The sequence below is a fragment of the Streptomyces thermoalcalitolerans genome (genome assembly GCF_039525155.1).
In the GTDB taxonomy this organism is placed as follows: Bacteria; Actinomycetota; Actinomycetes; order Streptomycetales; family Streptomycetaceae; genus Streptomyces; species Streptomyces thermovulgaris.
Genome location: NZ_BAAAHG010000004.1, coordinates 1 through 113,830 on the forward strand (window position 1 = coordinate 1; position 113,830 = coordinate 113,830).

The window sequence follows — 113,830 nt, forward strand, 5'->3', positions numbered from 1 at the left end:
CCCGCCCCCCGCCCGGGACGGAACCGGGGCGCCCGCTGCCCCGCACCCGGGGCGGCTCCGGCCCGGCGACGGGCGGAGGCCGACGACGGCGGGCCTCGGGTGCGGAACGCGCGGGCACCCCGGTTCACATCGCCGGACCACACCGGAGCGCACGGCCGGACCGCGTGACCGGACCGCACGGCCGGACCGGGGCACGGCGGGCCCGCCCGGACACGGCGGACGCCCGGGCAGGCGGAGACAGGCAGGAAGCAGAGCCAGGCAGAGAACTCCGCGAGGGCCGGGCTCCGGGAAGGAGCCGCAGCGCCTACGCGTCCCCGCCCGCCGTTCCCGGAGCGGCTGCCGTCACATCGAGGAGCTGGTAGCGGTCGATGGCCTGCTTCAGCACCGACCGGTCGACCTTGCCCTCGCGGGCCAGCTCCGTCAGCACGGCCACCACGATCGACTGCGCGTCGACATGGAAGAACCGCCGGGCCGCACCCCGGGTGTCGGAGAAGCCGAAGCCGTCGGTGCCCAGCGACTGATAGGTCCCCGGCACCCACCGCGCGATCTGGTCCGGCACCGACCGCATCCAGTCGGAGACGGCCACGAACGGCCCCTCGGACCCGCTCAGCTTCCGTGTCACCCACGGCACCCGCTGCTCCTCCTCCGGGTGCAGCAGGTTGTGCTCCTCGCACGCCACGGCCTCACGCCGCAGCTCGTTCCAGGAGGTCGCCGACCAGACGTCGGCCCTGACGTTCCACTCCCGGGCGAGGATCCGCTGCGCCTCGAACGCCCACGGGACCGCCACGCCCGACGCCAGGATCTGCGCCGGGATCTCGCCCGCGGTGCCCTTGCCGACCCGGTGGAGGCCCTTGAGGATGCCCTCGACGTCCACGTCCGCCGGCTCGGCCGGCTGCAGGATCGGCTCGTTGTAGACGGTGAGGTAGTAGAAGACGTCCTCGCCGTGCGGGTGCTGCTCGTCGCCGCCGTACATCCGGCGCAGACCCTCCTGCACGATGTGCGCGATCTCGTACGCGTACGCCGGGTCGTACGCCACGCACGCCGGGTTGGTCGAGGCGAGCAGATGCGAGTGGCCGTCGGCGTGCTGCAACCCCTCGCCGGTCAGGGTCGTACGGCCGGCGGTCGCGCCCAGGACGAAACCGCGCGCCATCTGGTCGGCCATCTGCCAGAACTGGTCGCCGGTGCGCTGGAAGCCGAACATCGAGTAGAAGACGTACACCGGGATCAGCGGCTCGCCGTGCGTGGCGTACGCGGAGCCCGCCGCGATCAGCGAGGCCACGCAGCCGGCCTCGGAGATGCCGTCGTGCAGCATCTGCCCGGTCGGCGACTCCTTGTAGGCGAGCAGCAGATCCCGGTCGACCGACTCGTACTGCTGGCCCAGCGGGTTGTAGATCTTCGCGCTCGGGAAGAAGGAGTCCATGCCGAAGGTGCGGTACTCGTCGGGCGCGATCAGCACGAACCGCCTGCCGATCTCCTTGTCCCGGATGAGGTCCTTCAGCAGCCGGACGAAGGCCATGGTGGTGGCGATGGGCTGCTGGCCCGAGCCCTTCTTCACGGACGCGTACGTCTTGTCGTCCGGCAGGCGCAGGGGCTTGGAGCGCACGATCCGGGTCGGCACATAGCCGCCGCAGCTCCTGCGGCGGTCGTGCATGTACTGGATCTCCTCGCTGTCGCGGCCCGGGTGGTAGTACGGCGGCAGGCCGGACTCCAGCGCCTTGTCGGGGATCGGCAGGTGCAGGCGGTCGCGGAAGTGCTTGAGGTCGGCGACCGTCAGCTTCTTCATCTGGTGGGTGGCGTTGCGGCCCTCGAAGTTCGGGCCGAGCGTCCAGCCCTTGATCGTCTTGGCCAGGATCACCGTCGGCTGGCCCTTGTGCTCCAGGGCCGCCTTGTACGCCGCGTAGATCTTGCGGTGGTCGTGACCGCCGCGCCCCAGCATCAGGATCTGGTGGTCGGTCATGTTCTCGACCATCTTGCGCAGCCGGTGGTCGTCGCCGAAGAAGTGCTCGCGGATGTACGCGCCGGACTCGGTGGCGTACGTCTGGAACTGGCCGTCCGGCGTGGTGTTCATCTTGTTGACCAGCACGCCGTCGCGGTCCTGGGCCAGCAGCGGGTCCCAGGAGCGGTCCCAGATCAGCTTGATCACATTCCAGCCGGCGCCGCGGAAGATCGACTCCAGCTCCTGGATGATCTTGCCGTTGCCGCGCACCGGGCCGTCCAGGCGCTGCAGATTGCAGTTGACCACGAAGGTCAGGTTGTCCAGGCCCTCACGGGCGGCGAGGGACAGCTGGCCGATCGACTCCGGCTCGTCCATCTCGCCGTCGCCGAGGAACGCCCACACATGCGATTCGGAGGTGTCCGCGATCCCGCGCGCGTGCATGTAGCGGTTCATCCGGGCCTGGTAGATCGCGCTGATCGGGCCGAGGCCCATGGAGACGGTCGGGAACTCCCAGAAGTCCGGCATCGAGCGCGGGTGCGGATAGCTGGGCAGTCCGAAGGGTGCCTTGGACTTCTCCTGGCGGAAGCCGTCCAGTTGCTCTTCGGTGAGCCGGTCCAGCAGGTACGCGCGCGCGTAGATGCCCGGTGAGGCGTGTCCCTGGAAGAAGACCTGGTCACCGCCGCGGCCGTCGTCCTTGCCGCGGAAGAAGTGGTTGAAGCCGACGTCGTAGAGAGAGGCGGAGGAGGCGAAGGTGGCGATGTGGCCGCCGACGCTGATGCCCGGACGCTGGGCGCGGGAGACCATCACCGCCGCGTTCCAGCGGGTGGCGTTGAGGATCTTGCGTTCGATCTCCTCATTGCCGGGGAAGAACGGCTCGTTCTTGGTGGGGATGGTGTTGACGTAGTCCGTGCTGCGCATCTCGGGCACGGCCACGCGCTTCTCGCGGGCGCGCTCGATCAGCCGGAGCATGAGGTAACGGGCTCGTTCCCGGCCCCGCTCCGTGATGGCGGCGTCGAGAGAGTCGAGCCACTCCTGGGTCTCCTCGGGGTCGAAGTCAGGAACCTGACTCGGAAGACCGCCAATGATGATCGGGTTTCGATCGGGTCCGGAAGCCACGGTGTTCCTTACCTGTCAGAGGGCTGACATACCTGGGACGTGCTGCTGACATGTCGGGGACGTTCAGGAGGGTGTTTCTGAAGATCGTTCTGGGGAATGCTCTGGATTTTTCCCGGGTCCAGGCCGGTTCGCCCGCCTGTGCCCGCACCGTTCCCCATCGTGTACCGCGCGGGAGCCGGACGTCATCTCTACCCCGAGGTAACAAGAGCGCCCCCGTGCGTCTCCTGCCCGCGTGCTGCCCGCGTCCCGCCCGCGCCCGGTTCCCGGACACGCAAACCGGGCAGAAGGGTGTGGTGTGTGTCACCGCCGACCGCGATACCGTGTCAGGAGTTGCGGCGACACCGCCGGGATCGTCACCGTTTCGACGGTCCGGACCGTTGGGTACTTGCGCGATCCGGCCCGCCCGTGTGGACTACGGCCAATGCTTCGCGCACGCGCGTGGCTACGAAGACCTATATCGCAACATCATCAGGAGGCAACCCGTGAGCGCGACCGCGGACCACGCGGAGGAGCGGACGAACCCGGCCGTCAGGCTGGGGTTCCGGCCCGGGCAGGTGGTCCAGGAGATCGGCTACGACGACGACGTCGACCAGGAGCTCCGCGACGCCATCGAGGACGCGATCGGCGGCGAGCTCGTGGACGAGGACTACGACGACGTGGCCGACGCCGTGGTGCTGTGGTTCCGCGACGAGGACGGCGACCTGACGGATGCGTTGGTGGACGCCACCACGTACATCGAAGAAGGTGGTGCGATCCTGCTTCTCACGCCGAAGACCGGCCGTGCGGGGTACGTGGAGCCGAGCGACATCTCCGAAGCCGCGACCACGGCGGGCCTGACGGCGAGCAAGAGCGTCAGCGTGGGGAAGGACTGGAGCGGCAGCCGTCTTGTGACACCGAAGGCGGCGAAGTCGAAGCGGTGACCGTTTCCCCGCGGTGACCATCGGCTGAGGCGGCCGGCCCGGGGGCCGTGTGCCCCGGAACATCCCTTCTGTCGGCCCGACGGCCCCGTCCCGAGCGCCGGACGGGCCGGCCCGTGCTCAGCCCGTCCGGCGGCCCGAGGTGATCACTGCGTAGGGTGGTCTCACCCGAACAGTCCACCGAAGGGAAGCAGGACGATGGCGATCCAGGTCGGCGACAAGGCACCCGACTTCGAGCTCAAGGACAACCACGGCCGCACCGTGAGACTGTCCGACTTCCGCGGCGAGAAGAACGTGGTGCTGCTCTTCTACCCGTTCGCCTTCACCGGGGTGTGCACCGGTGAGCTGTGCGCGCTGCGCGACAACCTGCCGAAGTTCGTCAACGACGACACCCAGCTGCTCGCCGTCTCCAACGACTCCATCCACACCCTGCGCGTCTTCGCCGAGCAGGAGAACCTGGAGTATCCGCTGCTGAGCGACTTCTGGCCGCACGGCGACACGTCCCGCGCCTACGGCGTCTTCGACGAGAACAAGGGCTGCGCCCTGCGCGGCACCTTCATCATCGACAAGGAGGGCGTCGTGCGCTGGACCGTGGTCAACGACCTGCCGGACGCGCGTGACCTGAACGAGTACGTCAAGGCACTCGAGGCCCTGTGATCCGGGAACCCGACACCGGCGACTCGACGTCCTGAAGGTCTGCAAGGGCCGGGAACCCGTCACTACGATCGAGTCGTTGACCCGATATCCGATGCACGACGGGGCTCCCCGCCCCCGGGACACCAATGGAGGACTCGTGGGAGTCAGCCTCAGCAAGGGCGGCAACGTATCGCTGACGAAGGAGGCCCCGGGCCTGACCGCGGTCCTCGTCGGCCTGGGCTGGGACGCCCGCACCACGACGGGCGCCGACTTCGACCTCGACGCCAGCGCGCTGCTGCTGAACAGCTCCGGCAAGGTCGTCAGCGACCAGCACTTCGTCTTCTTCAACAACCTCAAGAGCCCGGACGGCTCGGTGGAGCACACCGGTGACAACCTCACCGGTGAGGGCGAGGGCGACGACGAGGTGATCAAGGTGAACCTCGCTGCCGTCCCGGCCGACGTCGAGAAGATCGTCTTCCCGGTGTCGATCTACGACGCCGAGAACCGCCAGCAGTCCTTCGGGCAGGTCCGCAACGCCTACATCCGCGTGGTGAACCAGACGGGCGGTGCGGAGATCGCCCGCTACGACCTGAGCGAGGACGCCTCCACCGAGACCGCCATGATCTTCGGCGAGCTCTACCGCTACGGCGCGGAGTGGAAGTTCCGCGCCATCGGCCAGGGGTACGCCTCGGGTCTGCGCGGCATCGCCCAGGACTTCGGCGTGAACGTCTGAGCACAGGTCCGGACCACCGGCAGTCCCGATCACGATCCCGCGCGTCCGGCGCCGCGTGTTTCAGCGCGGCGCCGGACGCGCAGGACTATCACACCGGCACCACCTCGGAGAGGATCCGCATCATGGGCGTCACGCTCGCCAAGGGGGGCAATGTCTCCCTCTCCAAGGCCGCACCCAACCTGACCCATGTGATGGTGGGGCTCGGCTGGGACGCGCGCTCCACCACCGGAGCACCCTTCGACCTCGACGCCAGTGCCCTGATGTGCGCCGGCGACAACCGGGTGCTGGGCGACGAGTGGTTCGTCTTCTACAACAATCTCAGGAGCCCGGACGGCTCGGTGGAGCACACCGGTGACAACCTCACCGGTGAGGGCGAGGGCGACGACGAGGTGATCCTCGTGGACCTCGGCAAGGTGTCGCCGCAGTGCGAGAAGATCGTTTTCCCGGTGTCGATCTACGACGCCGAGAACCGCCGGCAGTCCTTCGGCCAGGTCTCCAATGCCTTCATCCGTGTCGTCAACCAGACCGACGGCCAGGAACTCGCCCGCTACGACCTGAGCGAGGACGCGAGCACGGAAACGGCCATGATCTTCGGTGAGCTCTATCGCTACCGGGGCGAATGGAAGTTCCGGGCCGTGGGACAGGGGTACGCGTCGGGGCTGCGGGGAATCGCTCTAGACTTCGGAGTCAATGTTTCGTGAAGCCGTAGTGCGGCGCGGGGGAGACCCGTAATACGTACGGATTGGGTAACCAGTGGTTCTGAAAACCTTCGGGTGGTCGTTCGCGGTCACTGCCCTCGGCCTGGTCGCCGCGTTCTTCTACGGGGGATGGGTCGCTTTCGGTGTCGTGGCGATCCTGTCCGTCCTCGAGATCTCGCTGTCCTTCGACAACGCGGTCGTCAACGCCGGGATCCTGAAGAAGATGAATGCCTTCTGGCAGAAGATCTTCCTCACGGTCGGCGTTCTCATCGCGGTCTTCGGCATGCGGCTGGTCTTCCCGGTCGTGATCGTCGCCGTCAGCGCCAGCATGGGGCCCCTCGAGGCCGTCGACCTCGCGCTCACCGACAAGAACCGCTACCAGGAACTGGTGACCGACGCCCATCCGGCGATCGCCGCCTTCGGTGGCATGTTCCTGTTGATGATCTTCCTGGACTTCATCTTCGAGGACCGGGACATCAAGTGGCTGCACTGGATCGAGCGGCCGCTGGCCAAGCTGGGCAAGGTCGACATGCTGTCGGCCTGCATCGCCCTGGTGGTCCTGCTGATCAGCTCCTTCACCGTCGCCACCCAGGCCCACCAGCACGGCGGCGGCCACGCCGACAAGACGGAGACGGTGCTGATCGCCGGTATCGCCGGTCTGATCACGTACATGGTCGTCGGCGGTCTTTCCGGCTACTTCGAGAACAGGCTCGAGGAAGAGGAGGAACGCGAGCACGAGGCGGAGGAGGAGGCCGCGCGCACCGGCAAGAAACGTTCGGCCGTCGCCCTGGCCGGCAAGGCCGCGTTCTTCCTGTTCCTCTACCTGGAGGTCCTGGACGCGTCGTTCTCCTTCGACGGCGTGATCGGCGCCTTCGCCATCACCAACGACATCATCCTGATGGCCCTCGGCCTCGGCATCGGCGCCATGTACGTCCGTTCGCTCACGGTCTACCTGGTCCGCCAGGGCACCCTCGACGACTACGTCTACCTGGAGCACGGGGCGCACTACGCGATCGGCGCGCTGGCCGTGATCCTCATGATCACCATTCAGTACCAGATCCACGAGATCATCACCGGCCTGATCGGCGTGCTGCTGATCGCCTGGTCCTTCTGGTCCTCCGTGCGCCGCAACCGCGCGCTCGCGGCGGCCGAGGAGGCGGCGGGCTCGGACGAGAAGACCGCGGTCTCGTCGCAGGCGTGACAGCCGGGGGTGTGACGGCCCCCGCGGTGAGGAACGCTTCTGAGCGGGGCGGCCTGACGTGGACGACGGCGTCGTGAGCCGGGTCCACGGGGCCGCCCCGTGACGTATGTGCGTACGGGGCCGGTGAGCGGCCCCAGGGGGTGGTGGTACGGGACATGGGGCTCTTCGACGGCCTGCTGGGCGGGCGCGCGAACCGGTTCGACTCGGGCAACGCGGCGACCACCGCGGTCGAGCTGACCAAACGGCGCCCCCGGATCTCGCTGACCAAGCAGGGCGCGGCCACCGGGCATCTGCGCATCAACCTGTCCTGGCGGATGCGGACCTCAGACATCGGCGGCCCCGCCCGCCAGAGCCTGCTGCGGCACCCCCTCAAGGCGCTCAAGCCGCCGGAAGTGCTCGGGCACGGCCAGAGCATGGTCGACGTCGACCTCGACCTCGGCTGCATGTACGAGCTGGCCGACGGCACCAAGGGGGTCGTGCAGCCCCTCGGCAACCTGCTGGGCGATGTGAACGCACCGCCGTACGTCAAGCTCAGCGGCGACGACCGGTTCGGATCGGGGTCCGGTGAGACCCTCTACATCAACCTCGACCAGTGGAACGCCATCAAGCGGCTGCTGGTCTTCGTCTACATCTACGACCAGACTCCCGCCTTCGACCGCACCCACGCGGTCGTCACGCTGTACCCGAGCAGCGGCCCCCGTATCGAGATCGGCCTGGACGAGCGTCAGCCGCAGGCCCGGTCCTGCGCGGTCGTGCTCATCGAGAACGTCAAGGGCGAAGTGATCGTCCACCGCGAGGTGAGGTTCGTCTACGGCTTCCAGTCGGAGCTGGACCACCTGTACGGCTGGGGGCTCCAGTGGGGCAGGGGGTACAAGTCCAAGACCGGCCGGTGACTCCCGGCCGCGGGCGGGCACGCCCCCCCGGCCGCCCGGGCCGGGGCACCCCGGGCGGGTGCCCCCTCACCGTCCGATGAACTGCGGCCCCTGCGGCGGCAGCCGGAACTCCGGGTCGGGCACGGGCGGATATCCGTATCCGGCCGCCGGAGCCGGCGGCGCCGCCGGAGGGTATCCGTAGGCCGGCTGGCTCGTCGGGTACGGATACCCGTACCCCGCCGCCGGGGCCGCCGAGGGCACCGGAGCCGTCGGAGCGGCGGGCGGAACCGTCGGGGGCGGCGGAGCCGTGGGAGGAGCCGCCGGGACCGCCGGTGCCGTCGTGGGCGGCGGCGGAGCCGTGGCCGTCGTCGGGGCCGTCGGTGCGGGCTGCTCGGGAGGCAGCGGCTGTGCCGTCGTCTGCGCCTCCTCCGACTCGTCCACCGAGATCCCGAAGTCGGTCGCAAGGCCCTTCAGCCCGTTGGTGTAGCCCTCACCGAGCGCCCGGAACTTCCAGCCGTCCCCCCGCCGGTACAGCTCGCCGCAGATCAACGCGGTCTCCTGACCGGTCTCCGGCTCGATGTCGAAATACGCCAGCGGCTCCCCGTCGGGGACCGCCGCGTCGTACAGCAGGATGCGCAGGGCGCGTACGCGGTCGAAGGTGACGCCGTCCGCCGAAGCGACCAGCAGAATCCGGGCGACCTCCGGGTCGACGCCGGCGAGATCGGTCTGGATGCTGTCCGTCAGACCGTCGGCGACCCGCTTCTTGCCGAGCCGCCACACCGTCCCGGAGGGGTGCCGGGGCTGGTTGTAGAAGACGAAGTCCTCGTCGGAGCGCACCCGGCCGTCGGGACCCAGGAGCAGTGCCGAGGCGTCCACGTCCGGGAGCTCCTGCCCGGGTGCCCAGCGCACCACGGCCCGCACCGTGGTGGCGTCCAGCGGGACATTCGACCCCTTCAGCATCGCGTGCGTCATGCGGCCATCCTGCCTTCTCCGTCCTGATCACGACAACGCGGACCACCTGCACAACGGACCACCCGCACAGCAGGGCAACAGAAAGTTCACCCCTGAGAGGAACCGTAGACGCAGGATCGCACGTACTACTATCGGCCACCTTTGACAGATTTCTTTCGTAGGCGATCGACATCGCAGTCGGCATCGCAGCAGACCATCGACAGCGCGACGGGGAGCCACATGCGTCATTTCGGGCATCTCGCCCCCGAGGTGCGGCGGCGCCTCTTCCATCAGGAACCGTGCGAGTTCACCGCCGACTCCCCGGCCCGGCTGCTCTCCGCGGCCCTGGGCGGCACGCTCTACAGTCCGGCCACCCGGCCGCGGCTGGCCGAGGACATCGTCAAGCAGGCCCGGCGCGGTGTGGTCTCGATGGTGCTGTGCCTGGAGGACTCGATCGACGACGCGGACGTGGAGCACGGCGAGGAGAACCTGGTCCGGCAGCTCACCACGCTGGCCGGGAACCCCGCGGACGAGCTCCCCCTGCTGTTCGTCCGGGTCCGCTTCCCCGAGCAGATTCCGGACCTGGTGCGGCGGCTCGGCCCCGCGGTGCGGCTGCTGTCCGGATTCGTCCTGCCGAAGTTCACCGGGGAGCGGGGCATACCGTTCCTGGAGGCACTGCAGGACGCCGAGACGGTGAGCGGACGGCGGCTGTTCGCCATGCCGGTCCTGGAGTCGCCCGAGCTGCTGTACCGGGAGTCGCGGGTGGAGACCCTGGAGGGGATCTTCCGCGTGGTCGACAAGTACCGGGACCGGGTGCTCGCCCTGCGTCTCGGTGTGACGGACTTCTGCTCCTCCTACGGGCTGCGCAGGGCCCCCGACATGACGGCCTACGACGTCCAGGTCGTCGCCTCCGTGATCGCCGACGTGGTGAACATGCTGGGGCGGGCCGACGGCACCGGCTTCACGGTGACCGGACCGGTGTGGGAGTACTTCCGGACACAGGAGCGCATGTTCAAGCCGCAGCTGCGGCAGAGCCCCTTCCTGGAGGTGCAGGCGGCCGATCTGCGCGCGAAGCTGATCGAGCACGCGATGGACGGGCTGCTGCGGGAGATCTCCCTGGACCACGCCAACGGGCTGCTCGGCAAGACCTGCATCCACCCCTCCCACGTCCTGCCGGTGCACGCGCTGTCGGTGGTCAGCCACGAGGAGTTCAGCGACGCGGCGGACATCCTGCGGCCGGAGCGCTGCGGCGGGGGCGTGCTGAGATCGGCGTACACGAACAAGATGAACGAGGTGAAGCCGCACCGCGCATGGGCCGAGCGGACCCTGCTGCGCGCCGAGGTCTTCGGCGTCGCCCGGGAGGACGTCGGCTTCGTGGAACTGCTCGCCGCCGCCCTTCCCGACTGACCGCACCGCTCACCGCGAGGGCTCGCACAAGGAACGCATGAACACGCCAGTGAACGACAGAGTCTGGTCCGGCACCTGGGTCACCGAGCGGCTCGGGGTCGAACTCGTGGGCGACGACGCGCTGACGGATCTGCTGGGACTCGCACTGCGCCGCAACCCCAAGCGGGCGCATCTGCTGGTGTCCCATGTGCTGGGCAAGCACGTGCCGCAGTCGCCGTCGGTGGTGTACGACCACGGGATCGCCCTCGGCCGGCGGGTACGGGACCTGCTGGGTCCCGAGGAGGCGGAGAAGGCCGTGGTCCTCGGCTACGCGGAGACCGCGACCGCACTCGGCCACGCGGTCGCCGACGGCCTGGGCACCGCGCCCTACCTCCACTCCACGCGCCGCCCCGTCCCCGGCGTCGCCCCGGCGGGCGGCTTCGAGGAGTCCCACTCGCACGCCACCTCCCACCTTCTGCTGCCCGAGGACCCGGACCTGCTGGCCTCGCACGGCCCGCTGGTCCTGGTGGACGACGAGTTCTCCACCGGCAACACGGTCCTGAACACCATCCGCGCCCTGCACGCCCGCCATCCGCGGCGGCGGTACGTCGTGGCCGCCCTGGTCGACATGCGCGCCCCCTCCGACGCCGCCCGCCTGGACGCCTTCGCCCAGGAGATCGGCGCCCGCGTCGACCTGATCGCCACCGCCTCGGGCACGGTCCGTCTCCCGGCGGACGTCCTGGAGAGGGGCCGGCGACTGGTCGCCCGCCACGAGGCCGGGCCGGCGAAGGACCGTCCACAGGAGGCCGTCGCCGGGCCGCGCGGTGCCGCGGGAGCGCCGGGGCGGCAGGCCCATGGCCGGGTCGGCCGGGTCGAGCTGGGCTGGCCGCGGGGGCTTCCGGACGGGGGGCGGCACGGTTTCACGCCCGCTCACCGGGAGCGGCTGGAGCAGGCGCTGCCCGGCATGGCCGCCCGGGTGGCCGAGGCGCTGCCCGAAGGGGCACGGCGGGTGCTGGTGCTCGGGTTCGAGGAGCTGATGTACGCGCCGCTCAGGCTGGCCCGGGAGCTCGAGCGGCTCGTGGCGGCCGAGGTGCGCTACTCCTCCACCACCCGCTCGCCCGTGCTGGCCGTGGACGACCCCGGCTACGCGATCCGCACCCGGCTGGTCTTCGACGCGCACGACGACCCGGCCGACGGTCCCGGCGAGCGCTACGCCTACAACGTGGCCGGCGGCGGCTTCGACACCGTGGTCGCCGTCGTCGACTCCGTGGCCGACACCCCCGGACTGCACGCGCCCACCGGTCTGCTGGCCCGGCTCGCCGCACACGTCCCGCACGTCCTGCTCGCGGTCGTGCCCTCGTACGTCCCCTCGTACGTCCCCTCGTACGTCCCCGAAAGGTCAAGGTCCTCGATGCTGCCCGAGCCCCTGCGCGGCCCCGCCTTCTCCTCGTACGCGCCCGACGAGGTCGGCTGGCTGCTTCAGGACCTGTCGGACGTGGCGCTGGAGGCGCCGACCGAGGAACGCGAGGAGGCGATCCAGAGCGGCGGCGCGCACTACGCGGAGTCGCTGCCGGTGGAGTACCAGCCGAGCGAGCGGTACCAGGAGCTGTTCCATGCGGCGCTGACGGCCTCCGCCGCGCGGATCGCCCAGGCCGTCGGTGTGGTCACCGAGACGGTCCTCGCCGAGCGGACGCCGAGGCCCGTCCTCGTCTCGCTCGCCCGCGCCGGCACACCGATCGGGGTGCTGATGCGCCGCTGGGCCCGGTTCCGGCACGGCCTGGACCTGCCGCACTACACGGTGTCGATCGTGCGCGGCCGCGGCATCGACGCCAATGCGCTGCGCTGGCTGGCCGCCCACCACGACCCGGCCGATGCCGTCTTCGTCGACGGCTGGACCGGCAAGGGCGCCATCACACGCGAACTCACCCAGGCGATACGCGAGTTCGAGGAGAAAGAAGGCATCAGCGGGTTCGACCCGGAGATCGCGGTGCTGGCCGACCCCGGCTCGTGCGTGCGCACCTACGGCACCCGGGAGGACTTCCTCATCCCCTCCGCCTGCCTCAACTCCACCGTCTCCGGCCTGGTCTCACGGACCGTGCTGCGCGCGGACCTGGTCGGCCCGCACGACTACCACGGCGCGAAGTTCTACCGCGAACTCGCCGGCTCCGACGTCTCGAACCTCTTCCTCGACACCATCTCCTCCCGCTTCGCCGAGGTCGCCGACGCCGTCGACACCGCCTCCAAGGAGCTGCTGTCCGCCGACCGCACCCCCACCTGGGCGGGCTGGGCGGCCGTCGAGCGGATCAGCGAGGAGTACGGCATCCACGACGTGAACCTCGTCAAGCCGGGCGTCGGCGAGACCACCCGCGTGCTGCTGCGCCGTGTCCCGTGGAAGGTCCTGGCGCGGGCCGATGGGGGTACCCCCTGCTCGAGCGCAGCCGAGAGCTTGGGGGAGGGCTCCGACCTGGACCATGTGCGCCTGCTGGCCGAGCAGCGAGGGGTCCCGGTCGAGGAGGTCGACGAACTGCCGTACAGCTGCGTGGGGTTGATCCACCCTCGCTACACACGCGGGGCGACCGGCGCCGACGGCAGGGCGGTGACCCGCTGATGCCGGTGCTGGTGGCGAGCGACCTGGACCGTACGCTCATCTACTCCTCCGCCGCCCTGGCGCTGTCCTCGCCGGACGCCTCCCCGCCCCCGCGGCAGGCGCCCCCGCCGCGGCTGCTGTGCGTGGAGAGGCACGAGGGCGAGCCGCTGTCCTACATGACCGAGACGGCGGCCCGGCTGCTGGCCGATCTCGCCGGGACCGCGGTCTTCGTACCGGCCACGACCCGTACCCCCGAGCAGTACCTGCGCGTCGACCTGCCGGGCCCGGCGCCCGCGTACGCCGTCTGCGCCAACGGCGGGCATCTGCTGGTGGACGGTGTCCCGGACGCCGACTGGCACCGGCAGGTCACCGGCCGGCTGGCCGTGGAGTGCGCTCCGCTCGCCGAGGTGAGGGAGCATCTGCTGCGGACCGCCGACCCGGCCTGGGTGCGCAAGCACCGCGTCGCCGAGGACCTGTTCGTCTACCTCGTCGTCGAGCGCGAACTGCTGCCCCGGGGCTGGGTGAAGGAGCTCACCGCGTGGGCGGGGAGCCGCGGCTGGACGGTCTCCCTGCAGGGCCGCAAGCTCTACGTCGTCCCGGGGCCGCTCACCAAGGGCGCGGCGGTGCGCGAGGTGGCCCGCCGCACCGGTGCCGGCCTCGTCCTCGGTGCCGGTGACTCGCTGCTGGACGCCGAACTGCTGCTGGCCGTGGACCGCGGCTGGCGGCCCGGCCACGGCGAACTGGCCGACACCGGATGGACGGCCCCCGGCGTCGTCGCCCTGCCCGAGCGCGGTGTGCTCGCCGGGGAGAGGATCGCCCGTGAGTTCCTCGAGGCGGCCCGGGGAACCCGGTAGGCGGATGCCGTCGGGCCCGCCCCGGCAGGTGCGCCCTGTCCGGAGCGGGCCCGCGCCGAAGCGTCAGCCGCAGCAGCCCCCGCCGCAGCACCCGCCGCCGCCCGAGCCGGCCCGCGGTGCGGACGACGGCGCGGCGGCCGAGCCGCCCACGGCAACCGTGGACAGCAGTTTGACGGTGTCCTCGTGACCGGCGGGGCAGGTCGCCGGGGCGGACGACTCCGCCATCGGACGACTCAGTTCGAAGGTGTCGCCGCAGCTCCGGCAGCGGTACTCGTAACGAGGCATGTGTCCAGATTAACGGGAGTGACCGGATGCACAGGACTCCGTGTTTCTTATGTCTGGGTTTCTGTCCAGATCTTGTGCGGAGGAATTGAAAAGACGACTGATAATTTTGTAGTGCCGCGAGGGCCGCGTGGCGGCTGTGGACCACGGGGGACCACGGGGGATGGCAGCCGCACCTGCGGTGGTTGTGCCGACCCGCGCGAGCAACACGGAGTGCGGAGGGAGACGCGGTCGTGACCAGGGCAGGGCAGGGGGAGGGCCTTCCGGAGGAAGGTCGCCGTGCGGACGAGACCATGCAGTTGAAGGTCGACTCCCTCCGGAAACAGAAGGCGACCGCGCAGTCGGAGACCGACGCGGCGCACCAACCGGGCGAGACCGCTCCCTCGAAGGCGGGCGCACCGCGCAAGCCGGACGAGACCATGCAGTTGAAGGTCGACGCCCTGCGCGCATCGGGCAAAAACGAGCGGGCGAAGACCGACGCGGCACACGCGGCGGACGAGACCATGCAATTGAAGGTCGACGCCCTGCGAAAACGGAACGCGGCCGGCCGGCAGCCGCACGAGACCATGCAGTTGCGCGCTGTTTCGCTCAACTCGCCCGGCTCATCCGGCTCATCCGGATCGACAGGCTCATCCGGTTCCGCCGACTCGGCGGATTCCGCCCATCCGGCCGGAGTGGCGGAATCGGTGGAATCAGCGGAATCGGCGGAATCGAAGGAATCGAGCGGATCGTCCACCCCGCGTGCCGGCCGTCGCAAGCCGCGCTCCCGTTCCCCGCTCGCCCAGCGTCTGGCTCCCCTCATCGCGGCGGTCGCGCCGTACGCCCGCAGGCTCAAGCCCGTCTATCCGCATCCGGACCGTGTGGGCTGGCGCCGCTGGCTGCCCTCCGGGCGCCAGTGGCTCGGTGCCGTGCTCTCGGCCTTCGGCCTGTCCACCGTCCTCTTCGCCGTCGCCTACGCCGCGACCGATGTCCCCCAGAACCTGAACAGCTACGCCACCCAGCAGGACAACGTCTACTTCTGGTCCGACGGCACCCCCATGGCCCGTACCGGCTGGGTGCAACGGCAGGCCATGCCGCTGAAGGACATACCCGAGGACGTCCGCTGGGCGGTGCTCGCGGCCGAGAACGAGAGCTTCTACAGCGACCCCGGCATCTCCTTCAAGGGCATCACCCGGGCTGTGTGGCGCACACTCGGCAGTGGGGACACCCAGGGCGGCTCCACCATCACCCAGCAGTACGTCAAGAACGTCTACCTGTCGCAGGACCGGACCCTCGGCCGGAAGGTCACCGAGGCGATGATCGCGCTCAAGCTGGACAACCAGATGAGCAAGGACAAGATCCTCGAGGGCTACCTCAACACCAGCTGGTTCGGCCGCGGCACCTACGGCATCCAGCGCGCCGCCCAGGCCTACTACGGCAAGGAGGTCGACGACCTGAACGCGAGCGAGGCCGCCTTCCTCGCCTCCCTGCTCAAGGGGGCCGGCCTGTACGACCCCACCCTCAGCAAGGCCAACCACGACCGCGCGGTGGAGCGCTGGAACTGGATCCTCGACCGCATGGTCAAGATCGGCAAGCTGTCGAAGGCCGAACGCGCCACGTACACGACCTTCCCCGAGCCGCTCGAGCGCAACCCGCTCTACGCCACCGGCAAGCAGAGCGACTACCTGGTCGAACTGGCCGCCCAGTACGCCAAGAAGGCCGCGCACATCTCCGACAAGGAGTTCGACCTGGGCGGCTACCAGATCTACACGACCTTCGACCGCACGCTGGAGGATAAGCTCACCAAGGCGGTCACCAAGGCCCGCGAGAAGGCGCAGAAGACCGCCCCCGGTCCGGCGAAGACCGTGCACTACGGCGCCGCTTCCGTCGCCGCCGACGGCCGTATCCTCGCCGTCTACGGCGGCCCCGACCACCGCAAACAGGGCTTCAACGAGTCCAATGCCACCACCGTGCCCGCCGGTTCGGCCTTCCAGCCGTTCGTCTACGCGGCCGGGCTCGAGCACGGCGTGGTCAAGCAGCGCGACGTCCCCAGGCAGCAGATCACCCCGCAGACCGTCTACAACGGCGACGACGACATACCCGTCACCACCCCCGAGGGCCCCTACTGGGACCGCAGCGGCCGCAAGGTGACCGCCCGCAACGACGACGGCAAGTCCTGGGGGCAGATCACGCTGCGCAAGGCCCTCGCGAACTCCGTCAACACCCCGTTCATGCAGCTCGGCATGGACACCGGCCTGGACAAGGTGAAGCAGACCGCCCAGGCGGCCGGACTGCTTCCCTCCAGCCTGGGCCCGCAGGTGCCCTCCCTGTCCACGGGCACCTCCACCACCCCGAGCGCGATCCGCATGGCCAGCGGCTACGCCACCTTCGCCGCCCGCGGCATGCACACCGAGCCGTACTCGGTGCACCGGATCACCCGCAACGGTGCCACCGTCAAACTCGACACCCCGGACGCACGGCGTGCGATGAGCCCCGAAGTGGCCGATGAGGTCACCCAGGCGCTCGGCGACGCCTTCCGCACCACCCACCCCACCGCGGCGCCCACCGCGAACCCGGTGGTGGGCAAGATCGGCACCACCCAGGACGACACCGCCGCCTGGTACGTCGGCACCGCCGAGTCGGTGTCCACGGCCGTCGTCGTCTACCGCATGGACCTGGCCAAGAGCCTCGAACCACTGCCCCTGAAGGGACTCGCCGGAACGTCCGACGACAGTGTCCCCTACACCATCTGGGCCGAGGTCGTGGAGCCACTTGGCTGATCCCGGCTCCCAGGCCGCTCTCACCCACCGAACGTCACTCGCAGAATGAGCCGCTCATGAAGTCAACCGGTCGACGTCGCAAGGCCAGTGCGCGCCGTCGCAGCATCCGTCCCGAGTTCGTGACCCTGGCTGCCCTGCTGGTGGTCGCCTCGGTGGTGGCGGGCTCCTTGGCGCTGACCCGCTCCGACTCCGCCGAGCCGATCGCGTCCACCGGTGCCCAGCACGGCTCCTCCAAGGACTCCTCAAGCCGGCCGGAGGAACCCGAGTGGGACGGCAAGGTCCGCGTCATCGGGGACGGCTCCACCTCCTACACCGGGCCGCAGAAGGGCTTGCTGAAGCCCAAGCCGCTCAAGCCCGGCGAGAAGCCGCCCCAGTTCGTCGTCTTCTCCTGGGACGGCGCCCTGGAGGGCAGCGATCAGCTGTTCTCGCACTACCGGGAGCTGGCCAATGAGTACGACGCCCACATGACCTTCTTCCTCACGGGCATCTACCTGCTGCCCAAGCACAAGAAGGACCTCTACGAGCCGCCGCAGCACCCGGCGGGTGCCGCGGCGATCGACTACCCCACCGAGCACCACATACGCACCACCCTGGAGCAGCTCCGCAAGGCCTACGAGGACGGCCACGAGATCGGCACCCACTTCAACGGCCACTTCTGCGGCCCCAAGGGCGGCGGCGACTGGAGCGTGGAGGAGTGGAAGCAGGAGATCGACCAGTTCTTCTCCGTCGTGGGGAAGTGGAAGACCAACACCGGCTTCACCGACGTCCCGCCGCTGCCCTTCGACTTCAGGAAGGAGGTCGTCGGCGGACGCGCGCCCTGCCTGGAGGGCCAGCCCAACCTGCTGAAGGCCATCAAGGACTACAACTGGCGCTACGACGCCAGTTCGCCCGGTGACTTCCAGATCTGGCCGTCGAAGAAGGACGGCATCTGGGACTTCCCGCTCCAGATGCTCCCGTACGAGAACGGCAAGTACCAGGGCCTGTCCATGGACTTCAACTTCCTCTACAACCAGTCGAACGGGAACACCAAGGGCGATCCGGCCAAGTACCCGCAGTGGGAGGAGGAGACCGTCAACACCTACATGGCCGGCTTCAACCGGGTCTACTACGGCAGCCGGGCGCCGCTGTTCATCGGCAACCACTTCGAGCAGTGGAACGGCGGTATCTACATGAGGGCCGTGGACCGGATCGTTCAGAACATATGCCCCAGAAAGGATGTCAAGTGCGTGTCCTTCAAGGAGCTCGCCGACTGGCTGGACGTCCAGAAGCCCGAGAACCTGCAGCGGCTGCGCTCGCTCGACCCGGCCCAGTCGCCCGACTGGTCGACGGTGATCAAGTGAGGCCCCCAGCGGGCAATCCCCGGCGAGGCGATCCCCGGCGGGGCAATTCCTAGCGGGACAGCAGGTCTTGCGCCACCCCCTTCACAAGGGCCACACATGCCATGCGAAGATGCGTTCGCCCGGTAGGTGTACCGGCGTAGAGGGGAACATCATTGAAATCAAGAAGACTGAGCCATAAACGGCGTCGCGTCACCATAGTCTCGGCCGCTGCCGCTTCTGTGGTCGCCGGTGTGGCGCTGGTGCCCAGCTGGAGCGCGGGCGCCGCCATCACCGACGACCCGACGGTGGACGCGGCCACCAGGGCCACTTTCCAGAAGCTGGCCACCGCGGTTCTGACCGACCGCACGCAGGCGCTGGTGGACGGCAAGAGCGGGAGCGAGGACCGCCGCCGGGCGTCCGGCTTCTCCGGCAAGGTCCGTCTGTCCGGCGCGCAGTCGCGCGAGGAGAGCTCCGCGCTGTCCGAGCTGCGCGGACGCAAGGCCCGGCTCGCCAAGCTGGGGGAGAAGTACAGCTCGGCCAAGACCAGCGTCAAGCTGAACGCCACGCAGGTGAAGGGCCGCACCGCCAAGGTCTCCGTCACCGAGACCACGACCCTGACCTACCGCAAGGTCCGCGGCAACGAGCCGAAGACCACCGGCTTCCAGGCCCACCACGAGCTGACGTTCAAGGCCGACGGCAAGGGCCGCTGGCAGCTGACCGACATCCGCAACACCGACGACGGCGTGGCGGTCAACCAGATCGAGCCCCCGCCGGTCGTCCCGGAGCCCACCGCGGTTCCGTCGACCTCGGCGCCGGCTTCGTCCAGCTCGGCTCCGGCTCCGTCGGCCACGGCTCCGGCTCCGTCCACCTCCGCTCCGGCCCCGTCGACCTCGGCGCCGGCTCCGTCCACCTCGGCTCCGGCCCCGTCCGCCACGACGGCCACGCCCAAGAGCGGCAACCCGCCGGCGGCGCCCCGTGCGGCCATCACCCCGAACCCGCCCGCCGCGCCGAAGAACTTCTCCGCCTCCGGCTACGACTACAAGGCCATGGCGGACTACGCGGCGAAGCACTGGAACAACTACAACCCGGAGTACCCGAGCTTCGACGGGGCGGGTGCCGGCGGTGACTGCACCAACTTCGTCAGCCAGTCCCTGAAGGCGGGTGGCTGGAAGCACGTTCCGGGCTACGTGTACGACTACACCAAGTGGTTCGGCAACTCCGAGATCCAGTCGCACTCGTTCATCGGGGTCAACGAGTTCTCCTGGTTCGCCCTGTCCTCCGGTCGGGTCACCAGCCTCGCCAACGTCTACCAGCTGGACGTCGGCGACGTGCTGCAGATGGACTTCAACCGGGACGGGTCCAAGGACCACACGATGATCGTCACGTACCGCAGCCCGCAGGGCGTGCCGTATCTGTCGTACCACTCCACCGACACCTACAACCGGTCGGTGGCGAGCATCATCGCCTCGTACCCGAACGCGTACTACTACGCCTACCGCACCTGAGCGGTGGCGTCTGCCGCACCTGAGCGGTGGCGTCTGCCGCACCTGAGCGGTGGCGTCTGCCGCACCTGAGCGGCAGCGCGGACACCCCGTGAGAGCGGGGAGCCGGTCCCTCAGCGGCCGGCTCCCCGCTCCTCGCGTATCAGGGCGACCACGTCGGCGACCGTCCGCCGGATCGCCTCGGTCTCCGTCAGGAAGTGCCAGTAGTCCGGGTGGTGGCCGGTCAGCGTGGCGGCCGCGCGCTCCAGCCGGGCCACCGACGCGTCCAGCGGGCCGGCGTGCCGCGGATCCGGCGTCGTACGGCCCGCCATGGCCAGCCGCTGCGCGTCCCGGATCGCGAAGCGGGTCCTCTCGATCTCCGCCTGCGGATCCTTCTGCACCTCGTTCAGCCGCCGCAGCCGGTCCCCGACGGCCGAGACCGCCTCGTCGGCGGTGTTCAGCAGCGCCCGTACCGTCGACAGCAGCGCGGTCGCGTCCGGCCAGCGCTGCTCCTCCCGTGCGGCCTGCGCCTCCTTCAGCCGCAGCTCCGCCTGCCGGACATGGCCGGCGGCCTGCTCCGGCACCTGTTGCAGGTCCTGCCAGCAGGCGAGCGCGAACCGCCGCCGCAACTCGCTGAGCTGCGGCTCCACCTGCTCGGTGCGGGTGTGCAGCGCCTGGGCGCGGGTGCGCAGCGACACCAGCCGGCGGTCGATCTCGGCGGCCCTCTCCGGCAGCCGTGCGGCCTCCGCCCGGATCGCCTCCGCCTCCCGTGTCACCCGCTCGGCGCGCTCCAGCGTCTGCCGCACACCGTGCTGCCCCGCGCCCTGGTTCAGCTTGGTCAGTTCGGGGGAGAGCGCGGCGAGCCGGGCGGCCAGGTCGTCCGCCCTGAAACCCGAGGCCCGCGCACCGTCCAGTGCGGCAGCCGCGGCGCTCAGCGCCTGCCGGGCGCGCTCCACCCCGGGGGCCACCCGGGCCAGCTGGGTCTCGGCCTTGTCGAGCAGCGGGCCGAGGCCACGGGCGAAACGATCCAGTTCCCGCTTGACGTCGCACAGCTCGTCCCTGGCGGCGGTCAGGGCGATGCGCGCCCGGTTGGCGGCGGAGGCGTCCAGGTCGTCCCGGTCCAGGTCCTGTGCGTCGATCGCCTGGATGTAGCGGTGACTGGCCTCGTCGACGCGCCGGCTGAGCGCCTCGAAGTCGGCGGCCGCACGGCGGGCGGCGGGGGAGTCGTCGGCGGCCGTGATCGTCTCGATGGAGATCCGCAGGTCGCGCTGGGCGGTATCCAGCTCGTAGAAGGCGGCCGCGGCGGCGTCCTTGGCGGCCTGTGCCTCGGCCCGCTGGGTCTCGGCCCGTCCGCCGAACCAGCGCCGGGTGCCGCCGCCGGCGAAGGCGGCGGGCAGCGCGAGCGCGGCGAGCACGGGCAGGCCCATCAGGACGAGGACGTCGTGCGCGGCCCGGGCGGTGCGTACAAGGCGGCCGGCCCGGGCGGCCCGAGCGGCGCGGCCGGCCCGGACGGTGCGGGCGGGGACGGAGCGGGAAGGCGCCGGGGCCGGACGGGTGCCCCGGGACCGTGCAGGCGGCGAGTGCGGCTGTGCGGGTGTCGCCGGTGTCGCCGTCACATCCCTCTCCCGTGCTGTGATCGCGGTCCCTGGGACCATTGTCCCATTCATGGACGGCGAGCACAGGGGGCGGTCAGCCCGCCGTGCGAACCGTGATCCTTCCGTTGCTGGTGGTCGCGGACACCGTGTGGGGGCTGGAGTCGTCGCGCGGCACGGAGACGTTCACGGGGCCGTTGTCGCTCCTCGTCGTCACCCGGTACGCGGCGTGCGGCAGCGTGATGCCGACGGAGCCGTTCTCGGAGGTCGCGCCCACCCGGTCCGGCACGGCGCCCAGGCGCAGGCGGACCGTCCCGTTCCTGGTGCCGGCCCGCACCCGCCGCGAGGACACCTCCGCCCGCACCGAGCCGTTGTCGGAGTGCAGCTCCAGGGGTCCGCTGGTGTCGGTGACGTGCACGGAGCCATTGCGCGTCCGGATGTCCAGCGCGTCCTTGAACCCGCGTGCCCGCACCCGGCCGTTCTCGTCCTCGACCTTCACGGTGACCCCGTGCGGGACCTCGATGCGGTGCCTGGCGTCGCAGTCGGGGAGGAACCCGCGGCACTTCGTCCGCAGCACCAGCCGGTTGCCGTCCCGCATCTCCCAGGTCGCCCGGGGGGCTTCGCCCACCAGCACCGACCCCGTGAACCACTGCGTGACCCGGATGCCTCCCGCCCGGTGCGAGCCGGCGACGATCTCCAGCGCCGAGTCGTCGGCGTCGACGGTCAGGGTGTGTCCGCGCAGGGCGAAGGAACGGTGCTCGGGGCTCCTGTCCTCCTCCGCGGAGCTGCCGCAGGCGGTGACCGTGGCGAGCAGGACCACGACGGCACCACCGAGAGCGGCGACACGAGCGGGGACGGTGCGGGACATGGCGATCTCCTCTGAGGTACGGACGGTGAGCCCCTGCGGACTACGCGACGACCGTACGAAGAGGCGCCGGCCCGGCTGAATCCGGAGCGCCACCGAATCGAGGTGGGGAAAACCCCCGCAATACCGGCCCCCTGACACGGCGAAAGCCCGGGCCGGAGGGTGACACCCGTCGGCCCGGGCTTTCACTGGTGTTTCCGCACCGGTGGGCGCGGACGGTTTCGAACCGCCGACATCCTGCTTGTAAGGCAGGCGCTCTACCCCTGAGCTACGCACCCGCGGCGAGTCGACAGCCTACCTTGTCGGGGGGACTGCCGCACAAACCCGTCGCGTGCCTCAGGCGTCCTCGTCGCGCCGGGTCTCATGGGCGTGCTTCAGGCGGCTGCGGGCCTTGACGCAGTCCGGGCCGGACAGCTCCGACCAGTAGCGGTGGGTGGTGATGAACACCGCGAGTTCGCGCTCGCGCCGCCGGAGCTTCTCGACCTCGGCCTGTTCGTCGTCGGTCCACCCCGGCGAGGCCGGGCGCTCCACCTTGCGCCAGCCGGTGTCGTCGCTGAACCCGTCCAGCGGCTCGACCGACCAGGGCAGCCGCTTGAGCAGGGCGGACAGCTCGGCTCGGACCTGGTGCAACTCCTCCTGAGCGTCCAGGAGGTCACTCGGGAAGTCATAGGACTCAGCCACGGCACAATGCTATGCCTGTTCGAATCCGAGGTGCGACTTCCTTCGATGGGCTCATGTGTTCGAAATGTGGTCACTGTGCGTAGCAGTCCGCCGTCCGGGGGAGGCGGGCCGTGGGGCCGGGGGTGGACCGCGGGGCCGGGGCGGGCCGGGTCACGGTGTGACACCGGCCCGCGGCCGGTCCGCCGAAGAGGCGGGGCGGCGGTCACGCCACCGCCTCCCACAGGCTCCACACGCCGAGCGCCAGCATCAGCAGGGCCGCGATCTTGGTGATCAGGCCGAGCGGGACCCGCCTCATCAGGGCCTTGCCGCCCACGATGCCCAGGCCCGCGACCGTCCAGAGGGCCAGGACCGCCCCCAGGCCGACCGAGAAGGGGCTGTCGTAGCGGGCGGCGAGATTGGCCGTCATGATCTGGGTGAGGTCGCCGAACTCGGCGACCAGGATGAGCGTGAAGCCCGCCCCCGCGACCTTCCAGAAGGACTGGTCCCCGGGGCGGCGGATCTCCTCCTCGTCGTCGTCCGTCTTCCCCAGCAGCTTCCTCAGCAGCATGACCGCGCCGCCGAGGAACAGCGCGCCCGTCAGGGCCTGCACGATCTGCTGCGGCAGCAGCGTGAGGACACTGCCGGCCGCCACGGCCAGCACCACGTGCAGCAGGAACGCGGCGGCGACGCCGGCGAAGACGTGGGAGGCGCGGTAGCGGGTGCCGAGGACGAGCCCCGCGAGCGCCGTCTTGTCCGGCAGCTCGGCGAGAAAGACGACACCAAAGGTGAGTGCCAGGACGCTGAGACTGATCACTGTTCCTCAATCGGTCGGGGCTGCCCGGCCGAGAGTGCTGCGTCGGGGCGGCAAGACGTCTCGGCAGGGCAGCACACGGGCTTGGACCCGTGCCGTACGGCACGGGCGTGCACTGCTTGCCGAAGGTCTCGCCGGCCGACCCCGTCCCTGACGAGGGTCCGCCTCCGGGCGCCGGCTCAGGCGGGCTGAGCAGTATGTCGACGGTCCCGGCACAGGGCTACTCCCCTTCCGCGCCGCCCATCGTATGCGACCGGAAGTTCATTCGTGAACCTTGTCATGTCATGCGCGCGTCACTAGCGTCTCACCGGGCGCCCATCTCCCTGTAACGCGGCGGCGTCAGCATGCCTGTGCCCGCGTTCAACACCCCTACCCCACAAGGGAGTTCGCATGCCCAAGCGCTACGCGCGTCGACGGCTGAGCATACTCGCGGCCCTCACCGGCCTCATGACCTCCGTCACGCTCCTCGCCTCTCCCCCCGCCTCCGCCGCCCTCCCCACCCCGGTCAGCGCGGCCACCGCGCGCAGCTACCTCGCCTCCCTCACCGTGGCCGCCGAGAACCGCACCGGCTACAGCCGTGACCTCTTCCCGCACTGGATCACCATCAGCGGAAGCTGCAACACCCGCGAGACCGTCCTGAAGCGGGACGGCACCGACGTCGTCACCAACTCCTCCTGCGCCGCCGTCAGCGGCACCTGGTACTCGCCGTACGACGGCGCCACCTGGACCTCCGCCTCCGACGTGGACATCGACCACGTCGTGCCGCTGGCCGAGGCGTGGGACTCCGGGGCGAGCGCCTGGACCACCGCCCAGCGCCAGGCCTTCGCCAACGACCTCACCCGCCCGCAGCTCATCGCCGTCACCGACCGCGTCAATCAGGCCAAGGGCGACCAGGACCCCGCCACCTGGGTCCCGCCCCGGTCGGCGTACGTCTGCACCTATGTACGCGCGTGGGTGCAGGTGAAGTACTACTACAACCTGTCGGTCGACCCGGCGGAGAAGAGCGCCCTGCAGAGCCGTCTCGCCGCCTGCTGACCCGGGATCCTCCCGCCGCCCTCCGTCGTTCCGGGCCGTACGGGGCGACGAACACGGCGGAGGGCGGCGGGGGAGCCACGGCAGGGACGGCCGCGGAGTCCGAACCGGTTCAGGAACGAACAGGTGACCCCTGGTGAAACTTCTGTCACACTCCCGGCGTACGCTGTGGGGCCGTTGGGGCCGCTTCCGCCGCTCCCCCGCGACGCGCGGCACGGTCGGCGGTCCACGGGGGGGGATGACAGGGGGCAGGGCTTCGGTGCTGGAGAGTCTGGCGCGGGTGGGGTCGCTCACCGGCACTCCATGGATCTATGCCGTGGTGACCGCGTCCGTCCTGCTGGACGTCTTCCTGCCGGTGCTGCCCAGCGGCGTTCTGATCGTGACGGCCGCCACGGCGGCAGCGGCCGCGGGCACGAGTGCGGCGACGGGACATGTCCCGCAGAACGTGCCGGACATCCTGGTCCTCATCCTGTGCGCGGCCGCGGCCTCGGTGCTGGGCGACCTCTTCGCCTACCGGCTGGCCCGGCGGGGCGGCGAGCGGCTGGACCGCGCGCTCTCGCGGTCGCGGCGGCTGAGCAGGGCTCAGGAGCGGCTCGGTGAGGCCCTGTCACGGGGCGGCGGCGCACTGGTGGTCCTCGCTCGCTTCGCCCCGGCCGGACGCTCGGTGGTCTCCTTCGGTGCCGGTGCCGCGCATCGCCGCGTCCGGGAGTTCCTTCCCTGGTCCGCCCTGGCGGGCCTGTCCTGGGCCGCCTACAGCGTGGCCCTCGGCTACTTCGGCACCCGGTGGCTGGGCGCGGCGTGGCTGGCCACGGGGGTGTCGGTGGCGGCGCTGTTCGCGGCGGGAGCGGGAGCGGTGTATCTGATGCGGCGCGCGCCGGTGCCGGCGGAGGCGTAGAGAGCGCACACGGCCCGCTCCGTCCGCCGCGGGCTCACCCGGCCCTCCGGGCGGTTCGCCCCCGTACCTCCAGTCCCGCCGGCAGCTCCTGCGCGGCCCGCGTGATCACGTCCACCGCGTGGTCGAACACCTCACGGTTGTGCGCGGCCGGCGTCCGGAATCCCGAGACCTTCCGCACGAACTGCAGCGCGGCGGCTCGCACCTCTTCCTCCGTCGCCTCCTCGGGCAGGGCGGGCGGACGCAGCGTTTTGATGCTTCGGCACATGCCTCAGTGTCATCACGCCCCGCGCACCTCGTGCAAGCGTCCTCGACCGGTGAACCGCCCGGACCTCCGGTGCCGCGCGGGGGCGGCACCCCGAACAGCACGGGCCCGGCCCCGGCCGGCTTCTCCGCCCGCAGGCCGGGGCCGGGGGACGGGAGGGGCGGGAGGCGGGCGGGGAGCGGACGAGAGAGGGGCGGGAGAGCGGAGGGGAGCAGACGGGAGAAGGGCGGGAGGCGGAGGGGAGAGGACTCCGAGGGGACGGGTGAGGGGGTGGTGGCGGGCTCCCGCGATGTTTTGTACCGTGGAGGAACAAAGTGGCTTCCGCTCGTTCCTCCCTGACCAGCGGGCGGGGCCACTTGTCATTCCGCCGCGCCCTGGAGCTGCCGATGACGGCCACCGCCGTGTTCACCGCCCGCGCCCTCCTGCTGGACATGGACGGCACCCTCGTCAATTCGGACGCCGTCGTCGAGCGGATCTGGCGGCGCTGGGCCGACCGGCACGGGCTGAACGGCGACGAGGTGATGAAGGTCGTCCACGGGCGCCAGGGGCACGCCTCGATGGCGCTGCTGCTGCCGGACCGGCCCATGGAGCAGAACCTCGCCGAGAACGCGCGCATGCTGGCCGAGGAGACCGAGGACACGGACGGTGTGGTTCCCGTCCCCGGGGCGCCGGAGTTCCTCGCGGAACTGCGCGGGTTCCCGCACGCGCTCGTGACCTCGGCCGACGCCAGGCTGTCCACGGTCAGGATGGCCGCCGCCGGGCTGCCCCTGCCCGAGGTCCGCATCACCGCGGAGTGCGTCGGGGCGAGCAAGCCCGACCCCGAGGGCTTTCTGAAGGGCGCCGCCGAACTCGGTGTCCGGCCCGCCGACTGCGTGGTGTTCGAGGACTCCGGCGCGGGCATCGCGGCGGGACGTGCCGCGGGGATGCGGGTGATCGGTGTCGGTCCGCGTGCCGGGGTCCACCGGCCGGACGCGGTGGTGCGGGACCTGACCCAGGTGCGGGTCCGGGCCATGGAAGACGGAACGATTCGGCTGCACGTGGGATGATTCCCTGGGGCAGCCCCCGGGGAGCGGCGGCCGGTGCTCCGCTCAGGACGCCCCCGTCTCCGCCTCCAGGCGCGCCCTTGTCGCCGGGCCGTACACCCCGGGCTCGTCCTCCCTGATGCCGCGGGTCCACTGGTAGGTGCGTACGGCCCTCTCGACCCGGCCGCTGTAGAAGCCGTCCGCCTTGCCGGTGTAGAGGTGCAACTGGCGCAGCCGCTGCTGGAGTTCGGCCACCTCGGCGCCCTGGTCGCCGCGGCGCAGCACAGGACCGGGGTTCTCGGGCGCGGGGGCCTTGAGAGTCGTCGCGGGCCCAGCCGGCTCGGACTGCTCCGGCCCGGCGGACGGACCGGCCCCGGTCGGCGAGGGGGACGCCGACGGCGACTGCGACGCCGTGCTCGAAGCCGGCGCCGAGGGGGACGGCGAGGTGCTCTCGCCGGCGGACGGCGACCCGCTCGCCGACGCCGGCGCGGAAGCCGGCGCCGACACCGTGGAGGCCGTCGGCGAGGGCGCCCCGGAGACGTCCTCCGACGCCTCCGGCGCGCTCTCCCGCACGAAGTGCGACGCGCGGTCCTGCCGCGGGGAGTCGGGGGAGAGCAGCCCACCGGCGAATCCGGCCGCCGCGACCGCGGCCACGGCCGCGGACCCGGCGAGCACGACCGCGGTACGGCGGCGCCGCCCGCCCCGGGGAGCGGGCCGCGGCCCCTCGGCCTTGACGGCCGGTCCGGCGGCCGTGGACTCGAACAGGCTGAGGTCGGACGCGTTCGGCCCGTCCTGCTGCGGGGCCAGCGGGGTGGGCAGCGCGGGCACCGCCTGCAAGGGCGTCGTGGCGTCCGCGGGGGCGGCCTGCGCGGGTGCCGTCGTGCCCGCGGGAGCGGTCCGCGCCGGTGACGGGGTGTTTGCGGATATGGCCCGCAGCGGCATCGTGGCGTCCATGGGGGCGGTCTGCGCCGGTGCCGTGGCGCCCGTGGGGATGGTCTGCGTCGGTGCCGTGGTGGCCGCGGGGGTGGCCTGTGCGGATGCCGCGGGGTCCGCGGGGGCGGTCTGCGCCGGTGGCGTGGGGGTGTCCGTGGGAGCGGCCTGCGCGGGTGCCGTCGTGCCCGCGGGAGCGGTCCGCGCCGGTGGCGGGGTGTTTGCGGATATGGCCCGCAGCGGCATCGTGGCGTCCATGGGGGCGGTCTGCGCCGGTGCCGTCGGGGGGCACTCCCGCGCGCTCTCCCCGCCCCGGGAGCCCTGCCCCGCTCCCTCGTTCTCGGTGCCCTGTTCCCTCTCCTGGATCTCCACGTACGGCCGTACCCGCAGCGGGCTGAAGTCCTCGGCCGTCTCCGCCTCCGCCGTCCGCGCGTCGCGCGGCGCGTCGGACGCCCGGCTCCCGCAGGCGCACGACGGGACGCCGTCCGCGCCCCGGGGCGCCTTGCACTCCGGGCAGACATGCCCCCTTTGCTCTTCCACGCCTCAGTCCCCTCCCTCGCGAACTTTCAAGGATTATGCAGATCTTGCGCACACCTCCTCCCCAAGCCCCCGGAATGGCGGCGTCCGGACCGGACTCAACGGGCCACAACGGGTCACACCGATGACGATGGAAGAGGTCACACGAGCCTCGGGAGGTCTTCCATGGCCGGGGATGCGCACGGCGGAAACAGGACGGCCGGCGAGGCGCGGGAACCACGGCCGCCGTCCGCGCCATCCCCGCGCGACGGAGCCGCGGCCGGACCCGAGCACGTACCCGGCCGCGTCCTCGTCCCGATCGGCGCGCTGCTCCTCGGGCTGCTGCTGGCCGCACTCGACCAGACCATCGTCTCCACCGCGCTGCCCACCATCGTCAGCGACCTCGGCGGGCTCAACCATCTGTCCTGGGTGGTCACGGCGTATCTGCTGGCGTCGACCGCCGCGACCCCGCTGTGGGGCAAGCTCGGCGACCAGTACGGGCGCAAGAAGCTCTTCCAGATCGCGGTCGTGATCTTCCTGATCGGTTCCGCGCTGTGCGGCATGGCACGGAACATGCCCGAGCTGATCGTGTTCCGGGCGCTGCAGGGCCTGGGCGGCGGCGGGCTGATGGTGCTGTCCATGGCGATCGTCGGCGATGTCGTCCCGCCCCGCGAACGCGGCCGCTACCAGGGCCTGTTCGGCGCGGTGTTCGGCACGACCAGCGTCCTCGGGCCGCTGCTCGGCGGAGTGTTCACCCAGCATCTGAGCTGGCGCTGGGTGTTCTACGTCAATCTGCCCGTCGGCGTCGTCGCCCTCGCCGTGATCGCCGCCGCCCTGCACATCCCGCGCCGGACGCAGCGGCACGTCATCGACTACCTCGGCGCCTTCCTCGTCGCCTCGGTCGCCACCTGCCTGGTGCTGATCGCCTCCCTCGGCGGCACCACCTGGGGCTGGGGCTCGCCGCAGATCGCCGGACTGGCGGTGCTGGGCGTCGTGCTCGCGGTCGCCTTCGTGGCCGTGGAGCGGAGGGCGGCCGAGCCGGTCCTGCCGCTCAGGCTGTTCGGCATCCGCACCTTCTCCCTCTCCGCGGTCATCAGCTTCGTCGTCGGCTTCGCCATGTTCGGCGCGCTGACCTTCCTGCCGACCTTCCTGCAGGTCGTACGGGGCATTTCCCCGACGCTGTCCGGTGTGCACACGCTGCCGATGGTGGCCGGCATGCTGCTGGCCTCCACCGGCTCCGGGCAGATCGTCAGCCGCACCGGCCGCTGGAAGGTGTTCCCGGTCCTGGGCACGGCCGTCACCACCGTCGGCCTGCTTCTGCTGTACCGGCTCGACGAGCACAGCTCCACGGCCGCGACGAGCGGCTGCCTCTTCGTCTTCGGACTGGGGCTCGGCCTGGTCATGCAGGTCCTCGTCCTCATCGTGCAGAACGCCGTCGGCTACGAGGACCTGGGCGTCGCCACCTCCGGGGCCACCTTCTTCCGCTCCATCGGCGCCGCCTTCGGCGTGGCCGTCTTCGGCACGGTCTTCGCGAGCCGCCTCGAGGAGACGCTGACCGCCGCGTTCAGGGGGGTCGCGCTGCCGCCGGGGATCTCGGTGGACACGCTCAAGGCGGACCCGCGCGGCATCGCCGCCCTGTCGCCCGCGCTGCGCCCGGCGGCCCTGCACGCGTACGCCTCCGCCATCACCGACGTCTTCCTCTACGCCGCTCCGGTCGTCCTCCTCGGCTTCGTGCTGACCTGGTTCCTGAAGGAGGACAGGCTGCGCGGCTCGGTCATGGCCCCCGACGGCACGCAGACGCTGGCCACCAACCCGGTCGAGCGGTCCTCCTACGACGAGGTGTGCCGGGCGCTGTCCCTGCTGGGCACGCGCGAGGGACGGCGCGAGATCTACCGGGAGATCACCGCACGGGCGGGCTACGACCTCGAGCCCGCGGCGAGCTGGCAGCTGCTGCGGATGCGAAAGCACGGCTGGGTGGATCCGGCCGCGCTGGCCGAGCACAGCTCCATCCCGCTGCATGTGATCGTCGAGGCCGCCCGCCAGGTCGAGGAACGGCACCTCGCCGAGCGCCGGGGCCCGGAGCTCGTCCTGACCGAGGCGGGCCGCGAGGTCGCCGACCGTCTGGCACACGCCCGGGAGGAGTCGCTGGCGGAGCTGCTGGGCGACTGGTGGGGGCCCGACCGGCCGACCGACCTGGCGCAGCTGGTGAAGGCGCTGACTGAGGAGCTGTGCGGCTCCGAGAAGGAGCGGCCGCACGACGGCCGGCCGGTGATCCGCCCGGCCTGACCCCCGGACGAGAGGTACTCCGACGAGGGACTTTCAGACGAGGGACTTGCCGAACCAGTGCTCGGCGTACGGGGCGTCGTTGTGCGGCTCGGTCTCCTGGCGGCCCAGCCGTGCGTACAGGGCGCGGGCCTCCACGAGGTCGCTGCGGGTGTCGGGGACCATCCGCCGGGCGCCGAGTGCGCGGGCCGCGTCCTCGGCGGCGGCGACCAGCGGTGCGGCGCCGCCCCTGCCGCGCGTCTCCTTGCGCGGGAACACCCGGGTGAGTTCGGCGGTCGAGGCGCCCGGCAGCCGTACGCCCGCGGTGCCGGCAGGGGCGCCGTCGTAGCGGGCGAGCAGCAACTGTCCGGTGGGCGGGGTGAGTTCGGCGCCCGTGTGGGCGGCGATCTCCCGCTCCAGCCCCTCGGGGGCGGTGCGGCGCCCCTCGTGCGGCGGATACCAGCGGTCGCTGACCTCCGTGCAGTACGCCCGCCAGAGCGCGACGGCGGCGGGGGAGTCGTACGGCTCGGCGGCCACGGTCCAGAGGGACCAGAGGGACCAGAGGGAGGGGACGCGGCTGGGGGCGAGGGACATGCGGGCGGTCTCGGCAGGGGGGCCGACGGTCACGCAACCGGATATCGGCGGACATCGGCCACGCACCCGGATGGCCGTGGTGGCGGGCGCCCGGGAGGCCATGGCGCCCGGCCCGCCCGTGAACCCGCCCGGGAGCCGGACGCGGGCCGCCGGGGAGCCGGAGGGGAACCGCCTGCTCGGCTACTCGGCCCCCGCCCGCCGCCGCTCGCGCCACTCGCGGACGACCTCCTCGACGTCGTACCGCTTCAGGCCCAGCGGAGGGCCGGGCGGAGGCTTGAGCATCATGTCGAGGATCTTGGTGTTGATGTCCGCGACGATCGTGCGGACGATCCGCTCCGACGGAGCGGCGAGGGCCGCAGCGAGCGCGTCCTCGGCCTCCTTGCGCAGCGCCAGCGTCGGAGGCAGGACGCTCAGGCCCTCACGGGCCAGCTTCCGCTTGACCCACCACAGTTCCTCGTACGACGCGTCGTCCGGCAGCGGCCTGCCCGCCCCTGGCAACCGGTCGAACTCACCGCGCTGCTGCGCCTCACGGATCTGCCGGTCGACCCAGGACTCGAACGGAATGCCGGGGGGCTTTCGCTCGGTCATGAGCTGATAGTGCCGGACGTACACCGTCCGGGCGACTTATCATGCCGCCGCGGTGCACCGACCCGGAGCACCGTGCAGGGCATGGGCGCAGCCGAGCCGGCACAGCGGCTCGCGCGCCCCGGACACAAGGAGCGCACGTGCTCGAACTCACCATGGCCGCCGTCTCCGGGACGGACGAGGGCGCCACGGCCGGAATGCTCATGGCCGATGCCCCCAGCGCTCCGGGCGCCGTGCTGCGGGTGGGCCGGGACCGGGCCGTGTGCCGCCTGGTGACGCCCGACGACTGGCTGTTCGTCTCCCGGTCCCACCTGGAGTTCGTCTGCGGACCCGACGGCACCTGGCAGGTCACCTGGCTGCGCGGCTCCCAGCCGGACCCGTCCTCCGAGGTCCGTCTCACGATCGGCGGGTACACCCAGCCCGTCGCCTACGGCGGGACCGTCCCGCTGCCCCGGGGCGGTTCCGGGGAGATCGTCATCCAGGACCGCCTGAGTCCGCGCAGCATCAACGTCGGCTTCTACCACGAGGTGTGACGGCTCCCCGCAGCTGCTACGCCACCACCCGCGCCAGCGCGAAGCCGTCGTAGCCCTTGCTGCCCACCGTCTGGATCGCCGTGCCCTCCAGCCTCGGATGCCCGGCGATGAGCTCGAGCGCGGCCCGGGTGCCGCGCACGCTCGGGTCGGTGTCGGAGCCGTCGGTGACACGGCCGCCGCGTACGACATTGTCCAGGACGATCAGGCTGCCGGTGCGCGTCAGACGCAGGGACCACTCCACGTACCGCGGGTTGTTGACCTTGTCGGCGTCGATGAAGACCAGGTCGAAGGGCGGCGGGTTCTCGTCGGCAAGCAGGGGCAGCGACTCCAGCGCCGGGCCCACCCGCACCTCGACGATCCGGTCCAGCCCGGCCCGCGCGATGTTGCGGCGGGCCACATCGGCGTGGTGGGGGTCGTACTCCAGCGAGACCAGCCTGCCGTCGGCGGGCAGCGCGCGGGCCAGCCAGATGGTGCTGTAGCCGCCGAGCGTGCCGATCTCCAGGATCGCGCGGGCGCCCTGGAGCCGGGCGAGGAGTTGCAGCAGTCTGCCCTGGGTCGGTGTGACGTTGATGGGCGGCAGGCCCTCCGCCTCGCTGTCGCGCAGCGCGGCTTGCAGGACGTCGTCCTCCGGGGAGAGCAGGGTGGTGAAGTAGGCGTCGACATCGTCCCAGAGCCGCGGGTCGCTCATGCACAGGCCTTTCATGCGTCGGGGATGGGCATGCGCCCCCGAGTCAACGCCTTTCGTCCGGACGCCGCCACTCATATATGAGCCGAGACGGACCGGACGGGGACATGACTGCGGCACGACCGCGGCACGGCTGCGGGGATGCGAGGCCGCGGACCGCCCCGACCGCGTCCCGCGGCCCTGTGCCGTGTGCCCTTTCTCACGTCCGGCGGACGTCCCGGACCGTCCCCGCACCTCCCTCAGCCGGACAGAATGCGAGCGGACGACAGGTGAAGCGGGGGTTGCCTGCGTCTCTCCCCGAGAAGGGGCGGGCCGCATAGGGTTCGCGGAGGGGGCCCGGCGCACGGGCGTGCGCGGTACGGCGCGAAAGCACAGGGGTGGGAGGCCGACGAGGCGTGGGGAACGCGGAACACGGCGGGAGACCGGTCGCGGGACCGGCGGGGGCATGGGGAGCGGCGGCCACGGACACGGCCCGTCTGCACGCGATACGTCTCGGCCTGTGGCTGATAGCCGGGGTCCTCGCGATACGGCAGATGGCCTCCGTCCTCGGCACCCCGCGCGGCAGCCGGCTGGCGGATCTGGAGACCTGGGTCGGCCCGGGCGGTGTCCTGCGCGTCAACGGGTCGCTGTACGACTCGACGCGGTTCACCGGCACCCCCTTCGGGGGCCTTGCGCTCAAACCGCTGACCAGGGCCGCCGAACAGGCCCTCGGCTGGGGATGGACCTTCGGCACGCTGCTGCTGGTGGCCGCCCTCGGCCTGATCGCCGCACGCGCCCTGCCCCAGCCGGCCGGCCGCCGTGTCTCCCTGCTGGCCGCCCCGGTCGCGATCAGCCTCCTCATGTTGTCGCTGCCGGTGCGCAACACGCTCTGGCTCGGCCAGACCAGCATCATCCCGGTCCTGCTCGTCCTGCTCGGCTGCTTCGTCGTGCGCGGGCAGCGGGCCGGCGGCGCGCTGATCGGCCTCGCGGCGGCCCTGCACCCCCCGGTGCTCCTCTTCGCGGCCCTGCTGTGGTTCACCGACCGCCGGAGGGCCGCCGTCTCCACCGGTGTCACCTTCGCCGTGTGCACCGCGCTCGCCTGGGCCGCGATGCCGCGCGACTCCTTCACCTACTGGGTCCACCACGTGGCGGGCGCGGGGCTCGGCGGCCGGGCCGACGCCCTCGCCAACCAGTCCCTGCACGGAGCCCTGCTGCGGCTCGGCCTGACCGGCCCGCTGGAGGTGGGCCTGTTCCTGGTGCTCGGCGCCGCGGTCGCCGTCCTCGGCCTGCGCCGGGCCGTGCGCTACGCCCGTGACGGCCAGCTGCTGCTCGCCGTCGCGATCACCGGCTGTACGGCGATCGCCGTGTCGCCCACCGCCTGGCAGCACCAGCTGCTGTGGGTGCTCCTCGCGGTCGCCGGCCGCGCCGGCCGCCGGGCCTCCGACCGGTACGTCTGGCCGGTCGCCGTGGTCCTGGTCATGACCCTGCCGGCGAAGATGCTGCTGCCGAACATGTCGGTGATGCACCCCCTGCGGGACAACGCCGTCCTGCTGGCGGCCCTGGCCGCGGCGACGGCGGTCCCGTTCCTGTCCCGTACGTCGCCGTACTACGCGTCACCCGCCCCCACCGTGCACGCGCCGGCCCCGGCCCGCTTCCGCCGCCTCCCCTGGCTGCCTCTCCTGCGCCGGGTCCTCACCCGCCCGAACCTGCTCCTCGAGCTGCTTCTCATCCGTGTCACCTACGCCGCCTACTCCTCCGTGCGGATCGCCGTCCAGGGCGATCGCGCCACGGCCGAGGCGCACGGCCACCAGGTCATCTCCCTCGAGCGGGCCCTGTTCCTCGACATCGAGCACTGGGCCAACCACGCGGTGGTGAGGCTGCCCTGGCTGGAGAGCTTCCTCAGCTTCTACTACAAGGCGTTCCACTTCGCGGTGCCGCTGACGATCCTCGCCGTCCTCTACGTACGGCGGCCCGTGGACTACCGCTGGGCGCGCACCGCCCTGGGCTTCGCCACGCTCCTCGGCCTGCTCGGCTTCTGGCTCTACCCGCTGGCCCCGCCCCGGCTCATGCCGGGCCTCGGGTTCATCGACACGGTCCACGGCGTCCAGGACTTCTCCCGCCCGGACTACGGCGCGATGACCGCGGTCACCAACCAGTACGCCGCGATGCCGTCCCTGCACTTCGGCTGGTCCCTGTGGTGCGGGATCGTGATCGCCGTGGTGGCGCGGAGGCGGTGGATCAAGATCCTGGCCCTGCTGCACCCGTTCTTCACCGTCACGGCCATCGTGGCCACCGCCAACCACTGGGTCCTCGACGCGGTGGGCGGCGCGCTGGTGGTGGGCGCGGGCTTCGCGCTGACGTACGCGCTGGCGGGGCCGCGCGTGCTCCCCGCGCCCGAACCCGAGAAAGAACCGGAGGGGGAACTCGCCGCCCGCTGACGGGCCTGTACGGACGGCCGGGCCTGTACGAGCGGCCGGGACCCCCTTGTGGCCGCCCCGCACGGCCCCGCGCCGCTCCTGCGGAAACCTGCGTTCCCGCGGAGGCCGTGACGGGCGTGGGCCGTCGACGGTGAGGTGCTCCGGCGGGGTCTGGACGGACGCCCCGCCGTCCCCCATGCTGTTCCGGCACGACTATCATGACGCAAGCATGACAATCCAGTCGTCCGGGACGGTGACCGTGCGCGGATCCTTCATCGGGGCCACTGTGGCCGCCGTACTTCTGCTGACGCCCCTGGCGCCCGCCCCCGCGGCGGCCACGGCGCACAAGGCCGGCGCCGGGACCACCGCGCCGTCCGCGGCCGCCGCGCCGCCCGCGCCCGCCGTGAACGCCGAGGACTGGACGCCGCCGCTCAGCACCCGGGGCCGCTGGATCGTCGACGCGGACGGGAACCGCTTCAAGCTGAGGTCGGGCAACTGGCACGGGGCCAGCGGCACCTGGAACGGGTCGGGGAGCCGCGAGGACAACGCCAGCCACCACGCGGGGGAGAACTCCGGCCGCATCCCGCTGGGCCTGGACCGGGCACCCATGGCCGAGATCATCGCCGGATTCAAGGAGATCGGGATCAACAGCATTCGGCTGCCCTTCTCCAACGAAATGATCCACGACACCCGTCCCGTCACCGACGGCGCCGTCGCCGCCAACCCCTCCCTGCGCGGAAAGACACCCCTGCAGGTGTACGACGTGGTGGTGCGGGAACTCACCGCCGCCGGCCTCGCGGTGATCCTCAACAACCACACCAACACCACCCGCTGGTGCTGCGGCATCGACGGCAACGAACGCTGGAACGCCAGCCAGTCCACCGAGACCTGGGAGAACGACTGGCTCTTCATGGTCCGCCGCTACAAGGACAACAAGCGTGTCGTCGGCGCCGACCTCTACAACGAGGTGCGCCGCGACATCTGGGACGACCCCAACTGGGGCCTGGGCGACAAGCACGACTGGTTCGCCGCCTCGCAGCACCTGGGCGACCGCATCCTGACGGAGGCCAACCCCGACCTTCTGATCATCGTCGAGGGCATCAACTGGACGGGCATCCCGGTCGACGGCTTCCCGCACGGACGCCCCACCCTGGAACCCGTACGCCACCTGTCGCACACGCTCGTCGACTCCGGCAAGCTCGTGTACTCGGCCCACTTCTACGGCTACACCGGCCCGAACCACAGCGGCGCCACCGGACTGGGCGAGACCAGCGACCCGCGCTACCAGGACCTGACCCCCGCCGAACTGGTCGACGTCCTGAACCGCCAGGCGTTCTACGTGACCGCCGAACAGGACCGGCACTTCACCGCTCCCGTCTGGATCAGCGAGTTCGGGGTCGGAGGCCGTGAGGAGAACAGTGCCAAGGCGCGCGCCTGGTTCGAGAACTTCGTCGACCACCTGATCCGCACCGACGCCGACTTCGCGTACTGGCCGCTCGTCGGCTGGCACGAGGGACGCCGGGGCAACGGCTGGGCCCTGCTGCACTGGGACGCGAGCGGCCACCGCATGGGCCTCTACGACGGGGACGACTGGCGGGCCGCCGCCTGGACCCGGCTCATGCGGGCCACGGGCCGCACCGGCCCCGTCGCCCCCGTGGCGCACTGGTCGATGCTCAGCCCCGACCACGGCGACTTCATCGCCTCCCGGCGGATGCGGGCCCTGCCCGACTGGGACCCCGGTGCCCGCAAGGCCGTCTGCCCCGACGGGCAGCGTCTGCTCGGCCTCGCCCACACCGGCAACCGCGGCCTGTGCTCGGACGTGTCCACCGGCCCCCTGGCGGACCCGGCCGGCACCCATGAGGTGGTCGTCGACGAGCGCCATGTCGCACCGGGCCAGGACTGGGCCTTTGGATACACCAAACTCCAGTGCGCCGACGGCCAGTACCTCGCCGGCTACAGCGTCCGCGGCCGTGCCGTCTCCGCCGCCCTGTGCGTGTCCGCCCCGGCCGGGACGCTCGGCACGAGCGGCCGGACCGTCTGGTTCGACCGGGGCGACAACAGGGGCCCGGCCCCCCAGGGCGGCGACTTCGCCCACGGCCACTACAAGGGGCAGTGCGCCAACGACGAGTACGTGGCCGGAATCGCCTACACCGGCCGGCTGGGTTCCGCGCGGACCCCGGACGCCCTGTACTGCCGGAAGCTGAGCTGACCGGATGAGAAGGACTTAATAGGGTCAAAGGAGTCAAAGGGATCAGAAGGGGCCGTCCGCTCCCGGTCACTCCCGTTCCGACGCCACCAGCGCCAGCAGCCCCGTCACCCCCGCCGCGATCAGCAGCGGCGGCCCCAGGCCGTGGTGGATCACCAGCCAGGCACCGAGGACGGCGCCCGCCGGCATGGCGAGCACGGCGGCCGCACGGCGCGGGGTGCGCCGGCCGGTACCGCCGCCCGCGCGGGAGTCGGCGGCGAGGCTCGCCAGGGTCCTGGTCAGCACGGTGGTCGTCAGATCGGGCACGCCCAGCTTGACGACCGTCGTGTTGCGCAGCCCCATCGCTAAGGCGGTCAGGGCGATCACGGCGTACAGCGTGCCGCCCGCATCCGGTGCGGCGAGCGCCACCGCCGCCGCCCCGCCGACCAGGACCGCCTCGACGGCGAGCGTCACCCGGACCCAGGTGCGGCGCGCACCGCCGTAGCGCACCGCGACCCGGCCGCCGATCACCGCGCCCGCCAGGAAGCACGCCAGTGAGGTGACGGTGTGCGGGACGGAGAAGTAGACCGCTCCCGCGGCGGCGAAGGCGAGCACCAGCACATTGCCGGTCATGTTCGCGGTGAAGACGTGGTTGAGCCCCAGGAAGCTCACCGCGTCGATCATTCCGCTGACCACGGTCAGCCCCAGCAGCACCGTCACCAGACGCAGCCCGCGTGCCCTGCGGTCGTCTGCCTGCGGCTCTGTCGTCATGCGGTCAGGAAAGCAGAGCCACCGACCCGCATCGGGCTCTGACACGGCAGGGCGGCGGCCCGGGGATCAGGGGCCGCCGCCGTCACAGGTGCCGTGAGGTGACGCGAACCGTGGCCGCGCCTTCGGTGCCGGCCGTCAGTACCAGCCGTTGGCCTGCCAGAACTTCCAGGCGCCGACCGGGCTGCCGTAGCGGGCCGAGGCCATCTTGGAGGCGGGCAGCGCCTGGATCAGGCCGTAGGCGCAGGAGGAGGGGTGATGGCCCTGCCCCTGTGCCAGTGGAGCAATGCATGCGCATGACATATTGTCAAATGGGGTGAGGTCAATTCCTCCTGGGCCCTCAAACGAGCCGGGCACCACAGCCCACCACGACCGGACACCCCCACGGTCCGGCTGGCCGGGCCGGTCAGAGCCGCCCCCACCAGCTGGAAAACAACCTGAATCACCGGTATTGCGTCCAGCGGAAGCGGGCGAGCAGAGAGCCGGATCCAGGGAGCGGCGGTCGACCGCCGTTGTCAGGAGAAGCGGGAAATCGCAGGCTCGGTGTGAATCCGCAACAAGGCGCCGGCCCTCGCGAGGTCCTCGGGAGTGTCGATCGCCAACCCTTCGTCCGCGACGCCGAGCATCCGTACGCCGTGGCCATGTTCAATGAAGCGCAGCATCTCCACGCCTTCGGTACGTTCCAGCGGCCCCTGGGGGAGATGCCGGAACGTGTTGAGGGCTGCTCCGGTGAAGCCGTAGAGACCGAGCTGACGCAGGTACCTCGGTCGGTCACCGCGCGGGTACGGGATCGGCTGCCGGGAGAACATGAGGGCGTTGTGCTCGGCGTCGACGACGACCTTGACGACGTTGTGGTCCAGGACGGCACCGGCGTCGTCCAGCTCCGTGTACGCGTTCACCGCCAGGGTTCCGGGTGTCAGGTGCTCCATGGCTTGGGAGACAGCGTCGATCGCGGTGGGGGAGATGAACGGCTCGTCGCCCTGGACGTTGATGTACGCGTCTGCGGGCAGGCGTTCTGCGCACTCCGCGACGCGGTCCGTGCCGGTGAGGTGTTCTCCGGTCCGCATGCACTCGATGCCCAGACGGTGGCACACCTCCTCGATGCGTTCGTCATCGGTGGCGACCACCACCCCGTCGAGGCACTTTGCCTCCAGGCAGCGCTGGTGGACGTGCCACAGCAGCGGCTTGTCCCCGAGCTGGGCAAGGGGCTTTCCTGGAAATCGGGATGCCCCCCAGCGGCAGGGGATGACCGCTATGTGGTGGCGGTGCGCGGTGCTCGGCGGTGCGGCGGTGGTGGTTGCCACGGCGTACTCCCGTCGATGAATGTCAGGAATGAGTGGGGTGGGGGAGGAGGGCCAGCTTGGCGCGGACGGTCGGTGAGGCGGAGTCCTCGAAGGACCGCCACTCGTGGCCGCTGACCTCTTCGGCTTGGAGCTTCACGGTGCGTTCGGCCCGAAGGAGGAAGGCCCAGCGGAAGTCCACGTGCTGGTGTGCCGGTTCGCCCTTCGCGGGGTTGGCGGCGATGTCGTGTACGTCGATGTCCAGCGGCACGGTCTCGAAGCCGGGCAGGGGGACGACTGCATCACGAGGAATGCCGGCCTCCTCGCCCAGTTCACGAAGGGCGGCACCGGGAAGGTCTTTGTCGCCTGGCTCGTTGTGACCGCCGGGCGCGAGGGCCTTGCCCGTGGCGTTGTGCTGAATGTGGAGCACCCGGTCGTTGCTGCTGATGACGATGGCGCTGCAGGTGACGTGCGTGGGAAAGGTCTTGCGGCTGGTCGGATCGTCCTCGCCGGTAAGGACGACGAAGAGTGCAGCCAGGGCGTCCCGCTCGGACGGGTGACGGGTGAGGTACGCCTCAACGGTGGCGCGGATGTGGTCGGGGGAAGGCGGCATGGGATCACCTGTCGAAGTAGTCGAACCAGATCCTGGCGATGGCCTGGCGGTCGGGTGTGGGCATTTCATGGAGACCGGACTCGAAGCGGCCATGGCTGAGGGCCGCGGTGGCGGCGAGTATCTCGGCCTGAACGAGATGGATGTATGAGCCGACGGCGGCGCCGTGCACGAAGTTGACGGCGCCGCCGTCGGCGAGGACGTAGAAGTAGTGGCCCGTGATCTCGTAACGCGTCAGATGCTCGCTGACCGGGGTGCGCTTGTAGAGGCCATGGAGGCTGCCGAGTTCAAGTTCGTCCTCTGAGGACGTCACTGAGGCGAGGTACGCCCCGTTGCGCAGGGCGGAGAAATCGCCCTGCCGGAGGGCGAGGTTGCCTGTGGCACACAGGACGAGTTCCGCCTCGCGGAGCGCCTCGGCCGTCGACGCGCTCGTACGGAAGCCATGGGAATGCGCCTGCACTCTTTTGACCGGATCGGTGTCGTGGACGGTGACGCGCAGGTCTTGGGCGCGCAGCGTCTGAGCGATGGCCCGGCCGACCTTGCCGAACCCGATGACGCAGGCGTTTCGGCTGGTCAGAATGTCGCCGCGGGCGCGTACGAGGGCGTCGGTCGAGAAGACGATGGACCGGCCCACCAGGTGGTCCTCGCAGTCCTTCAGCGGGGAGCGGGCCACCGAGACGACGGGGCAGGGCAGGCGGTCGAGTGTCGCGTACCGCTGGTGTCCGTTCTCGGTGTCCTCGACGACGCCGAGGATGCGGCCGGAGAACTTCTCTACCAGGGTGTCGAGGCACGGTGCGAAGTAGCCGCCGATGTCCATCAGGATGACGTTCCGGCCGCCCGCTGTGTCCTCCAGGTACTCCAACGCCCTGGTCGAGTCGGCAAACAGTTCTCTGCTCAGGTCATGGATGGTGAAGGCACGTCGGACCTTTTCCAGCGTCGGCCGGTCGACTGACCTGGGCTTGGGGAGCACGGCACCGACCGTGGACATCGCGGCCATCGCGCGGAGGAACGCCGGCCGCTCGGAGAGCAGGTGCGTGATGATCAGCGTGGTGACGTGCTCGCCAGGGGGGAACCGTGTTGTGATCTGCCGGAAGAAGGCTTCCAGTCGAGCCTTTTCGGGACTCTCCACTGCAACTCCTCCTGGTGTCCCGCTGGTTATGCCACGTGGCCGTACGCGGCGGTCTCGGCAGCCAGCGCCTGCATGTGGGCGCGCATGCCGCTGTGAAGGTCGACCTGGGGCTGCCAGCCCAAGACCTCATGAGCACGGCTGGGGTCGGCGCGGGTGGTGAGGACGTCGCCGCTGCGGGGGTTTTCCTGGTGAACCTGGATCTCGCGGCCGGAGAGGCTGTTCGCGATATTGATCACTTCCAGCAGGGAGGCGCTCGAACCGCTCCCCACGTTGATCACTCCGCTGGCGGTCGGGATCGTGGCCGCGGCGATGGTGGCGATGACCGCGTCGTCGATGTACGTGAAGTCCCTGCGCTGGTGACCGTCTCCGTACAGACGTAGTGACTGGCCGGTCAGGGCGGCCCTGAGGGCGCGGTGGGTGAACATGTCGGGGCGCTGCCGTGGGCCGTAAACGGTGAAGTACCGCAGAGCGACGACGGTGGTGGGGCAATGGGCCTGGGCGGAGTACGCGAGGCAGAGCTGCTCCTCGGCGAGCTTCGTGACCGCGTACGGGGATGCGGGCTGTGGCCGGTCGGTTTCGGCGCTCGGACCGTCCTCGGTGGGGCCGTAGACGCTGGAGGATGAGGCCACCACCAGCCGGGGAACGCCCATACGGGTGACAGCGTCCATGACGCGGTGGGTGGCGAGAAGGTTGGAGGCGACGTACTCGCTGAACTTTGGCCCCCAGGAGGGGCGTACCCCGGGGATGCCGGCCAGGTGAAAGACGGCGTTCGCGTCCACGAGAAGCGGCTCGATCGCGCAGTTGAGGAGGTCAGCGGTGACGTGCATGTACCCCGGGAGCCTCTGCAGGGCGGCAAGGTTGGCTGCGGCCGTGGGGTCGGCGGCCGGGTCGCGACGGTCGACGCCGACGACGACGGCACCGGCCTGGACGAGGGCATGCGCGAGGTGGGAGCCGATGAAGCCGGCGGCGCCGGTCACCACAGCCCGGCGGGGGCAGCGGTGGTCAGGTGGGATGCGTGCTGTGACACGGAGTTCTCCAGGAATCCGAGGAGGGGTGGTTCAGGCGAGCCGGGCGAGAACGGTGCGGCCGTGGGCACTGAGGGCGAGATCGTCCTGTTCGTGTCCGCGGACCAGGGCGGTGACGGCCTCGATGGCGCCGAAGGACTCCAGCAGCCGCTGTTCGGTGTCGTTCAGCGGCGTTCCGTATCCGGCGAAGAAGGCTGTGCGGAGGTAGGGGGCGGCCTGCCAGCGGCGGAATTCGAGCCGGGCGAAGTCGCGGATGCGGGCGTCCCGGCGCATGTGCTCGAAGTCGCACATTCCGAAGGCGTCCCCAAGGAGCCAGTTTCGCGGCTGGTAGTCGAGGTGGCACACCGCGCTGTCCATGAGTGTGTTCGCCAGGACGTCCGCGCTGTGGCCCATGCGGTCGCGTTCGGCCGTGGAGATGAGGCCGGCCCGGTCTGCACGGGCGATCCAGTCGCGCAGCCGCCGGGCGAGTTCGGTGCCGACCGCGCCGGTGCGCGGTACCGAGGTGGCGTGATGCAGCTTGCCCAGCACGCGCCCGGCCTCGTAGTGAGCCCGTTCCTCCTCCGGCGACCCTGGCGCGACTGTATCCGCCCGTACGCCGCGCACTGCGGTGAGCAGCAGGGTGCATGTTCTGTCCTGTCGGCCCACCACTCGGGGGACGTGCCCGATCAGGTGAGCTCCCCAGGTGAGATAGGCGTGGAGTTCTCGAATGTATCGGTCGCGTTTGCTGTGCTGCTTGGCGAAGAACTCATTGCCGTCGGCGTCGACCAGACGCAGGACTCGGGGTGGGAGAGTCGGATCGTGCACGATCCGGACCGCTCCGAGCGCGCCGCGTGCCAGGCTCAGGCGCGGATCATCGGACGGCGTGATCACGCGGCAGCCTCCTGCGCCAACCCGGCCAGGTGCTCGGTGTCGTTGTGTCGGTCGAGCATCCACCGTCTCTGTCCAAGCCGGTTGAGGTGGTGTTGCCACCGGGTGATGGACCCGTGGGAGACCGTGAATCCGGCCGGAGAACCGAGCGGGATTCCCAGGAGCAGGGTGTGGGCGACGATCACGGTCTCGCCGTGCGCGGCGAACAGGATGCGCTCACCCTCGTGATGGTCGATGAGCTCCTGCAGAAGGCGGCCGGCCCGCTCCAGATAGCCGTTCCACGTGTCGGATCCAGCAGCCCAGGGCCTGTCCGGGTGGGCGTGCGGCCCACCGCCGGCAGCGGTTTTCACCTCGGTCCAGGGTCTGCCGTCGGCGGAACCGTGGACCGGACCGTCGAGACGGTCGTCGGTGGACATGGGGAGGTTGAGAGCCTGGCTGATGATCTTGCCGGTCTGGCGCAGGCGGAGGCGAGGGCCGGCGTACAGCGCTGCGAACGGCTTGTCGCGGTGCTCGGTGGCGAGGCGGAGCGCGACCCGTTCGATCTGGGTGTATCCGCGGTTGGTCAGCCCGGTGCAGGTGCGCGGACCGCCGACCAGGCCGTCGACGTTGCATTGGGCTTCGCCGTGGCGGACGAAGACGAGTTCGGTGGTGATCATGCGGATCCTCGGGGACAGGGTCGGGGCGACCAGCTGTGGCCGTAGCCGTTGCGCCCGGCGTACGGAGCGGTCAGCACGGCGTGCAGCGCGAGGAAGTCGTCGAGCCGCTCGCGATCCGTGATGCCAAGCCGGGGGTCGTGGCGTTCGGCGGCCTCGTTGTAGGCGCGCAAAGCCGAGTCAATGGCTGGAGTCGGCAAAGGCCCGTACGTCAAGACCAGCGTCGCGATCAGCTTCGCCAGGTCGTACCCCATCGGCGCCAGCGTCAGATCGTCGGTGTCGACCGTGTAGATCTCACCGGCCTCGGTGATGACGAAGTTTCGCGGGTTGCTGTCCTTGTAGAAGGCGGTCGGCCCCTCGGCGGTCTTCTCCAGCAGCGTCAGCAAGGCGTGCAAGGCCGCGCGGTCCGGCAGGTACCCGTGTTCCAGCCTTCTTCGCAGGGCAGCCTGTCGGGGGCCGATGTAGTCGCCGAAAGCGATGCCGTCACGGAAACGGTGGGGCCTGTTGAGCGCGGCCGACCGGAGGTCGGTGGTCCAGGCAGCCCCGTGGGCGTCGCCCAGTAACCCAGCCAGGGCGGGCAGGTCTTCGGTCTGGGCAGGACGGCCGTCGATCCACTCGTATGTCAGGCTCGTCGGCCCCACCACCGTCAGCGCCGGCAGCCGCAGCGGCGGTGCGTGCTCGGCGAGCCAGGCGTGATGGCGGGCGGCCGAGGCCACCCGGCCGGGGGTCTCGTAGTGCTTGGTGAACTGGCGAACGCTCACGACCGTCTTCTCCGTGACTGGGCCACCACGAAGGTGACGAGGGACTTGGTGGTGAGGGGCCGGTCCGGCAGGACCTCATGCAGTGTTGCCGCGAGCGCGCCCGGATTGCCGTAAAGGCCCGGGGCGAGGTCGTACTTCGGGTTGGTGGCCAGGTACTCCGCCACATGGTCGTGGCCGTCGAAGGTGAAGCTGTGTTCCTCGTGCTCCACAGCGAGCACGTCGAGCGACGCGGCGGCCAGGTGGGCGAGGTTGCCGCTGTGCGCCGAGGTGTACAGGCTCTCGTGCTGCTCGGCCCGCGGGTCGAGGCCGGCGGCAGCGACCAGCTGGTCCATCTCCCGGTAGCTGTCGAGCCCCTTGGTGACGAGCACGGCCAGCCCTCCCGGAGCCAGCACCCGCTGCATCTCCGCGACCACCGTCTGAGGCCGCGGAGAGTGGTAGAGGCAGAAGGCGGCGACGGCGACATCGAATGACTGGGCAGGAAGAGGCAGTTGGTGGAAGTTGCCCAGGAGGAAGCTGACGGGGACGTCGGGGAGCCGTTGAGCGCGGCGTAGGGCCTGCTCGATCAAGGCCGGAGCCGCGTCGAGACCGAGTACCCGCCGCGGCCGGAGTTGCCGGGCCAGGGCCAGACTGCTCGTACTGACCACGCATCGTCGTCGACATGTGCAGGCGGCCGGCGCGCAGATGGAAGCCGAAGCCCAGCGTGCAGGGCACGTCCTTGTGCCCTGCAGCGTCCTGGGCCGGGTCGTAGAGCTGGATCAGGGCCCGGCGGGAGTCGGGGTCCTCTTTGAGGATTTCGACGACGCGGCTCAGCTGATCCACGTTCCCTGCCCACTTCCGCATCCGCGGCCCGTACGCGCCCCGCAGGACACCATCGTCGGCGTACTTCCGCAGGTGCGCGTTGTAATCGAAGATCCACGGGGCGTTCGAGCCGGAGAGGTGCCATACGGTCTCCGCCACGGCAAACGCGGGGTTGATGACGCGTGCCGGCGGCGCGTACAGCAGGCGCGCCCGCGGCTGGGTCGGCCGCATATGAACGTCGAGCACCTCACGGGTCGCCATACCACGGGGGCTGACCCTCTCGCCGCTCTTGGCCAGGGCGACAGCGCCGACGAAGAGTTCGGCAACGCTGCCGGCGGTCAGGTGTGTCATCGGACAGGTACTCCTTCGCCCTGCGGCCGTCCGGACTCGGCGGCGCGGGCATCGTGGCTGATGTGATGGGAGTGCATGACACGGTCGCCCGATCGGCGGGTGATGAGGCATGCAACTTGGGCTGCGCTGTCACCGCGCCACCGGCAGACCGCGTCCAACGCCGCCCGGTCGGCAGGCGGGTGCGGACCGCGCAATGCGACGAGAGCGTCGGCGATGTCATCGGCGGTGCTGCACCGCCGTGCAAGGCCGTGGTCGGAGAGTCCGAGCGTGCGCTCGCCGGGCAAACCCAGTTCGAGCACCGGCACGCCTACCAGCGCGGCTTCGATGCCGCACGTCGAGTAGGCGCTTGCCAGGGCGTCGGCACCGGCGAGGCAGCCACGAGCGCCGACCCGGGGATCGGCCACGGCCACGGGCGGCCGACCGTCCCGTTCGAGCAAGGGGGCGAAGACGTCGATGCTCTGTGCCGGATGCGGTGCGATGACAAGGCCCCAGTCGCTGCCGGCCTGCCACAGACCGTCCAGCAGCAGGTCGGCCTGGGCCTTGAGCCGGTCAGGACCGAAGGGCTGGCAGGCCCACACCGCGATGCGGGCAGGACTTTGCTGCCGGCCCGGGCCCAGCAGGCTTTCCAGGTAGTGCCGCTGGGTCTCGCGGCCGAGGCCGGCGAGTGCATCGAAGCGGGGCTGGCCCAGGACATGGACTTCGGCGTCAGGGTGGCGCACCCACGCCCTGGCGAGGGGGAGATCCCGCTCGCCCATGACCACGATGTGGCGACTGTGCAGCGCGGGCCATGCGACCGACTCCGCCGTCCAGGCCCCGTGCTGGACGTGCACCGTGTTCACCCCATGGCGCTCTGCCACATGTACGGCCAGTGCACCCAGCGGGCTCGTGTCGTTGCTGACCAGGACGGTGTGAGGCCGGACGACGGCGAGGACGGCGTCCAACCATGTCTCCGTACGCACCACGGATCGCCACGACGGCTGGGTGCACCCGCCGCTTGTCTCCAGCAGGACGGACACGAGGCGGACCAGCCGGGCCAGATGAACCTCGTGCTCGCCGACTCGAACGACGCGGCCATCGTCCTGCGGCCTCAACCCGTCCACGGCGCCGGAAAGGCCGAAGAGACCGGTCGGCGGCGAGCACAGGTTCACCCCCGCGACGCCCGGAGCCGGGCACCGCTCCGCCGGGTCGGTCGCCAAGTCCACCACGAGGCTGGGGTGCCCGTTTTGGGCCAACTCCTCCAACACTGGCAGCAGAGTGGCCGCGTGACGGGACGACCACGACAACGCCACCACCTCGCTCACTGGAAGTACCGAGGGAACCGGGCTCGGCACCGAAGCAGCCGCCGGGGCAGGAGGGAGATTGCGTAACCGCGCGGAGCGGAGGGGGTTGCGCCGGGCCGCGGCTCCGAGCAGGTAGGCGATGCCCGACCAGGTGACGGTGTACGCCCGGTACTCGCGGGAGCTGCTCGACCGCAGCCCGACGAGTCCTTCATACGGCGCGAGCCTCAGCCGACCCGGGGCCTTCGCGAACGGCTCCCACGCGCTGAGCGCCGCCAACTTACGTACGGCCTGTGCCACCAGGCGCCGCGCCGGCACGTGCTGGACGTACAGCCACCCCGCACCACCCGGCGTCCTCGCGAGGTCAGCACCGTACGCTTCGAGGGCCTCCATCACATGGTCGACCTGTGCTTCAGCATCGCGCTGGTTGAAGGGCAGGGCCTCCAGTTCGGACACGGTGATCCGGTCGGACTTCATGGTCGCGAGCGCGTGCTCGCCGACCAGCGCCCACAGGGGCTTGCCATCGGAGTCGGCGCGGGCGATGCCCAAGGCGCTGCGCTTGGTCGGCCTCATACCGGGCTCCCTTCGGGGATCGGTCCGGTGTCCATCAGTCGCAGCAGGTCCTTCGGCGATTCGGCGATAACGGGGGCCGGGGGGCTCGGAGTGCCGTAGCCCCAGCCCGCATGCACATACGAGACGCCGGCGCGGCGGGCTGCCTCCTGGTCGACCGCCGTGTCTCCGACGTACAGGGCATCGGCCGGGTCGGCGCCCAGGTCGATCAGGGCGAGCAGGATCGGGTCTGGAGCGGGTTTCCCCCGCCCTACCCCGTTCGGCGTGCGCACCGTGGCGAAAGGGACGCCGAGCTGAGCCAGGAGCGGGGTGGCTCGCGCCAACGGCTTGGACGTGACAACCCCCAGCCGCCAGTCGGCAGCGGCGAAGGCATGCAGGACCTCCGCGACGCCGTCGAACTGCCGGGCGAGGTGAGAAGCGGCCGTCGACGCCTTGGAGTAGGTCTGGTGGATCGGCTCAGCGTCAGCGAGCCCGAGCTGCTGCATGATGTCGGCGAAAGGGCGGCCCAGGTGGCGTTCGTACTCCCCGAACGGCACGTCGAGTCCGTGGTCCTCACGGACCTGGCGCCACGCACACTCCATGACCGGGCGGGTGTCGACGAGCACACCGTCCAGGTCCAGCAGCAGCACACGTACGGCATCGGCGTCGAGGCCCCGCCTCGTTCCGCCGGAGGTCGGCGCGGGTGAGGAAGCAGGCCGGGATGACATCAGGAATCTCCAAGGGAAGGCGTCAGGAGGTGAAGGGCGACTCGGTGCGTCTCACGAGAGCGATCACTCTCTTGCCGCGTCCGTCTTCCCTGGGGCAGACGGTCCAGGCGTCGGCCGCTGCCGACACGATGTGCAGACCCCGTCCGCTGGTGGCATGGAGCGAGACGGTCTGAGGCACTGGGGGCTCAGGGGAGTTGTCTTCGACCTCGATCCCCACAACACCGGCCTGCAGGGCTGACGTCAGCGTGATCTCTTCGACGGGCTCGCCTTCCACTCTGGGCGGAAGGCTCTGGCCGGCGCCCGGAGTTCGGCCGTGCCGCTCGGCGTTGGTGGTGAGCTCGCTGACGATCAATACAACCTGGTCCAGAAGGTCTTCCATTCCCCACGCCGTCAGCGCTTCCCGGGTGAAGGACCGGGCTTTGCCCGGAGCCCTGTCGTTGGCGGCGAGCGTCAGGCTCTTCTTCTGTTCGGGAGTGCTGATCACACTGCCCAGACTTTCGATTCGGTCCATGCTCGCCTTCTCACAACTGGTGCTTGAGCCCGCGGAGGACTCGATCGGCGGTCTTGTCGGAGTGGCCGAAGCGGCGGAGGTTCTGCACGAGTACGGCCACTGGTGGGGGTGGTCGAGGCGCCGTACGCCGGACGCCGGAGCGGGAGCGCGTCCGTCGCCCGACCCAGTCCGGGTATTGATGCAGTCGTGTGGCTGGTCTTCACCGGTTTCCTCCCGGACAAAGGCACTTGGTGGTTTCGTTGACCACAAGCGAACCGTGGATCACATCGCGGCGGTATCTCCCGGCGGCTGCCGGGGCCGTCAAACCCGTCAAAGATCGTTTTGGTGGACCGAGGTAGACGATGGCGCGCGAGCGGAACGTGAAGCTGGCCGACGCAATCGCGGAAACAGGCTGGTCGCAGCAGAAAGTGGCGGCTGCCTTCGTGAGGGTTGCGGCCGAGGTGGGAGCAAAGGAGCTGTTGGGCACCAGCCGCTCGCACATCGCCATGTGGGTGGCGGGAACGCAGCCCTCGGGCAGAGCGCCCCTTGTCTTGTGCGAGACGTTGTCCCGGCGACTGCAACGCCCCATCACACCAGCTGAGATCGGGCTCTCCGTGTCAGGCGCGGACGCAGTCACAGCATCGGAGTGGAATGTCGATACGCTGACTGCGCTGGTAGACCTTGGGAGAAGAGACGTGGATCTCGAACGCCGCCGACTGCTGGCCGGCGCCGCCTACTCGGTCGGTGGCCTGGTTCTTCCTGGACAGCAGTGGTGGGATGAGGCTCCCCAACGGGCGAGGTCCCGCCCCGCCGTGGCGGGCCGCAGGGTCGGGTCCGTCGAAGTCAGCGCTGTGCGTGAGATGACGGATTTCTTCTCTCGAAGAGACCAGCGCCACGGCGGCATGGACGGCCGCACGGCCTTCTGCCAGTACCTCGTCGACGACGTTGCCAGGTACGTTGGCGGGGTGTTCACCAGCGACGACACCCGTCGTGCCCTCCTCGCCGCTGCCTCCGAGGCGGTGTACGTCGCCGGCTGGATGAGCTTCGACGCCTCCCACCATGAGGCTGCCCGTCGCTACTTCACGCTGGCCCTGAAGCTCGCGGCGGAAGCCGACGACGCTCCGCTCGCCGGCCACATCCTGCGGGCGATGGCTCACCAGGCAATGGACCTCGGCCACCCACGGACTGCCGTCGACCTCGCCACGGCTTCCGTGGAGCGTAAGCGGTACACCCTCGTGACCCCTCGCGAGCGGGCACTGCTCGGTGTGGTGCAGGCACGCAGCCTTGCCGCCGACGGACAGAAGCGGGCCGCGATCGCAGCGCTTCTCCGCGCCGAGGACGACCTCACTGCGGCGGACGTCGGCGACGAGGATCCGAGTCGGGTGTGGTTCTTCCAGCAGGCATCCCTGGCCCACGAGACCGCCCGCGCCTTGTGGACGCTTGGCGATCTCGACGGAGCGCTCCGAGAATTCAACAACAGTGTGCTGACCAGGAAGGCCGACACCTTCAGCCGGACCCACGCGGTGACCTTGGGCTACATGGGTATGGTGCAGGCCCGCAAAGGGAACGTGGAGGCCGCGTGCCACACGTGGGCACAGGCCCCGGACGCGATGGAGGGTGTCCAGTCGGGCAGAGCGCGCGAGGCAGCCGTGACCATGCGCCGGGTGCTGTCCCCCTTCCGCAATCGGGGAATCGGCGTGGCCGCGGAGATCGACGAGCGCGCCAAGGCCGTACTCGAACGAGTAGCCTGACGGTGCCATGGTGAAGGAGGCGGGTACGCTGTGGCTGACCGCCTCGCCGGGCCGCGAGCGGAGGAGGGGGGACCCGTGTCCACACAGTCCATCGAGGTGCCGGTGATCGCCGAAGTGGTCGGAGGTCACAAGGGACGCCTCGACGACTTCAAGGGCGGTGTGGAGTCGATCATTCGGCTGCGCCCGGAGTACCCGGAGGAGACCCTGCAGGGGATCGAGGAGTTCTCTCACCTCCAGGTCACCTGGTTCTTCAACTTCGGCTCTCCTGAAGACGTTGCCCTCCACGCGCGCAGCCCGCGGGACAACCCGGACTGGCCGGCGACGGGAACCTTCGTGCACCACAACCACCGGCGTCCGGCTCGCCTCGCGACCTCGTTCCCCAGGCTGCTCCGCGTCGACGGACGGGACCTGCACGTCGCCGACCTCGATGCGGACGACGGCACGCTGGTGGTGGACCTGGTGGCGGTCTTCAAGGAGTTCCTGCCGCGCGGCACCGTCACCCAGCCCGCGTGGCCCAGTGAGATGCTGAAGGACTACTGGAGGGACGCCGCCGAACGCTGACTCGGGGCATCCTTACCGCCCGGGCCACCGGTCTGCGCAACCTGCCCCTGCATCACACCACGCAGAACCGGGTCTGGCTGGAGATCGTGCAGATCGCCCTCGACCTGCTGGCTGGGGGTACCCCCGGACGGAGTCCGGGGGAGGATGCCCCTGCTCGCCCTGACCGGCAAAGCCCGTCTCTGGGAACCCCGCCGTCTGCGGTTCCGCCTCTTCTCCGCGGCCGCCCAGCTCGTCACCACCGGCCGACGCCGCATCCTCCGCCTCGCGGCCCACTGGCCATGGACCCACGAGATCACAGGCGCCCTCGGACGGCTCCCCCACCTTCCGAACCCCGGCTGACCAGCATCTTCCCCGCTCCTACGAAAACACCAGCTCAGTTTGGAGCAGTGGAACCCGGTGCCCACCCGAGGCGACACTCGGGCACCTGGCATGCCCACCATCAGCCGCCGAAAGCGTGACGGTCCGCCGACTCCGTCGGCGGACCGTCACGGAAGTTCGAGGTCAGTACCAGCCGTTGGCCTGCCAGAACTTCCAGGCGCCGACCGGGCTGCCGTAGCGGGACTTCATGTAGTCCAGACCCCACTTGATCTGGGTCCGGGGGTTGGTCCTCCAGTCCGGGCCGGCCGAGGCCATCTTGGAGGCGGGCAGCGCCTGGACCAGGCCGTAGGCGCCGGAGGAGGGGTTGGTGGCCGTGACGTTCCAGTTGCTCTCGCGCTGGACGATGTTGCTGAACGCCTGGAACTGCGCGTCGTCCGGGATCATCTGACGCGCGATCGCCTTCGCCTCGGCGGCCGAGTACGTCGGCGCCGCGTGAGCGGGAGCGGGAGCGGAGGTGAGGGCCACGCCGGCGGTGGCGGCGGCCACGGCGGCGGTGGTGAGGGCCTTCTTCGGGGCGGCGATGCGGCGGACGAAGGAGACGGTCACGGGGGAACCTCTGGGAACCTCATGCGTCGGGACGGACAGAAGTCGCGGACAGTCCGGGACCCGTGGGGTCCGCCGGCGCCCGGCGACGCCGCCCAGAGAAGCAGGAGGCCCATCCGTCGGCAAACACCCCTTTTACTAGTGGTCGTCGCATTCGGGGTGAAGGTCGTTTGTGTGAGCCGGCTCTCACCGCCCAGGTCAGCGCGGGTGAAGTCGCGAGCATGCCAGGCGTGCGCGACTACGACCCGGCTTCGGAGGTGATCTGCGTCATGTGCGCCTCTTCACCGGGCGCGTCGCCCACGGTGAAGGGCGTGTCGCCGGAGGTCACGGTGCGGGTGCGTCGAACGTGACCGGTGTCTCGAAGGCGGCCCGGCGGGTGGCCCGGCGCAGGGCCCTGAGGACGGCGGGGCCGATCGTCAGGGTCAGGACGACGGTGACGGAGGCCCGGCCCAGGTCCCAGCCGAGCGAGGTGGCCAGGCAGTACGCCACGAAGCGGGCCAGGTTGGCGGTGACGTCCGCCTGCGGGTCGAAGGCGATGGAGGAGGCGAGGGTGCTCATGAAGGGCCAGCCCGCGAGGTTCATGACCGTGCCGTAGGCGAAGGCGGCCAGAAAGCCGTAGAGGGCCAGCAGCACCGACTCCGCGCGGCCGCGCAGACGGTCCGGGCCCGGCAGCAGGCCCGCGCCCATGGTGAACCACCCCATGGCCAGCATCTGGAACGGCAGCCACGGGCCCACCCCGCCCGTGAGCAGCGCGGAGGAGAACATCGTCACCGCGCCCAGCACGAACCCGAAGCCCGGCCCGAGCACCCGCCCGCTCAGCACCATCAGGAAGAACATGGGCTCGATCCCGGCCGTCCCGGCCCCGATGGGACGCAGCGCGGCCCCCGTCGCGGCCAGCACACCGAGCAGGGCGACGGCCTTCGGGCCGAGCCCGGACTCGGAGATCGTCGCGGCGACCACGGCGACGAGCAGGACGAGCAGGCCCGCGAAGAGCCAGGGCGCGTCCTGCGCGTGAGCGCTGAGCTGCGAGGTGGGCGGTGCGAGGAACGGCCAGACGAAGGCGGCCGCCCCGACGGCGCTGACCAGGACGAGCGCGGCGAGGGAGCGGGGGCCCAGACGGACGGGCCGGACCTGGGGAACGGGCCGCCCGGACCGCCCGGATCGCGCGGGCTGCGCGGAGGGCGCGGGCTGTGCGGGGTGCGCGGGCTGTACGGACTTCATGCCAGCGCCTCGCGGACCTGGGCGGCCGTGAGCCACCGCTGCGGAGCCAGGATCTTGGTGACCTGCGGGGCGAAGGACGGGGACGACACCACCACCTCGGCCGTCGGACCGTCGGCGATCACCTCGCCCTCGGCGAGCAGGACCACCCGGTGGGCCAGCTCGGCGGCCAGCTCCACGTCATGGGTGGCGAGCACGATGGCGTGCCCCTCGGCGGCGAGATCGCGCAGCAGGGCGACCAGACGGGCCTTCGCGCCGTAGTCCAGTCCGCGCGTCGGCTCGTCGAGCAGCAGCAGGGGCGGACGCGCGGTGAGCACGACGGCCAGCGCCAGGGCCAGCCGCTGCCCCTCGGACAGATCCCGGGGGTGGGTGTCGTCGGTGACACCGGGCAGCAGACCGGAGACCAGCGCACGGCAGGTTCCGGGGGCGGCCTGCGCGTCCCGGTCGGCCGCCGCGCACTCGGCGGCGACCGTGTCGGCGTACAGCAGATCGCGCGGCTCCTGCGGGACGAGGCCGACCCGCCGTACCAGCTCGCGCGGTGCCGTGCGGTGCGGGACCGCGCCGCCCACCCGCACCGATCCGCCGGACGGCTCGACCAGTCCGACGAGCGTGCCGAGCAGCGTGGACTTCCCGGCGCCGTTGCGGCCCATGAGCGCGACGGTCTCCCCCGGGGCGACGGACAGCTCCACGCCCCGCAGCGCCCGGACGCCGTCGCGGACCACGGTGAGGGAGCGGACCTCGGCCGCGGGCGCGCCCGCCGGAGCGGCCTCGGGCACGTCCCGGCGCCGCAGCCGCCACCGCGACGGCCGCCGGGGCGGTGGAGACGGGGGTGCCGTGGCCGGTGCCGGCCCCGCGGGCACGGGCTCCCGCCCGTCCAGTCGCTGCCGGAGATCCGCGGCCCGGCGGCGGGCGTCCCGCACGGTCAGGGGCAGCGGGGACCAGCCCGCCAGCCGGCCCAGGTCCACCACCGGCGGATACACGGGGGACACGGCCATGACGTCGGCCGGGGCGCCCACCAGCGGGGCGGCGCCCGGTGCGGGCAGCAGGACGACCTGGTCGGCGTACTGGACGACACGTTCCAGGCGGTGCTCGGCCATGAGGACCGTCGTGCCGAGGTCGTGCACCAGCCGCTGCAGCACGGCGAGGACCTCCTCGGCGGCGGCCGGGTCGAGTGCCGAGGTCGGTTCGTCCAGGACCAGGACCTTCGGGTGCGGGGTGAGGACCGAGCCGATCGCGACCCGCTGCTGCTGGCCGCCGGAGAGCGTGGAGAGGGGACGGTCGCGCAGACCGGCCAGGCCCAGCAGGTCCAGGACCTCCTCCACACGCCGCCGCATGACGTCCGGGGCGAGCCCCAGCGACTCCATGCCGTAGGCGAGTTCGTCCTCCACGGTGTCCGTGACGAAGTGCGACAGCGGGTCCTGGCCGACGGTGCCGACCACATCGGCGAGCTCGCGCGGCTTGTGGGTGCGGGTGTCCCGTCCGGCCACGGTGACCCGTCCGCGCAGGGTGCCGCCGGTGAAGTGCGGCACCAGCCCGCTGACCGCACCGAGCACGGTGGACTTGCCGACGCCGGACGGCCCGACGAGCAGCACGAGTTCCCCCTCGGGCACCTCGAAGTCGACGCCCCGGACGGTGGGCCGGTCCGCCCCGTCGTACGTCACGGAGACATTCTCGAAGCGGATCACGACGGCTCCTTGACAACGGGACGGGCGGCAGCGGAGTGCGCGGGGACAGGACGTGCGGCAGCGGAGTGCGCGGGGGCGGGACGTGCGGGCGCGGCGACGGCCGGGAGCAGACCGAGGAGCACGGCGGCGGCGGGCCACAGCGGAAGAGCGGGCGCGACCAGCGGCACCACCCCCGGGTGCAGGGCCCCGGGGTCCCGGGCGGCGGCGAGGGCCAGCAGCGCCGCGACCACCGCGCCCGACGCCGCCACGGCACAGGACCGCGGATTCCAGGTGTCGGGACGGTAGCGGGTGCGAGGGGACCGGCGCCCGCCCAGCCACAGGCCGGCCAGGGCGGCGGCGAGCCCGGCGAGCAGCACCGGAAGGCCATAGGTGCCGCCCTCGGCGGTGAGCAGCCCGTACGTCCCGGCGCAGACGCCCAGCAGACCCCCGAGGGTGAGCGCGGCGGTCGTCCGGCGCACGGCGGGCGGGACCTCGGCGGTACGGCCGTAGCCGCGGGCGTCCATCGCGGCGGCGAGGGCCACCGAGCGCTCCAGCGCGCCCTCCAGGACCGGCAGTCCGACCTGCAGCAGCCCGCGCACCCCCCGGTCGGGGCGGCCCCGCAGCCGGCGGGCGGCCCGCAGGCGCCGGGCGTCGGCGATCAGATGCGGGGCGAAGGTGAGCGCGACGACGACGGCGACACCGATCTCGTACAGCGCGCCGGGAAGGGACTTGAGCAGCCGGGCGGGGGTGGCGAGGGCGTTCGCGGCGCCCACGCAGACCAGCAGGGTGGCCAGCTTCAGGCCGTCGTACAGCGCGAAGACGACCGCCTCGGCCGTCACCCTGCCCCCGAGCCGGATGCCCTGCGCCCAGTCGGGCAGGGGGACTTCGGGAAGGGAGACGAGCACATGCGTTCCGGGGATGGGCGAGCCGAGCACGACGGCGAAGACGAGACGGATGACGAGCACGGCGAGGGCGAGCTTGAGGAAGGCGGTGTAGGCGCGGGCGGAGGGCGTGGCGGGACGGCAGGTCGCCACGACATAGCCGGAGACCGCGAGGAGCAGACCGAGCAGCAGCGGGTTGGTGGTGCGGGTGGCCGCGGTCCCCAGACCCAAGGCCCACAGCCACCAGGCCCCCGCGTGCACGCTGTCACGCATTCCCGCGCCGCCGCGCCTGCCACACCGCCGCCGCGCCCAGCGCCAGCACCGCGGCACCGCCGGCGAGAAGACCGACGGACGGGCCCGGTCCGGACCCGCTCTCCTCCTCGGCGGTCCTGCTCTTCCCCTTCGCTGCGTTTTCCGTGTTCCCCGCGGAGTCCTTCTCCGCGGTCACCTGCTCGCCGCACCCCTTCTTCGGATATCCGGAGATGGCGCACAGCAGGGCGTTGGTGTTGTAGCGCAGCGGTCCCGCGACAGCCGCCAGGGCCTCCGCGGTGGTCGCGTCGGCGGGCACCCGGGCACAGACGGTGCGCGGGGCCGGCGGGGTCTCCCCGGCCGGAGCGTCCTCGCGCGTGCCGAAGTCGAGGACGAGCGCGACCCGCTTGCTGCCCTTTTGGGACGGGGTCCTGGCGCAGATGGCCGCGAAGTCGGCCGTCCCGCGCGGCTTGGTGGCGTCCTGGGAGTCCTCGCTCACCGCGAACCGGAACCCCTGCACCTCACCGTCGGAAGGGCGTGCCGTGGACGGTCCCTCGGTGGCGTACGTCCACCGGTCGCCGTCACGCTCCCAGAAGGACCAGTACCGGTACCCCACGGCCTGGGCCTGCCCGGCACCGGCCGCCAGCAGGAGGACGGCCGCCGTCAGGGCGCAGAACATCCGGACCCGGCGTATCACGGCTGCTGCTCCCGCTGCTTGTTCCCGCGCCCGCGCAGCACCAGGCCGACGCCGGCCGCCGCGGCGAGAAGGACGCCGCCGGCGACGGCCCACCAGGTACCGGATGGGGAGTTCTGCGCGGAGTCCACATCCTTCGCGGTGTTCTTCGCGGTGGCCTCGGCCTGCTTGCCGTCGGCGGCCCGGGGCGCCGGCCCGGTCGCGTTGAGCCGCTCGACCAGGTCCACCCCGCCGAAGTCCCGCGGATCGGCCCCGGCGGCGTGGGCGGCGAAGATGAGCTGGGCGTAGGCGGCGGGTCCGCTCTGCTCGGCCCACTCCTTGAAGTTCCGCTCCAGCCACTTCAACGGCTTCTGCGCCTGTGCGGCCCCGCCCTGCACGGCGAGGGCGACGACGGCGTCGGCGGTGTTGCCGTAGTCGGGCTGGTCGTCGGCCCCGGGAAGCGAGGAGACCAGGTGACCGTCCTTGGCGACGGCCCGCGCCAGGTACGACGCCCCGTTGGCCGCCGCCCGGGCCGGGTCGGGCCTGTCGCCCTTGTTGTTCTTGTTGTTCTTGCCGGCGTCGACGCACCGGGCGGCGCCGTCCGCGTCCTTGCCGCTGCCGCCCTTGGCGGCCATGCCCTGCCCGAGGGCACCGACGACCGCCGCGGCCGTGGCGTCCGCGTTGGCGGTGAGTTCGCCCTTCTTGTCCGGCTGGTAGGCGAAGGCGCCGCCTCCGTCACCGGAGCAGGGCAGGGCGAACCCCATCAGGGCGTCGTAGGGCGACGTGCCGTTCTTCACCACGCTCTCGGGCTTCTCGCCCACGGCGGCGAGCGCGCCGATGACGAGCGAGGTCGAGTTGGCGTCGCTGGGCCCGCCCGGCGTGTATCCCCATCCGCCGTCCTTGTTCTGCACGGACTTCAGCCAGGAGACGGCCTTGCCGGTCGCGGCGTCGTGTCCGCCGAGCGCGGCGAGGGCCTGCACGGCGGCGGCGGTGCTGTTGGTGTCGACCGCCGTCCTGGCGTCACAGGCCTTGCCCGGGTCGGCGCGGAAGGCGGGGAACGAGCCGTCCGCGCACTGCTGTCCGGTCAGCCAGTCCACGGCCTCGGCGGCGGGCCGCACCCCCACGGTGTGCTGCGCGAGCAGGGCGAGGGACTGCCGCCAGACACCGTCGTACTGGGGATCGGTGCTGCCGTAGAGCCCCGAGGGCAGCGACGGCGACGCGGACGGAGCGGGGGAGGAGTCTGCGACGGCTGCGGGTGCCGCGAGGCCGATCACGGTGACGGCGGCGGTGATGACCGCGGCGCTGCGGCGGACATTCATGATCGGCGGGTGCCTCCCTGTGCTGTTCGGTGCGCCTCTGGGGCGAGGACCCCTTCGGCTCTCCCTGGGGGAGCCGGGCAGCACGGGACAGGACACCCCGGCGGCTCGGCTCCGCAGACCTCGACGGTGCCGTGCGCCGGCGGCCCGCCGACGCACATGAGCCGGTCACGTCCCGTCCGGGGCATTCCGGCTCACCGCCCTCGCGGGACGGCTCACGGTTGCGGGTCAGCGCCGGATTCGCACCGGCTTCCCCCCGTACGGGTGTGATGACGACGCCGATCACTGTACCGGCCCGTTGCAAGGGCCCCGAGCCGGTATTCCCGGCCGGGAAGACATCGGCAGAAAAAGAGGAGAAAAATCTGTCTCGGGTGGTTCCGTTCCACTATGGAGGGATATAGTGAAAGTGGCCTACGAGGCGAGTGAGGGAGTTCGACCGGAGTAGCCGACTTGGGCGAGGTGCCGAGAGGTGTCCCGCCGAGGCCGACGTCGACGGTCGGGCTGAGAGGCCGGAAAGTCTCAGGACTGGACGGCGACCCCTGGAACCTGATCCGGACAATACCGGCGAAGGGAACCCGTCTCGTAGGTCCTTTCTCTGTCTTCTCTCTGTCTCCCGGCTCTCTTCCGGGCCTTCCGGGTCTCCCGGCTCCTGCCCTTTCGGGCCGCCGCTCCCGTCCCTGCTTCCCGTCGCTTCCCCGTCCTTCTGCGCCGTCTCCCGTGCCCTTCTGCGCCGTCTCCCGCGCCGCCGCCCTTCCGGGCCGCTGTCACCGCTCTTCCTCGGGCGCCGTCAGCTCGATCAGCCGGCACGCCGTCTCGATGTCGGCCCTCACCTGAGCGATCGACGCGCGCCCCGACAGCCAGGCGATCAGGGCCGAGAACCAGGTGTGCTCGACCACGCGGACCGCGGACAGCTGCTCGGGGGTGGGGTTCTCCCGGCCCATCGCGTCCAGGATGATCGCGGTGGTTTGCCGGGACACCTGGTCGACCTCGGGGCTCGCGCTGCGGTCCGCGAAGGTCAGGGCGCGGACCATCGCGTCGGCGAGCTGCGGCTCGCGCTGCAGGGCGCGGAAGGCGCGCATCAGCGTCTCGGCCACCCGCTCGGCCGCGCTCTCACCGGCCGGCGGCTTCCTGCGCAGCGCGGCGTGCAGATGCTCCAGCTGGTCCTGCATCGTCGCGACCAGCAGATGCACCTTGGACGGGAAGTACCGGTAGAGCGTGCCGAGCGCCACCTGCGAGGCGTCCGCGACCTCCCGCATCTGCACGGCGTCGTAGCCGCCCCGGCAGGCCAGGCGCGCACTCGCGTGCAGAATGCGACGGCGACGGGCCTTCTGCCCCTCGGTGAGGGGCGGTGTGACGAGCCGGGAGGGCCTGGCGTGCGCGGACATGGGTCCCGTTCCGTGACAGTCGGTGAGGCCCGGTCATCGGACCGCAGGCAGTGGCGTCGGGTCGTGGCGCGAATCACCTGATCCACTGCTCACAGCGCGGCTACCTGCCGGTAGATTCGAAGCCTCCTGGACGATCAAGTCTGAAACTTGTTCTAGGTTAGCGTCCCGGCGTAACCTCGCGGGGCAATGCAGTCAGAAGGGGGCCCAGAGTGACCGCTGAGGCCAGTCGGGCGGGGTCCCCGACGGACTTCGCCGCAGACGGCGAGCGACCGCTCAGGATCGCACTCCTCACCTACAAGGGAAACCCGTTCTGCGGCGGCCAGGGTGTCTATGTCCGCCACCTCTCGCGCGAGCTGGCCCGTCTCGGCCACCAGGTCGAGGTGATCGGCGCACAGCCGTACCCGGTCCTCGACACCCTGGACGAGGGCGACGGCCACGGCGGCGGCCGACTGAGTCTCACCAAGCTGCCCAGCCTCGACCTCTACCGTCAGCCGGACCCCTTCCGCACCCCCGGGCGCGACGAGTACCGCGACTGGATCGACGTGCTGGAGGTCGCCACCATGTGGACCGGCGGCTTCCCCGAGCCGCTGACGTTCAGCCTGCGCGCCCGCCGCCATCTGCGCGCCCGCCGCGGCGAGTTCGACATCATCCACGACAACCAGACGCTCGGATACGGGCTGTTGGGGGACCTCGGCGCGCCCCTGGTCACCACCATCCATCACCCCATCACCGTGGACCGGCAGTTGGAGCTGGACGCCGCCGACAGCCGGATGCGCCGGATATCCGTACGACGCTGGTACGCCTTCACCCGTATGCAGAAGCGGGTCGCGCGGCGGCTGCCGTCCGTGCTCACCGTCTCCGGGACGTCGCGCCAGGAGATCGTCGACCATCTGGGCGTGCGCGAGGACCGTATCCATGTGGTCCACATCGGCGCCGACACCGACCTGTTCTCGCCCGACCCGGCCGTGCCGCAGGTCCCCGGGCGGATCGTGACCACCTCCAGCGCGGACGTGCCGCTCAAGGGTCTGGTCTTCCTGGTCGAGGCCCTGGCGAAGGTCCGCACCGAGCACCCCGAGGCGCACCTCGTCGTCGTCGGCAAGCGGCCCGAGGACGGGCCGGTCGCGCAGGCGATCGAGCGGTACGGCATCGGGGACGCCGTCGAGTTCGTCAAGGGCATCTCGGACGCCGAGCTGGTCGACCTGATCCGCTCGGCCCAGGTCACGTGCGTGCCGTCGCTGTACGAGGGCTTCTCGCTGCCGGCGGCGGAGGCGATGGCCACGGGCACGCCGCTGGTCGCCACGACCGGGGGCGCGATCCCGGAGGTCGCCGGACGCGACGGCGAGACATGCGTCGCGGTGCCGCCCGGTGACGCGGGGGCGCTGGCCGCCGGGCTGAGCCGGCTGCTGGGCGACCCGGAGCTGCGGGCGCGGCTGGGCGCGGCCGGACGCGAACGGGTGCTGCGGCACTTCACCTGGGCCCGTGCCGCCGAGGGGACGGTGGCCCGCTACCGCGAGGCCCTCGCCCTCGCCCGCGACCGCCGTCGCGCCCGCGGGGGGACCCCCGCCACGGACCCGGGCCCACGCGGCTCCACGGCCCCGGACCGAGCCGTACGACAAGCCCCAGTGGAAGCGGACTACGAAAGCAGGGCCACGTGCTGACCGTCGACTTCTCCCGGTTCCCGCTCGCTCCCGGCGACCGTGTCCTGGACCTCGGCTGCGGTGCCGGCCGGCACGCGTTCGAGTGCTACCGGCGCGGCGCGCGGGTCGTGGCCCTGGACCGCAACGGCGAGGAGATCCGCGAGGTCGCCAAGTGGTTCGCGGCGATGAAGGAGGCCGGGGAGGCACCCGCCGGGGCCACCGCCACCGCGATGGAGGGCGACGCCCTCGCCCTGCCCTTCCCCGACGAGTCGTTCGACGTCGTCATCATCTCCGAGGTGATGGAGCACATCCCGGACGACAAGGGCGTACTCGCCGAGATGGTACGGGTGTTGAAACCGGGCGGCCGGATCGCGGTCACCGTGCCCCGCTACGGCCCGGAGAAGATCTGCTGGGCCCTGTCCGACGCCTACCACGAGGTCGAGGGCGGACACATCCGCATCTACAAGGCCGACGAACTGCTGAGGAAGATGCGCGAGGCCGGTCTGAGACCGTACGGCACCCATCACGCGCACGCGCTGCACTCGCCGTACTGGTGGCTGAAGTGCGCGTTCGGCGTCGACAACGACAAGGCGCTGCCGGTGCGGGCGTACCACAAGCTGCTGGTCTGGGACATCATGAAGAAGCCGCTGGTCACGCGGGTGGCCGAGCAGGCGTTGAACCCGCTGATCGGCAAGAGCTTCGTGGTGTACGCGACCAAGCCGCACCTGCCGCGGCCGGCCGCGAGCGGCGAGGCGGCCGCCCCGTGACCACTCCCCGCACCGAACATCTGGTCCTGCCCGGCGTCCTCACCGCCGGGCAGGCCGCTGCGACCGTGCGCGGCATCCTCGCCGCACAGCGGGACGACGGGGCGATCCCGTGGTTCCGCGGCCACCACCTCGACCCGTGGGACCACGTCGAGGCGGCGATGGCGCTGGACGCGGCCGGAGAGCACGAGGCGGCCGAGCGGGCGTACCTCTGGCTGGCCCGGCATCAGCTGGGCGACGGCTCCTGGTACGCGGCCTACGCCGACGGGGCGTACGACGACGTCACCGACCGCGGGCGGGAGACGAACTTCGTCGCCTATGTCGCCGTCGGAGTGTGGCACCACTACCTGTCCACGGGCGATGACACGTTCCTGGACCGCATGTGGCCGGTGGTGTACGCGGCCGTCGAGTTCGTGCTGCGGCTGCAGCAGCCGGGCGGGCAGATCGGCTGGAAGCGCGAGGACGACGGCACGGACACGGCGGACGCGCTGCTGACCGGCTGCTCGTCGATCCATCACGCGCTGTGCTGTGCGCTGGCGATCGCGGAGCACCGTGAGGAGCCCCAGCCCGACTGGGAGCTGGCGGTGGGCGCGCTCAGACACGCGATCCGCAGGCACCCGGAGCGGTTCCTGGACAAGAGCCGCTACTCCATGGACTGGTACTACCCGGTGCTGGGCGGCGTGCTGACCGGAGAGGAGGCGAAGGCGCGGATCGAGGCGGACTGGGACCGCTTCGTGGTGCCCGGCCTCGGGGTGCGGTGCGTCGTGCCCAACCCGTGGGTGACGGGCGGCGAGTCGGCCGAACTCGCCCTGACCCTGTGGGCGGTGGGCGAGTCCGACCGCGCACTGGACATCCTGCAGTCCATCCAGCACCTGCGCGATCCGGAGAGCGGCCTGTACTGGACGGGCTACGTCTACGAGGACAAGGCCGTGTGGCCGGAGGAACTGACCACCTGGACCGCCGGGGCGCTCCTCCTCGCCGTCGCCGCGCTCGGCGGCCACGAGGCCACCTGCACGGTCTTCGCGGGCGACCGCCTGCCCCGGGGCCTGGACCCGGACTGCTGCGACTGACGGAGACGGGCCGCCGGCGCTGCCGCCGTCGGCGGCGGTGCGGACGGCCGGGGACGGCACGGCCGGCGAGGAGCCGGGGTTCCCCTCCGGCCCGATGGCGCACCGGATGTGTCGGAGGGGTCACGGAGCGACGCCCGAGGGGGGGTGGACGGCGCCCGTCATGCGTGCGGAGAGTGACGGGCGGACGCCCTCGGTGCACTGTTTCGGCAGGGACACCCGGGATCACCCGGATCAACGGAGTACTCACAGCACCGTTGTTTCTGGAGGAACCGTGCGTGTTCCGATACGACGCCTCGTCGTGGCCCTCACTCTCTGCTGCGCTCTGCTCGTCGGTACCTCCCCCGCGTGGGCCATGGGGCAGAACGCCACGCGGCCGGATCCGACCGTCACCATGGCGGCCCCCACGCCCACTCCCACGACTCCGGAGGAGAAGCAGAAGTTCGCCAAGACCCGCTTCGTGGCGAACGCGGCTCTCGCGGCCGGGGCCGTCTATCAGTGGATCTGGAAGCCGTACAAGGAAGGCAAGTTCAAGAAGGGCGCCAAGCACCGCAAGGTGACGCTCGTCAAGGCCGGCCTCGCGGGCGCGTTCGCGTACAACCGCCTCAAGGCGGCCGTGCGCAACGCCAAGGGCGACCCCACGCTCTCCAAGGCCATCGCCCCGGTCACCAAGAGCGTCGACGAGCTGAAGCAGCTGCCGTCCAAGCTCCGCAAGGGCGACGGCTCGGCGGTCAAGGACATCAACAACACCATCGACGAGGTCAAGAAAGCCGGGAAGAGCGCGGGCGCCGAGGTCAAGAACAAGGTGCCCTCCACCTCCGAGCTGTACCAGGGCGCCAAGTCCTAGACCTGCTCCCCTTCTCCGGCTTGTCCGGCACCGCCGGCCATGGCAACGGCCCCCCGCCCGAAGGAGCGAGGGGCCGTTGGACTGTCGGGGCGAGCCGGTCAGCCGCGCTGGATGTTGGAGGTGTCCTGCAGCACACCGCGGCGGCCGTCCTGCATCTCGGTCAGCAGGCCCTGGCCGCGCTGCTCCACGGCCAAGTACCACACGCCCGGCGACAGTTCGGCGATCGGCGCGGGGGAGCCGTCCTCCGCGAACAGCGGACGCGGTGCCGGCACGGCGAACCAGAACGGCGAGAAGGTCCCCGCCGACGGGTTCTGCTGGCCCTGCTGCGGCTGGGCGCCGCCGAACGGCTGAGGCTGCCCGCCGTACGACGGCTGCGGCTGGGCACCCGGGTAGCCGTAACCGCCCGCGGGCTGCGCGCCGTAGGGCTGCGGAGCGCCCGGCTTGGGGGCGGGGATCAGCGCCCCCTGGAGGGCGGGAACCAGCGGGGTGGCAACGGCCGCGGCGGCCATGAGCAGGGCCGCGATGAAGCCGAGGATCAGACCGGCACCCGCGTCGACCGAGCCGGGAATGTCCACCAGGTTCCAGAACAGGATCCACGCCGCGAGGACCGAGAACGCCGTTCCCACGGTGCCCAGGTCCAGGCCCGCCACCTTGCGGGGCTGCGGCAGACACCGGTTGACGACGATCAGCGCGGCACCGATGACCCCGCCCATGTAGAGGCCGAGGCCCGTACCCAGCCCGTCCCAGGCGGTGGTCTTCACGAAGTCCGTGTCGTACAGGCGGAGGAACGACGCGATGAAGAGCAACACCGCTGCTCCGATCACCACGCCATCGCCCCGAGTGAGGGAGCGGATGTTCACTTCAGGTCCTTCACAGGTCGTCTCGTCGTCAGTAGAGGCGTCGCTGTCACCATCTCGCCGTCAGGCCGCGGTGCGAAGCGCGGGGGGTGCCCTCAATGTACGGACGACATTATCGTCCGTATGCCCGGGCTGTCCGCAGGGACAAGCCCTCCGATCAGGACCCGCGCAGAAACCCCACGATTCCCTCAGAGATCCCCTCCGCCGCCTTCTGACGCCAATCACCGCTGGTCAGCAGCGCCGCGTCCTTGCTGTCGCGCATGTTGCCGCACTCGACGAACACCTTCGGAACCGTTGACAGATTGAGACCGCCCAGGTCCTTGCGTGTGACAAGACCGGTGCCGTTGCCGAGGTAGTTCGACGGTCCCTCACCCGTGGCGCGGACGAGGTTGCCCGCGATGCGCTCGCCGAGTTCCCGGGAGGCGGCGACGATCGGACGGGTGTCGGCGGCGCCGGCGTGCACGGCCCCCGGGAGGATCACATGGAAGCCGCGGTTGCCCGGCGCCGATCCGTCGGCGTGGAGGGAGACGGCGGCATCCGCGCGGGCGGCGTTGCCGATCCGGGCGCGCTCGTCCACGCACGGGCCCCAAGGCGGCGAGCCGTTGTCGTGGGTCAGCTTCACCGTGATGCCCTGCGCCTCGAGCAGCGCGCGCAGCCGATGGGCCAGATCCAGCGTGAACCGGGCCTCGGTGTAACCGTCGTTGGTGGACGTGCCGGTGGTGTCGCACTCCTTGAAGTGAGTGCCGACGTTCACCTTGCGGTTGATCTCGGCGGTGTGCCGGAAGTTGCCGGGATTGTGTCCCGGGTCGATGACGACGACCTTCCCCTTGAGCGGCCCAAAGGCGGCGGGTGCGGAGGTGGTGGGCGTCGAACTCGCCGACGCGCTCGGCTTCCTGTCGTCCCGGCCGGGGGAGCCGGAGGAGGGCGGCAGCGACTCCTCGGGCTGCGCGGGGCCGCCCGTGGCCGACGGCGGCGCGGCGGCCTGCCCCGAGTCCCCGCCCGAGGACCCCACGGCCTCGTACGCCACCCACCCCAGCAGCGCCCCGGGCACCAGCGCGGCGAGCGCGACGGTCAGCAGCCCGCGCCGGGGGCGGCGCGGACGCTCGGACTGCGGGGGACCGTAGACGGGGTCTGGGTAGGACACGACTGCGACTTTAACGGTGCCCGGAGGCGCTCGCCTCCGTTCGCCGCAGGACGCGCAACGAGCCGGTCACCGAGACCTCGGTGAACTCCCCCGACTCCAGGGCCCGGAGATAGATGCGGTACGGGGCCTGCCCGGTGAACTCGTCCACGGGGTCGGGGAACACGTCGTGGATGACCAGCAGGCCGCCCACGGCCACATGTGGCGCCCAGCCCGCGTAGTCGGCGCCGGCGTGCTCGTCGGTGTGGCCGCCGTCGATGAAGACCAGGCCGAGCGGGGAGTTCCACAGGGCGGCGATCTGCGGCGAGCGGCCGACGAGCGCCACCACGTGCTCCTCCAGCCCGGCCCGGTGCAGGGTGCGCCGGAAGGTGGGCAGCGTGTCCATCAGGCCGATCTCGGGGTCGACCGTCTCCGGGTCGTGGTACTCCCAGCCGGGCTGCTGTTCCTCGCTGCCGCGGTGGTGGTCCACGGTGAGCGCGGTGACCCCGGCACGCCGGGCCGCGTCGGCGAGCAGGAGGGTGGAACGCCCGCAGTACGTGCCGATCTCGAGCAACGGCAGCCCGAGCCGCCCGGCCTCCACGGCCGCCGCGTACAGCGCGAGCCCTTCGTCGACGGGCATGAACCCCTTCGCGGCCTCGAACGCGGCGAGGATCTCCGGCGGGGGTCCTCCCTGCTCGGATGCGGCCGGGAGCTTGGACGGGGGCACCGCGGGCATGAGGCGGGGTCCTTCCGGTTGGTGCGTGCGTTCCGGCGGCCATGCTGCCGCACGCCCTGCCGGCCGGGTGACAGGGGTGCGGTGACGTGGATCTCAGCCGGACGCGCACGGGCGCCGGGCGGGACGCCGTACCGCCGCCGATACCGGCGCGATACCGCCGTCGACACGGCCGCTGTACGGCCCGCCGTACGCCCGTCGGACGGCGTCGGCCGGGCGCGGGACCTGGGTCCGCGGACCGATCGGCACCCCGGCGAATATCCGATGCGAGGGGCACGGGCGGCTTGAGAGCATGGCACTCATGCTCGAAGCCGCTGACACCGCCCCGACCGTCCGCCGCCGCACCGCGTCGCCGCCCACCTGGCTCGTGGTGGCCCTCGCCTGCGCCGGACAGTTCCTCGTCGTGCTGGACGTGTCCGTCGTGAACGTGGCGCTGCCGTCGATGCGGGCCGGCCTCGCGCTGAGCGCCTCGGGACTGCAGTGGGTGGTGAACGCCTACGCCATCGCGTTCGCCGGCTTCATGCTGCTCGGCGGCCGGGCCGGGGACCTGTACGGGCGCAAGCGCATGTTCCTGCTGGGGCTCGGCCTGTTCACGCTGGCCTCGCTGGGCGGCGGCATGGCCCAGGAGGGGTGGCAGCTGCTGCTCGCGCGGGCCGTGCAGGGACTGGGCGCGGCCGTACTGGCGCCCTCCACCCTGACGCTGCTGACCGCCGCCGTGCCCGAGGGGGCGGCCCGGGCCCGGGCCATAGCCACCTGGTCGGCGGTCGGCGCGGGCGGCGGAGCGGCGGGCGGCCTGGTCGGCGGAGTCCTGGTGCAGGGGCTGTCGTGGCGGTGGGTGCTGCTGATCAACGTGCCCATCGGTGCGGTGGTGCTCGCCGGAGCCGTGCGGTGGCTGGTGGAGAGCCGGGCCGGGGACGGGCGCCGGCTGGATCTGCCCGGAGCGGTGCTGGTGACGGCGGGGCTGGCGGTCCTGGCGTACGGGATCTCGCAGACCGAGGCGGAGGGCTGGACGGCCACGGCCACGCTGGTGCCCCTGCTCGCCGGGCTCGTGCTCATCGGGCTCTTCCTCGCCGTCGAGGCGCGCACGGCCGCCCCGCTGATGCCGCTCGCGCTGCTGCGGGTGCGCTCGGTGGCGTCCGCGAACGTGGCGATGTTCCTCTCCGGCGCGGCGATGTTCTGCATGTGGTTCTTCATGACCCTGTACGCGCAGAACGTCCTCGGCTACTCGCCGCTGGCCGCCGGACTCGCCCTGGTCCCCAGTTCGCTGGCGGTGGTCGTCGGCTCCAAGGTGGCGCCGCGCCTGATGCGGGCGGCGGGGGAGCGCAATGTCGCCGTGCTGGGCACGCTGGTGGCGGTCGCCGGGTTCGCCTGGCAGTCGACGATGCGGGCGGACGGCACCTATCTCACGGACATCATGTTCCCCGGGATCCTGATGATGCTGGGCGCGGGAGTGGCGGGCACCCCGCTCGCCGCGCTGGCCACCTCCGGGGCGGCGCCCGAGGACGCCGGGCTGGTGTCCGGGCTCATCAACACCTCCCGCACCATGGGCGGTTCCCTGGGCCTCGCGGTCATGTCGACCGTCGCGGCGGCCCGCACGGGGGACCGGAACACTCCGGTGGCCCTGACGGAGGGGTACGCGGCGGTCTTCCTCACCGGTACGGCCGTGCTGCTCTTCGGGGCGCTGCTGATGCTGGTGTGGCTGCCGCGCTCCGCGGAAAAAGTCTCCTAGGCACGGCGTGATTCGCCGCCCAGGAGGCCTGTGACGCGGGGCCGGGCGGGATTTCCGTCCGGCCCCGGTGCGATCCCCTTCCGGCGCCCGCGGCAGCCCCGCACACACCCGGACAGCACGCCCCGCACGACCGCACCCACCCCAACTGACCTGGGCTTTCAGGCTGTTCGGCGCTACGGTCGCGGTACTGGGAGCGGGCCCTGGACGGGCCCGGGAGAGGGGACCCGCATGGACCGGGACATCCGCACCGTGGACGACGTGCTCCGGCTACTGGACGGGCTGTTCGCACCGGACGCCGACCGCTGGACGGGCGATGCGGCCGGCTGGTGGGACGGGTTCTACGCCGACCGGTCGCGGCCGGTGCCCTTCTTCGTGGCCAAGCCGGACGAGAACCTCGCCGAGTGGGTGGAGCGGGGGATCGTCACCGGGCGCCGGGCACTGGATCTGGGGTGCGGGCCGGGGCGCAACGCCCTGTATCTCGCCGCGCGGGGGTTCGAGGTGGACGCGGTCGATCTGTCGGCCGAGGCCATCGCCTGGGGACGGGAGCGGGCCCGGACGGCGGGGGCCGATGTGCGGTTCGTGCACGGGGACGCCTTCGGGGAGGCCGGCGCGCGGCTCACCGGCCCCTACGACCTCGTCCATGACTCCGGGTGCTTCCACCATCTGCCGCCGCACCGCCGGATCAGCTATCTGGCCCTGGTGGAGAGGGTCCTGGCCCCCGGCGGTCATCTGGTGCTGACCTGTTTCGCGGCCGGGAGCATGGGATGCGAGCTGTCCGACGCCGAGCTGTACCGCGACGGCCGTCTGCACGGCGGGCTCGCCTACACGCCCGGGTCGCTGCGGCGGATCTTCGCGGAGCTGACGGAGGTGGAGCTGCGGCGGATGCGGGACGAGCCGGAGGAGTCGCCGTACTTCGGGAAGGCGTTCCTGTGGGCGGGGCTGTTCCGGCGGGAGGCGGCGGTGCGGCCGGGCGGCAAGGGGAAGGACGCGGCGGTGCCGGCCGGCGCGGCCGTCGCATCCGTCCGGGAGCCGGGCGGGGACGGGGCCGTTCGCCGCTCCAAGTGCCGTCAGGCGGCCGCTTCGGTGCCCTCGGCCGGCTTGCGGTGCCGGCCGCTGGGCGGGGCCTCGACGTCGTGGGAGGAGGCCGGGCCGCGGTGCCTGCCGCGGCCGGGGGCCGGCTGGTCTCCCTGGCCCGCGGTCTCGAGCGGCTGGGTCGTGCTGACGTCGCTCATCGGAAGAAATTCACCCCGTCAACCATGATCTTTTGTACGGCCGGGCGAGTGTAACCAGCGCACCGGGGGGCGAATTCAGACAGTGCGTCAACCGGCACTATTTCGTTACAAGCTGCCCCAGAGGTGCTTGTTGCAGGGGAACGGGACGGGGAGCGAAGTGGGCCGGAAGGCCTGATTCCGTTGCGGCTGCCTTCTGTTCGGGAACGGGGGCGGGGCCGGGGGAGGGAGCGGGGTCGAGGTAGGGATGGGCGTAGGCGTAGGGCTGCGGATGATGTGCGGCTTGTGGTTCGCCGTGCGGTCCGGGAGACGACGCGGGGTCGGGGCACGGCCCAAATCCCTGACCCCGGTCCCACGCCCCGGGCGCGGCCGGGTGAGGGGCGCCGGCCGGAGCCGGGGCCGTCCACCGTGCCAGCCCGCACGGCACCGCCCCGGTGGCGCACGGCAGTTGGAGCACACCGTCGCCCGTCCACAGCCCCGCCCCGGTCAACCACCCCTCGGGCGCCGGAAGATGGCACACCCAGCCCTCCGCGGGCCGCCATACGCCGACCCAGCTGCCGTAGGCGCCGTCGCAGCGCAGCGCCACCGCGCAGTGCTCCGGGGTGAGCGCCTGCCCCGGCTGGATCGCGAACGGCGTCACCACGCAGTCGGGCAGCATCAGGCACTCCGGAAAGCGCACCGGCAGCGTGCTGCCGAGGATGCCCCAGCCCAGCCGCTCCCGGCCGGGCGAGGGCGCGTCCGAGCGGATCAGCAGCAGCCCGCTGTCGGGGTCGGCGAGCAGCAGCCGGTCGTTGCTGTCGGCCGCGATCTGCAGCAGTGGGGACATCTCGCCGCCGCGTTCGAGGTCCACCACGACCGTCTTGGTGCGTCCGCCGGCCCGCCGGTCCAGGGCGAGCAGCCGTCCGGTGCGGTCCAGCCAGACCCCGCCCGAACAGCGGCCCGGCACCTCGGCCAGCTGCTCGGGTCCGTGGGCGCCGCCCGCCACCAGCCACACCGCCGTGGAGCGCGGGCCCGCGGCGAGCGCGTACGCCCGCCTGCCCCCCGGTGCCGGGGGCAGCAGCCGCAGCCGGGCGTCCTTCGCGCACTCGAGGGCGCCGAGCGGCAGTTCGCCGGTGCCGGGGCCGGTCGGATACAGCAGCGAGAAGGCGTGCCGGCCGGCCATCGGCCGCCGGATGAGGACCCGGCCGTCGCCCATCGGCTGCACTTCCGTGCCGGGCTCCTCGGACCGGCTGCCGGGCAGCGGGACCGCGTACGGCTCGGGGCCGTCCAGCGTCCACCGCTCGGGATACCAGGAGTCACCGCTGCGGGCGAGCCGGGCGGCGTAGGCGCCGTCCGCCGTGATCGTGCAGCCCGCCCGCGGAACACCGTCGTCCTCGCCGGCCGCCGAAGGCTCGACAACACAGGCCGTCATTTTTCGGTCACCTCCTGTGAGGACGGTAGTTTTCGTGCGCACAGGGGGCGGACCGGCGGGCGGCGGCTTCACACATACGGGTGGCCCAGGAACGATTCGCCTGAGAAACCGGGGCCGGTCGTGCCTGTCCGGGAACCGGGTCCGCGGTGCTCGGCGGGCGCGGCCTCGCACGGGGGGGCGACGGCAGCGGTGCAGCCACGGCGAACACCCAGGTAGCCTTGCACTCGTGCCCCTTCTGTCTGACGTCATCGCCGAGCTGGAGAACCTGTGGCCCGCCGGGCGGGCCGAGTCCTGGGACGCGGTCGGCACCGTCGTGGGCGACCCCGACCAGGAGGTCGGCCGGGTGCTGTTCGCGGTCGACCCGGTGCAGGAGATCGCCGACGAGGCGGTGAAGCTGGGCGCCGACCTGCTGGTCACGCACCATCCGCTGTATCTGCGCGGTACGACGACCGTGGCGGCCTCCACCTTCAAGGGCCGTGTGGTGCACACCCTCATCAAGAACGACATCGCCCTGCACGTGGCCCACACCAACGCCGACACCGCCGACCCGGGGGTCTCCGACGCACTGGCCGGGGCCCTGGACCTGCGGGTCGTACGCCCCCTGGTGCCGGACCCCACCGACCCCGCCGGCCGCCGGGGCCTGGGCCGGGTCTGCGAGCTGGACCACCCGCTGACCGTGCGCGAGCTGGCCGCCCGCGCCGCCGAGCGGCTGCCCGCCACCGCGCAGGGCATCCGGGTGGCCGGCGACCCCGAGGCACAGGTCCGCACGGTCGCCGTCAGCGGCGGCTCCGGCGACAGCCTCTTCGAGGCCGTACGGGCCGCCGGGGTCGACGCCTTCCTCACCGCGGACCTGCGTCACCACCCGGCGTCGGAGTTCACGGCGGACCGCTCCCGCGGTCCGGTCGCGCTGCTCGACGCGGCGCACTGGGCCACCGAGTGGCCCTGGTGCGAGCTGGCCGCCGCCCAGCTCGACGAGATCTCCGACCGGCACGGATGGGGCCTTCGCGTCCATGTCTCCACGACGGTCACCGACCCGTGGACCGCCCACGCGGCGTCCGTCCGCCCGTCGCCCGCCGTCCCCCCTCCGGGGAGCGCCACACGCGCCCCCTCTGCCACCGACTGACAGGAGCCCCCAACTGAACGCCGCGCCCGCCGACCAGATCCGACTCCTCGACGTCCAGGCTCTCGACGTCCGCCTGCAGCAGCTCGCGCACAAGCGGAAGTCCCTGCCGGAGCACGCCGAGATCGAGTCGCTGTCCAAGGACCTCGCACAGCTGCGCGCCCTGCTCGTGGCCGCGCAGACGGAGGAGAGCGACTGCGCCCGCGAGCAGGCCAAGGCCGAACAGGACGTGGACCAGGTGCGCAAGCGTGCCGAGCGCGACCAGCAGCGCCTGGACTCCGGAGCGGTCACCTCGCCGAAGGACCTCTCCAACCTCCAGCACGAGATCGCCTCGCTCGCCAAGCGGCAGGGCGACCTCGAGGACATCGTCCTGGAGGTCATGGAGCGCCGTGAGGCCGCACAGGAACGCGTCAAGGAGCTGACCGAGCGCGTCGCCTCCGTCCAGGCCAAGGCCGACGACGCCACCGCGCGCCGGGACGCGGCCCTGGAGGAGATCGACAAGGAGGTGGCCTCCGTGACCAAGGAGCGCGAGGTCATCGCCGCCGCCGTCCCGGCGGACCTGCTGAAGTTCTACGACAAGCTGCGCGAGCAGTACGGCGGCATCGGCGCGGCCAAGCTGCACCAGCGCACCTGCCAGGGCTGCCGCCAGGAGCTCGCCATCACCGAGCTGAACGACATCCGCGCGGCGGCCCCCGACAGGGTCGTGCGCTGCGAGAACTGCCGCCGCATCCTGGTGCGCACCGCCGAGTCCGGTCTGTAGGGGGCGGTGGGCGTGCAGGAGACCGTCCGGGAGTCCGGCCGGGAGCTCGTCGTCGAGGCGGACGGCGGCTCGCGGGGCAATCCGGGTCCCGCGGGCTACGGCGCGGTGGTGCTCGACGCGGCGACGGGGGAGCCCCTGTCCGAGACCGCGGAGTACCTGGGGGTCGCCACCAACAACGTCGCCGAGTACCGCGGTCTCCTGGCCGGTCTGCGCGCCGCGCACGCACTGGACCCCTCGGCGAGGGTCCGGGTCCGCATGGACTCCAAGCTGGTGATCGAGCAGATGTCGGGCCGCTGGAAGATCAAGCACCCGGATCTGAAGCCGCTGGCGGCCCAGGCGGCCGGGGTGTTCCCGCCCGGGCGGGTGACCTACGAGTGGGTCCCGCGGGAGCGGAACAAGCACGCCGACCGCCTGGCCAACGAGGCGATGGACGCGGGAGTGCGGGGAGAGCAGGGGCCGGCCCCGGCGTCCGCGACGGCACCGGACACACCGGACGCACCGGCGCAGGCCGCGCCGGCACGGACCACGCCGGCACGGACCACGGCGCCGGACGCGGCCGCGCGGGCCGACGCCGACGTCCGTGCCGCGCGGACCGTCGCCACCCCCGGCTGGGGGCCCGCCGACCTCGGCCCTCCCGCCACCTTCGTGCTGCTGCGGCACGGGGAGACGCCACTGACACCGCAGAAGCGTTTCTCGGGCAGCGGCGGCACCGATCCGTCGCTGTCCGGGATCGGCCGGGAACAGGCCGAGCGGGTCGCCGCGGCGCTCGCCCGGCGCGGCACGATCCAGGCCGTCGTGACCTCCCCCCTCGCCCGTGCCCGCGAGACCGCCGGGATCGTCGCCGCCCGCCTCGGCCTCGACGTGGCCGTGGAGGAGGGACTGCGCGAGACCGACTTCGGCGCCTGGGAGGGGCTCACCTTCGGCGAGGTGCGCGAGCGCTACCCCGACGACCTGAACGCCTGGCTGGCCTCCGCCGAGGCCGCACCCACCGGCGGCGGCGAGAGCTTCGCGGCGACCGCCCGCCGGATCGCCGCCGCCCGCGACAAGCTGATCGCGGCCCACACGGGCCGCACGGTCCTGCTGGTCACCCACGTCACCCCGATCAAGACGCTCATTCAGCTGGCCCTCGGCGCCCCGCCGCAGTCCCTGTTCCGCATGGAGGTGGCGGCGGCGTCGCTGTCGGCGGTGGCGTACTACGCGGACGGCAACGCGAGCGTCCGTCTGTTCAACGACACGTCCCATCTGCGCTGAGCGCCGCCGCCGCACGGGCCAGCCGCTCGATCCGCGCCCAGTCCCGGGCGGCCACCGCGTCCGCGGGAACCATCCAACTGCCGCCGACACAGCCGACGTTGGGCAGCGCCAGATATCCGGGCGCGCTGTCGGGCCCGATGCCGCCGGTGGGGCAGAAACGGGCCTGGGGGAAAGGGCCGTACAGCGCCCTCAGATACGCGGTGCCGCCCGCCGCCCGCGCCGGGAAGAACTTCATCTCCCGCACCCCGCGCTCCAGCAGCGCCATGACCTCACAGGCCGTGGACACCCCGGGCAGGAACGGCACCCCGGACGCCCGCATGGCCTCCAGCAGCGCACCGGTCCAGCCGGGACTCACCAGGAACCGCGCCCCGGCCGCCACACTCTCCGCCGCCTGCGCCGGCGTGAGGACCGTACCGGCCCCCACCACCGCGTCCGGCACCTCCTCGGCGACGGCCCGGATCGCGGCCGGCGCGGCCGGTGTCCGCAGCGTCACCTCGATCGCGGGCAGTCCCCCGGCCACCAGGGCCCGCGCCAGCGGTACGGCGTCGGCGGCGTCCTCGACGACCAGGACGGGCACGACGGGGGCGAGGTCCAGCACGGAGCCGGCCGGCAGGGGGGAGGGCATGGCGTCATCGTGCCCAGGGCGAGTGCAGCGCGCAATGCACGTTGCACACACTGCAACGCGCTTTCGCCGGTTCCTCAGTGGTCAGTGGACCTCCGTCACCAGGACGTCCAGCGTCCACGGCTTCCCCGCCTTCGCGGGCGGCTCGGCCTCCACCACATGCCCGAGGTCCCGCAGCGCCTCCACCAGCTCGGCCGGGTCCTTCGGCGCGGCCCCGTCGGTCAGCAGACTGCGCACGATCCGCCCCTTGGTCGCCTTGTTGAAATGACTGACGACCTTCCGGGTCGGCGCGTGCAGCACCCGCACGGTCGCCGTCCGCCCGGCGACCTCCCCCTTCGGCCGCCAGGCGGCGGCGTAGGCGGCGGACCGCAGGTCCAGCACCGGCCCGTCCCCGGCCACCTCGGGCAGAACGGAGGCCAACGGCGCACGCCAGTGCGCCGACAGGGCTCCCAGACCCGGCAGCTTCACCCCCATCGAGCACCGGTACGGCGGAATCCGGTCGGTCACCCGCACCGCGCCCCACAGCCCCGAGAAGATCAGCAGCGAGGACGCGGCGCGCCGCCGGGCGGCGGCGTCGAGGGAGGCCAGGTCCAGGGCGTCGTAGAGCACCCCGGTGTAGATCTCCCCGGCGGGCCGTGTCCCGGCCGTGCGCAGGCCGGCGTTCTTGGCGACCTCGCCGCGCAGCCCCTCGCTCAGCCCCAGCACCTCGCGGGCCTTGTCCTCGTCCCCGGAGCACAGCTCCACCAGCTCGGTGAGCACGGCCTCCCGGGCGGCGGTCAGCCCCGGCAGCGACAGCGACTCGGGCCGCACGGGAGCACCGTGGCCGGAAGCGGCCTTGCCCTCGGACGGCGGCAGCAGGACGAGCACACGTACTCCTTCGGTGGTCGGGTCCGGTGTTCGGGACGGTTCCGCCGCAAGCGTACGGCGCCCGCCCCTCAGGCCCGCGCGGTGCACTCCCCGGCTGCCGTCAGGGCCCGGACCAGGGCATCGGGGTCGTCGGCGTTGAAGCGGACGACACGCACCGTCCGGCGGCGGCCGAAGAAGGTGACATGGGTGACCGGCTCGGTGAGTTCGAGCGTGACGGTCGTCTGCGCGCCCACGGCGACATCGAGCTCGCCGTCGGCCCGCTCGTGGGAGGTGCGCAGCTCGCGGCGGACGGAGGCGATCCGCTCCAGCGGTATCCGCAGATCGACGTGGACGGCCCGGCGGATCCGCAGGGCACCGGCCTCCAGGACGTGCGGGCGCACGACGGAGGCGGCGTGCAGGGCGACGACGATGACGACGGTGTACACGTCCAGGACGAGCACCACCGCGTGCACGACCGGCCAGTTGCGCAGCAGCACGGACATCATCACCGTCTCGACCAGGCAGACGAACCCGAACCCGAGCAGCAGCGGGCCCTGCGCCCGCGCGTACCCGAAGGCCGTCCCGCCTCGGACGCCATGGGTCCGCCGTGCCAGCCACAGCACCAGACTCACCAGGAGCCTCAGCTCGTGCCGGGCGAGAATCCAGGGGATGCCGAGAGCTTTCACGACCGCCCTCACGACTGCTCCCCTTCGGTGACGATCCGCAGCGTCCGGCGGATCGCCTCCGCCTGGGCCGGGGCGAAGTCGGCGTAGAAGGCCCGCAGGAAGCTGTTGTCCTGGTCGATGCTCACGCCCTCGGGCAGCAGGCCGACGGGCAGGCACGCGGCAAGGGCGTGGGCGGCCTCGTCCACCCGCGGATCGTCCGGGCCGGCGTCGGCGAGCGCGTCGAGCAGGGCGTACGCGTGGAGCGCCTGCTCCTTGGCACCCGGCGCGCTCAGCGCACCGCTGAGCAGCTCCGTGAACCGCTTCCGCTCCTCCGGCGACGCCGCGGTCTCGATCAGCGCGAGCACCTCCCGGTCCTTGGCCGCCATGGGGGAGTCGGTGACCTGGGACATCTCCCGGAACAGCGCGGCCAGCTCCGGGGAGAGAGGGCCCTCGGCGCTCGGCCCGCCCTCCGTCTCCAGCAGCGTCCGCAGCCGCGCCCGCCGGTCCCGGATCGCCGCCTCCTGCCGCGCCAGGTCCTCGTCCAGCTCCGTCAGCACCTCGACGAGGTCCTTCCCGGCGTCGTCCGCGAGCACGTCCCGCACCTCGGCCAGCCCCAGCCCCAGCTCGGTCAGCCGCCTGATCCGGGCCAGCACGACCGCGTGCCGCAGCGTGTAGTCCCGGTACCCGTTCGCCCGCCGCTCCGGCTCCGGCAGCAGCCCCAGGTGGTGGTAGTGCCGCACGGCCCGCGTGGTGACGCCGACGGCCGCGGCGAGTTCTCCTATCCGCATGGGGACCAGTACAGACGTTGACGTTGCGTAAAGGTCAAGGAGCAGGTCTGATGCCTGACGGGGATCGCGATCGTGTGCCACGATCGAGGGAGCGGTTCCCGATCTCATGGACAGGTGATCCTGGGATGCCCGAGTCTGGCGAGCGACCGAAGGAGGGGCGTGACATGACTGCTGTGGCTCATGAGCCCATCACGCCGGCTGAGGGCCTGCTGGAGATCTTCCTGTCCCTCGACACCCCGGAGGGGTTCCGGGCCGAACTGATCGAGGGGGAGATCGTCGTGACACCGCCGCCGGACGGGGACCACGAGGACTACATCGAGTTGATCGTGAACCAGGTGTACGAGCGGTCTCGCACCAGCATGCAGTTTTCCGGGAACAAGGGCCTGCGGCTGAAGAGCGGAGGCGGATGTCCGAAGGATCATGTGATTCCGGACGGCACCTTCGCCCCCAGGGCCCTGCGCCTCTACCGAGGCGCCGGCCCCTGGATGCCCTGCGACGGCGTGGCCATGGTGCTCGAGGTGACGTCGACCAAGCCCAGGACTGGCCGCGAGGCCAAACGCCGCTGCTACGCCCGTGCGGGTATCCCCCTCCACCTGCTCGTCGACCGGGAAGCCTCATCCGTCACGCTGTTCAGCGAGCCGGAGAACGACGACTACCTGGAGCTTTGCACGCGCCCGTTCGGCAAGTCCCTCACACTCCCCGAACCCTTCTCCTTCGACCTGGAGACGGCGGACTTCCTCTGACCGAATGACCGGACCGAAGCGCAGACGGGACCGACCGGTGTGCCCGGTACCATGGTCCATACGGCAGACGAGCCGGGCGGACGGCCGCGGGAAGCCCTTCCGGGGGCTTTCCGAGGAACGTCCGGGCTCCACAGGGCAGGGTGGTGGCTAACAGCCACCCGGGGTGACCCGCGGGACAGTGCCACAGAAAGCAGACCGCCGGGAGCTTCGGCCCCCGGTAAGGGTGAAACGGTGGTGTAAGAGACCACCAGTGCCCAGGGCGACCTGGGCAGCTAGGTAAACCCCACCCGGAGCAAGGTCAAGAGGAGACACTCCGGTGTCTCTGCGCGGACGCTTGAGGGCTGCCCGTCCGATGTCCGCGGGTGGACCGCATGAGGCCGGCGGCAACGTCGGTCCCAGATGGATGGCCGTCGCCCCGGGCTCCGCGAGGAACCCGGGGAACAGAACCCGGCGTACAGCCCGGCTCGTCTGCCGCTGCCTGCGGCTTTGCCATGGAAAGGGCCTCTGACCCGCAGCGGAGGCTCTTTCGGTCTTTCGAGGGCTTGCCGCGTCAGGCGGCGGAAAGTCCCTGGGAAGTCCCACGGACAGCGCCGACCGGATCCGCACCTCCACATCACCGACCGGTTCCGCGGCGCCGAGGCCGGGGCAGTCCGGGTGCCGGAGCGTCGCGTCGCACCCGGTCGAGGCCGGGGCTCGGCGGATGGGCATGGCCCCTGAAGAGGCAGTCCACCCGGTGCCTCCGGAGGCCGTCGCGGAGATCATCAGGGAGACGGCGGGCGGAGAGGAACACGGCGCCGGAGAAGGGTTTCAGCTTGTGGTCCCGCGAGGTGCCCTGGTGTGCCGGAGACACTGACGGGACAAGCCATGAAGATCCGGGCCTCGGCCCCACCCACGCGAGCGGTAAAACCGTGCCTCGGGGTGTCTCACCCTCGATGCGGTGCAGGGCCTCTATGGAGAGCAGCTGGTCGATGGCGTGGTCCACTTCTTCCTGCGGCACTCCGAGAGCGGTGCGGAGGCGGTCCCGGGTCAGGGGATGACGCTGGAGGGCTTCCCGGTAGGCGCGTTTCACGGTGGGTGACATCCGTGACGAGGGTGATTCGTCCGACGTGTTCTGTTTCCCCCATTCGTTCTTCCTTCACGTTCAGGCGATGCCTATACATGATCCATTGGGGCGATGGCGTGGGGCGGACCTTGTCGCGAGGATCAGTTGTGGGCCATGCGGTGCCGAACAGGCATACGACCGGCGGCTGACACTTCACACACGGGGGGGAGAACGTGATTCACGCACGGGGGGAGAACATGAACGGGATCAAGCACTGGACGCTCCTGCGGCCCTGGGCGAACTCGTCACCAACGCCGGGATACGAGGCAGTCGCACCGACTGGAACGCATGGCATCGGCTGGTGACGCCATGGGAGTTCGAGCGCTACGCCGAGTCGGAGTGACAGACGCACCGCGGGTGAACGCACATCAGGGGATTTAATGCACACCATCGTCGAATCCACCCACGGCGCGGTGCCCGTGCCGTCGCCGGACCATGAGTGGACCGTACTGTTCTTCATCACCGAACCCGGCATAGGCGAGCGCCTGCCGCACCTGGCGGGCTGCACCACCGGACTGTGCACGGTGCGCGACGAGGCCGCGGCCTTCGCCAGGGCGAACGCCCGGGTACTCGGCGTCAGCGCGCACCCACCGGGGCATCTGCGTGCGTTCGCCGAGAGTCATGACCTGGGGTACCCGCTGGCCGGTGACCCGGACCTGGCCCTCGGCCGGGCACTGGGTGTGCCGGAGGTGCGAGCGGGGGAACGCACTCTGTTCGACCGTGCCGTCGTGGTGCTCGACTCAAGTGGCCGCGTACGAGCGCTGATCCATCCGGTGACGGACCCCGGACAACACGCTGCCCTGGCCCTGGAGCATCTGGACAGGCTGCGTGGACACGGCTGAGTCGCCCAGGCCCGGCCGGCCGGAAGCTCGTGGACCGTGCCCGCAGGATGCTTCCGGAGCCCGGGCGCCGTGCGCGCTGGCCCTGTCCACGTTTGCCGGCCAGACGGGCAGCGGTCTTCTGCTGCCTGTCGGCGCTGTGTTCTTCACGCAGTCCGTGGGGCTTGCCCCGTCCCAGGCCGGTGCCGGACTCGCCTCGGCGGGGCGGCCCGGCTCAGCGGGTACGTCGCCCTGCTGCGCGACCCGGCCCCCAGCACGGACAGTGACGGGAACCTGACCGAACGGAGAGTGCGACGGCACTCCTTTTGACGAGTTATCGCACCCGGCCGTCTGGCCTACCTTCTGCGGTGCAGCAGAGCAGACGGAAGTGACGACGGCAGAGCCGACGCGCCGATGCCCTCGTGGGTCCACCGGCGGGGGAAGCGGCGGGGGTGCGAGGACATGAGTGGTCACGCGGGTGGCGGCACACAGCGTCCGGCGTACGCGGTCGACCGGCCTCCGGCCGACAGCGTCCGCAGAGTTCAGCTCTCCTGTCAGCTGCTCGCCCGCAACCAGGGCGAGTTCATCGAGAGCTTCTACGAGGCCATGGCCGGTCTCGTGCCCCAGATGCGGGAGCTGGCACCGCAGGCGGGCCGGCCGGTGTGCAACAGGCTGGCCCAGTCGGTGCTGTGGGCCGCGATGACCCAGGACGCCCCGGACACCGTCGAAGCGACCCTGCGCCGCGTCGGCGGGGGGATCCAGCAGCAGGGCTTCGACGAAAGCTGGTACCGGTCGTTCGGCGCGGCCCTCCTCGAAACGGTGCGTCGGATACACAAGGGCGACTGGGGTTCCCGGCTCAGTTCCGACTGGATCGCGTTCTACACATGGCTCAGCGCACACCTCCGGCTGGGCGCCGATGCCGCCCGGCGGCAGCCGGATCACCGGCGACCGTGGCCGGATCACGGTCAGTGGCACCCGCATCGCGATGCGCGGCAGGACGACGGCTTTGCTCCGGCCGCCGGACAGGGCACCGTGACCGACTGGCCGCCCGGAGAGCCGCTCAGCGTGATCCTCGCCCTGCTGCGCACCCGCTACTTCCCCGATGACGAGCGCGGACTCGCGGTGATCTGCACCCGGGTGGCCCTGCGTCTCGGCGTCGACCTGCGCGCCCCCCGCCCGGACCAGCAGAAGGATCCGGCAGTGGTCTCCAGGGTGCTGGACGTCCTGCTGGTGCTGGGTTTCTCGTTGCTGCCCTCGCCGCACGACCTGCTCCCCCGGCCACCGCACCCGGAGGACAGCGGCGCGCAGCCGGCCGACGGCGAACAAGTGGCCGTCGCCGGTTTTCGGCAGTTCTTCCGACGTTTCCTCACCAAGGCGGACCGCTGATGCCGTTCACCCATGCCGTTCCCGCCGCCGTCACCGGCGTCGCTCGCGCCCATGTCACCGGACCGGCTCCGCAGGCGGTCGCCCGGCTGCTCACGGCGCTCGACCGTGAGCTGTCGGGACGCCGGCCGGTCGCGGTGATGTACTTCGCCTCCAGCGCGTACGACCCCGCCGATGTCGCGCCCGTCATCAGCGCGCACTTTCCCCGGGCCGCCGTCATCGGCTGCTCCACCGCCGGGGAGTTCACCGATCTGCACAACGGGACCGGTGGCATCACGGCCGTGGCTCTGCCGGACAGTGTGATCACCCACGCGGCGGCGGCGCTGGGCGAGCTGGACGGCGATGCGGGGTACGGCACCATGGCCGCCGTTCAGGAACTGGAGGACACCCTCCACATCCAGCTCCGCCACCTCGATCCGGCCCATCACCTCGGCTTCGCTCTGATAGACGGCCTGCACGGCTCCGAGGAGCAGGTCAACGACATGCTGGGGAACGCGGCACCGCTGCTGGACTTCGTCGGCGGTTCCGCCGGGGACGACTTCGCCTTCCAGGGCACCTGGACCGCTGTGGGCAGCAAGGTGAGCCACCACGGGGCGGCGCTCATGGTGTGCCGGACCGCCGTCCCGTTCCGGGTGGTCAAGTCCTGCTCGTTCACCCCGACCGGGAAGGTGCTGCGGATCACGCGGGCGCGGGTCTCGTCCCGGACCGTCCTCGAGATCGACGGGCGGCCGGCCGCGGAGGCGTACGCGGAGGCCCTGGGCGTGAGCGTCGACGCGCTCGACGTCGGCGCCTGGATGGAGTATCCGGTGGGCCTGATGATCGACGGCCGGCCGTGGATCCGCAGCCCCCAGTCGGTGACGCCGGACGGCGGCCTGCGCTTCTTCGCCGAGATCATGCCGGGGATGGAGGTCGAGGTGATGAGGTCCGGTGACCTCATCGCGGAGACCGCTGCCGCCCTGCGCCGGGCCCGTGCCGAACTCGGAGGCCGGGCCTCGGGCAGCGTGCTCTTCAACTGCTGCCTGCGCCGGCTGGAGATGGACGCCAAGAACCTCTCCTCGGCCTTCGTGGCGGCCCTGGGCGGTGTCCCGTCGGCGGGGTTCCACACCTACGGCGAGAGCTGGCTCGGCCACGTCAACCAGACCCTCACCGGTGTCGTCTTCGGGACGCGGGCCTCCCGCGCCACGTACTGACTCCGGCACCCGAACCGGACCGCCGCTGAGACCTCCGCGGCACCGTCGGTCTCCGCCTTCGTGAGGAGCGTCCGCGGGATTGGACCGGCGGGGACCTGCAGGGCGGCCGTCCACGGCAGGAAGGTCACAGCTTCAGCCGACGCACCGCATGGAGTACGTCGCCCCCTCGGGCCGGTCGCCAAGGGGCGCCGGCCTGGTGTCCCTCGGTCCCGTTCCAGGGCCGAGCGGCCCAGGCGCCGGGGCCGACACGCCCAAGCCTGGAATATAAGGAAAGGCTTACCTTTCTTGCGTTCTTGGTGCGGGCGCAGGAGAGGCAGATGGGCGGCGTCGAACAGAAAGAAAAGGCGGGTGCCCGGTCGGTCACCGTCGTCGGGGCTGGGGCGTGTGCTCTTGCCGATCTGGAGCCCGGTGCGCGCGCCGCGGTGACCGAGGTGGTGGCCGGCGGGGCGCCGGCCGTGGCCCGCCGGCTGGCCGATCTCGGGTTCGTCCCCGGTGCGGTGGTGGAGGTGGTGCGCCGGGCGCCGCTGCGTGACCCGGTCGTCTACCGGGTCAAGGATTACGAGGTGTGCCTGCGCCGGGCGCAGTCCGCGTGTGTGCGGGTCGTGGAGGCGAAGCGGTGAGCGCGGGCTGCCACGACGCCGCCTCGGGTGCGGAGACGACCCTGGCCGCGGTGCCGCGGATCGCCCTGGTCGGCAGCCCCAACGCGGGCAAGACCAGCGTCTTCAACGGCCTGACGGGCCTGCGCGCCAAGACCGGCAACTATCCCGGGGTGACCGTGTCCCGGTTCGTCGGGGTCTGCCGGACGGGCGGGCAGAAGTACGTGATCGAGGATCTGCCGGGCACGTACGGCCTGGAGCCGGTCAGTCCGGACGAGCGGATCGCGGTCGATGTGCTGGACGGCCGGCTGGAGGGGGTGCGGCGGCCGGACGCGGTGCTGATCGTGGTGGACGCCACCACGCTGCGGAGATCACTCGGATTCGTCGCCGAGGTCCTGGCCCGTGGGCTGCCGGCCTGTGTGGTGGTGACGTTCACCGATGAACTGGCCCGCCGGCAGGGCCGCCTGGACGTCGGCGCGCTGGGCCAGGCGCTCGGCGTGCCGACCGTGGCGGTGGTCGGCCACCGGGGGTACGGCATCGCGCGGTTGCGCGAGCAGCTCGCCCTGTGGCGTACCTGGCCGGCCCCGGCCGTGACGCCGCCCACCGACCCGGCCGAGCGGGACGCCTGGGCGACGTCGGTGCTGGCCTTCGCGGACTACCGGGCTCCGGAGCGGCACAGGGTCACCGAGCGGGTCGACGCGGTGCTGCTGCATCCGGTGTGGGGCACGGTGGTGTTCTTCGCGGTGATGGTGCTGTTCTTCCAGACCGTGTTCACCGTGGCCGCCCCGCTGCAGGACGGCGTCGAGGCACTGTTCGCACGGCTGTCGGGCCTGGTCGCCGACCATGTCGGCCCCGGGTGGCCGGCCGGGCTGCTGGGCGACGCCCTGATCGGCGGCGTCGGGGGCGTCCTGGTCTTCGTCCCGCAGATCGTGCTGCTGTTCCTGCTGCTCGCCCTGCTGGAGGGCGTCGGCTACATGGCGCGGGCGGCGTTCGTGATGGACCGGGTGATGGCACGCTTCGGGCTGGAAGGGCGGGCGTTCGTGGCGCTGCTGTCGTCGTTCGCCTGCGCGATCCCCGGCATCATGGCCACCCGCACCCTGCCGTCCGCCAGGGACCGCCTGGCCACGATGATGGCCGCCCCCCTGATGACCTGCTCGGCGCGGCTGCCGGTCTACGTCCTGCTCATCGGTCTGCTGGTCGATCCGTCCCGCAGCGTCGGCCCGTTCGGCGCGCAGGGCCTGGTCATGTTCGGCCTGTACCTGCTGGGTGCCGTCTCCGCGCTGCCGGCCGCCTGGGTGTTCAAAAAGCTCGGCGACCGACGCGGCCAGGCGGTGCCGTTCTCCATGGAGATGCCCCCCTACCGGCTGCCGGCCCCGCGCGCGGTGCTGGTGGCGGTGTGGTCCTCCGCACGCGCCTTCCTGCGCAAGTGCTCGACCGTCATCGTGGCCACCACCGTCGCCCTGTGGCTGCTGCTGAACCTGCCGCTGCACTCCGCCGCGGACCTGCGCGCGGCGGGTGTCGACACCGGCGATCCCGTCGCCGTGTCCGCCTACACCGTCGAGCACAGCTACGCCGCCGGCCTGGGCCGTGCGGTCGGCCCCGTCTTCGAGCCGCTGGGCTTCGACTGGCGGATCACCATCGGCGTGCTGTCCGCCCAGGGGGCCCGGGAGACGTTCGTCGCCACCCTCGGGCAGGTCGCGGCCGTCGAGGACCCCGAGGATCCGGCGCGGGCGCTGCGGGACATGACCTACTCCGACGGGCCCCGCGCCGGGGAGGCGGTGTTCACCGCCCCCACCATCGCCGCGCTGCTCGTCTACTTCGTCTACGCGCTGCAGTGCATGGCCACCGTGGCGGTGCTGCGCCGGGAGACCGGCACCTGGAGATGGCCGGTGATCGCCTTCACCTATCTGACGGCGCTGGCCTGGCTGATGGCCTGCCTGGCGCGGACGGTCACCGCCCTGCTGGGCGGGTGAGAACGGGTGAGAGACGGGTGAGAGACGGGTGAGAAGAGGAGGAGCGCAGGTGGTCCCCATCCACCCCCAGCGGGTCCCCGGCGAGCCCGGCACGCTGCGCTGGATCGTCCCGGCCGGCATCCTCCCGGGCACCGGCCCGCCGGCCCGGGTCCCCGCGCCGCTGGCCGCGTTGCTGGCCGACGGCACGCTCGACCGGATCACGATGGAACCCGCCGCGGTCGTCACCCGCCTCGGTGCGGGCCGCAGCTGGGCCCAGGACGGTGCCTCGGTCCGCACCGCGTTGCACGCCGCCCTGGCCGACCCCGCCGGATGGGTCCCGGCCGCCGGCCCCGACCGCTTTGACGACGACGCGCTGCTGTACGCCGCGGCACGCGAGGTCCTCGCCGGGGCCGTGGGCGACTTCGCCCGGTCGCACGGCGGCACCATCGAACTGGTCGGCGTGCGCGACGGCGTCGTCACCGTTCGCCTCGGTGGCGCCTGCCACGGCTGCCCCGCCTCCTGGCTCACGCTGCACCAGCGCCTGGAGCGCCAGTTGCGCCGGCGCCATCCCGGTCCGGTGGAAGTCCGGGACGCCGGCTCGCGATGACCCCGGCCGGCCGGCTCACCCCGGCCATGCGCCGGCCGGCGCCGCCCGTCAGGCGAACAGGTCCGTGCTCAGGTACCGTTCGCCGGTGTCGGGCAGGACGACGACGATCAGCGCGCCCTCGTGCTCGGGCCGGCGCGCGACGGTGACGGCCGCGTGCAGGGCCGCTCCGCTGGAGACACCCGCCAGGATGCCCTCGGTGCGGGCCAGGCGACGGGCCGCCTCCTGCGCCTGGGGAAGGGAGACACGGCAGACGCCGTCGTAGACCTCGGTGTCGAGGACGTCGGGGACGAAGCCTGCGCCGAGGCCCTGGATGCGGTGCGGGCCGGGGGAGTCGCCGGACAGGACGGCCGACTCGTCCGGCTCCACGGCGACCACGGTGACCCCCGGCTTCTTCTCCTTCAGCACCTGCCCGACACCGGTGACGGTGCCGCCGGTGCCGACACCGGCCACCAGGACGTCGACCCGGCCCGCGGTGTCCTGCCAGATCTCCTGGGCGGTGGTGCGCCGGTGGATGTCGGGGTTGGCCGGGTTGGCGAACTGCTGCGGCATGAACCAGCCGTGCTGTTCGGCCAGTTCGGTGGCGCGGGCGACCGCGCCGCGCATGCCGTCGGCGGCCGGGGTCAGGACGAGCTCGGCGCCGTAGGCACGCAGCAGGGCACGCCGCTCCAGGCTCATGCTCTCGGGCATGGTGAAGGTCACGTCGTAGTCCTTGGCGGCGGCCACCATGGCCAGGCCGATGCCGGTGTTGCCGCTGGTCGGCTCCACGATCCGCTGACCGGGCCGGAGCGCGCCGGTGGCTTCGGCGGCCTCGATCATCGCCAGCGCGATGCGGTCCTTGACGCTGCCGCCGGGGTTGGCGGACTCCAGCTTGGCCACCAGGCGCGCCGGGAGGCCGGCGCCGTAGCGGCGCAGCTCCACCAGGGGCGTACGGCCGATCAACGCGGTGACCGAGGGGTGTATTGCTGTCATGATCGCCCTTGTGTGTTCTCGGTGGTGACGGGGACATCGGAGCCGTGCCGTGCGGAGGCCGTGGTGCCGATGCGGGTGATGGGGGACGGGGTGGCACGGACGCAGGAGTGGGCGGGGACGTCGTGCAGGACGAGGGCGTGAGCGCCCACGGTCGTGTCATGGCCGACGTGGACCGGGCCGAGCACGGTGGCGCCCGCTCCGAGGACGACCCGGTCGCCGATCGTGGGGTGCCGCTTGGCCCCCTTCGCGTCGGTCCACCAGCCGGTGCCGCCCAGGGTCACCTGGTGATACAGCATCACGTCGTCGCCCAGGACGGCGGTCTCGCCGATGACCACCCCCATGCCGTGGTCGATGAAGCAGCGACGGCCGATCACGGCGCCGGGGTGGATCTCGATTCCGGTCAGGGCGCGGCAGAACTGGGAGAGCAGCCGGGGCAGAAACGGTACGCCCAGACGGTGCAGCCGGTGGGCGATCCGGTGGGTCCAGATCGCCCACAGCCCTGGGTACAACAGGACCTCGACGGTGTGCACGCCGTGCAGCGCCGGGTCCTTGCGGCAGGCCGTCCGGAGGTCTTCGAGGATCATGGTGCGTCTTTCTCGGGGCATGGCCCGGCGGCACGCGCCGAGGCGAGGCAGGACGGGGACGTCAGGCGGCGAAGGAGCGCGTCGCGGCCGGGCGGAGCCACGCCGGCCATGACGGGGACGTGCACGCACCGGTCCGGCAGGGGAACGGGGCGACCGTGAAAACCCGTGGAGACGGGCGGGATCGACGACGGCCCTGAGCGGGCGTTCGCCGCAGGGGCCACAGGGGAGGGCGGTGTGACGGCGGAGTGTGGCCGACGCCGTGGGGCCCGGTCAGTTCCCCGGACATCGACGCACCGCCCACCCGGTGCGGACCCGGCGGGTCTGCTGGGTGCGGATGCGTGCGTGGTCCGGGTGTGGGCCGTTGTCCATGAGGCCGGACGATAGGCGTGCGCGGGGCTGCTCCGGGTGGGGCGATCGTCCCCCTTCGACCCGGGCCGTTCGGCCCTGTTCGGCGGACAGGGCGGCACCGGTGGGCGCTGCCCGGTGGGACCGTCCGGCCCAGGTGCCTCGGGCGGCGGACGGTGATGCTGGTCTGTGACCGGACGGGAGTGCCACGGACCGTCGGTTCCTGCCGCCGTGCCACATCCCCCTGTGCGTCCACGGTGCCGCGGTGGGCGCGACGTGCTCCCGGCCCGGTCGCCATCCGGTCGTCCACCCCTTGCGCCGGATGGCCGGCCGTCCGCCGTGTCCCGGGGCCGGAGCCCCGCTCCGGGCCGGCGGGCGGGGTGCGCCGGACGCCGGGGAGGCGGCGGACGGGTCGATCCCCACCCGCACCCGGGCGGTCCGGCCGGCCGTGAACCGCTGGAGACACCCCTCATGAGCGCTGTCACCCTTGCGCCGGCCCCCGAGGACGCCGCTGCTCTCGAAGCCGCCGGGGCACATCACGCCCGCCTGGCCGGGGAACTGACCGGGCGTGTGACGATGCTGCTCGCCGCGGCGGAGCGGGACCCCGAGGCCGCCGAGAGGATCCGCGCCGGTCTCGTCGCCCTGTGCGAGCGCGAGATCCTGCCGCACACGGCGGCCGAGGAAGCCGTGCTCCACCCCGCGGCACGGCGGCTGCCCGGCAGCCGCCTGCTCATCGAGAGCATGGCTGCCGACCACAGCTGCCTGACAGCGCTCGTCGACGCCCTGCGCACCGCTCCCACACCGGTCGACGCCGCGGCCGACGCCCGGGCGCTGCATGTGTTCTTCGAGGAACATGTGGCCAGGGAGACCGGCCTGGTGCTGCCGTTGCTCGCCCTGGCACCGGACATCCGTCTGGCCACGCTGTGGCGGGAGGTGCGCGACCGTTGTGCGCGGCATACCCCGGTGGACGGCCCGGACCAGGACCGGGCCGTGAGGTGAGGGACCGGGGGAGGCAGCGGTGTCGAACCGCATCGCGCCGCTGGGGGTTGCCGCCCCGTGACGCACCGCGGAACAGCCGTCGCGGTGTCGCGTTGTCCGACGTGGACGACGCCGGTGAGGGCACGGCGCGGGTCGTCATCCGCGGGCGCGCGACCTTCCTGCGCCTGCCGCGCGTCCTCGACGCCCTGGAGCAACTGCCCGCCGCACGCACACCATTCGGCCGGAAGACCATGCGCCTGGACATGAGTCCGGGCCTGTGGGGCGGGGTTCCGGCCGTCCCACAGGCTCCCGCTCTCCTGTGGGCCCCTGCGGGCTTCTGCGGATGAACGGTCGTGGGCGTTCACCCGTACCCCTTGTCGTCATGCCTGGCCGCCGACGCGGACAGGAACATCCCGGAGACGGAGAGGCACGTGCGACAGCAGCCCGAGCAGTCACAGCAGTCGCAGCCAGGACGCACCGGCCGGACCCTGCCCGCCGCCCGTCGGATGCGCGGCACCGTGCTCGCCGCAGGTCTGGCCCTTGCGCCCCTGGTCACGGCATGCGGCGGCGGTGCGGACGACGCCGAGGTGAACAGCGACCCGTCGGAGATCTCCGCCCCGTCTGCCGGTGTCGTGGCACCCGCGAAGGTCGAGGTGATCGCCAATCTGACCGGCTGCAAGCCCAATATCCGCATCGAGGCGGAGCAACTGCGCCAGGGCGTGTGCCACACACCGGAGGTCGACTACCTCATCACCACCTTCCCGAAGGAGGAGTACAAGCAGATCTGGCTGGACTCCGCCGCCGTGTACGGGGGCAAGTACCTGGTCGGCTCGCGCTGGATCGTCAGCGCGAAAGATCCGGAGATGCTGGAGGAGTTCCAGACCAAGCTCGGCGGAACCATCCAGCGGCTGCGAGGCATGGGCCCGACCCCTGCCCCGAGCACGTCGTAGCGGCAGCCCTGCAGCCCGACTCGTCTGTCGTTTGTCACGGGCTCTGACCAGGAGGGAGAGTGACCTGGTCGGGGTCCTGATGTGTCCCACCGGAGCTCTCGCTGTCCCCTGCCGCGCCGCAGCACAGCCGTCGCGACATCACGCTCATACACGCCCATACGTATGGGTGAGAGATTCCGGTTTCGGCTCCTGTTCCCGGCCTGCTCTGGCAATGTCACGCTCCACCCGAGGGAGGTCTGCCGTGGCACAGCCTGTTCCTGAGGACGAACTGCATGAGCCGTACGCGACGTATGCGAAGCACCCGGCGGAGGAGCCCGGCACGGAGCAGCCCGAGGCAGAGGCCCCCGACTGCCTGCGCCTGCTCCGGCAGACACCCGTCCCCGCCCTGTCGGCGGAGGAGGCCTTCGAGGTGTTCAGTGCTGCTGCTCCCGAGGGGTGGCGCGTGGAGTTGATCGAAGGGGACATCCACGTAACGCCTCCCGCCAACGGCGAGCATGAGGAAATTGTTTCGGAGCTCAGTGGCCAGGTGCGTGATCATCGCAAGGACCTGGGGCGCTACACCGGAATCGGGCTCTTCGTACCCGGGGCCTCGAAGTCCGGCAAGGTCGAGCCCGACCTGGTTCTCGCACCGAAGGGCAGCTTCGCCGACCAGGAGGAGTACCACGACCCCTCGCCGGTGCTGATGGTCGTCGAGGTGACCTCCCCGTCCACGGGCGACAACGACCGCCGGAAAAAGATTCTCGGTTACGCCCGCGCCGGCATCCCCGTCTATCTGCTCATCGACCGTGAGGCGGGTCAGGTCGTCGTCCACTCACAGCCGGAGGGCGACAAGTACACCAGCAGGGTGGCGTACGAGCTGTCCGCGGTCGTGCCCCTTCCCGAACCGCTCGGCTTCGACCTGGACACCGGGCAGTTCTGAGCCGGACGCGGCACTGAGGAGCTGGGTGAACTGCCAGGTCACCCCGAGGGGTGGAGATGTGCGGCTTCACGGCACCGAGCATGGTCGGCCCCCTCTACGCTGACCGGGAATTCCTTCGACGCGGAGGGTGCGTGTACCGGTACGGACGGTGTCCTGTGCGGGGCGTCGGCCGTGGCCTGAGACGGGGGTGACGGTGGCAGATACGCAGGAGTCCTGCGAGCCGTACGACGACGGCGAGTTGAGCAGCGACCTGATGCGGGCGATCGGCAAGCAGATGAAGGTGCTGCGGGAACGGGCCGGGCTCACCCAGCGGGAGCTGGGAAACCAGCTCGGGTACAGCGAGGAACTGATCTCCTCGGTGGAGAGGGGGCGGCGGACGCCGCAGCCGGAGCTGCTGACGGCGGCGGATGAAGTCCTCGACGCCGGTGGGGTGTTGAAGGCCACCATCGAGGATGTGGAGAGGGCCAAGGCGAAGGCCCGGGTGCGGCATCCGGCTTGGTTCCGGGACTACGCGCGGTTGGAGCGGGAGGCCGTCGAGATCAACGACTACAGCTGCCATGACATCCCCGGGCTGTTTCAGACGCACGGGCGTGCCAGGGCGCTGTACGAGATGCGCAAGCCCCTGTTGGATGAGGAGACCATCGAGCAGCGGGTCGCCTCTCGGCTTGCGCGTCAGGAGATTCTCACGCGGTGGCCGCCGCCAATGGTCACCGCTGTCATCGACGAATCTGTGCTGCGGCGCCCTCTCGGGGGCCGGGAGGTCCACAAGGAGCAGTTGGAGCACCTGCTACGGCTCGGCTCGATGCGCAGTGTGGAACTACAGGTCATGCCGATGGACCGGACCGAGCACGCTGGTATGGGCGGGCCCTTCATCCTGCTGACCCCCAAGGGCAAGCCGCAGATTGGATACACGGAGGTACAGCACTATGCACGCCTGACCTCGGACCCCGAAGAAGTCCGTATCCTGGCCGCACGGTACGGCAGCATCAGGGCACAGGCGCTCACCATGCGGGAGTCCCTCGCCTTGATCAAGGACTTGCTGGGGGAGCTATGAACATTCCGGAATCAGCGCATCTCACCTGGTTCAAGAGCAGCTACAGCGGCAACGAGGGCGGTGCGTGCCTGGAGGTCGCCGCCGCTCCTGGTGCCGTGCACGTGAGGGACTCCAAGGATCCCGCCCGTGGTCGGCTCTCCTTCCGGCGTCGGGAGTGGGACGCGTTCGTACGGTTCGCCTCCGGACGCTGAGCGCTCAGGCCTTCGTGCCGGTGGGGTGCGGGCCGAGGCAACCGGCGTACGCAAAGCCGTGTGCCGTCTCCCGGAGGTGCGGCGGCCTCCCGGGAGACGGCGTTCAGACGGAGAGCCGGGTTACGGGACGAGCCGCAGGAGCTTGTTCGGCGAGCCGGAACCCGGGCTGGTGACCACGCCCGAGGTGGCGCCGTTCACCAGGGCCGTGGAGACCTGGGACGGGGTGGCCGAGGGGTGGTTGGCGAGGTAGACCGCGGCCGCGCCCGCGACGTGCGGTGTCGCCATCGAGGTGCCCGAGATGGTGTTGGTCGCGGTGTCGCTGGTGTGCCAGCCCGCCGTGATCGAGGAGCCCGGGGCGAAGAGGTCGAGGACCGAGCCGTAGTTGGAGTAGCTGGCCCTGGCGTCCGTGCTGGTGGTGGCGCCGACCGTCAGTGCCTCGGTGACGCGGGCGGGCGAGAAGGAGGACGCGTTGGCGTTGCTGTTGCCCGCGGCGATCGCGTAGGTGACACCGCTGGCGATCGAGTTGCGTACGGCCGAGTCCAGAGCGGTGGAGACGCCGCCGCCCAGCGACATGTTGGCGACCGAGGGGCCGGAGTGGTTCCTGGTGACCCAGTCGACGCCGGCTATGACGCCGGATATGGTGCCCGAACCGCCGGCGTCGAGCACGCGGACCGCCACGATCTTGGCCTTCTTGGCGACACCGTAGGTGGTGCCCGCGATGGTGGTGGCGACGTGGGTGCCGTGGCCGTTGCCGTCCGACGGGGTGCCGCCGCTGACGGCGTCGTAGCCGTACGAGGCCCGTCCGCTGATCTCCTGGTGCGTGATGCGGACGCCGGTGTCGATGACGTACACGGTCACGCCGCTGCCCGCAGAGTCGGGGTAGGTGTACGTGCCGGAGAGCGGGCGTGACGCCTGGTCGATGCGGTCCAGGCCCCAGGGGGCGTTGGGCTGGGTGATGTCAGCCAGGTGGACCTTCTGGTCCTGTTCCACCGTGGCGACCGACGGGTCGGCCGCGAGTCTCCTGGCCTCGGTTGCCGAAAGGTTCGCCGTGTAGCCGTTCAGCGCACTGCCGAACGTCTTCTTCACCTTGCCGCCGTACTTGGTGATCAGGCCCTTGCCCTTGGCCGACGTGGCCGTGAAGCCCGCGTTCTTCTTGAGCGTGACGATGTAGCTGTCCTTGATCGCCGTGGGGGAGTCGGCGGCGAGCACCGTGCCCTCGGCCGGGGCGGCCTGGGCGGGAAGGGCGGTGAGCCCGCCCAGCAGAGCGGCGGTCGCGATGCCGGTGAGAGCGGCGAAACGGATCTTCCTGCTACGAGGTCGTGCCATACGAGGGAGTCCTCCTCGGGCAGGCGCGCCTGGGTGTGACGCGCGATGTGGGGGTGAGCGCGCTACCGCGCGCACGGCCCTGAAACGCTGCGTCTCGTTCAGGGCCGAGTAAAGAGTCGAGTAACTGGGCGGCATAATCAAGGGAGTTGAAGGCTTGACATGTGAATGTCACATTGGTGGAACATAGAAGTCCACTTCGTTGCGGGCTTCGTCGTCACCTGAGCGGAGCGCCGCGGCCCCGGCTTTCCCTCCTTTCGCGGCGGCGCCGGCAGGGCCGGTTTCCGCAGGAGTTGACACCCGGTCGGCTCCGGAACCGAGGCGGGCACGGGCGGCCGGCGCGGGCGAGGAGGGCGTTCGGCAGGGCCGGGGCCGCCGTCGCCTGGGTCCGCGACGGGGCCCCGGCCCTGGGGCCGGTGGGCTCATGACGGTGCGCAGGCGGCCACCGGGCCACTGAAACGGTGCCAGGGGCCGGGTGCTGATGGCCTGTCGGAGAGCGGGGAATCCGCGGCGGGCCGTGCCGGCCCGCCGATGTGTGCCGTGCCGTACGGTCCGGACCGTGCCTCAGCAGCAGCGGCCGCTCTCGCGCGGATCGCCGTCGCGGCGGTCCACGCGACGGCGTTCGAACCCCCGCCGGCTGAGCACCGGTTCGCCCGATGCCCGGGCCCGCTCGGCGTACCGCGCGTAGGCGTGCTCGCCGTTGAGCTCCTTGACGTACCAGCGGATCCACGCGGCACAGCGGCGGAGGTGCGCCAGGACGCCGCCCCGCCCCGTGGCGGGCGGGGCGGCGCCGGGCGCCGTCACGAGGAGCCCGCCGGGGTGCTCACGGCACCGACGGGCTGTGCCTCGGGCAGGGGCGGGATCTTGGACTCCACGTACTCGGCCTCGGCGAGCGGCAGCGAACCGCCGTTGCGGATCGCCTTGACGGCGACCCGGGCACAGGCGAGCACCACGACGAGCGTCAGGAGTGCGAAGACCGCCGACAGCGTGCCGGTGACCGTCGAGTTGGTGACGATCGTGGCCATGTCGTCCAAGGACTTCGCGGGGGCCAGGACGGTGCCCTCGTCGAGTGCCTTCTGGTACTTGGCCCGCTGGGCGAAGAAGCCGACCTTCGGGTCGCCGGAGAACACCTTCTGCCAGGAGGCGGTCATGGTGACGGCGAGCGCCCAGGCCAGTGGAACCCCGGTCACCCAGGCCCACTTCAGACGCCCCGACTTGATGAGCAGAGCGGTGCAGATGGCCAGGGCCATGCAGGCGAGGAGCTGGTTGGAGGTGCCGAAGAGAGGGAAGAGCTGGTTGATGCCGCCGAGCGGATCGGTGACACCGGTCCAGAGGAAGTAGCCCCAGGCGAGGACGACCGCGGCCGAGGTGATCCAGATGCCGGGCCGCCAGTCCTTGTCCTTGAACCGCGGCACGACGTTGCCGATGGTGTCCTGGAGCATGAAGCGGCCCACCCGGGTACCGGCGTCCACCGCGGTGAGGATGAACAGCGCCTCGAACATGATGGCGAAGTGGTACCAGAACGACATCATGCCGTCGCTGCGGAAGGCCTCCGAGAGGATCACCGCGATGCCGACCGCGAGCGTCGGCGCACCGCCGGTGCGGGCGACGAGGGAGTCCTCGCCGACGGAGCGCGCCATGTCCTGCAGGGTCTCGGGCGTGATGTGGAAGCCGAAGCCCGCGACCGCCTCGGACGCGGACTGCAGGCTGTCGCCCAGGACGCCGGCCGGGGCGTTCATGGCGTAGTACAGGCCCGGGTCGATGACGCAGGCGGCCACCAGGGCCATGACCGCGACGAAGGACTCCATCAGCATCGAGCCGTAGCCGATGAGGGGGACGTGCGACTCCTTCTCGATCATCTTCGGGGTGGTGCCCGAGGAGATCAGGGAGTGGAAGCCGGAGAGGGCACCGCAGGCGATGGTGATGAAGGCGAAGGGGAAGAGCGATCCGGCGAAGACCGGTCCGCTGCCCTCGCGGGCGAAGTCGGTGAGCGGGTCGACGGTGAGGTCCGGCAGCGCGAACAGGACACCGAGCGCGAGCAGCACGACCACCCCGATCTTCATGAAGGTCGAGAGGTAGTCGCGCGGCGCGAGCAGCACCCACACGGGCAGGACGGAGGCCAGGAAGCCGTAGACCACCAGGCAGACGACCAGCGTCCTGGGGGAGAGGGTGAAGGCGTCGGCGAGGGAGGAGTGGGAGACCCGGTTGCCGCCGGCGATCGCGGCGATCAGCAGCGCGAACCCGAGCAGACTGACCTCGGTGACCCGGCCCGGCCGCAGATAGCGCAGGCAGCAGCCCATGAGGAGGGCGATCGGAATGGTCATCGCGATGGAGAAGACGCCCCAGGAGGACTCGGCGAGAGCGTTGACCACGACCAGCGCGAGCACGGCCAGAAGGATGATCATGATGGCGAAGACCGCGATCAGGGCGGCGATGCCACCGGTGCGGCCGATCTCCTCGCGGGCCATCTGCCCGAGCGACTTGCCGTTGCGGCGCATCGAGAAGAAGAGGACCACCATGTCCTGGACGGCGCCCGCGAAGATCACGCCGACGATGATCCAGACGGTGCCCGGCAGATAGCCCATCTGCGCGGCGAGCACCGGGCCGACCAGGGGGCCCGCGCCCGCGATGGCCGCGAAGTGGTGGCCGAAGAGGACGCGTTTGTCGGTCGGGTGGTAGTCGACGCCGTCGTTGAACCGCTCGGCGGGGGTGGCGCGCCGGTCGTCGACCCGGAGCACTTTGCAGGCGATGAATCTCGCATAGAAGCGCTGTGCGATCAGATACGATCCCACCGCGGCGGCGGCGATCCAGATCGCCGAGATTTTCTCGCCGCGGGCGAGTGCGAGTAAGGACCAGCTCGCGGCGCCGAGTACGGCGACGGCTGTCCAGATCGCCAGTCGTACGGGGTTGAATGTGCGCACGGTCACCTTCCCTGCTTCTTTCGCGACAAACCGGGGAGGGCGAGTGCCGCGGCCCCGGCCCGGAGCCCGTGCGTCCGGGCACCGTCGGCGTGGCAGCGGACGGTGACCTCGCGGAACCAGCGGCAACCGGGCAGCGGAGGACCGCCGGACCGCCCGGGCGCCGGCAGGGGCCGCGACACCCAATTGCACCGCTGTTCAGATGGCTGGATCACATGTCCGCACAAGGAAAACAAGGAGCCATTGAGCGGTCAACACCGACGACTGAAAAACATCGCATGGCATTCCCTGTTCGGCCGGTATGCCGAGGGAAAATCGAAATCAAAGGAAATGATGGAAATGGTGGGAATTCCGAGAACTCCGAGTGTTCGTCGAGTATTCGGCCTAGTACCCGCAGGTGCGGAATTCAGCGGGCTTCGCCCGTCGCGAGCGAGCGCTCACGGACCTTCGCCAGGTGCCGGGCGAAGACCTCCCGGGCCCGCGGGGTCAGAGTGCGCAGGGCGACCAGGGCCGTGACCGCCACGTCGCACAGCTCGGCCTGGACGTCGTCCCAGGTGTGGGTCGTTCCCTTGCGCGGGTTCTGGCCGGTCGCGCCGATCACCGCCTGGGCGACCTCGCCGGCCTCCTCCTGGAGTTTCAGGACGCGCAGCAGTATCTCCTGGCGGCCTTCATGGATGCGATGGCTGTCCAGCCAGGCCCACAGGGCGTCGATGGTGGGCCACAGGTCCTCGGCAGGTGCCGGCGGGGCGTCCGGTCCGTCCAGTCGCTGATCGGTCATGGACCGCAGCCTGCCACGTCCCGGCCGGCCCCCGGGCCTGTTCTCCCGGCGGCCCGCTCCCCGGACACCTACTCCTCGAACTCCTCGAACATCTGCTCCTCGAACGCCTGCTCCTCGAAGAGCGTCCGCTGCTCGCCCTTCTTCTCCCTCTCCGCCCGCAGCCGCCTGGCGCGCGCGCCCACGACCACGGACGTCACCGCGCCCACCGCGGCGAACGCCGCCGGGACCATCCAGCCGCGGTTGACGACATGGCCGAGGGCGTGGTCCACGGAGAGCCGGCCCGGGCCCGCGACGGCCAGGCCCGCGGCGGTCAGGCCCAGGGAGGCGGCGTGCTCGTAGCCGCCCTCCTGGGCGAAGAAGCCGTGGGGCGCGTGCACCGCCGCCGCCCCGGTCATCGCGCCGGCCGCCGCCGCACCCGCCGCCGGAGTGGCCAGGCCCAGGGCCAGCAGCAGCCCGCCGCCCGCCTCCGCCAGCCCCGCCGCCACGGCGCTCGCCCTGCCCGGCCGGTAGCCCACGGACTCCATGAAGCGGCCTGTCCCCTCGATCCCGCCCCCGCCGAACCAGCCCAGCAGCTTCTGCGCGCCGTGCGCGGCCAGCACCCCTCCGGTGCCCAGCCGGAGCAGCAGCAGACCCAGATCACGTCGGTCACAGCGGTTCACGATGACTCCCGGGCAGACGGCGGAAACCAGCGGAACCCCCCCACGTCCTCGTCCCCCGGGTTTCCACCGTCGCACCGCCCACACCTGTCCCGCTCGCCCCGCGCGCCGGCCGGGCCGGTGCCGCCCGGCCGCGCCCAGCCGTACCCGTCCGCGCCCGGCCGCACCCGTCCGACAGGGCCTCAGACCGGCGCGGGTTCCCCGGACCGGCCCGCCTCCGGTTCGCCCGCCTCCCCCGGATAGCGCACGCCGATCCGTTCCCGGATCGTGTCCAGGGTCCGCATCACCGCGAGGGTGCCGTCCAGGGGGACGAGCGGTGACTCGGTCTCACCCGCGCGCAGCGCCCGCATCACCTCCAGCGCCTCGTGCCGGAAGGACGCGGGCGGACCGTCGGCCGGGTCCGCGGTGAACTCCTCCGGTTCCCGGCCGTCGCGGTGCAGGACGAAACGCTCGGGCCGGTAGAAGCCCGACGGGACGTCGATACGGCCCCGGGAGCCCGTGACAAAGGCGCAGGCCGCCGTGGCGCCGACGAGGGAGCAGTGCACCTGGGCCAGCGCGCCGCCGTCCCAGCGGAGCAGGGCGCCGGTCTGGAGGTCGACGCCCTCCGCCGAGAGCACCGCCCGGGCCGTCACGTCCGACGGCTCGCCGAGCAGCAGGTGCGCGAAGGCCACCGGGTACACGCCGAGGTCGAGCAGCGCCCCGCCGCCCAGGTGCGGATCGCGCAGCCGGTGCGAGGGCGGGAAGGGGCCGGCGAGCCCGAAGTCGGCCTGGACGGTGCGCACCTCACCGATCGCGCCGTCGTCGACCAGGGCCTTCAGCCGCCGTACCAGCGGATTGCAGTACATCCACATGGCCTCCATCAGGAACCGGCCGTGCCCGCGCGCCAGCGCGACCAGTTCCTCGGCCTGCCGCAGGTTCAGGGTGAACGGCTTCTCGCACAGCACGTTCCGCCCGGCCTCCAGACACAGGCCGGCGGCGGCGCGGTGGGCCGCGTGCGGGGTGGCGACATAGACGACGTCGATGTCGTCGTCCTCGGCGAGGGCCTTCCAGGAGCCGTACGCCCGCGGGATCTTGAACCGCTTCGCGAACGCCCGCGCCGGCTCCTCGCTGCGCGAGGCCACCGCCACGACCTCCGCGTCCGGCAGCTCCACGAGGTCCGCCGTGAACGCGGCCGCCATCCCGCCCGTCGCCAGAATCCCCCAGCGTGTCTTCCGCCCCGTCACTCCGTCCGCCCCGTGCATCCGTGCGCCCCCGCTCATGCGGCTCCGCTCTCGCCCGCCCACCTCCGGCACTCGTACGGGCTGAGAGCATAGGTGCGAAACGGTCGCACAGGGAGGGACACATGTCCGAGGGAGGGGCGTCGGCGCCGCACGCGCCACGGGCGGGCGCACCGGGGACACCGGGGAGGGGAGCCGGGCCCGGATCCCGGACCGGCAGGGCACCGGACGACCGCGCCGCACGCCGCACCGGCCTCCTGGTGACCCTGCTCCTCGGCGGACTGACCGCCACGCCTCCGCTCTCGATGGACATGTATCTGCCCGCGCTGCCGGAGGTCACCCGGTCCCTGCACGCCCCGGCCGCGACCGTCCAGCTCACCCTGACCGCCTGCCTGGTCGGCATGGCGCTCGGGCAGCTGGTCGTCGGCCCGCTGAGCGACCGGTGGGGACGCAGGCGCCCGCTGCTCGCCGGGCTGGCCGTCTACGTCCTCGCCACCGCGCTGTGCGCCCTCGCACCCGGCGTCGAGGTGCTGGTCGCCCTCCGGCTGGTGCAGGGCCTGTCGGGCGCGGCCGGGATCGTGATCGCCCGGGCGGTGGTGCGGGACCTGTACGACGGCGTGGCCATGGCCCGCTTCTTCTCCACGCTGATGCTGATATCCGGGGTCGCCCCGATCGTGGCACCGCTGATCGGCGGTCAGATCCTGCGGGTGACGGACTGGCGGGGCGTGTTCGTCGTCCTGACGGCGGTGGGGGTGCTGCTGGGCACGCTCGTCTGGACCCGGCTCCCGGAGACCCTGCCGCCCGCCGAGCGGCACGGCGGCGGTGTCGGCGAGACGCTGGGCTCGATACGGCGGCTGCTCGCCGACCGCGCCTTCACCGGCTGTCTGCTCACGGGCGGCTTCGCCTTCGCCGCGCTGTTCGCGTACGTCACCGCCTCGCCGTTCGTCGTCCAGGAGGTCTTCGGCGCCTCCCCGCAGACGTTCAGCCTGCTGTTCGGACTCAACGCGGTCGGGCTGGTCGTCGCCGGCCAGATCAACGGCCGGGTCCTGGTCGGCCGCGTCCGGCTGGACCGGGTGCTGGCCGTCGGCCTCGCGCTGGTGATCCTGGCCGCGGTCGCGCTGCTGCTGATGACGACGGGCGTCTTCGGCGACACGGGTCTGACGCCCGTGGCCGCCGCGCTGTTCGTGCTGATGTCCGCGATGGGCATCACCCTGCCCAACACCCAGGCCCTCGCCCTGATGCGCACCCGGCGGCACGCCGGCGCCGCCTCCGCCCTGCTCGGCACGTCCACCTTCCTCATCGGCGCGGCCGCCTCCCCGCTCGTCGGGATCGGCGGAGGGCGCACCGCCGTCCCCATGGCGGTGGTCCAGCTGGCGGTCGCCCTGGTGGCGGCGGCCTGCTTCCTGGGTTTGTGTCGTCCCTGGAGGCCCTGGACCCCGGAGGAGGAGAGCTGAGCGCACCGAGACTGCGCGAGGACACGCCGCACAAGGCCGGACTCGACCCCGAGGAGCTCCGTCACCTCGTTCGCGAGGTCCACGCCCTCACCACCGGGGAGCGGCCCTGGGCGGCGGGCGCCGTCGTGATCGCCGGGCGCGGCCCGGTGATCGCCGTGGCGGAGGCGGCGGGCTGGGCCGTGCGGTACGCGTCCTACGACCCCGGCACCGACCGGGGGGTCGAACTGCCGCCCGCCGCACGGGTCCCGATGACCGTCGACACGCCCTTCGACCTGGCGTCCCTGACCAAACTGTTCACGGCGGTCGCGGCCGTGCAGCAGATCGAGCGGGGCACGCTGGACCTCGACGCGCGCGTGGGGGCGTACCTGCCGGAGTTCCGCGCCGCCGAGCACGGCGTCACCGTACGGCAGCTGCTCACCCACACCTCCGGGCTGCGGCCCGAGCTCCCGCTGTACGACTGCCCCGACGACGCCTCCCGGCTGGCGATGCTGCGCGCGGAACGGCCGGTGAACGCGCCCGGCACCTACACCTACTCCGACCTCAACCTGCTCCTGCTCCAGCACATCCTGGAACGCGTCACCGGCCGGCCGCTGGACATCCTGATCCGCGACGGGATCACCCGTCCGCTGGGCATGACCGCGACCCGCTTCGGCCCGTGCCCCGGCGCGGCGGCCACCGAGGACCAGCGGCGGCCGTGGGCCCGGGTGGACCGGGGGATGCTGCGCGGCGAGGTCCACGACGAGAACGCCTGGGCGCTGGGCGGGGTGGCCGGTCACGCGGGCCTGTTCTCGACCGCGCCCGACCTGGCGGTGTTCTGCCGCGCCCTGCTGGCGGGCGGCTCCTACGGCCCCGCCCGCATCCTCGGCCCCGACCACGTCGGGCTGCTGCTGGCCCCGCCGGGCCTGGGATTCGCCGTCGACCAGCCGTGGTTCATGGGGGAGCTCGCGGGGCGGGGAGCGGCGGGGCACACGGGATTCACGGGGACGTCGCTGGTCGTCGACCCGGCGACGGACACCTTCGTCGTGCTGCTGGCGAACACGGTGCACCCGCGGCGCCGTCCGCCGGACAGCAGACCGCGGGCGGCGGTGGCGACACGGCTGGCGCGGGCCGTACGAGGAGCCGCACGGGGAGCCGCACGGGGGCTCGGGCGCCGGGGTGCCCGCCGGGCCTGAGAGAATCGCACGGTGAACGACGCCGTATCCTCCGACGCCGCCTCCCGGCCGGAGACCCTCCGCACCGCCCTCCTGGGGCTGCTCGACGGGCTGCCGCCCCGCCGGGCCGCGGGAGCCGTGGAGCGGCTGATCGCCAGCTACCGGGGGGACACCCCCACCGACGCGCCGATCCTGCGGGACCGCGCGGACGTGGTCGCCTATGCCGCGTACCGGATGCCGGCCACCTTCGCGGCGGTGCGCTCGGCACTGGAGGCGTTCACGGACGCCGCGCCCGGATGGGTGCCGGGCAGCCATGCCGACCTCGGCGGCGGAACGGGGGCCGCGGCCTGGGCGGTCGCCGCCACCTGGGACGGGGCGCGGCCGGTCACGGTGCTCGACTGGGCCGAGCCCGCGCTCGCCCTCGGCCGGGAGATCGCCGAGGCCGACCCGGACCTGCGCACCGCGCGCTGGCAGCGCGCCCGGATCGGCACGGGACTCACCCTCGACCCCGCCGACCTCGTCACCGTCTCCTACGTCCTCGGCGAGCTGACCGACGCCGACCGGGCCGCCGTCGTGACCGCCGCCGCGGACGCCGCGCAGGCCGTTGTGATCGTCGAGCCCGGCACGCCCGACGGCTACGCCCGGGTCGCCGAGGCCCGCGACCGGCTGATCGCGGCCGGCTTCCACATCGCCGCGCCCTGCCCGCACAGCGCCGCCTGCCCCGTCGTGCCCGGCACCGACTGGTGCCACTTCTCGGTCCGCGTCAGCCGCTCCTCCCTGCACCGGCAGGTCAAGGGCGGGTCCCTCCCCTACGAGGACGAGAAGTTCAGCTACGTCGCCGCCGCCCGCTTCCCGGTCGCCCCGGCCCCCGCCCGCATCGTCCGCCACCCCCGGATCCGCAAGGGCCAGGTCCTCCTGGACCTGTGCGAGCCCGAGGGGCTGCACGGCCGTACGGTCACCAAACGCCACGGCGACCAGTACAAGCCGGCCCGGGACGCGGTCTGGGGCGATCCCTGGCCGCCGCGATAGCCCCCGACGGGCGGTTCCAGGGCTTTGGGGGCCGTGCTCGCGCAAAGCCGCGCCCGCGTGAAGCCGCGCTCGCGCGAAGAGACGCTCGCGCGAAGAGGCGCATCGCACCGGCCGGGCTCTTCGCCCGCACGGGTGATGCGCGGCTTCCGCGACCCCACAGACCCTCGTTCGAGGGAATCACGGCCGGGTCGGGGCGACGGGCGGACGGGCCGCCCGCGCCGGACCGGAAGCCGTACGGAGCCCGGCCACCGGAGGTCCCGGGCCGTGTCGTGCGTCACCGCCGCTCGGACCGCTCGACCAGGGATTCGAGGCGCCGGAAGGGCCCTGACTGCTGGTGATCTGCGCCGCAGTGACCCGATGCGCAGGATGGTGGGACGATAGGGCATGCTGTCCACACCAGCGAGGCGAGGGGATAGATGAGCGCGGACTTCGGTGGCCGGACCGGCCTGCAGGGCAAACTCACCCAGTGGCTGCGGGGACGCCGCCCGAAGGACACCGCCGACGACGGCGGTCGTGAGGCCCTGCTGCTCGCCGCCGCCGCCGCGGGACTGCCGCTCGCGCCCGCCGCGCACCCGGCACCCGGCTACCGCTGCTCCTGCGACCGCGTGGGCTGTCCCATGCCTGCCCGGCACCCGGTGTCGTTCGCCTGGCAGACGCAGTCCACGACCGACCGCGCGCAGATCGAGCGCTGGGCGCGGAACCAGCCGCAGGCCAACTTCATCACCGCGACCGGCATGGTGCACGACGTCCTGGACGTGCCGCTTCAGGCCGGACGGGAGGCCCTGGAGGAGCTGCTCGCCGCCGGTGTCGAGGTCGGCCCGGTCGCGGAGAGCGACGACGGCCGCATGCTGTTCTTCACCCTCACCCGCGGCACCCCCGAGGACGAGGACGAGTGGTGGCCCTGCGAGCTGGACTGCCACCCGGAGACCATGGACGAGCACCCGGGTCTGCGCTGGCACTGCCGCGGCTCCTACGTCCTCGTACCGCCGGCCCGTCTGCCCGGCGACGACAACCCGCAGGTGCGCTGGGTGCGCGGACCCGAACATCCGCTTCCCGACCCGCTCTCCCTCCTGGGCGCCCTCACCGACGCCTGCGCCCGCCACGTCACCGACGACCCGGACCACATCTCCGCGGCCTGGCCCCTGCGCCACTGAACCGCACCGCACCGCGCCGCCCGCGCCGCCGGGACCGCGCCGTACGACCCCCTCGCCGGGAGGCCGCACCCGCGCGCCCGCACAGTGGCCGAACGCCTCGCGCAGGGCGAGCAGCTCGCGGCCGCCGCACCCGCGCGGCAGCCGCCCGCCGTCACGCCCCCCGGGCCGAGGTGAGCCCCTGGACACGGGCCAGGACCGACACCTGGGGCCCACTCGGGCCGCCCGCGTTCCGCGGAGGGGCGAGGGCCACCTGGTTGGAGAAGAACTCCATGGTCAGGGACTGCCTGATCTCACCGGTGGTCAGGGCCTGGACGTTCTTGTTGGGGGTGGGGACGGTGGTCCCCTGGGCGGCGGTCTGCTTCTCGTAGTGCCGGGTGGTGAAGAAGACCAGCGCGCCGCCGTCCGCGGTGCGCAGCGCCAGGGGCGCGAACGCGCCGTCCGTCACCGGCTGGTCGATGTACTGCCGGGCCAGCCCCGGCCGGCTCGCGTTCCTGGCGCGCTGCTCGCGCCAGCCGGTGGTGTGCGCGCCCGGCGCGAAGGTCTTCCCGCCCTTCTGCAGATACGTCGCGTAGGCCTGGCTCATGTCACGGGGCGCCATCGCCAGTTCGGTGGTGTTCGCGGGTATGGCCTCCGCCAGTCCGTCCGCGTCCTTCTTGAACTCCGGCACCTTCCTGGGCGCCACCAGCGTCAGATACGCCACCTTCCACTTCTCGCTGAGGCCGTACCGCAGGAACACCATCAGCCAGCGCACGTTCCCGCCCTTGTTGCCCTTGGCGTCGGCGACGAACCAGCGCGGCCAGCCCGCCTTCTTGGGGATCGTGAACTTGGCGTCCGTCAGCGTCAGCGGCGTGTGCGCGGGGTTGCCGCCGGGGTTGTTGACGCGGCCCGCCTTCAGCCGTGCCGCGTCGATGGCGCCGAGCGCGCCGGTGACATAGTCCGCGTCCAGGGAGCTGTCGTAGGCCCGGTCGGCTCTGTTGTAGGCGGCCGTGAACTGATCGAGCGCCCGTGCCGCCTCCGCGGGCGTGGTGGCCGGAAGCACCTCGCGCTCCCCGTGCACCACCACGCACCCGCTCGCCGTCAGCGACAGCACGGTCACCGCGACCGCCACCGGCGTCCAGCGCTCAAGCCTGTGAAGCATTCGAGGGCTGCGAACCCTGCTCATCAGCTACCGTCACCTTCCCCTTCCCGGAGGCGAACCCTACCGGGGCGAGGAAGAGAACGAGTGCGGGGAGCAGATACAGAAGCCACACGACGACCTGGAGCACGGTCGGGTCGGGCTGGAAGTTGAACACGCCCTTCAGCAGGGTGCCGTACCAGCTGTCCGGCGGGATCGTGCCGCTGATGTCGAAGGCCAGGTCGCGCAGCCCGGGGACCAGATCGGCTTCCTGCAGGTCGTGGACGCCGTACGCCAGTACGCCCGCCGCGACCACGATCAGCATGCCCCCGGTCCAGGTGAAGAACGTGGCGAGGTTGATCCTCAGCGTGCCCCGGTAGAACAGCCGGCCCAGAAGGACCGCCGTGGCCAGGCCCAGCGCGACACCGATCAGCGGGCGCGGGGTGCCGTCGGAGGCCGCGTGCACGGACGCCCACACGAACAGCGCGGTCTCCAGGCCCTCCCGGCCCACGGCCAGGAACGCGGTGGCGACCAGCGCGCCCGTGCCCATCGCCAGTGCCTGGTCCAGCTTGCCGTGCAGCTCGGACCTCAGGTGCCGGGCGGTGCGCCGCATCCAGAAGACCATCCAGGTGACCAGGCCCACCGCGATGATCGACAGCGTCCCGCCGAGCGCCTCCTGCGCCTCGAACGTCAGCTCCTGGGAACCGAATTCGAGGACGCAGCCGAAGCCCATGGCGAGGACGACCGCGATGCCGACGCCGGCCCAGACCGGCCTGAGGGCTTCCCTGCGGCCGGTCCTGACCAGGTAGGCGATCAGGATGCACACGACGAGGCTGGCCTCCAGCCCCTCGCGCAGACCGATCAGATAGTTGGAGAACACGGGCCTTACGCCTCCTCGGACAGCAGCGTGCGGCCCCACCAGTCGTGCGCGTCGCGAACGCCGGGCGGGATCGCGAAAATCGCCGAACCCACGTGCTGGATGTACTCGTTGAGCGCGTCCGACGCCGCCAGTCTGCGCTGGAGCGGGATGAATCCCCTGCGCGGGTCGCGCTGGTAGGCCAGGAAGAACAGCCCGGCGTCCAGCCGGCCCAGTCCGTCCGTGCCGTCGGTGAAGGAGTAGCCCCGGCGCAGGATCGTGATCCCGCCGTTGCTGTCGGGGTGCGCGAGCCGCACGTGCGCGGTGGGCTTCATCGCCTTCAGGAACGGCTCGTCGTGCTCCTTGGCCTTGCCGACCGGGGCGCCCTCGGCCTTGTCCCGGCCGAAGATGTCCTCCTGCTCCTGCAGCGGGGTACGGTCCCAGGTCTCGATGTTCATCCGGATGCGGCGGGCGACGAGGTACGAACCTCCGCGCATCCAGGCGTCGTGGGGGCCGACGTCCCCGTCGCCGACCCACACGAACTTCTTCAGCCGGTCCGTGTCGGTGCCCGCGATGTTGCGGGTGCCGTCCTTGAACCCGAAGAGATTGCGCGGGGTCTGGGAGTCCGGGGTGGTCGAGGAGGTCTTGCCGAAGCCGAGCTGGGACCAGCGGACGGCGACCCTGCCGAAGCCGATGCGGGCCAGGTTGCGGACCGCGTGCACGGCGACCTGCGGGTCGTCCGCGCAGGCCTGGATGCACAGGTCGCCGCCGCTGCGGGAGGGGTCCAGGCTGTCGCCGGGGAACGGGGGCAGGTCGACCAGGGCGGCCGGCCGTTTGTCCCTCAGCCCGAACTTCTCGAACAGCGACGGCCCGAAGCCGATGGTCAGCGTCAGCCGCGAGGGCTTGAGGCCCAGCGCCTCGCCCGTGTCGTCGGGCGGCGCCTCGGGAAGCCCGCCGTAGGCGCCCTCGCCGACCTCCTTCCCGGCGGTCATCCGGCGTGCGGCGGCCGTCCACTCCTTCAGCATCCGCACGAACTCGGCGCGGTCGTCGGTCTTCACGTCGAACGCGGCGAAGTGCAGCCTGTCCTGCACGGGCGTGGCGATGCCCGCCTGGTGGACGCCGTGGAACTCCACCGCGCCGCCCATCCGGGCCCCGGCCTGGTCAGGACCGGAGCCGACCGCCGCCACCGCGCCGCCGGCCGTCACCGCGCCGAGCGCGATCCCGGCCCCGCCCCAGCCGAGCACGGCACGGCGGGACACGCTCCTGCTCTGGTCCTCGCTCATCTCCCGTTCCCCTGCTTCCACCTACTTCACGACCGCGGCGGCCAGCTTGGACAGCGGCTCGGCGAGCGCGTTCACCGCGTCCGAGAGCTTCTTGCGGTCGTCGTCGCCGACCTTGTCGTAGGAGACGAACGCGTACGACGCCTTGTCCGCCCCGTTCTCGCGGTACGTGTCCAGCAGCGCGTCGAGCGCGGCGAACTGCTTGTCCAGCTCCTTGACGAGCGCCGGGTCGTTCTTCTGCGCGACCGGCTTGAGCAGGTCGTACGCCTTCCGGGCGCCCTCGACGTTGGCCTTGAAGTCGACCAGGTCGGTGTGGGAGAAGAACTCCTCCTCGCCGGTGACCTTGCCGGTGGCGACCTCGTCGAGGAGTTCCTTGGCGCCGTTGGCCATGGAGGTCGGGGTGATCTCGGCGGTGCCGACCCGCTGCTGCCAGTCCTTGAGATCGGCGACGAGCAGGTCGGCAACGGCCTTCTCCTCGGCGCCGATCTTCTTCTCCTTCCACAGCGCCTTCTCCAGCCGGTGCCAGCCGGTCCACTTCTGGCCGGGCTCCAGGTCGGCCTCGCGCAGGTCGACCTTCGGGTCGATGTCACCGAAGGACTCGGCGACCGGCTCGGTGCGCTCCCAGCCCAGGCGGGAGACGGCGTACGCCTTCTTCGCGGCCTCCACGTCGCCGGCCTTGACGGCCTTCACGAACGTGTCGACGAGCGGCAGGGTTTCGTCGGCCTGCTCCTGGACGTACTGGCGGTACGCGGCGACGGCCTGGTCCAGCTTCGGGTTCCGCTCGGCGACCGTGCCGCCGGTCGCCTTGACGTCCTGGCGGATGCCCTTGCCCTTCATGCCGGGCTTGCAGGCGATCACGTAGTCGCCCGCCTTCACCTCGGCGGTGACCCGCTGCTTGGTGCCGGGGCCGATGTTCTCGCGCTCGGTGACGATCCGGTCGTCGGGGAAGAGGATGTAGACCTCGGTGACCTTCGAGCCCTTGTTCTCGATCTCCAGCTCGACGTGCCCGGCCGGGAACTCCTTCTTCGACACCTCGCAGGCGTCGTCCTTCGCTGTCACACCGATCACGTGGTCGTCGCCGCCGGTGCCGCTCTTCTGCGTACAGGCTGTCACGGCGGTCAGGGCGGCCGCGGTGGCGACGGCGGTGAGGGCGGAGAGTCGGACGGCTCGCATGGGAGGGCTCCCGGAAGTGACTCAAAAGTGATGGGGCACCGCACCCGCTGAACAACAAGGTGAGGCTTACCTAACTTATCCGAGGCTTACGCGGGGGATACCCCCGCAGGGTGTGATTCGAATCTCACGAAGGCGTACGGAAAAGATCTGATTGCAGATAGTAAAAACAATCGCAAAGAACAGGCCACGGGAAGGTCAAGAGTCGCGCCGCGGGATCACCAGGAGCGCACCCGTCCGCGGATGCGGCAGGACCTCGACCGGCTGCTCGTAGACCCGGGAGAGCAGGGACGCGGAGGGGACCTCGCCGGGCGGGCCGTCGGCCACGACCCGGCCCGCGCACAGGACCACGACCCGGCGCCGAGGAGTTCGGCGGCTTCTACGGCCAGGGCACCGCGCTCGACCCGGCGGACCTGCCCGCCGCCCTTACCGGGGGCGCCGACCTCCCCTCCGGCGACGGCGGCTCGGGCGTGCTGTCCGCGATGCGCAGGCGGCGCGACGCACAGGCGTGACCCAACAACAGGGCGGTACCGGCCTGTTCCGGCCGGTACCGCCCTTCGGTGTCGTCCCGCGGTGTTTGAATGCCCGGGTGACTGACTACGACGTGCTGCGCGTGTTCTGCGCGGCGAACGGCGGCTACGGCAACGAACTCGGCGTCGTCCGCAACGGCTCGCTCATACCCGCCCAGGAGGACCGCCAGGAGCTCGCCGCCAAACTCGGCTTCAGCGAGACGGTGTTCGTCGACGACCCCGAACGCGGGGAGATCGACATCTACACCCCCACCCGGCGTCTGCCCTTCGCCGGCCACCCCTGCGTCGGAACGGCCTGGCTCCTGGACGTCCCGGAACTGGTGACCCCCGCCGGAACGGTCGGCGTCCGCCTGGACGGCGAGTTCACCTGGATCGAGGCCCGCCCCGAGTGGGCCCCGCCGCGCACCCTGCGCCGGTACGCCACCGCGGCCGAGGTCGACGCCCTGCCCGTTCCCCCGCCCGGCGAGTGGATATACGCCTGGGCCTGGGAGGACGAGGCAGCCGGCCGCATCCGCGCCCGGGCCTTCCCGGGCCGCGACGACGGCATCGAGGAGGACGAGGCCACGGGCGCGGCGGCCCTGCTGCTGACCGCCGAACTGGGCCGCGCCCTCAACATCAGGCAGGGCATGGGCTCCCAGATCCTCACGGCACCGCAGCCGGAGGGCTGGGTGGAGATCGGCGGAAGGGTGATCCTGGAGCGCTGAGCCGCGCGGGCGCGGTCTTCAGCCCAGGTGCGCGAGGAAGGCCCGCCAGGCGTCACGGCTGAAGCGGATCACCGGTCCGGTGGGGCGCTTGCTGTCGCGGACGGGAGCGAAGTGGGGGACTCCGTGGGCGAGTTCAAGGCACTCGTTGTTGCCACCGCTGTAGGTGCTGCTGCGCCACTTCGCATCCGACAAGTCCGGTGTTCCGTGGCGTGCGGTCTTCATGTCCTGTGCTCCCTGAGCCTGCGTCGGATGACCGAGAGGGATTCCACAGGGGAGAGAGCGGACGTGCGGGCGGCGTCGAACAATTCCCGGTACCGGGCGACCTCGGCTTCCCGTTCGAGCCACATCGAACCGGTCGGGGTGTCCGTCAGCACCACGTCGAGGGCTGCCTCCTCGGGGAACCCCAGTACTACATACGGTCCGAACATACTCGCATGTGCTCCGCGTGAGAACGGAAGGACCTGAATGGTCACGTTGGCGCGTTCGGACATCGCCAGGAGGTGTTCCAGTTGCGCCTTCATCACCTCGGGGCCGCCGACCTGTTGGAGGAGCACTGCTTCCGAGAGCACTGCCCAAAGATGCAGCGGTGATTCACCGGAGAGACGTTCCTGGCGGGTGAGGCGCACCTGCACGAACTGCTCGATCTCATCCGCCGTCTGCCACTGGCGCGAGGCGACCGTCACTGCCCGGATGTACTCCGGGATCTGGAGCAGGCCGGGGACCAACTGCGCCTGGAATGTGCGGATGGTGTCCGCCATCGCCTCGAGCGCGATGTAGTCGCGATACGTGTCCGCCAGCATCGATCCGTACTGATTCCACCAACCCTGCCGACGACGGCGGTTGGCCTTGCGGGCGAGGACGGTGAGTCGATCGCGGAGTTCAGTGTCCGTAGCCCCGTAGGCATGAAGCATCGCGGTCAGATCGGGGAGCCGGACCGTCACGCGGCCGTTTTCGATGCGACTGATCTTTCCCTTGGTGCAGTCGAGGGCCTCGGCTGCTTCCGAAGTGGTGAGCTGTGCGGCCTCTCGCAGTCGTCTCAATTCTTCGCCGAGTTGGCGGCCGAGAACGGTGGATCGGCTCGAAGCCGTGCTGTTTCCAGGCATGTCACCACCTTTAGCAGCGAGGTGAACGAGGCGAGCCTGGCTTTACCCGAAAGGAGGAACTTTGCGGCCAGTTCATCTGGAAACGTTGCAGATGCGGATGGTGCGCATCCACCGTTTCGGTGTCGGCGGTTGCAACGGAAGTCCTGCCGTGGGGAATTCACCGCCGACTTCGAGCCTGAGGAGGCGCACCCATGACCGCAACGAACGACGTCACCTTCCAGCTCTCCCGAAGCCGCCGCAGCGTTCCCCGAGCCCGAGCGCTGCTGCATGCCGTGCTCGGTGACTGGGGTGTCGGTCAGGAGGTGCTGGAAAATGCCGAGCTGGTGCTCTCGGAACTTGTCACCAACGCGCTGCGCGTACCGGTGCCGGCCGGTCGGCAGGTCGGGGTGCGGATCACACGCGATGCGGGGGAGGGGCTGTTGCGGCTGGAGGTCAGCGACGCCGGAGGGGGCAGGCCGGAGGTCCGGGAGCCTGGAGAGGACGAGACGTGCGGGCGCGGGCTGCTGCTCGTGGCGGCGCTCGCCCACCGCTGGGGCTGGGAGGAGCGCGCGGCGGGGATCGGCAAGACGGTGTTCGCAGAACTGAAAGCACCGGACCTCGTCGCCTGCCCCGCCACACGTGAGGTTGCCGCGGTCCTGGTCCAGGTCGGACAGCAGGTGCTGGTGCGGGGCGCATGGCGGACCGTTCGCGGCGTACGGAGCGAGCAGTACGCCTCCTGCGGCCCCGCCGTGGTGCTGACGCTGGACGACGGCCCGGCGCTGCGTGTGCACGCGGCCGAGCCTTTGACCGTACGGGTGGGGGAGCGCTGCGGGTGAGTTCACGACGACCACGACGATCACGCCGACCACGTCGGTCGGTCACGCCGACAGGGGGAACTCTTCGCCCAGAGCGCGGAAGACCGCCGTGTTCAGGGCGAACGCCCGCTTGCACTCGGCCGCGATCCGCTGCTTCTCCAGGTCGTCGACAGGGACGGCGTCCAGCAGTTCGCGGTAGCGCCGCTTGAACGCGGCCGGGTTGGCGATGTCCTCGAAGACGTAGAAGCGGACCCCGTCGCCCTTCTTGGAGAAGCCCCAGGTCTTCTCCGCCTTGTCCCGGATGATCTGGCCGCCGGAGAGGTCGCCGAGGTAGCGGGTGTAGTGGTGGGCTATGTAGCCGGCGGCCACTGCTCGGCGCACTCGCGCACCCGGTCGGCGTAGGTGCGGGTCGCGGGCAGAGCGGTGAGCGTCGACCGCCACTCGGGGCCCCGCAGATGGGTCAGGTCCCGCTCCAGCGCGGCCAGCCGGAACAGTTCGGACTGGATGAACGGCCCCGCGACCGGGTCCGAGGCCAGTCGTTCGACCCCGTGCTCCAGCGCCTCGTACACGAACCACAGTTGCTCGGTGTAACGCGCGTACGCCTCCACACCGAGCCGACCGCCGAGCAGGTCGCTCATGAAGGGTGAGGTCTCCGCCTCCGTGTGCTGCTCACGGGAGGCGGTACGGATGAGTGTCGAGAAGGAGTCCATGGGGTCCATGGGCTCATCGTTTAAGGTAAGGCTAACCTAAGTCAAGAGGTTGCCGACGGCTTGTCGGCAAAGCTTCAGCGGATATAAGAGGCAAAACGCGCTGGTCGTGCCGGACGTCGACGGCGAGGGCGAGGAGTCGTCGGCCGGTGAGGGCGAAGACTCCGCCGGGTGTCCTGCTTCCGTGCTGCTCCAGAAGGCGCACGCGTCCGGCATGAAGACCGTGCGGATGAGTCCGCCACAGCACGATGCCCGGCGAGAGCCGTTACGCGAAAAGGCGCCTGCCGCACTGGGGCCGGATGTAGCGCGAAGGCCGCCCGGACGATCCGGGCGGCCTTCGTTGAGGTCTGAACCCTGGGGTATGGCCTGCCCCGTTAGGGGCTACCAGGGACGATTCCAGGGTCTTCATCACTTAGTCTACCTACGATTACCCCACCATGCACAGTACGCCGCTCACCGCCACCGAGCCGCCCGACGACAAGGCCGTCATCGAGCTGCTCAGCCCCGACCGGATGAAGCCCTACCTGGCCGCGTGTGCTGGCGACACCACCGCCGCGCTCGCCCTGTATCGATGGAACAGTGACCTCGCCGCTGCGTTCTTTGAATCCCTGGGCCACCTGGAGATCATGCTCCGCAACGCGCTCGACGCGCGGCTCGTCGCCCGCCAGCAGCGCCACGGCCGCACCGCCGAGTGGTACGACGACAGGAAGGTCCCGCTCAGCGGCAAGGCGCGCAGCGACATCGCCCAGGCTCAGGAACGCGCCGGCCGGGACAGCAAGCACCCTCCGCGCGGGAAGATTATTGCGGAACTGAACTTCGGGTTCTGGCGTTTCCTGCTGGCTCGTCAGTACCGGGCCAGCCTATGGCCCGACCTGGCCGGTGCCTTCCCTTACGCGCCCAACCGCGCCCTGACCACGGTGGAAGAACCGGTCAAGCGGCTGCATAAGCTCCGCAATCGCATCGCCCACCATGAAGGCATCTGGCACCTGCCCCTCAAAGCCCACCGAGACGACATCCAGACCGTGCTCGGCTTCATGACTCCGGCGGCTGCCGCCTGGGTTGCCAGCACCTCCCGTATCGACTACATCCTCGCCCGTCGTCCCTGAACCCCGCACCTTCACTCCGTGGGGGCACGACCCCGCAGCCCGCCGACGACGGAGCGGCTTCCGCGAAAAGTCCGCGGGCAATGAACAGGAAGCGTCACTAGCAGCATCACTGGCTGAACTGACCATTCGGTGCGCTGAGCGGCCAGCACAGCTGTGATGCCTGCTCATATCTCCTCTGGCCGACCGGGGCCGACCACGGTCGCTGCCAGCCTGACGAAGGGGCCCCGTGTCAGATCTTTCCTCTGGCTACAGGCCTCGCCCCCTGCCCTGGGAGTCGGTCAGCGACTGGAGGCAGCCTGGTACTGGTTGCGTGCGGCCTGGCGGTGGTCCTGCTCGACGACATGTGCGGTTTGCTAGCGGGCCTCCTGCAGATACTGGGCGGCAGCGATCAGGTGGGCGTTGCCCTTGCACGGTCCGGCCGCGACCAGGCGCCCCACGACGGACAGCAGGGCTTCGCTCAGTTACCGCGAGAGGCGCCGGTCCGGGCCCGCCAGGGCGGAGACGTCGACGTGGCGGGGACTGGCCCTTCGCGGTCTCCGGAGGCATCGGCCTCCTCGCCGCCGATTCAGGGCAAACTGCAGACGCCCGCACGGAGACGACCCTAGGATCAGACCTTCGACCAGGCCTACATGACAGAAACCCAGAGGGCGGTATGCGTCTTTTGTCGGGCTCGGTGAAACTGGCGAAAACCATGGGTCCTGCACCGTAAATCCGCAGGTCGCGCAGTCTGCTCCCCGCGCCCGCGGGGATGGCCCCCGCTGCACCATCCCGCCGGTGGCGAAGTGCAGGCTGCTCCCCGCGCCCGCGGGGATGGCCCCTGGCTGTAGTCGGCCCGAAACGGCGGGAAGCGCTGCTCCCCGCGCCCGCGGGGATGGCCCCTCCTTCGTCTCACCGGTGACGGTGAAGCCGTTCTGCTCCCCGCGCCCGCGGGGATGGCCCCTCTTCACGGGGGAGGCCCTTCCTGGATCTCGACTGCTCCCCGCGCCCGCGGGGATGGCCCGCGGACGGCGTCGATCTCCATGAGGACTTCGACCTGCTCCCCGCGCCCGCGGGGATGGCCCCCTCTCACAGCAAACGGGAGCGATCGTGACCAGCTGCTCCCCGCGCCCGCGGGGATGGCCCCCTCTCACAGCAAACGGGAGCGATCGTGACCAGCTGCTCCCCGCGCCCGCGGGGATGGCCCCACCGGCGGGACGCCTGGCGCGCTGAGGGTGTCCTGCTCCCCGCGCCCGCGGGGATGGCCCCGTCCGCGTGGACAGCATCGCGAACATCATGTGCTGCTCCCCGCGCCCGCGGGGATGGCCCCTCGCGCACCCGGCCGCTCGGCAACACCTCGGTCTGCTCCCCGCACCTGCGGGGATGGCCGTATGCGGAGGTCCCGCCGCTCCGGTGGTGGGACCTCCTGTCGTGGCTGGGGAGGGCATGGCCCTCCCGGTTTCGTCGGGCTGTCATGCCCACGGGCCGTGGCCTGTGGGCGGGCGAGCGGTCACGGTTCTGGTGG

General features: G+C 71.5%; 103 protein-coding genes, 1 tRNA gene, 1 other RNA gene, 5 pseudogenes, 1 CRISPR repeat array and 1 riboswitch. Of the genes and pseudogenes, 52 read left to right on the plus strand and 58 right to left on the minus strand.

What is annotated here, in order from left to right:
- Window positions 1-304: 304 nt before the first annotated feature.
- Window positions 305-3,052 carry a pyruvate dehydrogenase (acetyl-transferring), homodimeric type gene (gene aceE / locus ABD224_RS03820; protein ID WP_344046749.1) on the minus strand — a complete coding sequence of 916 codons (2,748 nt, stop codon included), beginning with the start codon at window positions 3,050-3,052 and terminating at the stop codon, window positions 305-307.
- Between the two features lie 482 nt (window positions 3,053-3,534).
- Between aceE and ABD224_RS03825 the strand changes: the two genes are divergently transcribed.
- The 6 genes from ABD224_RS03825 to ABD224_RS03850 all read left to right on the plus strand — a co-directional run bounded on the left by ABD224_RS03825 (window position 3,535) and on the right by ABD224_RS03850 (window position 8,130).
- Entirely contained in the window at window positions 3,535-3,972 is a 438-nt protein-coding gene (locus ABD224_RS03825) for a DUF3052 domain-containing protein (protein WP_067397424.1), read from the plus strand.
- Between the two features lie 195 nt (window positions 3,973-4,167).
- Window positions 4,168-4,626 (plus strand): peroxiredoxin, encoded by a 459-nt coding sequence (locus ABD224_RS03830; protein ID WP_344046753.1) that lies wholly within the window; start codon window positions 4,168-4,170, stop codon window positions 4,624-4,626.
- Between the two features lie 136 nt (window positions 4,627-4,762).
- Window positions 4,763-5,338, plus strand: a complete 576-nt coding sequence (locus ABD224_RS03835) for a TerD family protein (protein WP_344046755.1) — start codon at window positions 4,763-4,765, stop codon at window positions 5,336-5,338.
- Between the two features lie 122 nt (window positions 5,339-5,460).
- Complete coding sequence (locus tag ABD224_RS03840; protein WP_344046757.1) at window positions 5,461-6,039, plus strand: TerD family protein; 579 nt, start codon at window positions 5,461-5,463, stop codon at window positions 6,037-6,039.
- A 52-nt stretch (window positions 6,040-6,091) separates the two neighbouring features.
- Window positions 6,092-7,237 carry a DUF475 domain-containing protein gene (locus ABD224_RS03845; RefSeq protein WP_344046759.1) on the plus strand — a complete coding sequence of 382 codons (1,146 nt, stop codon included), beginning with the start codon at window positions 6,092-6,094 and terminating at the stop codon, window positions 7,235-7,237.
- A 155-nt stretch (window positions 7,238-7,392) separates the two neighbouring features.
- Window positions 7,393-8,130 carry a TerD family protein gene (locus ABD224_RS03850; RefSeq protein WP_344046761.1) on the plus strand — a complete coding sequence of 246 codons (738 nt, stop codon included), beginning with the start codon at window positions 7,393-7,395 and terminating at the stop codon, window positions 8,128-8,130.
- Between the two features lie 66 nt (window positions 8,131-8,196).
- On the opposite strand, the gene ABD224_RS03855 is transcribed toward ABD224_RS03850, so the two are convergent.
- Entirely contained in the window at window positions 8,197-9,081 is an 885-nt protein-coding gene (locus ABD224_RS03855; RefSeq protein WP_344046763.1) for a TerD family protein, read from the minus strand.
- Between the two features lie 219 nt (window positions 9,082-9,300).
- Between ABD224_RS03855 and ABD224_RS03860 the strand changes: the two genes are divergently transcribed.
- Genes ABD224_RS03860 through ABD224_RS03870 form a run of 3 tightly spaced genes read left to right on the plus strand, consistent with a single transcriptional unit; the run spans window position 9,301 to window position 13,887 of the window.
- A complete protein-coding gene (locus ABD224_RS03860; protein WP_344046765.1) occupies window positions 9,301-10,467 on the plus strand; it encodes an HpcH/HpaI aldolase/citrate lyase family protein in 1,167 nt (388 codons plus the stop codon).
- A 37-nt stretch (window positions 10,468-10,504) separates the two neighbouring features.
- On the plus strand, window positions 10,505-13,054 hold the full coding sequence (locus ABD224_RS03865; RefSeq protein ID WP_344046767.1) for a phosphoribosyltransferase: 2,550 nt from the start codon (window positions 10,505-10,507) through the stop codon (window positions 13,052-13,054).
- Entirely contained in the window at window positions 13,054-13,887 is an 834-nt protein-coding gene (locus tag ABD224_RS03870; RefSeq protein WP_344046769.1) for an HAD family hydrolase, read from the plus strand. Before ABD224_RS03865 ends, ABD224_RS03870 begins: the two co-directional genes overlap by 1 nt.
- A gap of 63 nt (window positions 13,888-13,950) precedes the next feature.
- On the opposite strand, the gene ABD224_RS03875 is transcribed toward ABD224_RS03870, so the two are convergent.
- Window positions 13,951-14,172, minus strand: a complete 222-nt coding sequence (locus tag ABD224_RS03875) for an FmdB family zinc ribbon protein (protein ID WP_344046771.1) — start codon at window positions 14,170-14,172, stop codon at window positions 13,951-13,953.
- A gap of 500 nt (window positions 14,173-14,672) precedes the next feature.
- Between ABD224_RS03875 and ABD224_RS03880 the strand changes: the two genes are divergently transcribed.
- From ABD224_RS03880 to ABD224_RS03890, 3 genes are all read left to right on the plus strand, one after another.
- On the plus strand, window positions 14,673-16,928 hold the full coding sequence (locus tag ABD224_RS03880; protein ID WP_344047116.1) for a transglycosylase domain-containing protein: 2,256 nt from the start codon (window positions 14,673-14,675) through the stop codon (window positions 16,926-16,928).
- Window positions 16,929-16,984: 56 nt separating this feature from the next.
- Window positions 16,985-18,268: a polysaccharide deacetylase family protein gene (locus tag ABD224_RS03885; RefSeq protein ID WP_344046773.1), complete on the plus strand. Its 1,284-nt coding sequence runs from the start codon at window positions 16,985-16,987 to the stop codon at window positions 18,266-18,268.
- Between the two features lie 230 nt (window positions 18,269-18,498).
- The gene (locus ABD224_RS03890; RefSeq protein WP_344046775.1) at window positions 18,499-19,752 is read left to right on the plus strand and encodes an amidase domain-containing protein; all 1,254 of its coding nucleotides are present in this window, start codon (window positions 18,499-18,501) and stop codon (window positions 19,750-19,752) included.
- Between the two features lie 110 nt (window positions 19,753-19,862).
- On the opposite strand, the gene ABD224_RS03895 is transcribed toward ABD224_RS03890, so the two are convergent.
- The 5 genes from ABD224_RS03895 to ABD224_RS03915 form a co-directional block, all read right to left on the minus strand.
- Window positions 19,863-21,383, minus strand: a complete 1,521-nt coding sequence (locus ABD224_RS03895) for a hypothetical protein (RefSeq protein WP_425580909.1) — start codon at window positions 21,381-21,383, stop codon at window positions 19,863-19,865.
- Window positions 21,384-21,417: 34 nt separating this feature from the next.
- On the minus strand, window positions 21,418-22,188 hold the full coding sequence (locus ABD224_RS03900) for a DUF4097 family beta strand repeat-containing protein (RefSeq protein WP_344046779.1): 771 nt from the start codon (window positions 22,186-22,188) through the stop codon (window positions 21,418-21,420).
- Window positions 22,189-22,391: 203 nt separating this feature from the next.
- Window positions 22,392-22,463, minus strand: a tRNA-Val gene (locus tag ABD224_RS03905).
- Window positions 22,464-22,521: 58 nt separating this feature from the next.
- A complete protein-coding gene (locus ABD224_RS03910) occupies window positions 22,522-22,866 on the minus strand; it encodes a hypothetical protein (protein ID WP_344046781.1) in 345 nt (114 codons plus the stop codon).
- A gap of 202 nt (window positions 22,867-23,068) precedes the next feature.
- Complete coding sequence (locus tag ABD224_RS03915) at window positions 23,069-23,659, minus strand: TMEM165/GDT1 family protein (RefSeq protein WP_344046783.1); 591 nt, start codon at window positions 23,657-23,659, stop codon at window positions 23,069-23,071.
- A gap of 387 nt (window positions 23,660-24,046) precedes the next feature.
- On the opposite strand from ABD224_RS03915, the gene ABD224_RS03920 reads away from it, so the two are divergent.
- Both ABD224_RS03920 and ABD224_RS03925 read left to right on the plus strand, forming a co-directional pair.
- Window positions 24,047-24,691: an HNH endonuclease family protein gene (locus tag ABD224_RS03920; RefSeq protein ID WP_344046785.1), complete on the plus strand. Its 645-nt coding sequence runs from the start codon at window positions 24,047-24,049 to the stop codon at window positions 24,689-24,691.
- Between the two features lie 235 nt (window positions 24,692-24,926).
- Complete coding sequence (locus tag ABD224_RS03925) at window positions 24,927-25,583, plus strand: DedA family protein (protein WP_425580910.1); 657 nt, start codon at window positions 24,927-24,929, stop codon at window positions 25,581-25,583.
- A 34-nt stretch (window positions 25,584-25,617) separates the two neighbouring features.
- On the opposite strand, the gene ABD224_RS03930 is transcribed toward ABD224_RS03925, so the two are convergent.
- Window positions 25,618-25,848, minus strand: coding sequence for a DUF2277 domain-containing protein (locus ABD224_RS03930; RefSeq protein WP_344046789.1), 231 nt, complete (start codon window positions 25,846-25,848; stop codon window positions 25,618-25,620).
- A gap of 383 nt (window positions 25,849-26,231) precedes the next feature.
- Between ABD224_RS03930 and ABD224_RS03935 the strand changes: the two genes are divergently transcribed.
- Entirely contained in the window at window positions 26,232-26,891 is a 660-nt protein-coding gene (locus ABD224_RS03935) for an HAD-IA family hydrolase (RefSeq protein WP_344047118.1), read from the plus strand.
- 42 nt (window positions 26,892-26,933) lie between these two features.
- Here ABD224_RS03935 and ABD224_RS03940 read toward each other — a convergent pair whose 3' ends face one another.
- Entirely contained in the window at window positions 26,934-28,337 is a 1,404-nt protein-coding gene (locus ABD224_RS03940) for a peptidoglycan-binding domain-containing protein (RefSeq protein ID WP_344046791.1), read from the minus strand.
- Between the two features lie 162 nt (window positions 28,338-28,499).
- Here ABD224_RS03940 and ABD224_RS03945 point away from each other — a divergent pair, with 162 nt between their 5' ends.
- Window positions 28,500-30,599, plus strand: a complete 2,100-nt coding sequence (locus tag ABD224_RS03945) for an MDR family MFS transporter (RefSeq protein ID WP_344046793.1) — start codon at window positions 28,500-28,502, stop codon at window positions 30,597-30,599.
- A gap of 33 nt (window positions 30,600-30,632) precedes the next feature.
- Here ABD224_RS03945 and ABD224_RS03950 read toward each other — a convergent pair whose 3' ends face one another.
- Together ABD224_RS03950 and ABD224_RS03955 are read right to left on the minus strand one after the other, a co-directional pair.
- The gene (locus ABD224_RS03950) at window positions 30,633-31,169 is read right to left on the minus strand and encodes a GNAT family N-acetyltransferase (protein ID WP_344047120.1); all 537 of its coding nucleotides are present in this window, start codon (window positions 31,167-31,169) and stop codon (window positions 30,633-30,635) included.
- A 180-nt stretch (window positions 31,170-31,349) separates the two neighbouring features.
- Window positions 31,350-31,757 carry a DnaJ family domain-containing protein gene (locus ABD224_RS03955; RefSeq protein WP_344046795.1) on the minus strand — a complete coding sequence of 136 codons (408 nt, stop codon included), beginning with the start codon at window positions 31,755-31,757 and terminating at the stop codon, window positions 31,350-31,352.
- A 137-nt stretch (window positions 31,758-31,894) separates the two neighbouring features.
- On the opposite strand from ABD224_RS03955, the gene ABD224_RS03960 reads away from it, so the two are divergent.
- Window positions 31,895-32,287 (plus strand): FHA domain-containing protein, encoded by a 393-nt coding sequence (locus tag ABD224_RS03960; RefSeq protein ID WP_344046797.1) that lies wholly within the window; start codon window positions 31,895-31,897, stop codon window positions 32,285-32,287.
- Between the two features lie 16 nt (window positions 32,288-32,303).
- Here ABD224_RS03960 and ABD224_RS03965 read toward each other — a convergent pair whose 3' ends face one another.
- Window positions 32,304-32,975: an O-methyltransferase gene (locus tag ABD224_RS03965; RefSeq protein ID WP_344046799.1), complete on the minus strand. Its 672-nt coding sequence runs from the start codon at window positions 32,973-32,975 to the stop codon at window positions 32,304-32,306.
- Between the two features lie 392 nt (window positions 32,976-33,367).
- Here ABD224_RS03965 and ABD224_RS03970 point away from each other — a divergent pair, with 392 nt between their 5' ends.
- Both ABD224_RS03970 and ABD224_RS03975 read left to right on the plus strand, forming a co-directional pair.
- Entirely contained in the window at window positions 33,368-35,389 is a 2,022-nt protein-coding gene (locus ABD224_RS03970) for a bifunctional glycosyltransferase 87/phosphatase PAP2 family protein (protein ID WP_344046801.1), read from the plus strand.
- 208 nt (window positions 35,390-35,597) lie between these two features.
- Complete coding sequence (locus ABD224_RS03975; RefSeq protein ID WP_344046803.1) at window positions 35,598-37,577, plus strand: glycoside hydrolase family 5 protein; 1,980 nt, start codon at window positions 35,598-35,600, stop codon at window positions 37,575-37,577.
- A gap of 66 nt (window positions 37,578-37,643) precedes the next feature.
- Here the strand turns inward: ABD224_RS03975 and ABD224_RS03980 are convergent, their stop codons facing one another.
- From ABD224_RS03980 to ABD224_RS04045, 14 genes and pseudogenes are all read right to left on the minus strand, one after another.
- Window positions 37,644-38,324, minus strand: a complete 681-nt coding sequence (locus ABD224_RS03980) for a YoaK family protein (RefSeq protein WP_344046805.1) — start codon at window positions 38,322-38,324, stop codon at window positions 37,644-37,646.
- Between the two features lie 135 nt (window positions 38,325-38,459).
- Window positions 38,460-38,624: a hypothetical protein gene (locus ABD224_RS03985; protein ID WP_483883419.1), complete on the minus strand. Its 165-nt coding sequence runs from the start codon at window positions 38,622-38,624 to the stop codon at window positions 38,460-38,462.
- A gap of 212 nt (window positions 38,625-38,836) precedes the next feature.
- The gene (locus tag ABD224_RS03990) at window positions 38,837-39,625 is read right to left on the minus strand and encodes a 3-deoxy-manno-octulosonate cytidylyltransferase (RefSeq protein WP_086792854.1); all 789 of its coding nucleotides are present in this window, start codon (window positions 39,623-39,625) and stop codon (window positions 38,837-38,839) included.
- Window positions 39,626-39,647: 22 nt separating this feature from the next.
- Window positions 39,648-40,214, minus strand: coding sequence for an NUDIX hydrolase (locus ABD224_RS03995; RefSeq protein ID WP_344046809.1), 567 nt, complete (start codon window positions 40,212-40,214; stop codon window positions 39,648-39,650).
- Window positions 40,215-40,218: 4 nt separating this feature from the next.
- Window positions 40,219-41,340 carry an adenosylhomocysteinase gene (locus tag ABD224_RS04000; protein ID WP_301477402.1) on the minus strand — a complete coding sequence of 374 codons (1,122 nt, stop codon included), beginning with the start codon at window positions 41,338-41,340 and terminating at the stop codon, window positions 40,219-40,221.
- 26 nt (window positions 41,341-41,366) lie between these two features.
- Complete coding sequence (locus ABD224_RS04005; protein ID WP_344046813.1) at window positions 41,367-42,320, minus strand: NAD-dependent epimerase/dehydratase family protein; 954 nt, start codon at window positions 42,318-42,320, stop codon at window positions 41,367-41,369.
- 78 nt (window positions 42,321-42,398) lie between these two features.
- Complete coding sequence (locus tag ABD224_RS04010; protein ID WP_344046815.1) at window positions 42,399-43,235, minus strand: phosphotransferase; 837 nt, start codon at window positions 43,233-43,235, stop codon at window positions 42,399-42,401.
- Window positions 43,232-43,888, minus strand: coding sequence for a histidine phosphatase family protein (locus ABD224_RS04015; RefSeq protein WP_344046817.1), 657 nt, complete (start codon window positions 43,886-43,888; stop codon window positions 43,232-43,234). The genes ABD224_RS04010 and ABD224_RS04015 overlap by 4 nt, the downstream gene beginning before the upstream one ends.
- Window positions 43,885-44,646, minus strand: coding sequence for a phosphotransferase (locus ABD224_RS04020; RefSeq protein WP_344046819.1), 762 nt, complete (start codon window positions 44,644-44,646; stop codon window positions 43,885-43,887). The genes ABD224_RS04015 and ABD224_RS04020 overlap by 4 nt, the downstream gene beginning before the upstream one ends.
- A complete protein-coding gene (locus ABD224_RS04025) occupies window positions 44,643-45,290 on the minus strand; it encodes a class I SAM-dependent methyltransferase (RefSeq protein WP_344046821.1) in 648 nt (215 codons plus the stop codon). Before ABD224_RS04025 ends, ABD224_RS04020 begins: the two co-directional genes overlap by 4 nt.
- A gap of 58 nt (window positions 45,291-45,348) precedes the next feature.
- Window positions 45,349-45,906 (minus strand): annotated as a pseudogene (locus ABD224_RS04030) (thymidylate synthase); the annotation flags it as partial.
- On the minus strand, window positions 45,792-47,645 hold the full coding sequence (locus ABD224_RS04035; RefSeq protein WP_344046824.1) for a hypothetical protein: 1,854 nt from the start codon (window positions 47,643-47,645) through the stop codon (window positions 45,792-45,794). The pseudogene ABD224_RS04030 and the gene ABD224_RS04035, both read right to left, overlap by 115 nt.
- Window positions 47,642-48,271 (minus strand): HAD family hydrolase, encoded by a 630-nt coding sequence (locus tag ABD224_RS04040; protein WP_344046826.1) that lies wholly within the window; start codon window positions 48,269-48,271, stop codon window positions 47,642-47,644. The genes ABD224_RS04035 and ABD224_RS04040 overlap by 4 nt, the downstream gene beginning before the upstream one ends.
- Window positions 48,272-48,371: 100 nt before the next feature.
- Entirely contained in the window at window positions 48,372-48,860 is a 489-nt protein-coding gene (locus ABD224_RS04045) for an ATP-binding protein (protein WP_344046828.1), read from the minus strand.
- 341 nt (window positions 48,861-49,201) lie between these two features.
- Between ABD224_RS04045 and ABD224_RS04050 the strand changes: the two genes are divergently transcribed.
- The 3 genes and pseudogenes from ABD224_RS04050 to ABD224_RS04060 form a co-directional block, all read left to right on the plus strand.
- Window positions 49,202-50,590, plus strand: coding sequence for an NsdA family TPR-like regulatory protein (locus ABD224_RS04050; protein WP_344046830.1), 1,389 nt, complete (start codon window positions 49,202-49,204; stop codon window positions 50,588-50,590).
- A gap of 75 nt (window positions 50,591-50,665) precedes the next feature.
- Complete coding sequence (locus ABD224_RS29415; RefSeq protein WP_158100406.1) at window positions 50,666-51,151, plus strand: TrmO family methyltransferase domain-containing protein; 486 nt, start codon at window positions 50,666-50,668, stop codon at window positions 51,149-51,151.
- Window positions 51,127-51,490 (plus strand): annotated as a pseudogene (locus tag ABD224_RS04060) (transposase); the annotation flags it as partial. The gene ABD224_RS29415 and the pseudogene ABD224_RS04060, both read left to right, overlap by 25 nt.
- Window positions 51,491-51,652: 162 nt before the next feature.
- Here ABD224_RS04060 and ABD224_RS04065 read toward each other — a convergent pair.
- From ABD224_RS04065 to ABD224_RS04095, 7 genes are all read right to left on the minus strand, one after another.
- Window positions 51,653-52,075 (minus strand): aggregation-promoting factor C-terminal-like domain-containing protein, encoded by a 423-nt coding sequence (locus ABD224_RS04065; RefSeq protein ID WP_344046832.1) that lies wholly within the window; start codon window positions 52,073-52,075, stop codon window positions 51,653-51,655.
- A 321-nt stretch (window positions 52,076-52,396) separates the two neighbouring features.
- The gene (locus ABD224_RS04070) at window positions 52,397-53,293 is read right to left on the minus strand and encodes an ECF transporter S component (RefSeq protein WP_344046834.1); all 897 of its coding nucleotides are present in this window, start codon (window positions 53,291-53,293) and stop codon (window positions 52,397-52,399) included.
- The gene (locus ABD224_RS04075) at window positions 53,290-54,975 is read right to left on the minus strand and encodes an ABC transporter ATP-binding protein (protein ID WP_344046836.1); all 1,686 of its coding nucleotides are present in this window, start codon (window positions 54,973-54,975) and stop codon (window positions 53,290-53,292) included. Before ABD224_RS04075 ends, ABD224_RS04070 begins: the two co-directional genes overlap by 4 nt.
- Window positions 54,972-56,108, minus strand: coding sequence for a CbiQ family ECF transporter T component (locus ABD224_RS04080; RefSeq protein WP_344046838.1), 1,137 nt, complete (start codon window positions 56,106-56,108; stop codon window positions 54,972-54,974). The genes ABD224_RS04075 and ABD224_RS04080 overlap by 4 nt, the downstream gene beginning before the upstream one ends.
- The gene (locus ABD224_RS04085) at window positions 56,101-56,763 is read right to left on the minus strand and encodes an SCO2322 family protein (RefSeq protein ID WP_344047122.1); all 663 of its coding nucleotides are present in this window, start codon (window positions 56,761-56,763) and stop codon (window positions 56,101-56,103) included. Before ABD224_RS04085 ends, ABD224_RS04080 begins: the two co-directional genes overlap by 8 nt.
- 14 nt (window positions 56,764-56,777) lie before the next feature.
- Window positions 56,778-58,076: an SCO2321 family membrane protein gene (locus tag ABD224_RS04090; protein WP_344046840.1), complete on the minus strand. Its 1,299-nt coding sequence runs from the start codon at window positions 58,074-58,076 to the stop codon at window positions 56,778-56,780.
- A 191-nt stretch (window positions 58,077-58,267) separates the two neighbouring features.
- Window positions 58,268-58,326, minus strand: a riboswitch (cobalamin riboswitch).
- A 511-nt stretch (window positions 58,327-58,837) separates the two neighbouring features.
- On the minus strand, window positions 58,838-59,458 hold the full coding sequence (locus tag ABD224_RS04095) for a TetR family transcriptional regulator (RefSeq protein ID WP_344046842.1): 621 nt from the start codon (window positions 59,456-59,458) through the stop codon (window positions 58,838-58,840).
- Window positions 59,459-59,667: 209 nt separating this feature from the next.
- On the opposite strand from ABD224_RS04095, the gene ABD224_RS04100 reads away from it, so the two are divergent.
- From ABD224_RS04100 to ABD224_RS04115, 4 genes are all read left to right on the plus strand, one after another.
- Complete coding sequence (locus tag ABD224_RS04100) at window positions 59,668-61,116, plus strand: glycosyltransferase family 4 protein (protein WP_344046844.1); 1,449 nt, start codon at window positions 59,668-59,670, stop codon at window positions 61,114-61,116.
- Window positions 61,110-61,862: a class I SAM-dependent methyltransferase gene (locus tag ABD224_RS04105; protein WP_344046846.1), complete on the plus strand. Its 753-nt coding sequence runs from the start codon at window positions 61,110-61,112 to the stop codon at window positions 61,860-61,862. The genes ABD224_RS04100 and ABD224_RS04105 overlap by 7 nt, the downstream gene beginning before the upstream one ends.
- Complete coding sequence (locus ABD224_RS04110; protein WP_344046848.1) at window positions 61,859-62,929, plus strand: prenyltransferase; 1,071 nt, start codon at window positions 61,859-61,861, stop codon at window positions 62,927-62,929. Before ABD224_RS04105 ends, ABD224_RS04110 begins: the two co-directional genes overlap by 4 nt.
- A gap of 271 nt (window positions 62,930-63,200) precedes the next feature.
- Window positions 63,201-63,773, plus strand: a complete 573-nt coding sequence (locus tag ABD224_RS04115) for a hypothetical protein (protein WP_344046850.1) — start codon at window positions 63,201-63,203, stop codon at window positions 63,771-63,773.
- Window positions 63,774-63,871: 98 nt separating this feature from the next.
- Here ABD224_RS04115 and ABD224_RS04120 read toward each other — a convergent pair whose 3' ends face one another.
- From ABD224_RS04120 to ABD224_RS04130, 3 genes are all read right to left on the minus strand, one after another.
- Window positions 63,872-64,633 (minus strand): DUF5336 domain-containing protein, encoded by a 762-nt coding sequence (locus tag ABD224_RS04120; RefSeq protein WP_344046852.1) that lies wholly within the window; start codon window positions 64,631-64,633, stop codon window positions 63,872-63,874.
- Between the two features lie 154 nt (window positions 64,634-64,787).
- The gene (locus tag ABD224_RS04125; RefSeq protein WP_344046855.1) at window positions 64,788-65,774 is read right to left on the minus strand and encodes an N-acetylmuramoyl-L-alanine amidase; all 987 of its coding nucleotides are present in this window, start codon (window positions 65,772-65,774) and stop codon (window positions 64,788-64,790) included.
- A gap of 10 nt (window positions 65,775-65,784) precedes the next feature.
- Window positions 65,785-66,486 carry a class I SAM-dependent methyltransferase gene (locus ABD224_RS04130; RefSeq protein ID WP_344046857.1) on the minus strand — a complete coding sequence of 234 codons (702 nt, stop codon included), beginning with the start codon at window positions 66,484-66,486 and terminating at the stop codon, window positions 65,785-65,787.
- A 289-nt stretch (window positions 66,487-66,775) separates the two neighbouring features.
- Here ABD224_RS04130 and ABD224_RS04135 point away from each other — a divergent pair, with 289 nt between their 5' ends.
- Both ABD224_RS04135 and ABD224_RS04140 read left to right on the plus strand, forming a co-directional pair.
- Complete coding sequence (locus ABD224_RS04135; RefSeq protein ID WP_344046859.1) at window positions 66,776-68,212, plus strand: MFS transporter; 1,437 nt, start codon at window positions 66,776-66,778, stop codon at window positions 68,210-68,212.
- 228 nt (window positions 68,213-68,440) lie between these two features.
- Window positions 68,441-69,163: pseudogene (locus ABD224_RS04140) on the plus strand (class I SAM-dependent methyltransferase); the annotation flags it as partial.
- A gap of 378 nt (window positions 69,164-69,541) precedes the next feature.
- Here the strand turns inward: ABD224_RS04140 and ABD224_RS04145 are convergent.
- Window positions 69,542-70,852 carry a hypothetical protein gene (locus tag ABD224_RS04145; RefSeq protein WP_344046861.1) on the minus strand — a complete coding sequence of 437 codons (1,311 nt, stop codon included), beginning with the start codon at window positions 70,850-70,852 and terminating at the stop codon, window positions 69,542-69,544.
- A 226-nt stretch (window positions 70,853-71,078) separates the two neighbouring features.
- Between ABD224_RS04145 and ABD224_RS04150 the strand changes: the two genes are divergently transcribed.
- Genes ABD224_RS04150 through ABD224_RS04160 form a run of 3 tightly spaced genes read left to right on the plus strand, consistent with a single transcriptional unit; the run spans window position 71,079 to window position 73,983 of the window.
- Window positions 71,079-71,975 carry a Nif3-like dinuclear metal center hexameric protein gene (locus ABD224_RS04150; RefSeq protein WP_344046863.1) on the plus strand — a complete coding sequence of 299 codons (897 nt, stop codon included), beginning with the start codon at window positions 71,079-71,081 and terminating at the stop codon, window positions 71,973-71,975.
- A 13-nt stretch (window positions 71,976-71,988) separates the two neighbouring features.
- A complete protein-coding gene (locus ABD224_RS04155) occupies window positions 71,989-72,732 on the plus strand; it encodes a zinc ribbon domain-containing protein (protein WP_344047124.1) in 744 nt (247 codons plus the stop codon).
- A 12-nt stretch (window positions 72,733-72,744) separates the two neighbouring features.
- Complete coding sequence (locus ABD224_RS04160) at window positions 72,745-73,983, plus strand: bifunctional RNase H/acid phosphatase (RefSeq protein ID WP_344046865.1); 1,239 nt, start codon at window positions 72,745-72,747, stop codon at window positions 73,981-73,983.
- On the opposite strand, the gene eda is transcribed toward ABD224_RS04160, so the two are convergent.
- The 4 genes from eda to ABD224_RS04180 all read right to left on the minus strand — a co-directional run bounded on the left by eda (window position 73,958) and on the right by ABD224_RS04180 (window position 76,904).
- A complete protein-coding gene (gene eda, locus ABD224_RS04165) occupies window positions 73,958-74,608 on the minus strand; it encodes a bifunctional 4-hydroxy-2-oxoglutarate aldolase/2-dehydro-3-deoxy-phosphogluconate aldolase (protein WP_344046867.1) in 651 nt (216 codons plus the stop codon). The two genes, ABD224_RS04160 and eda, sit on opposite strands and share 26 nt — an antisense overlap.
- A gap of 81 nt (window positions 74,609-74,689) precedes the next feature.
- A complete protein-coding gene (gene yaaA / locus ABD224_RS04170; RefSeq protein ID WP_344046869.1) occupies window positions 74,690-75,472 on the minus strand; it encodes a peroxide stress protein YaaA in 783 nt (260 codons plus the stop codon).
- 68 nt (window positions 75,473-75,540) lie between these two features.
- Entirely contained in the window at window positions 75,541-76,149 is a 609-nt protein-coding gene (locus tag ABD224_RS04175; RefSeq protein WP_344046871.1) for a hypothetical protein, read from the minus strand.
- Window positions 76,146-76,904, minus strand: coding sequence for a MerR family transcriptional regulator (locus ABD224_RS04180; protein WP_344046873.1), 759 nt, complete (start codon window positions 76,902-76,904; stop codon window positions 76,146-76,148). The genes ABD224_RS04175 and ABD224_RS04180 overlap by 4 nt, the downstream gene beginning before the upstream one ends.
- A 164-nt stretch (window positions 76,905-77,068) precedes the next feature.
- Here ABD224_RS04180 and ABD224_RS04185 point away from each other — a divergent pair, with 164 nt between their 5' ends.
- From ABD224_RS04185 to ABD224_RS04220, 8 genes are all read left to right on the plus strand, one after another.
- Window positions 77,069-77,647: a Uma2 family endonuclease gene (locus tag ABD224_RS04185; RefSeq protein WP_344046875.1), complete on the plus strand. Its 579-nt coding sequence runs from the start codon at window positions 77,069-77,071 to the stop codon at window positions 77,645-77,647.
- Between the two features lie 68 nt (window positions 77,648-77,715).
- Window positions 77,716-78,118, plus strand: an RNA gene (gene rnpB, locus ABD224_RS04190) — RNase P RNA component class A.
- 1,011 nt (window positions 78,119-79,129) lie between these two features.
- Entirely contained in the window at window positions 79,130-79,591 is a 462-nt protein-coding gene (locus ABD224_RS04195; protein WP_344046877.1) for a redoxin domain-containing protein, read from the plus strand.
- A gap of 438 nt (window positions 79,592-80,029) precedes the next feature.
- Window positions 80,030-80,953, plus strand: coding sequence for a globin family protein (locus tag ABD224_RS04200; protein WP_344046879.1), 924 nt, complete (start codon window positions 80,030-80,032; stop codon window positions 80,951-80,953).
- Window positions 80,953-82,140, plus strand: a complete 1,188-nt coding sequence (locus ABD224_RS04205; protein WP_344046881.1) for an FIST signal transduction protein — start codon at window positions 80,953-80,955, stop codon at window positions 82,138-82,140. Before ABD224_RS04200 ends, ABD224_RS04205 begins: the two co-directional genes overlap by 1 nt.
- Before the next feature lie 317 nt (window positions 82,141-82,457).
- On the plus strand, window positions 82,458-82,760 hold the full coding sequence (locus ABD224_RS04210; RefSeq protein ID WP_344046883.1) for a FeoA family protein: 303 nt from the start codon (window positions 82,458-82,460) through the stop codon (window positions 82,758-82,760).
- Window positions 82,757-84,709, plus strand: a complete 1,953-nt coding sequence (feoB, locus tag ABD224_RS04215) for a ferrous iron transporter B (protein ID WP_344046885.1) — start codon at window positions 82,757-82,759, stop codon at window positions 84,707-84,709. Before ABD224_RS04210 ends, feoB begins: the two co-directional genes overlap by 4 nt.
- A gap of 49 nt (window positions 84,710-84,758) precedes the next feature.
- Entirely contained in the window at window positions 84,759-85,295 is a 537-nt protein-coding gene (locus ABD224_RS04220; RefSeq protein WP_344046887.1) for a NifU family protein, read from the plus strand.
- A gap of 48 nt (window positions 85,296-85,343) precedes the next feature.
- Here the strand turns inward: ABD224_RS04220 and cysK are convergent, their stop codons facing one another.
- Together cysK and epsC are read right to left on the minus strand one after the other, a co-directional pair.
- On the minus strand, window positions 85,344-86,264 hold the full coding sequence (gene cysK / locus ABD224_RS04225; protein WP_344046889.1) for a cysteine synthase A: 921 nt from the start codon (window positions 86,262-86,264) through the stop codon (window positions 85,344-85,346).
- Window positions 86,261-86,848 carry a serine O-acetyltransferase EpsC gene (gene epsC, locus ABD224_RS04230; protein WP_344046891.1) on the minus strand — a complete coding sequence of 196 codons (588 nt, stop codon included), beginning with the start codon at window positions 86,846-86,848 and terminating at the stop codon, window positions 86,261-86,263. The genes cysK and epsC overlap by 4 nt, the downstream gene beginning before the upstream one ends.
- Window positions 86,849-87,664: 816 nt before the next feature.
- On the opposite strand from epsC, the gene ABD224_RS04235 reads away from it, so the two are divergent.
- The 6 genes from ABD224_RS04235 (at window position 87,665) to ABD224_RS04260 (ending at window position 91,285) form a co-directional block, all read left to right on the plus strand.
- Window positions 87,665-88,192 (plus strand): hemerythrin domain-containing protein, encoded by a 528-nt coding sequence (locus ABD224_RS04235; protein ID WP_344046893.1) that lies wholly within the window; start codon window positions 87,665-87,667, stop codon window positions 88,190-88,192.
- 92 nt (window positions 88,193-88,284) lie between these two features.
- The gene (locus tag ABD224_RS04240; protein ID WP_344046895.1) at window positions 88,285-88,518 is read left to right on the plus strand and encodes a hypothetical protein; all 234 of its coding nucleotides are present in this window, start codon (window positions 88,285-88,287) and stop codon (window positions 88,516-88,518) included.
- 84 nt (window positions 88,519-88,602) lie between these two features.
- Window positions 88,603-89,121 (plus strand): hypothetical protein, encoded by a 519-nt coding sequence (locus ABD224_RS04245; RefSeq protein WP_425580911.1) that lies wholly within the window; start codon window positions 88,603-88,605, stop codon window positions 89,119-89,121.
- A 241-nt stretch (window positions 89,122-89,362) separates the two neighbouring features.
- Window positions 89,363-90,040, plus strand: coding sequence for a Uma2 family endonuclease (locus tag ABD224_RS04250; RefSeq protein ID WP_344046897.1), 678 nt, complete (start codon window positions 89,363-89,365; stop codon window positions 90,038-90,040).
- 193 nt (window positions 90,041-90,233) lie between these two features.
- Window positions 90,234-91,094 (plus strand): helix-turn-helix domain-containing protein, encoded by an 861-nt coding sequence (locus tag ABD224_RS04255; RefSeq protein ID WP_425580912.1) that lies wholly within the window; start codon window positions 90,234-90,236, stop codon window positions 91,092-91,094.
- Window positions 91,091-91,285: a DUF397 domain-containing protein gene (locus ABD224_RS04260; protein WP_344046899.1), complete on the plus strand. Its 195-nt coding sequence runs from the start codon at window positions 91,091-91,093 to the stop codon at window positions 91,283-91,285. The genes ABD224_RS04255 and ABD224_RS04260 overlap by 4 nt, the downstream gene beginning before the upstream one ends.
- A gap of 120 nt (window positions 91,286-91,405) precedes the next feature.
- Here ABD224_RS04260 and ABD224_RS04265 read toward each other — a convergent pair whose 3' ends face one another.
- The 6 genes from ABD224_RS04265 to ABD224_RS04290 form a co-directional block, all read right to left on the minus strand.
- Window positions 91,406-92,611, minus strand: a complete 1,206-nt coding sequence (locus ABD224_RS04265) for a S8 family peptidase (protein WP_344046901.1) — start codon at window positions 92,609-92,611, stop codon at window positions 91,406-91,408.
- Between the two features lie 561 nt (window positions 92,612-93,172).
- Complete coding sequence (locus ABD224_RS04270) at window positions 93,173-93,412, minus strand: CstA-like transporter-associated (seleno)protein (protein ID WP_344046903.1); 240 nt, start codon at window positions 93,410-93,412, stop codon at window positions 93,173-93,175.
- Window positions 93,409-95,529, minus strand: coding sequence for a carbon starvation CstA family protein (locus tag ABD224_RS04275; protein ID WP_344047130.1), 2,121 nt, complete (start codon window positions 95,527-95,529; stop codon window positions 93,409-93,411). The genes ABD224_RS04270 and ABD224_RS04275 overlap by 4 nt, the downstream gene beginning before the upstream one ends.
- Before the next feature lie 403 nt (window positions 95,530-95,932).
- The gene (locus ABD224_RS04280; RefSeq protein WP_344046905.1) at window positions 95,933-96,304 is read right to left on the minus strand and encodes a MazG-like family protein; all 372 of its coding nucleotides are present in this window, start codon (window positions 96,302-96,304) and stop codon (window positions 95,933-95,935) included.
- Window positions 96,305-96,372: 68 nt separating this feature from the next.
- Complete coding sequence (locus ABD224_RS04285) at window positions 96,373-96,963, minus strand: DoxX family membrane protein (protein WP_344046907.1); 591 nt, start codon at window positions 96,961-96,963, stop codon at window positions 96,373-96,375.
- Between the two features lie 179 nt (window positions 96,964-97,142).
- Window positions 97,143-98,219 (minus strand): Gfo/Idh/MocA family protein, encoded by a 1,077-nt coding sequence (locus ABD224_RS04290; RefSeq protein ID WP_344046909.1) that lies wholly within the window; start codon window positions 98,217-98,219, stop codon window positions 97,143-97,145.
- Between the two features lie 83 nt (window positions 98,220-98,302).
- Here ABD224_RS04290 and ABD224_RS04295 point away from each other — a divergent pair, with 83 nt between their 5' ends.
- The 4 genes from ABD224_RS04295 (at window position 98,303) to ABD224_RS04310 (ending at window position 102,965) form a co-directional block, all read left to right on the plus strand.
- Window positions 98,303-99,631, plus strand: a complete 1,329-nt coding sequence (locus tag ABD224_RS04295; RefSeq protein ID WP_344046911.1) for a multidrug effflux MFS transporter — start codon at window positions 98,303-98,305, stop codon at window positions 99,629-99,631.
- Window positions 99,589-100,803, plus strand: coding sequence for a serine hydrolase domain-containing protein (locus ABD224_RS04300; protein ID WP_344046913.1), 1,215 nt, complete (start codon window positions 99,589-99,591; stop codon window positions 100,801-100,803). The genes ABD224_RS04295 and ABD224_RS04300 overlap by 43 nt, the downstream gene beginning before the upstream one ends.
- Window positions 100,804-100,815: 12 nt before the next feature.
- Window positions 100,816-101,811, plus strand: a complete 996-nt coding sequence (locus ABD224_RS04305) for a small ribosomal subunit Rsm22 family protein (RefSeq protein WP_344046915.1) — start codon at window positions 100,816-100,818, stop codon at window positions 101,809-101,811.
- Between the two features lie 416 nt (window positions 101,812-102,227).
- The gene (locus ABD224_RS04310) at window positions 102,228-102,965 is read left to right on the plus strand and encodes a bifunctional DNA primase/polymerase (protein WP_344046917.1); all 738 of its coding nucleotides are present in this window, start codon (window positions 102,228-102,230) and stop codon (window positions 102,963-102,965) included.
- A gap of 151 nt (window positions 102,966-103,116) precedes the next feature.
- Here ABD224_RS04310 and ABD224_RS04315 read toward each other — a convergent pair whose 3' ends face one another.
- The 5 genes and pseudogenes from ABD224_RS04315 to ABD224_RS04335 form a co-directional block, all read right to left on the minus strand.
- On the minus strand, window positions 103,117-104,127 hold the full coding sequence (locus tag ABD224_RS04315) for an SCO2278 family lipoprotein (protein ID WP_425580913.1): 1,011 nt from the start codon (window positions 104,125-104,127) through the stop codon (window positions 103,117-103,119).
- On the minus strand, window positions 104,087-104,959 hold the full coding sequence (efeU, locus tag ABD224_RS04320; protein WP_344046923.1) for an iron uptake transporter permease EfeU: 873 nt from the start codon (window positions 104,957-104,959) through the stop codon (window positions 104,087-104,089). The genes ABD224_RS04315 and efeU overlap by 41 nt, the downstream gene beginning before the upstream one ends.
- A gap of 5 nt (window positions 104,960-104,964) precedes the next feature.
- On the minus strand, window positions 104,965-106,218 hold the full coding sequence (efeB, locus tag ABD224_RS04325) for an iron uptake transporter deferrochelatase/peroxidase subunit (protein WP_344046925.1): 1,254 nt from the start codon (window positions 106,216-106,218) through the stop codon (window positions 104,965-104,967).
- A gap of 21 nt (window positions 106,219-106,239) precedes the next feature.
- The gene (efeO, locus tag ABD224_RS04330) at window positions 106,240-107,388 is read right to left on the minus strand and encodes an iron uptake system protein EfeO (RefSeq protein WP_344046927.1); all 1,149 of its coding nucleotides are present in this window, start codon (window positions 107,386-107,388) and stop codon (window positions 106,240-106,242) included.
- Between the two features lie 195 nt (window positions 107,389-107,583).
- Window positions 107,584-107,742 (minus strand): annotated as a pseudogene (locus ABD224_RS04335) (hemin ABC transporter ATP-binding protein); the annotation flags it as partial.
- A gap of 232 nt (window positions 107,743-107,974) precedes the next feature.
- On the opposite strand from ABD224_RS04335, the gene ABD224_RS04340 reads away from it, so the two are divergent.
- Window positions 107,975-108,619: a PhzF family phenazine biosynthesis protein gene (locus ABD224_RS04340; RefSeq protein WP_344046929.1), complete on the plus strand. Its 645-nt coding sequence runs from the start codon at window positions 107,975-107,977 to the stop codon at window positions 108,617-108,619.
- Window positions 108,620-108,637: 18 nt separating this feature from the next.
- On the opposite strand, the gene ABD224_RS04345 is transcribed toward ABD224_RS04340, so the two are convergent.
- On the minus strand, window positions 108,638-108,841 hold the full coding sequence (locus tag ABD224_RS04345; RefSeq protein WP_344046931.1) for a DUF397 domain-containing protein: 204 nt from the start codon (window positions 108,839-108,841) through the stop codon (window positions 108,638-108,640).
- On the minus strand, window positions 108,838-109,722 hold the full coding sequence (locus ABD224_RS04350; RefSeq protein ID WP_344046933.1) for a helix-turn-helix domain-containing protein: 885 nt from the start codon (window positions 109,720-109,722) through the stop codon (window positions 108,838-108,840). The genes ABD224_RS04345 and ABD224_RS04350 overlap by 4 nt, the downstream gene beginning before the upstream one ends.
- A 191-nt stretch (window positions 109,723-109,913) precedes the next feature.
- Between ABD224_RS04350 and ABD224_RS04355 the strand changes: the two genes are divergently transcribed.
- On the plus strand, window positions 109,914-110,537 hold the full coding sequence (locus tag ABD224_RS04355; protein ID WP_344046935.1) for an ATP-binding protein: 624 nt from the start codon (window positions 109,914-109,916) through the stop codon (window positions 110,535-110,537).
- 42 nt (window positions 110,538-110,579) lie between these two features.
- Here ABD224_RS04355 and ABD224_RS04360 read toward each other — a convergent pair.
- Window positions 110,580-111,226 (minus strand): annotated as a pseudogene (locus ABD224_RS04360) (biliverdin-producing heme oxygenase).
- Between the two features lie 434 nt (window positions 111,227-111,660).
- Between ABD224_RS04360 and ABD224_RS04365 the strand changes: the two are divergent.
- A complete protein-coding gene (locus ABD224_RS04365; RefSeq protein WP_344046937.1) occupies window positions 111,661-112,329 on the plus strand; it encodes an Abi family protein in 669 nt (222 codons plus the stop codon).
- Between the two features lie 727 nt (window positions 112,330-113,056).
- Window positions 113,057-113,696: a CRISPR direct-repeat array (repeat unit 29 nt; unit sequence CTGCTCCCCGCGCCCGCGGGGATGGCCCC).
- The last annotated feature ends 134 nt before the right edge of the window (window positions 113,697-113,830 follow it).

Bases quoted from the DNA above. Each gene is read 5' to 3' on its own strand.
- ABD224_RS03840 (WP_344046757.1), top strand. From the start codon at position 5,461: ATGGGCGTCACGCTCGCCAAGGGGGGCAATGTCTCCCTCTCCAAGGCC.
- ABD224_RS03955 (WP_344046795.1), bottom strand. From the start codon at position 31,757: ATGACCGAGCGAAAGCCCCCCGGCATTCCGTTCGAGTCCTGGGTCGAC.
- ABD224_RS04180 (WP_344046873.1), bottom strand. From the start codon at position 76,904: ATGCGGATAGGAGAACTCGCCGCGGCCGTCGGCGTCACCACGCGGGCC.
- ABD224_RS04265 (WP_344046901.1), bottom strand. From the start codon at position 92,611: ATGGCACGACCTCGTAGCAGGAAGATCCGTTTCGCCGCTCTCACCGGC.
- ABD224_RS03935 (WP_344047118.1), top strand. From the start codon at position 26,232: ATGACGGCCACCGCCGTGTTCACCGCCCGCGCCCTCCTGCTGGACATG.
- ABD224_RS04295 (WP_344046911.1), top strand. From the start codon at position 98,303: ATGTCCGAGGGAGGGGCGTCGGCGCCGCACGCGCCACGGGCGGGCGCA.
- ABD224_RS04080 (WP_344046838.1), bottom strand. From the start codon at position 56,108: ATGCGTGACAGCGTGCACGCGGGGGCCTGGTGGCTGTGGGCCTTGGGT.
- epsC (WP_344046891.1), bottom strand. From the start codon at position 86,848: ATGATCCTCGAAGACCTCCGGACGGCCTGCCGCAAGGACCCGGCGCTG.
- ABD224_RS04315 (WP_425580913.1), bottom strand. From the start codon at position 104,127: ATGAGCAGGGTTCGCAGCCCTCGAATGCTTCACAGGCTTGAGCGCTGG.
- ABD224_RS04195 (WP_344046877.1), top strand. From the start codon at position 79,130: ATGCACACCATCGTCGAATCCACCCACGGCGCGGTGCCCGTGCCGTCG.
- ABD224_RS03995 (WP_344046809.1), bottom strand. From the start codon at position 40,214: ATGCCGCCTTCCCCCGACCACATCCGCGCCACCGTTGAGGCGTACCTC.
- ABD224_RS04185 (WP_344046875.1), top strand. From the start codon at position 77,069: ATGACTGCTGTGGCTCATGAGCCCATCACGCCGGCTGAGGGCCTGCTG.
- ABD224_RS03950 (WP_344047120.1), bottom strand. From the start codon at position 31,169: ATGTCCCTCGCCCCCAGCCGCGTCCCCTCCCTCTGGTCCCTCTGGTCC.
- ABD224_RS04070 (WP_344046834.1), bottom strand. From the start codon at position 53,293: ATGAAGTCCGTACAGCCCGCGCACCCCGCACAGCCCGCGCCCTCCGCG.
- ABD224_RS03885 (WP_344046773.1), top strand. From the start codon at position 16,985: ATGAAGTCAACCGGTCGACGTCGCAAGGCCAGTGCGCGCCGTCGCAGC.
- ABD224_RS03875 (WP_344046771.1), bottom strand. From the start codon at position 14,172: ATGCCTCGTTACGAGTACCGCTGCCGGAGCTGCGGCGACACCTTCGAA.
- ABD224_RS04035 (WP_344046824.1), bottom strand. From the start codon at position 47,645: ATGAGGCCGACCAAGCGCAGCGCCTTGGGCATCGCCCGCGCCGACTCC.
- ABD224_RS04050 (WP_344046830.1), top strand. From the start codon at position 49,202: ATGGCGCGCGAGCGGAACGTGAAGCTGGCCGACGCAATCGCGGAAACA.
- ABD224_RS03980 (WP_344046805.1), bottom strand. From the start codon at position 38,324: ATGACGACAGAGCCGCAGGCAGACGACCGCAGGGCACGCGGGCTGCGT.
- ABD224_RS04355 (WP_344046935.1), top strand. From the start codon at position 109,914: ATGACCGCAACGAACGACGTCACCTTCCAGCTCTCCCGAAGCCGCCGC.
- ABD224_RS03865 (WP_344046767.1), top strand. From the start codon at position 10,505: ATGAACACGCCAGTGAACGACAGAGTCTGGTCCGGCACCTGGGTCACC.
- cysK (WP_344046889.1), bottom strand. From the start codon at position 86,264: ATGACAGCAATACACCCCTCGGTCACCGCGTTGATCGGCCGTACGCCC.
- ABD224_RS04290 (WP_344046909.1), bottom strand. From the start codon at position 98,219: ATGAGCGGGGGCGCACGGATGCACGGGGCGGACGGAGTGACGGGGCGG.
- ABD224_RS04260 (WP_344046899.1), top strand. From the start codon at position 91,091: ATGAACATTCCGGAATCAGCGCATCTCACCTGGTTCAAGAGCAGCTAC.
- ABD224_RS04085 (WP_344047122.1), bottom strand. From the start codon at position 56,763: ATGTTCTGCGCCCTGACGGCGGCCGTCCTCCTGCTGGCGGCCGGTGCC.
- ABD224_RS04205 (WP_344046881.1), top strand. From the start codon at position 80,953: ATGCCGTTCACCCATGCCGTTCCCGCCGCCGTCACCGGCGTCGCTCGC.
- ABD224_RS03860 (WP_344046765.1), top strand. From the start codon at position 9,301: ATGCGTCATTTCGGGCATCTCGCCCCCGAGGTGCGGCGGCGCCTCTTC.
- ABD224_RS04365 (WP_344046937.1), top strand. From the start codon at position 111,661: ATGCACAGTACGCCGCTCACCGCCACCGAGCCGCCCGACGACAAGGCC.
- ABD224_RS04095 (WP_344046842.1), bottom strand. From the start codon at position 59,458: ATGTCCGCGCACGCCAGGCCCTCCCGGCTCGTCACACCGCCCCTCACC.
- efeB (WP_344046925.1), bottom strand. From the start codon at position 106,218: ATGAGCGAGGACCAGAGCAGGAGCGTGTCCCGCCGTGCCGTGCTCGGC.
- ABD224_RS04345 (WP_344046931.1), bottom strand. From the start codon at position 108,841: ATGAAGACCGCACGCCACGGAACACCGGACTTGTCGGATGCGAAGTGG.
- ABD224_RS04280 (WP_344046905.1), bottom strand. From the start codon at position 96,304: ATGACCGATCAGCGACTGGACGGACCGGACGCCCCGCCGGCACCTGCC.
- ABD224_RS03945 (WP_344046793.1), top strand. From the start codon at position 28,500: ATGGCCGGGGATGCGCACGGCGGAAACAGGACGGCCGGCGAGGCGCGG.
- efeO (WP_344046927.1), bottom strand. From the start codon at position 107,388: ATGCGAGCCGTCCGACTCTCCGCCCTCACCGCCGTCGCCACCGCGGCC.
- ABD224_RS03900 (WP_344046779.1), bottom strand. From the start codon at position 22,188: ATGTCCCGCACCGTCCCCGCTCGTGTCGCCGCTCTCGGTGGTGCCGTC.
- ABD224_RS04350 (WP_344046933.1), bottom strand. From the start codon at position 109,722: ATGCCTGGAAACAGCACGGCTTCGAGCCGATCCACCGTTCTCGGCCGC.
- ABD224_RS03850 (WP_344046761.1), top strand. From the start codon at position 7,393: ATGGGGCTCTTCGACGGCCTGCTGGGCGGGCGCGCGAACCGGTTCGAC.
- ABD224_RS03870 (WP_344046769.1), top strand. From the start codon at position 13,054: ATGCCGGTGCTGGTGGCGAGCGACCTGGACCGTACGCTCATCTACTCC.
- ABD224_RS03925 (WP_425580910.1), top strand. From the start codon at position 24,927: ATGACAGGGGGCAGGGCTTCGGTGCTGGAGAGTCTGGCGCGGGTGGGG.
- ABD224_RS03830 (WP_344046753.1), top strand. From the start codon at position 4,168: ATGGCGATCCAGGTCGGCGACAAGGCACCCGACTTCGAGCTCAAGGAC.
- ABD224_RS04210 (WP_344046883.1), top strand. From the start codon at position 82,458: ATGGGCGGCGTCGAACAGAAAGAAAAGGCGGGTGCCCGGTCGGTCACC.
- ABD224_RS04045 (WP_344046828.1), bottom strand. From the start codon at position 48,860: ATGGACCGAATCGAAAGTCTGGGCAGTGTGATCAGCACTCCCGAACAG.
- ABD224_RS04235 (WP_344046893.1), top strand. From the start codon at position 87,665: ATGAGCGCTGTCACCCTTGCGCCGGCCCCCGAGGACGCCGCTGCTCTC.
- ABD224_RS03855 (WP_344046763.1), bottom strand. From the start codon at position 9,081: ATGACGCACGCGATGCTGAAGGGGTCGAATGTCCCGCTGGACGCCACC.
- ABD224_RS04130 (WP_344046857.1), bottom strand. From the start codon at position 66,486: ATGCCCGCGGTGCCCCCGTCCAAGCTCCCGGCCGCATCCGAGCAGGGA.
- ABD224_RS04135 (WP_344046859.1), top strand. From the start codon at position 66,776: ATGGCACTCATGCTCGAAGCCGCTGACACCGCCCCGACCGTCCGCCGC.
- ABD224_RS04310 (WP_344046917.1), top strand. From the start codon at position 102,228: ATGAGCGCGGACTTCGGTGGCCGGACCGGCCTGCAGGGCAAACTCACC.
- ABD224_RS04145 (WP_344046861.1), bottom strand. From the start codon at position 70,852: ATGACGGCCTGTGTTGTCGAGCCTTCGGCGGCCGGCGAGGACGACGGT.
- ABD224_RS03880 (WP_344047116.1), top strand. From the start codon at position 14,673: ATGCAATTGAAGGTCGACGCCCTGCGAAAACGGAACGCGGCCGGCCGG.
- ABD224_RS04090 (WP_344046840.1), bottom strand. From the start codon at position 58,076: ATGAATGTCCGCCGCAGCGCCGCGGTCATCACCGCCGCCGTCACCGTG.
- ABD224_RS03975 (WP_344046803.1), top strand. From the start codon at position 35,598: ATGACAATCCAGTCGTCCGGGACGGTGACCGTGCGCGGATCCTTCATC.
- ABD224_RS03895 (WP_425580909.1), bottom strand. From the start codon at position 21,383: ATGGTCCCAGGGACCGCGATCACAGCACGGGAGAGGGATGTGACGGCG.
- ABD224_RS03930 (WP_344046789.1), bottom strand. From the start codon at position 25,848: ATGTGCCGAAGCATCAAAACGCTGCGTCCGCCCGCCCTGCCCGAGGAG.
- ABD224_RS03985 (WP_483883419.1), bottom strand. From the start codon at position 38,624: ATGTCATGCGCATGCATTGCTCCACTGGCACAGGGGCAGGGCCATCAC.
- ABD224_RS03920 (WP_344046785.1), top strand. From the start codon at position 24,047: ATGCCCAAGCGCTACGCGCGTCGACGGCTGAGCATACTCGCGGCCCTC.
- ABD224_RS04015 (WP_344046817.1), bottom strand. From the start codon at position 43,888: ATGATCACCACCGAACTCGTCTTCGTCCGCCACGGCGAAGCCCAATGC.
- ABD224_RS04200 (WP_344046879.1), top strand. From the start codon at position 80,030: ATGAGTGGTCACGCGGGTGGCGGCACACAGCGTCCGGCGTACGCGGTC.
- ABD224_RS03965 (WP_344046799.1), bottom strand. From the start codon at position 32,975: ATGAGCGACCCGCGGCTCTGGGACGATGTCGACGCCTACTTCACCACC.
- eda (WP_344046867.1), bottom strand. From the start codon at position 74,608: ATGCCCTCCCCCCTGCCGGCCGGCTCCGTGCTGGACCTCGCCCCCGTC.